Below are 88,639 nucleotides of genomic sequence, written 5' to 3' on the forward strand. Positions count from 1 at the left end.
GCTTGATGCAGGAATCATCGGCCGAGAGGCACCGTTGCGTAGAGGCAGATCCTGATCAGACCAATTGCGCGCCCTCCGGAGCGCGCCCAGGAATTCTGTGCTTTTCTCTTGACTTGGACTTACATAGACGTGGACTACCCGTGGACTACCCGGACCTTACTAAAAATGGTGCAATTTCCACGTGGGCGATGAAACTTGTCTCACCGAAGGGGTGCACCCCAGTCCCTTGTCAACCCCCAGATCCAAAAATTTGTTCCAACCCCCATATCTTTCAGCAACTTCCCGCCACCTCCGTTTTGCAGGTAATTTCCCCCTTCTGCCGCACAATGGAATTGCATTCAAATCCTTTCCGTCTCAGGAGCCCGCCATGACTCGCACCACCGTGTCGACATCGTCTGTTACTCCCTTCTGCCGATTCCCTGCCCGCCGCTTCTTCCCCTAAGCCATTTGCGGACTGATATTTGCGGCCAACTCCTTGCGCAGGAAATACTTGCCGCCGCACCCGCAAACCTAAACCACTGAAAACACACCCTCCAGGTTCCAAAAACCGGGTGGGGGGGTACAGGAGAAAACCATGTTCCATGAATGCCGGCACATCAAGACCGACGGACTGCGCTGCCACGCTGCGGCCCTTCGCAACAAGCCGTGGTGCTACTTCCACGCCAGGCTGCATCGCTTGCACAACGCAAATCTTCCCGATAGCCAGAAATTTCAGCTGCCGCCCATCGAAGATTCGTCTTCCGTCCTCATCGCCGTCGGCTAGTCATCCGGTCTCTCAATTCGCCCTACATGGATTGCCGTCGCGCCGGTCTTCTCCTCTACGCGCTGCAGATCGCCGCGCAACTCACAGGCCGAACCAATAAAGCCGAGCCCTCCGAATCCGTGCGGTCCCTCTACAACCTCGCGGGTGCTCCCATCGACCCCTCTTCAACTGCATTTGACGATGACGCCGAATTGCTTGCTCCCGACAAAACCGTCTGCGAGCCTCCACACGACTGCCCCAACTGTCCCCGCCAGGAAACCTGCGAAAACTACCAGGAATCCGACGACGATCAGCAGGAGGATTCCGATGACGATGAGGAATCGGACGACGTTGAGGGTTCCGAAGACGAGCAGGACGAAGATGATCTCGAATCCGGCGACAACGAGGATGACGACGAATCAGAAGACGATGATACGGACGATATGGAAGACGATGAGTGATAGCGACAAGCAGAAATCTTTCCTGTGACACTGTCGCCAAAACGAATGAATCCCGGCGATAATCTGCCACTTCGCACTGACTCAGCCCTTCATCCGTCTAATCCTCAGCCGTCCCGATAAACTGATTACTGAGGTTCTTGTGCGTCGATTCGTTCTCGTTTGCGCTCTCTTTTGCTCACCCTTTCTTTTCATCCCATCTCATGCACAGGAGCATCCGCAGCCCGCACCGGATGCTCCTCAGCCTGCCGATCAGGCCATACCGGCCGAACTTGCCGACGCCGAAACCTCCATCGCGAAATCCGACTGGAAAACGGCTGCCGATAAACTCGACGCTTATCTCGCGTCCCACTCCACCGATGCGCGCGCCCTCTTCGACGCCGGATATGTCGCCGACCACCAGGATCATCTCGATGAAGCTGCCGGCTTCTACCGCCGGGCTCTCGGCGCCAACCCCAATTCCTTTGAAGCGCACCTGGCGCTCGGCCTGTTGCTTGCGCGGCAAGGCAAGAAGAGCGAGGCTCATACCGAACTGCTCGCCGCCACTACCCTCGACCCCGGCGAAGCCGGCCCGGCCCTGAAAGCTCGCGCCTGGCGTGCCCTTGCTCGTCTCGACAGTCCCGGCCCCGACGGCGACGGAAATCCCAACCTGGCCTCCAGCGAATTGCTCGAGGCCCTCAAAATTACTCCAGAAACAGCGAGCGACACCCTGCTAGCCGCCGGTCTCGCCGAAGCTTCAGGCCAGCACGACGCCGCCGAGGCCGCATACCGTCGCGTTCTCGCAGGGGATCCAAAATCCGTCGCCGCCAACTCGGGCCTCGCCCACGTTCTCATCGAAAGCAAACACTATCCCGAAGCGGAAAAGCTTGTCCGCACCGCGATCGAGCAAACACCCGACGATCCCGCCCTCAATGCACAACTCGCCACGGTACTTGCAGCACAGAACGATGCCGATGCTCTGCCGATGCTCCAGAAGCTCCACGCCGCCCATCCCATGGACGCTGCGATCACCCGCATGCTTGCTGATGTTCTCGCCCAGGCCGGCCAATTCGAGGCTTCCAGCAATCTTTATCTCGGTCTGTTGAGCAAGTCTCCCGATGATGTCGAATTGCTCGTCGCCCGCGGGCAGAATCTGATTCGCCAACAGCACTTCGCTGAGGCATTGGCTTCCTTCGACAAAGCCTCCAAACTCGACTCCGCCAACGCCGATGCCTGGAGTGGAATCGCCTTCGCCGCGTCCAAACTGCATCAGCCCGCGCTCGCCGTTCACGCCCTCACCATGCGCTCAAGATTTCTCCCGGATGTGCCAGCAACCTACTTTCTATGGGCCACATCCTATGACTCATTGAACGACCGGAACGCCGCAATTACCTACTATCACCACTTCCTGGATTCATCCGGCGGCAAATTCCCAGACCAGGAATGGCAGGCACGCCAGCGGCTCCAGGTGCTGGAAAAGAAATAGTGGCGTCACATTCAAAAGACAAGATTGTGACATTTGTTTGATACCTTCGAATTAAAGTTACTCTCGATACGGTCTTTTCTCTTGCAGGTTCTCTAAATATGCTCCTATAGTCGCTTAACTGTAGGTCGATTGGCTGTCTTGGCAAAAGCTGGCACCGGTTTGAAGTAGTAAGGGACAGAGCTTCCGAGCTGTATTTTCTGCAAAAATACCGACGAGTGTGCACATCGGCACAGCACGGGACCTTTAGGTTTTGCTTTAATTCCGCTCCAGCGGAGGTTCCTCATGCGGTCTCAAGGTTGGTCGACCATCGTCCTCGCTATCGCAGCTTTCTCCATTCCCGCGTTTGCCTCTTCCGCCGACGATAGGCCGGTTGACCAGGACACCATCACCGCTCTCGAAGCCCGCATTGTCCAGGCCCAACCGCGCGAGCAATGCTTCCTCTATGCTGAACTCATCCACGACATGACGGAGTTCAGCGTCAAGCAATACGCCGCCGGCGACGTCGACAAGGCAAATTCCCTGCTCAAGCAGATCCAGGCACTGACGCATAAAATGCATCTCAGTGTCCGAGAAAACGACAAGCGCCTCAAGAACGCGCAAATCCTTCTGCGACACACCGCTTTCCGCCTCACTGAGATGCTGCACAACAGCAGCTATGAAGATCGCCCCCTGGTCGAGGCCACTCTTGCCCAGGTGAACAAGGCCCAGGACGAGACGATGCTTGAAGTTTTCCGTAAGTAAAGTCTGCCTCGCTCATTCTTTTTTTATCCGATCCCCGAGTATCCCTGCATCGCGCGGCTTCTCGCCTGTTGCTCTCTTGTGATTCAATGAGATCCAAGGTGCATTCGCGTATGCGTCTCGGCTTCTTCCCCTTCGTCCGGTTAACTCTTCTCTCCGCTGCCTTACTCACTCCGTTAATCGCCCTCGCGCAACAAAAGCAACACGACGTTCTGACCGAAGCCCAGGTCGAAAAAATCCGCGAAGCCGGCATCGATCCCAACGTGCGCATCAAGCTCTACACTGAGTACCTCAACGACCACGTGAATACCGTCAAAGGCCTCACTAATCGCGCCAAGTCCGACGCCCGCGCATTACACCTCGACAAGGAATTGCAGGGTGTCACAGAGCTGATGGACGAGCTCGGCTCCAACCTGGACGAGTATTCCGATCGGCACGCGGATATCCGTATGGCGCTTAAAACTCTCGCTGACGAATCGCAGCACTGGCTCACCACGCTCAAAGCTCTCGCAGGCGAAGAACCCTTCGATCTCTCACGCAAAGAGGCTATCGAAGCGGGCGAGGATCTGACAGACCAGGCCCAGCGCCTCCTTCGCGAACAGACCGACTACTTCCTCCTCCACAAAGACGAAAAGGGCCAGGAACGCGCCGAACCCAAACCACAGCAGCAGTAAACCGTACCTTCACAGCACACTGTTCACTGCCCACCGTGCACTGTCCACTCGTTCGGCCCCAATATGCTAATTTCAAACGTGGTGGCTGCTGATCTTATCCCTATCTTCCAGGAGGAATATCGTGCCTTGCGCCCGCGAGCGCCGATGCCTCCCTTCGCGGTTCGATTCCGCCGCTTCACGTCGCTAAACACCACCATTCGTCTGCGCGAAGGCAAAATCTTCGTCAGCCTCTCCGATCTCATCGAAGGAGCGCCAGAGAGCGTCATCCGTGCCATCGCACACATCCTGCTGGCCAAGCTCTACAAGAAATCCATCAACCCATCGCACAACGTGCGCTTCAAACGCTTCACCACCAGCGCCGCCGTCACGCGCCAGACCGAAATCATCCGCCATGCCCGAGGCAGCAAACGCTACTCCGGCCCGCAAGGCCACTTCTACGACCTTGAAGAAGTCTTCGACTCTCTCAATCTCCGCTTCTTCGGTGGACTTCTCGGCCGCCCCGAACTTACCTGGAGCGAAGGAATGGCCAAACGCTCCCTCGGCCACTACGACGCCGCCCACAACACCATCGTTGTCAGCCGCGTCTTCGACCGCCCCTCAAGCCCGCGCTACGCCATCGACTACCTGCTCTACCACGAAATGCTCCACCTCAAGCATCCAGTCAAAATGCGCGGCCTCCGCCGCTGCGTCCACTCCCGCGAATTCAAAGCCGACGAAGCCCTCTTCCCCGAGCTGCGCGAGGCCCTCGCCTTCATCAAACGCCTTTAACCCCGAGTGAAACAAAAATCTGGGCATCCCATCCATGACTCAGTCATGGGTGGGAAAGCACGAACCAACGCGTTATCATTCTCCCCGACATACTCAAACCCATTTTCCGGGAGCCCAATGACCGTGCCATCTTTTAACCCAGCTCTCACGCGCCGCAAATTCATCCAATCCGCAGCCGCTGCTGCTGCCGTGTCGGTCAGCCCTTTTGCGCGCGCCCGCCGCGTCCCGGCACACGAGCGCATCACCATCGGCGTCATCGGCTGGGGAATGATGGGACCCGCCAATACCAAGTCCTTCCTCGGCTTCGATGATTGCCAGGTTGTCGCCGCCTGCGACATTGAGAAGAATCATCTGCAACAAGCCGTCGACACCATCAACACGCACTACGGCAACAAGGACTGCTCCGCCATCCACGACTACCACGAGATCATCGCGCGCGACGACATCGACGCCATCATGATCGCCATTCCCGATCACTGGCACGCCATCGTCGCCACCGAAGCCGCCGCACGCAAGAAAGACGTCTACGGCGAGAAGCCCCTCGCCCGCACCATCGCCGAACAGCAGGCCATCGTTCGCGCCGTTCACCAGAACAACATCATGTGGCAGACCGGTTCCTGGCAACGCTCACTCCCTCAATTCCACAAGGCCGCCGAAATCGTCCGCAACGGCCTCATCGGCAACGTCACCCACGTTGAAGTCGGCCTACCCGGCGCGCCGCACGACTTTCCCACCACCGTTCCCGGTTTCCTCAAACGTCTCTCCACCGTCTCCGACAAGATCAAGGACCCCTCGCAGGTTCTCCCCGGCACACCTGCATGGGATCTCGCTGTCACGCAGCCTCCGCCCGATCTCGACTACGACACCTGGATCGGGCCATCCAAAATGGAGCCCTACATCGATGCCCGCGTCTATCAGAACTGGCGCTGGAACTACAACACCGGCGGCGGCCAGCTTCTCGACTGGATCGGCCACCACGGCGACATCGCCCACTGGGGCCTGGGGTTCGACCTCAGCGGCCCGTCTGAAGTATTCGGTCATGGCGAATTTCCGCCCGCCGACGCCGTCTGGAACGTCGCCCTCAAATACACCGTCGAATGCACCTATCGCAAAGAAGTCACCGGCTATCCAAATGACGTGTCGCTGACCATCGGCGGTGGCTCTCCCGCCATCAGCATGGGAACCAAGTGGATCGGTACCGACGGTTGGGTCTGGGTCGATCGAAGCGGCTTCGATGCCTCCAATCCCGACTGGGTGAAGATGGATTCCCTGCCCGACAATCTGCGCAAGATCCCGCTCTACAAATCGTCAGAGCATCGGCGCAACTTCCTCGACAGCGTCAAGTCGCGCAAACCCACCATCACCCCCGTCGACGTTGCGCATCACTCGCTGATTCCCGGCCATCTCGGACTCATCTCCATGCTCGTTGGCCGCAAACTCCATTGGGATGTAAAACAGGAGAAGATCCTCAACGATCCCGAAGCCACCGCGCTCATGACCCGCGAATACCGCGCGCCCTACAAGCTCGGATGAAGCGATGAGAATCACCTGAAGCGCCGCCTTGCAAGGAAGGGCACGAACAGATCGCCACAGCCCCGTCAAACTCGATTTCTGCGTTTTCTCCGAATTTTTCTGCACGGTCTGCTACTCATCTGCTACATTCAACTTAAGATATAATATACACATAACAATGGGCTTTTATAAATCGACCCATCGTCGTCTCTCCGCTCAGCCCTACATTCTGAAGTTCGTGGCACGAGACTCTTTTCGAAAATCCGGGTCTATGGAGGTGGAAAGCCCTCGTTTGCAAGAAGCTCGGTTGCGTTATCAATGCTGAGTTCGAAAGATCCCCGATTCTTTCCGACAAGAGGCGCTGTGGCGCTCATGCAAGAATGAGAGAATTTAGACAATTCCAGGCCCCTTGCCCGTGTAATCTCTGCAAAAATAAGACTCCTGTTCACTACCATGTCCGCTCTCGTGTCACTTGCGCGGTTGAGCCAGACGTTGAAATTCGATGCCTCGCTGACTTGTTTCCTTCGGAGTTCCATTGTGCCGAACAAAGAATGAACGGAGACGACCATGAACAGTCCTACCGCACGTCGGGTGCTCGTCCTCGATGATGAGCGGGTAATTGCCAATACGTTGGCCCTCATCCTGAACCGCAGCGGATTCGAAGCCCGCGCCGTCTATACCGCCGAAGCTGCAATCAAGACCGCCCGCGAACTCCTGCCGGATTTTCTCATCAGCGATGTCATTATGGAGGGCATGACCGGCATCGACGCGGCAATCCGCATCACCGAAATCGTTCCGCAGTGTCACATTATTTTGTTCTCCGGACAAGCAGCGACCGCTGACCTGCTCGCCCGCGCCGAGGCCAACGGCCATCGCTTCGAATTACTTGTGAAGCCCGTGCATCCGCGCGTTCTCCTCGACCGCCTCCGCGAGATCCATTGATTTGCCATGCACGGAGCGTTCCGCATTCTTGAAGGCTGTATTGTCTGCTGAAATCAAAGCGGTCAAAGGATGCCGCCCGGCCGGTCAAGCCGCCTTCGACAACCGCTCGCTGGCAGCATCCGGGTCGCTGAACGGCTGGCGCGCAGCCCACCATACCAGGCCGGCCCCTGCAACCGCAGACCCCAAACTCGCCAGTTGTGCATTCGAGAGTCCCCAAAGCACCTTGGGATTGCGGCGGATAAACTCGACAAGGAAACGTGCGATGCCGCTCAGCACGAGGTACTCGCCTACGATCGCCCCGGTCCCGTGCTTCTTGCCGCTTCTCCACCAAAGGTACCAGCCAATCAGCAACCCCATGCCAAGTTCATACAGCGGGGTAGGATGCACACGAACGTCCGGCGGCGTGGGCTCAATCCCATTGGGAAAGCTCATGCCCCAGGGCAGCTTCGTTTCAATCCCATAGCAGCCGTCGCCGGATAAGAAACATCCGATCCGTCCGATGCCATAACCGATTGCCGCCGCGGGCGCCGCAAGGTCCAGCGTGCGCAAACTCCCAATCTTTGCCCACCAGCCTTGAAAGACCAGCGCCGAAATCCCGAAAATCAGACCGCCAAACCACGCGAACCCCGCCGTATCCCAAAGAACACGCCATCCCATCTCACGAAATTCGCTCGGCGTATCAATCACATGCCACAGTTTCGCGCCTACAATTCCGGCCAAAACGGCGATCGCGACCATCCCCACCGCATCGGCATCGATGCTCGCACGTTTGAACCCTCGGTCCATCACCCATGCCGCCACCACCGCCGCAAGCCACAACATCAGCCCAAAGGTGGGAATCTCGGGGTGCCAGAAATGGAGATTGAGATGGAGATACGGAATCATTCTCTTCCAGTATAGACGGCCGCAGGATTGATCCGGTTCTCGGCCATCTGTTTGATCCCACCCGGATTCACGCCAATTTTTCACAGGTTAAGATGCAGACGGCCGATCAACTCGCGCGATACTGTTTCCATGGCCACCATCACTTACCAGGGACTTGAGGTTCTCTATACGCGTCAACAAATTGCCAGCCGAGTCGCGGAAATGGGTGCGCAGATCACCCGCGACCTCAACGAAGAGAAGCTTGTGATGGTTGGCGTACTCAAGGGCGCTGCAATCTTCCTCGCCGACCTCGCCCGCTCCGTTCAGGTCGACGCCACCTTCGATTTCGTCGCCGTCTCCAGCTATGGCAAAGGCCAGCGCTCCTCCGGCGCCGTCAAGCTCATCAAGGATCTCGATGAACCCATCGAAGGAAAAAACGTCCTCATCGTTGAAGACATCCTCGACACCGGCCTCACCCTCGCCTACCTGCGCAAGATATTTCTGCAACACAAGCCCAAGACTCTGCGCATCGCCGCACTCCTCGACAAGCCCTCGCGCCGCATCGAGAAAATCGACGCCGATTACGTCGGCTTCCCCATACCAAATTTATTCGTCATCGGGTATGGAATGGACTATGCCGAGCGCTATCGTAACCTGCCCGACATTTGCCTCATGGCCCCCGACCACCCCGAATAGCCGTACACAGCCAGATCTGCAACGCGAGGATCCTGCATCTGCGGATGTATGGATAAATCTGGGTGCTGCTAAGTCTTTGTACTCACTCAAGCCCCGAGGATACCGATCCACATGACCAGCGAGCTCGAAACCCTTCGCAACGCCTACCGCGATTTCAACTCCCGTAACATCGATGCGGTAATCTCCTGCATGCACCCGGAAGTCGAGTGGGCGAACGGTATGGAAGGTGGCCACGTCCATGGAAAGGATGAAGTTCGCGCCTACTGGACGCGTCAATTCACCATGCTCAATCCCCACGTCGAGCCGATCCAAATCGAGCCAGATGAACACGGCAATTGGGTGGTCGAAGTGCACTAGGTCGTCCACGATTCTCAAGGCAACCTGCTGCTCGACACTACCGTCTACCATACGTACCGATTCCGCGACCGACTGATTGCCCGCATGGATATCAGCCAGCCACAAGAAATGGCCGCGCCAAACCAATGAGCGGGTCCGCGATTCCTTTCGTCATCCCGGTGTATCGTGTGCCGTTGGCTCAACAGAACGCGAAGGGCTATACTCAACAGCCGGAATCAATGAAGCAAGCCGCCCCATTCATAGAGCGGCGCGGGAAAGAAGAGGAGCAAGAAAATGCCAGCAATCACTCCCATTCGGGACGAAGATCTTGAATTTGATCATGGAACATTCGATTCAGCCGCATTCACCAAACAGGCCCTTTCCTCCTGGCAATCTCTCGCACAAGTCATTGACCATACCCTGCTGAAACCCGAAGCCACACGCGAACAGGTCGAAAGCCTCTGCGACGAAGCCATTCGCTACCGCTTTGCCTGCGCCATGGTGAACCCCGTGTGGGTCCCCGTCGCCGTCGAGATCCTCTCCGGCACTGGCATCCCCGTCGGCGTCGTCATTGGATTCCCTTTCGGCGCTTCCCTCGTCTCCACGCTCCGACAGGAAGCCGCGGCACTTGCGCGCCTCGGCGCCAAAGAACTCGACATGGTCATTCCCATCGGCCAACTTAAGAGCGGCAACCACCATGCCGTGCAGCACACCGTTCATGCCGCCGCCACTATCGCGCATCACAACGGCGCGCTCCTCAAGGTCATCCTCGAAACGGCAATGCTCACCGTCGAGGAAAAACTCCGCGGCGCGGAGCTCGCCATCCAGGCCGGTGCCGACTTCATCAAGACCTCCACCGGCTTCGGTGGCGGCGGCGCAACTGCCGCCGACGTAGCCCTCATGCGTGGTGTTGCCGGGGGGCGCTGCGGCGTCAAGGCTTCCGGCGGAATCCGCACCCTCGCCGACGTCAAGACCATGCTCGAAGCCGGCGCCAACCGCATCGGCGCCTCCGCCTCCGTCACCATCGTCCGCGAACTCGGCGCAGAATAGTCCGCGAATTCGAAGTTGAGTCGACGCCCTTCGCCTCTCACCTGGCGTTCATGGACTCTCTCTTTGTCCTGTCCCAGGAATTTCGCGTCTCACGCTGAGCGCAGCAGCCTGGAGCCCGTTTCGCGAAAACAAAGGGGGGAAAGCGGAGCGAAGGATCTGCTTTTGGCGCCGTTTCGCGAAACCAGCTCCTTCTAATCTTTACTCCCTGCTCTTGTATCATTAACTCCAGTCCCCTCATGCCTTCTACCCCGCCCATCACCCGCCCGGAACCCGAGTATGAAGGCGACTACCGCCCCGCGGATCCCGAAAACCCGCACGCCCATATCGACCCGCAAAATGCTCGCATTGAAACCACCGACCTCGCGTTTCTGGCCCACATGGCAGACACGCTCAACACCACCCTCGACCTCCAAACCCTTCTCAATCGCACCTCGGAGCTCGTCCGCTCCATCATTCCCTATCGCATCTTCGCCATCTTCCTCCTTAACGACCGCACGAACGATTTGCGCATGCGCTTCCAGATCGGCCACACTCCGGAAGCAGCTCGCATGCGTTTCCCACTGGGCAAAGGTGTCATCGGCCAGGTCGGCCTCAACCGCGAACCCATCCTGCTCAATGACGTTACATGCAATGAACACTACATTCCCGCCACCCCAGCAGTCTGCTCTGAACTCGCCATTCCCCTCATCGCCAAGAACCGCCTGATCGGCGTACTCGATCTGGAGAGCGAGCAGCCTGATTTCTTCAAGCCCGAGCACCTCCATCTGCTCACCCTCACCGGCTCGCGCATCGCGCAGGCCATCGAAAACGCGCGCCTCTACACCCGCGTCTCCCGCCAGGCCGAGACCCTCGCCGTCCTCAATGAAATCTCTACTGAACTCACATCGATCCTCGATCTCGATCCGCTTCTCGCCAAGGTCGGCCAGCTTCTCCGCCGCCTTATCGATTACCAGATGTTCACCATCATGCTGCTCGACGAAAAAGGCGAGACCCTTATCACGCGCTATGCCTGGCGCTTCGGCTACGCGCAGGCTCCCATGCGCCGCATCTCCGTCACCAGCGGACTCGTCGGCGCCGCCGTGCGCGAGTGGCGCCCCATCAATGTCCCCGATGTGCGCAAAGACCAGCGCTATCTCCCCATGAACGCCGAAACAGGCTCCGAACTTGTCGTGCCTCTTTTCTACAAAGAACGCGTAATCGGCGTCCTCGATCTCGAGCACACGCGCGCAGCTTTCTTCAATGAAGACCACGTGCGCACCCTTACCACCATGGCCGCACAGGTGGCCATCGCCATTGAGAACGCACGTCTCTACCAGGCCGTCAAACGCCAGGAGCAGCAACTCGAACGCGACATCGCCATGGCCCGCGAAGTTCAGCTTCGCTTGCTGCCTAACTCGCCGCCCGTCCACAAGCACGCGGAATTCGCCGTCAGCTTTTTGCCCGCCCGCACCATCGGCGGTGACCTCTACGACTTTCTCGAATACTCGCCCGAACAGACCGCCATCGTTCTCGGCGACGTCAGTGGCAAGGCCGCACCTGCCGCACTCTTCGCCGCCCTCGTCAGCGGAATCATGCGTTCCGCGGCGCAGCAAAAGCTCGCGCCCGCTGCGATGCTTGCCCTTCTCAACGACGCACTTCAGGAACGCAGGCTCGATTCGCAATACGTCGTCATGCTCTTTGCTCTCTGGAATGACGAGAACCAAACGTTGCAGGTCGCCAACTCCGGCGCCGTGCAGCCCGTCTTCTGCCGCAGCGGTGAGTCCGTCACGGTTAAAGCCGAAGGCTTTCCCCTTGGCATGTTCCCCAACGCCACCTACGAGGAATTCAACGTCGCCACGCAACCTGGCGACGCCATCGTCTTCGTATCAGACGGTATCCTCGATGCCGAAAACGAAAAAGGCGAGATGTACGGCGAAGAACGCCTCGCAACTCTTCTTTGCGGCAGCCGCGATCTGCCCGCGCAGCACATCGCCTCCGCCATTCTCTCCAGCGTGACGCAGTTTCAAGGAACCAAAGATCGCTTCGACGACGAAACCATCATCGTCCTTCGCGTTAGGTGATCTCACTTACACTGTCGTCGAATTAGTCACACATACGGTGTCATCTTGAGCGGAGCATGCTGGGGGCCCGTTTTGCGCAGGCGAAATGGAGTAAGCGCAGCGAAGGACCTGCTTCTGAACCCTCCAGGTGTTTCTTACTCTCTACTCCCTCGCACTCCTCCATTAAACTAAAAAGGACCTCACCCTCCCGGAGCCCCTTTGTCCACCGTCACCAAGGAACGCATCGTACGCCCCGCGCGCAACATCCTCGGCACCCTGCGCCTGCCCGGCGATAAATCCATCAGCCATCGCTATGCCATGCTCGGCGCATTTGCCGAGGGCACTTCGCGCTTCTCCAACTTCTCCACCGGAGCCGACTGCGCCTCTACCCTCGCCTGCATGCAGGCCCTCGGCGCAAGAGTCCGCAACCTCGACGACGGCCGCATCGAAATCGACGGCGTAGGCGGCCGCGTCACACCAGCGAACCATCCACTCGATTGCGGAAACTCCGGCTCCACGATGCGTATGATCTCCGGCCTGCTCGCGCCGCAGAAAGGCGCCTTCACGCTCACCGGCGACGCGTCTCTCTCGCGCCGCCCCATGGATCGCATCCGGAGGCCGCTGTGGGGAATGGGCGCGCGCCTCGACCTCACCGACGGCCACGCACCCATCACCATAAACGGCGCACAGCTTCACCCCATCGACTTCACTACACCCGTCCCGAGCGCACAGGTCAAAACCTGCGTCCTGCTCGCCGGCCTGCAGACCACCGGCACCACTATCGTGCGCGAAGCTCTCCGCACGCGTGATCACAGCGAACTCGCTCTCCGTGCCTTCGGCGCAACACTTACCCGCTCCATAGACTCGATCACCATCACCGGCCCGCAAACCCTGCATGCCATGGATGCAACGGTCCCCGGTGACATCTCGTCCGCTGCGTTCTTCCTCTGCGCCGCAGCGCTCTTCCCAAACTCTGGACTCATCCTCGACGGCATCGGCCTCAACCCCACCCGTGCCGCACTTCTCGACGTCCTCACCACACTCGGCGCCCGTATCGCCGTCCTTCAAATCGAGGAATCGCACGCTGAACTCGTCGGCACGGTCCAGATCACAACCGATCCTGAAGGCCTGCGCTCCACGGAAATCAGCGGCGCTCTCGCCGCTCAACTAATCGATGAACTCCCCGTCCTCGCTGCTATCGGTCCCTACACCAGCGGTGGCATCCGTATTCGTGACGCCAAAGAACTCCGTGTCAAAGAATCCGATCGCATCGCTCTCGTCGCGCGCAATCTCCGAGCCATGGGTGCTGAAGTCGAAGAGTTTGAAGATGGCCTCGACGTCCCCGGCGGCCAGCAGCTTCACGGCGCCGTCATCGACTCCGGCGGAGACCATCGCATCGCTATGGCCTTCAGCATCGCTGCACTCCGCGCCGAGGGAGAAACCCTGATCCAGGGCGCAGACTCCACTGCCATCAGCTTCCCAGAATTCTTCGACCTGCTAGACCTAGTCGCCGAACGCTGAGCGTCAGGCAGCATAAATGCGAAAGCACAAACCTCAACCACAAAAACAAAAAGGCCCGGCATTTCGCCGGGCCTTTCTCGCACAAATGAACTACCTGCTCGATGGCGGAGCCGTCGGCTGCGCCGGCATCGGCGTTGTTGTCGGCTGTGGTGTTGTGCTCGCCGGCTGCACACCCTGTATCGTCGGCGCCGTATTCACCGTTCCCTTAGCCGCATCCTGCAGGTTGATGCCGTAGTGTTGGAGTGTTGTTGCCAGAATCTGGTACAGTCCCGCGCGATCCTTTGCGAATGCCGCATTCGCCGCGATCAGGTTGTTCTCCCCGGTGGCGAGATTGCGCTCCTGCAGCAGCACGTTGGCTGTTGTCGAAGCACCAAGATGCAGCTTCTTCTGCTCCGCATCGAGACTCTGCTGAGCATAGTCGCGCGCCGCCAGCGATGCCTGTACTTCCGCGCGATCATTCGTAAGCGCGAACTGTGCATTCACCACCTGCATGCGAATCTGCGTGTACAGCTGCGCCAGCCGCAACTCAGCCTGGCGATACTCCATCAGCGACCGCGCCTGCTGCGCCTGCGCGGAACGGTTACGGATCGGAATCGTCATGCTGAACCCGACGCCCTTGTCCGGCGCCGAACTGTTAAAAAGATTCGTAAGCACCGTGCCGTATCCAGTTGAGGGAAGCGTGTCCGGCGGGTTGGGCTGTCCGGTTTGGAAATTCGTCCAGTTCGGGCTTTGCGATCCACCTAGCGCGCTCGACCCATAGAAGCCGTAGACATCCAGCGCCGGCAACAACTGGTTCCGCGCACCCTTCAGCGTAATCTCATCGTTGCGCAGTGTCAGCGCAGCCTGTTCCAGTTCCGGCCGGTTCTTGAATGCATCCTGCACCAATTGCTCAACCGGCTGGCTCTCTTCTGAAAGTTGGTCAAGAGTGATGCGATCTGTCGGAATCACGGGGGCCGTTGCCAGCGCCGGGTCGTTCAGGTCCCGAGCAATCGCCTGCTTGATAATCTGCTGCTGATAATTCAGCGTGTTCTGGGAATTGATCAGTGCCTGCTTGTCGGTGGCAACCGTCGAATCAGCCTGCACCACATCCAGCGGTGCCATCGTGCCAATCTCCAGTTGCTTATGCGTATCCCCAGAGAGCTTCGTGCTTTGATCCAGAGCGCGCTGCTTCGCTTGCACGTCCTCGTACGCGCCCACCAGCCCCCAGTAGATGCTCTCGACCTGGTTCACTGTGTAAAGAATCTGCTCCCGGAACACAGAATCTGAAATGCGCCGGTCGTTGACCGCCTGGTACATGAAACGCTTGTTGATCCATATTCCAGCGCCTTGCAGCAGGTGCTGCGTCACCGTCGCCTTGAAGATCGAGTTTAGTTCCGGGCTGAATGCGGTAAATGGATTGTCGCTGGTAATGCGGTTGTTTGTGATTGTTGCCTGCAGCGCCGTGCCGGTAACAAAACCCTGGTTGTAGCCGAATTCGTACAGGTTCGTATTGGTGGTCAGCGCATTCTTGCCGCCCGAAAACAGGGTATTTGATTGCGGCTGCCGCGCGCGTTCAAACTGAACGGTTCCAGTGACATTTGGATCGAGCAGTTCCGGTTGCGGTCCTGCGCCTGCCGTGGTTAGCGTTAATCCCTGCGAGCCCGATCCAGCGCCACCTGAACCACCCGTTGTTCCACCAGGTCCGCCGCCCGTCGTCAACACTGAGGCCGATCCACCCAGCGTGCCCGTCACCACTCCCGACGGCGCACCCAGCGGCGAAAAGCCTGCCTTCGTGCGCAGAATATCGGTATCCGCAATGTCCAGGTCGTACCGCGCAATCGCGATGTCGTAGTTGTTCTCAATCGCCAGCGCAATCGCATCCGACAAGCTCAGGTAGATCTTGCCGTCCTTCACCAGGTTGTCGAGCCGCACCGAATTCGCGAAACTCGCCTTCCCGATTGAGGTCGGCCGATACGCGTTGATCGGGTTCCCTAACAAAGGTCCAAACGGCTTTGAATAATCGCGACCGGTTGGTCGCAAATCCAGTGGCTGCGTCAGAACCGGCGCCGGTGCCACCGGCAACTGTGACGCCTGCTTCTCTGGCTGCTTCGCGCCTGCTCCGCTCACCCCACCCGACTGTTCTTGCGCAAATCCTGGCGGAATTCCCGCAGTCAATGTCAGCATCACCGCTGCTATCGCCCGCAAACGCTGCGGTCCATTGCGCTTCACCTTGCTGCCAGCTGTTTTTTGATCCTCAAACACACGAATACCGAACAATTGCATGTTTCCTCTCCACGAGTCGCTGAGGCATGTGGGGTGCCGTTCTACATGACGTCCAGAGAACCCTTCCGGACGCAAATTTGGGCTATTGCGCAGCGCTTTCCGTTCCCTTGCTTCACTTGACCGTATGGTCATCAAGCATTACGCGCTCCGCTGGCGGTTCGTTCCCTTGATTCCAGACCGCCCGTGCGCACATTGACACGAAAACCTGAGTATATCCCACCGGATATCCCTGACCGGATCGCCCCTTTTGGTCAACTATCCTGTTGTTTACCCTGTTATCTACACTGGTACCCGTGACTGAAGCTTCTCAGGCCGCGTCGCAACAAACCCGCACGTGGAGATTGACTCTCGCCTACGACGGCACCGATTTCCACGGTTGGCAAATTCAACCCGGTGAACACACCATCCAGGGCGAATTGCAGTCCGCCCTCGGCCGCATCGTCGGCGAATCTCCCCTGCCCCAAGGGTCAGGCCGCACCGACGCCGGCGTACACGCTCTCGCCCAGGTCGCCACCTTTCAACTCCAGGCGCGCATCCCACCCTCGAATCTCATCCGCGCCCTCAACCGCACTCTTCCCTCGTCGATTAGAGTTTTAGAGGCAGAAACGGTACGAAGTACCTTCCACGCCCGGCACTCCGCTGTCGCCAAAACCTACGAGTACCGCGTTCTCCCCATCGAACCCGCCTGCCATCAGATCTGCCCGCCCTTCCTCGCGCGCTACGTCTATCCCTACTCCTGGCGCCTGGATCTCACTTCTCTCAATGCCGCCGCTGTCGCCTTCGTCGGCGAACACGACTTTCGCAGTTTCGCCGCCACCGATCCCGATCTCGCAACCCGTTCGCTGGACTCCAACGAAGACAACGCCATTCAAACTCAACCTCGGGGTCCCCAGCGACAGGTCTTCGTCGCGGGGGTGGAAGCCCGCACCGCCATCCGCACCATCTACTCCTCCGCGTGGCACCAACAGACCACCGACGGCTTCAACCTGCTCATCTATCGCGTGCGTGGCAACGGATTCCTCCACCATATGGTGCGCAATCTCGTCGGCACTATGCTCGATGTCGCCCGTGGCTACATGCACCTCAACGACATCCCCGCAATTCTCGCCGGCCGCGATCGTGCTCTCGCCGGTCCCACTGCCGCAGCACGTGGCCTCTTCCTCCACTCTGTCGAATACAACGAGGCTGACGTGCTTTCTCAAACTCCATGAACTTACGTCACAAAGTCTTCGCCGTCCTTCCTGCTACTCTGAAATCGCATGGCGATCTTCTCGCGCAGCACGGCTTTCACCCGCGTAACGGCAATCGCCGCACAGCGCGCCGTGCATGCTGCGTTTACGTGGATGCACAACAATCCCAAAACGCTCATCGATCGCCAGGCCGAACTCGTTGCCATTCCCGCGCCACCCTTCGGAGAAGAAGCACGCTCCAAATGGCTTGCTGCGCGCTTCGCCGAAATCGGTCTCGCCAACATCCACATTGACCCCGTCTGCAACGTCATAGGATTCATCCCGGCAGCCCATCTTCCCGCCGACAGCACCGGACCCGTCGTCGTTCTCTCCGCGCATCTTGACACTGTCTTTCCTCCCGCCACACTCCTCAATCCCAGGCTCACCCGCGACGATGGCGCAAATCGCCTCGCCGCTCCGGGAGCATGCGACAACGCCGCCGGCGTCATCGGCATGCTCGCTCTTGCACAGGCCATCCTCCACTCCAAGATCAAGCTCGCCGTTCCCCTCATCATTCTTGGAAATGTAGGCGAAGAAGGCGAAGGCGATTTGCGCGGTGTCCGCCACTTCTATGAGCAGCGCGCCCTTGCCGGCCGCATCGCAGCCCATATCGTGCTCGATGGTGCGGGTGCTGACTCCGCCGTTGCACAGGCTCTCGGCAGTCTGCGCTTTCAAGTCACCATCAGCGGTCCCGGCGGCCACAGCTTCACCGACTCCGGTACGCCCAATCCCATTGCCGCATTGGCCGCCGCTCTCGCGACCGTTGCGCGCACTCCACTGCCTGAAAAACCAAGCACCACTCTCAACCTCGGCACAATCCATGGCGGCACCAGCGTCAACTCCATCCCCGAGAGCGCCACTGCCTCCATCGACTTCCGCTCCACCAGCGCCGACGAACTCCTCCGTCTTGAAGTTGCTCTGCACCGAGCCGTCGAAGATGCCGTCGACCAGACAAATGCTGCCCCCAAACATCTCGCCCAACGCAATCGCGGCTCACTCACCTTCACCATTAAGAAAATTGGCGACCGCCCCGCAGCACAACTCGCCAGTGACTCTCCTATCCTTGAAGTCCTGCGCGCCGTCGATCGTCACCTCGGCATTCCAACCGATCTGCGCCTCGGTTCCACTGACGCCAATATACCCATCTCCCTCGGCATTCCTTCCCTTTCCATGGGCGCGGGCGGCGACGGCGGCGGCGCTCACACACTCGCCGAGTGGTACAGCGACAAAGACCGCGAAATCGGCCTCCGCCGCATCCTTCTCCTTACCGTAGCTATGACCGAATGGGCCGCCGAGCAGTAGCACACATCTTCTTTCTTCGAATGGTGAGCGTGTCATCCTGAACGGAGCGCTTTGGTGCCCCGCGAACGCTTGCATTCGTGGAGCTTGCGAAATGAAGGACCCGCTTCTCGCGATCTCCATCCCACCACGACCGGGGTACCCATCCAATTCGGCGCGAAGGCGCCTTGCACCGCCTTCGAGAGCGCAGCCATTCATCCCTCCAAACATGCTGGCGGTCACGAACTGCTTGTATCTTTCCTGCCTGCTGCTCTAGCCTCGGGGCGATTACAAGAGCCTCAATTCCCGTGGAGACCGTAATGAAAACGCCGTTTCTCTCTTCGATTTGTCTCGCATGCGCCCTGGGTGCCAGTGCTGTCGCAATGCAGGCGCAGACCCCTGCCAACTCCACCGACAGCACTGCACCCAGCTATGACATGAAGGCCCAGGCCCTTCTTGACCTGGAGGCCGTGAACAAGAAGTGCGTCGATCTCGCCCAGGCACTTCCCGCCGACAAGATCACCTGGCGCCCCTCGCCCGACACCCGGTCCTTTGCTGAAGTGTTTCTGCATGTTGCCGGCGAGCGCTACGGATTCCTCGGCATGTTGGGCGCGACTCCACCAGCGGGGTTTAAAGCGGGAGAATACGATAAATCCACAACCGACAGGGATCGCATCGTCGAGGCTCTGAATCAGTCCTGGGACTTTACCAGCAAAACAATCAATGGCATGAGTAACGCGGATTTCGCAAAGCTGCTGCCAAAGCTCGGCCCGCAGGCGAACGAGGGCGACGTTGTTTATCTCCTCGTTGCCGACGCGCACGAGCACCTCGGCCAGCTCGTCGCCTACGCGCGGCAGAATGGCATCGTGCCTCCCTGGACCGTGGAGCGGCAGAAAAAGAAGGCAGCCGCTGCCGGCAAATAGAAGCGCGTTCCGTAAGCATTCATGTGCTGTGCGCCGCTTTCCGTCGAGCGCCTGAACCGTCTTCTGAGTTACATTGGTCGTCAGAGGCCCACTCCCCGCGTGAGCATTCTTCTTAAAGATGTGCGGCGCGCGCTTCGCGCTCTGGTGGCTGCGCCCGCTTTCACAGTGGCGGCGATACTCTCGCTGGCCATCGGAATCGGCGCGAATACCGCAATCTTCAGCATCGTGGATGGACTCCTGCTTCGTCCTCTCCCGTACGCGGATGCTGACCGGCTCGTCATACTCTGGAACCGCTCGCCCGGCCTCGACATAACGGAAGACTGGTTCTCCACCGCGCAATACTTCGACATCAAGAACGGCCACCATGGCTTTGAGCAGGTCGCGATCGCTATCGGCGGTAACTACAACCTCACCGGATCCGGAGACCCGGAGCGCGTCGGGACGATCAGAGTCTCCTCGAGTCTGCTCCCGATGCTGGGACAGAAGGCAGCAATCGGACGACTGTTTGTTCCCGACGAAGACCAGCCTGGCCGAACGGCCACTGCCCTTCTCAGTTACGGGACATGGGCGCGGCGCTTTGGTTCCGATCCCGGCATTGTTGGCAGGAAGATCATTCTGAACGGCGTGAGCTATCAAATTGTCGGTGTCATGCCGCGCTCGTTTGCTCTACCTCGCGAGGTCATGCCGACCTTGGACGGCGCCGAACAGGCCGAGATTTTGCTGCCCCTGCCTCTTCCCGCCAATGCAGTCCAGGATCGCGATCACGAAGACTACAACATAATGGGCAAGCTCAAGCCCGGGATTTCTGTCGAGCAGGCACAGGCCGAAATGGATACTCTAACGGCGCACCTGCGGCAGAAATTTCCCGAAGTGTATCCACCCAACGGAGGCCTTACGTTCGGCATCGTGCCGCTCCTCGAGCAGGTCGTAGGCAATGTCCGGCTCATCCTGTACCTGTTGCTCGGGGCGGTTGGTTTTGTGCTGGTGATCGCCTGCGTGAACCTTGCAAACCTGCAACTATCACGCGGAATCGCGCGCCAAAAAGAAATCGCAGTGCGCACAGCGCTGGGCGCAGCGCGGATGCGGATCGTTCGCTTGTTACTGACCGAAAGCGTCCTGCTTGCCTTCGCCGGCGGCGCATCGGGCATCGCTTTGGCATTTCTTGCCTTGCGCGCGGTGCGGCTGCTCGGTCCGCAGATCGTTCCGCGAGTGAACGATGTCGGCATTGGTCTAGCCGCACTCGCGTTCACATTCGTGGTTTGTATCTTGTCCTCAATTCTGTTTGGACTCGCACCGGCACTGCGGGCGTCGCAGGTCGATGTGCAAGCCGCTCTGCAGGACACCAGTCGCACCTCGTCCGGCGTTAGCGCGATTTGGGGACGAGGGAACAATCTTCGCCGCTCCCTCGTGATCGCCGAGATTGCGCTTTGCGCGATGATGCTGATCGGCGCCGGCCTTCTCATTCGCAGCTTTGTTCGCGTGCGCGATGTCAATCCCGGCTTCGATCCCCGCAGTGTACTCACGCTCGAACTAACCATGACGGGTGAGCGATACAAGGACAAGGAAGCAGTTCTCGCTGCTTATCACGAGCTTTGGCAGCGGCTCGAAAAGTTGCCGGGTGTCACCTCCGCCGGCGCCGTCACTTCGCTTCCGCTGAGTCAGATGTTTGCATGGGGGCCAATCACCGTTGAGGGACGCGTTCCCCAGCCGGGTGAGAAGTTCATCAACGCCGATACCCGCATGATCAGCGGACGTTATTTCCAGGCAATGAGGATATCCCTGCGGGAAGGTCGGTTCTTCAACGACGACGATGTCGCCGGCAAACTTCGCGTGGCAATCATCGACGACAACATGGCCCGGCAACTCTGGCCAAACCAGGACCCGGTCGGCAAGCGTTTCCATATTGGTGGCGTTTCCGAGACAACCTCTCCCTGGATCACAGTGATCGGTGTGGTCATCCAGGTGAAGCAATACACTCTTGACTCGGACTCGCGCATAGCGTTTTACCTCCCTCAAACGCAATACGTCACGCGGGCCATGAATGTCGTTATGCGCGCCAGCAGCGATCCTGTTGCTCTTGCGTCCGCAGTGAAGCAGCAGATTCACGAACTCAATCCCGATCTTCCGCTCTATAACGTCAGCACCATGCAGGAACGCTTCGGGAATTCTCTGGCCCGCCGTCAATTCACCATGCTGGTACTGGGAATATTTGCCGCAATTTCGCTTGGCCTCGCGGTGATCGGAATCTATGGACTCATCGCCTATCTCGTCGGCCAGGGCAGCCGTGAAGTGGGCATTCGGCTGGCGCTTGGCGCTACACGCGCCAACATAATGGCGCTGATTGTTCGCGGCGGAATGACCCTGGCTTTTTGGGGAGTCGGTATCGGCATGGGCGGCGCACTGGTAGTCAGCCGGTTGATGCGCTCTCTGCTCTTCGATGTTGGTGTCACCGACGTCGCGACCTTCGTCACCGTCCCCGCTCTTCTGGCTTGTGTCGCTTTTCTCGCGAGTTATATCCCTGCGCGCCGCGCTTCCCGCATCGATCCCAACATATCGTTGCGCTGCGAATAGCAGAGACGAAATCCCCATGCCCTTTCCTCGCCTCTGCTAAACTGCGCCCATGCGCACAGTCTCTTCCCTGCTTTTCACGGCTCTTGCCGCCTCAATGTTGTGCTCAGCACAAACCACGCCCACTCCGCGCGCCACGTCGAAACGCCCCAGAACCGCGGCTTCTGCAAAAACCAAGTCAATCGTCGGCACCCCCGATGTCATCTACTTCGACGGCATAATCTACACCGGCGAAGGTTTCGCTGAAGACAAGCCGCAGACAGTGGAAGCCATCGCCATCGGTGGCGGCAAAGTTCTCGCCATCGGGACCACGGAAGAGATCACGCGCCTCGCCAGGCCCAAGACCGTCCTTCACGACCTCGATTCCGCCAACACCAGCACCTTTATCTTTCCCGGCTTCAACGATGCCCACACACACCTTGGCGGCGCTGGCCGCACCAAGCTCAACGTCGACCTCACTGGCGTCAAATCCCTCGCCGACATGCTTGCAAAAATCAAGTCCGCCGCCGGCTCAGCGCCTGCAGGCCACTGGCTCACCGGCGGCAATTGGGATCACACCCTGTGGGAACAAAAGGTCCTGCCCACACGCCAGGATCTCGACAAAGTTACCGGCGACCACCCCACCTTCCTCGATCGAATCGACGGTCACATCGCCATCGCCAACTCCGCCGCACTCGCCGCAGCCGGCATCACCGGCAAAACAAAACCGGCGCAAGGCGGAGCCATCGACCTCGACGCCACCGGCGAACCCACCGGCATCCTTCGCGAAACCGCCCAAGGCCTCATCTACAAAGTCATCCCACCGCCCACGCCTGAAGAGCGCCGCAAAGGCGATGAACTCGCCATCACTGATGCACTCAAGCACGGCGTCACCAGTGTGCAGGACTTCAGCGACTGGAACGACTTCCTCGTCTTCGAACAAATGGAGAAAGAAGGCAAGCTTCATCTTCGTATCAGCGAGTGGCTTCCCTTCCGCGACTCACTCGACGAATTGAAAGCCCATCGTACGCACCACGACGCCAACGATCCCCTGCTCCATACCGGCATGCTCAAAGGATTCATGGATGGCTCACTCGGTTCCCGAACCGCCGCGATGAAAGCTCCCTACGCCGACGACTCCGGCAACACCGGCCTCCCGCAATACACACAGGACCAGCTCAACAAAATGGCCGTCGAACGCGCAGCCGCCGGATTCCAGCTCGGCTTCCACGCCATTGGCGACAAGGCCTCCGCTATGGCCCTCGACGCCTACTCCCAGTCCGGTATCTCCACCACCGCCCGCAATCGCATCGAACACGCGCAGGTCGTCGATCCCGCCGATATCCCGCGGTTCAAGAAGCTCGGCGTCATCGCCAGCATGCAGCCTAATCACCTGCTCACCGACATGAACTGGGCCGTCGATCGCCTCGGTCCCAAGCGCGCTGCTTATTCTTATGCGTGGAAAGCCTTCCTCACTGCCGGAGTGCCTCTCGCCTTTGGCACCGACTATCCTGTTGAGCCCATCACGCCTTTTCGCGGACTCTACGCAGCCGTTACGCGCATGAACGAGGCCGGTACCAAAACCTACTACCCCGAAAACAAACTCACCCGTGGCCAGGCTCTCTACGCCTACACACAAGGCTCGGCCTACGCTGAGTTCGCCGAAAAACACAAAGGCAAACTAATCCCCGGCTATGACGCCGACTTCATCATCGTAGATCGCGACCTCTACAAAGTCGGCGCACCCGCTCTCCTCTTCACCACCGTGATCCAAACCTTCGTAGCCGGCCAGGACGCCCTCTCAACCTCAGACCAATAGATCCTCGCGATCTTTTACAGCTTCGGTTTCATGACGATCTTCTGTTCCATACAAAGTGTGTCATCCTGAATGGAGCGCATTGGGCCCCGCGAACGCTTGCGTTTGTGGGGTAGGCGAAGTGAAGGACCTGCTTCTCGCGATTCCCGCACTTTCATCGCAACATGGGTGGGAAAGCACGAACCCACATCCACCAAGACCCAACTGACATAATCAAAAAACATGAAACTCCGCGCCTATCTGCTGATGACTTTCGTGGTCGCCGTCTGGGGAACCACCTTCGTCCTCATCAAGGGCGCACTGGCCGATTCCACGCCCGCAGCCTTCAATCTCATCCGCATGACGCTGGCCTTCGCGCTCCTCGCTGTCGCGTATCACGGCTCCTGGCACACCATCCGCCGAACCCACATCGCCGCCGGAGCGGTCGTCGGCCTCTGCCTCGCTGCCGGCTACCAGTTCCAGACCATCGGCCTCGTCCGCACCACGCCCTCCAAATCCGCATTCATCACCGGACTCGTCGTCGTTCTCGTTCCTCTCTTCTCCATCGTTCCTGCCTTGCGTCCTCCCGGCGCGCGCGCCCCCCGCTGGAATGCTTTTCTCGGCGCTGCTCTCGCCTTCTTCGGCATCCTCTTTCTCACCTCGCCAGCAAATCTTCCCGCCTCTTCCTCGGCACTGGCCACGTTGCTTCCCGATCTCTCGTCCATGAACCTCGGCGATGTCCTTACCTTCGGCTGCGCCGTCGCATTCGCTTTCCACTGCATCGCTCTCGGTCATGTCTCCCCGCGAATTCCCTTCCAGCCCCTCGCCATCCTTCAAGTCGGCTTCTGCGCGCTCTTCATGGCCGCGAGCCTTCCCTTCATCGAGCACCCCCACGTCCACTTCACTCCTCGCCTCATCACCGCGCTGGTCATCGCCGCCGCACTCGCCACTGCGGCCGCGTTCTCCATCCAAAGCTGGGCCCAGTCCATCCTGCCCTCCACCCACACCGCGCTCCTGCTCACGCTCGAACCCGTGTTTGCCTGGATCACATCCTTTCTCGTGACCGGCGAGCGTCTCGGCCTTCGCCCCGCGTCCGGCGCGCTCCTCATCCTCGTTGGCATCGCTCTTACTGAACTCGTTCCCCAGCCCCACGTCCCCACCGCACACGAAGCCTGAACAGCCTCAATCCGCCGCCACAGCTTCCGCGCGAAGCTCAAGAGCATCCTCAATCACGTTCGCCGCAATCTCCAGCCCTTTCACCTTCCACCTTGTGCCCCCGATGCTGCAGCCGCTTCGCCAACGCCGTCATGGGATTGATATGCCCTGTCCCCGGAAAACAGAAAGCACCAGGTCTTGCCATTCTTACTCCCGCCATCAGATTTGTTTCAGTCGTAGGGGGAACGATGCGCTGAGCCCCGCGGATGTGTCCCGGCACCGAAAATCTACCTGGTCACCGAGTGCATCTTCAACAATAATTTCGGGGCAGGTCCGTATCTTCGGGAACACTCATTCCATCGCCACGCCCCAATTTTGAATAGTCTTGTGCCAACTGCATGTTGCACAATAATGCGAGGCCCCCACCGAGCGCTCAGGAAAGGACACTGCCGTGCAATCGCCGTGGAGAAATCTCCGTGGACCCGCAAGGCTGCTTGCCCTGTGCGCCACCATTCTGCTCGTCGCTTCAGCACTTCTCGGCGTCGAAGCCGGCATCATGCTCATCCTAGGTCCGGCGCGCAGCATCGTCGTCAAGCCGTTCGTCCTACTCGGCTATCTCGAGGTCTGCGCCGCGTTCTTCTCACTCGTCGGCATCGTCTGCGCCGTCGTGGGCTTTATCTTCTATCATCCCTACCTCTACCTCAGTGAGAAGATCATGATTTACCGCGCCCGCCACACCGCCGAGGTCAGCGACGAGCACACCTCCTTCGAAGACGTAGATCCGGTACACATCCACAACCCCGAAGAAGACGGCGCCCCCGACTAGCTTCTCCTTATCGGCACCATGCGAACTTTCTTGTGCGCCCTTTCACTCCCTACCGGTGACTTATGAAAAGACTCCTCGACGAAACTGCCGATCGCGCTGCCCGCTACCTCTCCTCTCTTCCTGAGCGTTCCGTCGTTCCCTCTCCCGTCTCCGTCGCCGCTCTCAACAAGCTCGGCGGTCCGTTGCCTGAAGCATCCACAAACCCGGTGCAAGTTCTCGCCCTGCTCGACGACATCGGCTCGCCTGCAACTGTCGCGACTGCTGGCCCACGCTATTTCGGATTCGTGATTGGTGGCACTCTCCCTGCCGCGCTCGCCGCCAACTGGCTCGCCGGCGCCTGGGATCAAAACGGCGCCATGCAGGTCATGTCTCCCGTGGCTGCACGCCTTGAAGAAATCGTGCTGAAGTGGACCATCGATCTTCTCGACCTTCCCCCGGGCTCCGGCGCCGGATTCGTTACCGGAACCACCATGGCCAATTTCACTTCCCTTGCCGCCGCACGTACTGCGCTGCTCAAGCGGGCGGGCTGGAACGCCGAAGAAGACGGCCTCTTTGGCGCGCCGACCATCGATGTCGTAGTCGGCGCGGAAGTCCACGTCTCCCTTCTCAAAGCGCTTTCGCTTCTCGGTTTCGGCAGGTCCCGGGTCACGCGCGTGCCCGTCGACAACCAGGGTCGCATGCGTTTCGACGCGCTTCCCCCACTCAATGACCGCACCCTGCTCTGCATCCAAGCGGGCAACGTCAACACCGGCGCATTCGATCCCGCCGAACAGATTTGCGGCCGCGCCCGTGAAGCCAATGCATGGATCCACGTCGACGGAGCGTTCGGTTTGTGGGCCGGATTATCTCCGCGATATGCACCATTGCTCACCGGCTTTAATGCGGCCGACTCATGGGCCATCGACTGCCACAAGTGGCTGAACGTCCCCTATGACTCAGGTCTTGCAGTCGTGCGCGAGCCCAAGCACCTGCAAACTGCCATGTCGATCACCGCCGCATACCTCGCGTCCAGCAACATGCGCGAACCCTGGCACTATGTGCCGGAATCATCACGCCGCGCTCGCGGGATTGAGCTATGGGCGGCCATGCGCTCCCTCGGTCGCACCGGACTCTGCGAACTCATTGAGCGCAATTGCCGTCAGGCACGTCTCTTCGCGCAGCTTCTCGCGGACGCCGGATTTTCCATCCTCAACGACGTCTCCCTCAACCAGGTTCTTGTGTCCTTTGGAACTCCCGACCAGACCCGCGAAATTATCGCGGCCATTCAAAGCGACGGCACATGCTGGTGCGGCGGAACCGAGTGGCAAGGTAACACCGCCATGCGCATCAGCGTCTCCAGCTGGGCCACAACCGACATGGACGTCGAGCGCAGCGCCGCCGCCATAATCAGCGTGGCACGAAAGATTTTGTCGCCTGCCTGATTGTCTGAAGCTCTGAAGCTCTGAACTCAGAACTTCGAACTCAGAACTGTTCTCACCGCGCCGCCGCCTCCGGTGAATCCGCCAGAGCATACGCCAGCACCGCCATGATCGCCGCATTCTCGTTCAAACGCTTCTTATCGATCTTGTCGAAAGTATCCGCCGCCGTGTGGTGATAGTTGAAATAGAACCGGCTGTCCTGCACGGGCGCAAAGCTCGGCACGCCCTTCTCCGTCATTCCCGCAATATCCTCGCCCGTCTCCGGAGCGTTCTCGAGCGATCCCGCGCCGTTCGCATCCAGCACCTGCGCCACCGGCCTCAGCCACCGCCCCAATTCCGGCTTGCCTGCATAGAAGATTCCCGTCGGATGATCCGCGCCCAGATCGCTTTCGATCGCACCCACATGGTTTCCCATCTCGGCCGCGTGCTCCTTCATATACGCGGCCGCGCCCTCCGAACCTTCTTCCTCGCTCATCCACGCAATCACGCGCACCGTCCGCCGCGGATGAACCCCCAGCTCCTTCATCAATTGGATCGCCTGCATCGACACTGCCACACCGGCGCCATCGTCAATCGCTCCCGTCCCTAAATCCCACGAGTCCAGATGCCCCGACACCACCACCAACTGCTCCGGATGCTCCGTCCCCTTCCAGTCCGCGATTACGTTATAACTCTGCGCGTCCGGCAGCGTCTGAGGAGTCAGCGTCAGATGCATCGTCACTGGACCCTCGCCCGCCAGCACCTTCAACATCTCCGCGTCTTCCGCAGTCACCGCCGCTGCGGGAATCTTCGGCGCTCCCGGTGCATACTCCGTTTGCCCCGTATGCGGCAACCTGAAATCTGCTCCTCCTACGCTCCGCACCAGAACCGCGACCGCCCCCAGCGCCGCACCCGCGATCGGCCCCGCCGCGCGATACACCACGCCATTCCCATACGCATCGAGCCCATGCCCCGTCGCCGCCAGTTCCTTGTCGAAAGGATGGTTGAACAGCAGAATCTTCCCTTTCACCGCTCCAGTCGGCAGCGCATGCAACTCGCTCCAGCTGTCCACCACCACAACTTCAGCCGTCAGGCCCTCCGGCGGAGTCGCTACGCTTTCCCCTAGTGCCGTCAGCACAATCTTCTGCGTCGTTCCCGCAGCCTGCCCCGGCCACGCGGTCAGTTCGGCCGTCTCCAGGCCGCGCACCCAATGCGGCACTGAAGTCTTCTCCAGCGTCACCTCCGCACCCAGCGCCCTCATCTCACTCGCAACATAATCCACGGCTTTCTGCGCCTGCGGAGACCCGCTCAGCCTCGGCCCGATATTGTCAGTAAGATGCTCGAGCTCGTTGTAGGCGTAATCGCTTTTCATCGCCGTATCGCGCAGCCGCTCCATCGTGTGGATCTGGTCGTCGGTCCACGCGCTCTTCCCGCCCGCCATCATCTGGTTGATCCGGTCCAACATCGTGGGCTGTGTTCCAGCTCCATCCGGTCCCTGCACACTCTGCGTTGCGCTCGTCTGCGCTACGCACAATCCCGCCCCGGCCGCCAATGTAGCAGCCGCAATCGTCATGAATCTGCACCACTTTAATGGGGAAGCCATGCCGGATGTTAGCACGGCCCATGCAACACTCTTTGCCCTTCGAACCGTCTATATAACAGAGATGGTTTTGCATTTTCTCTCCCGGGAGCAACCCCGCTTTTCAACCGACATACATGACCCTCTCCCGGCTCCGGCCTCGTGGCACGTCAGAGGAACAGCTCAGACTGGCTATACTTAGATTTGGCGCTTTGAATTTTCCCAGCCCTGTTGGCTGAACTCGTTAAGAGGTCTTCGAACCGATGAAATCCCTCCTTGCACGCATGCGCGCGAACCGTCTCGCATCGACGTTCCTTATCCTCGCCACCGTCTCTGCCGCCCTCGTCGGCGGCTCCTTCGCAGCTCACGGAGTGCGCGGACAGGAAAGAACAAGCGACAGCAGCGATGCCACGCCCCTCAAGGTCGCTAACTCTTCCACCGAGCCCAATGCGTTCGTAAAAATCGCCAAGGCCGTCGGGCCCGCCGTGGTCAACATCAATACCCGCACTCTGCCCAAGGCAGCCGACCTCAAGAACCGCCATCCCAATCCCCACAGCCGCATCCAGCCCAACCCCCAGGCCCCCGGCGACGATGACGACAATCAGGACCAGAATCCGGATCAGGGACAAGGCCAGGGACAGGGACAAAATAATTTCCAGGACTTCTTCAATCGCTTCTTCGGCGGCCAGATCCCCGACCAGGGCGACGGTGGCGACGACGGGCAGGTGCGTGAATCCCTCGGCTCCGGCTTCATCGTCGATGCCAAGGGATACATCATCACCAACAACCACGTCATCGAAAAAGCCGACCAGATCTTCGTCAAGCTGTCCACAGATCCGGATTCGCAAGACCTCGGACGTCCCGCGCGCGTTATCGGCATCGACAAGGCTACCGATCTCGCCGTCATCAAGATCGACACCAGTTCGCCCCTGCCCACCGTCAAAATGGGCAACTCCGATCAGGCAGAAGTTGGCGACTGGGTTGAAGCCATCGGCAGCCCTTTCGCCCTCGCGCAGACCGTCACCGCCGGCATTGTTTCCGCCAAGAACCGCACCATCGAGCCCGGAGTCGCCGGCCAGTTCCAGCACTTCATCCAGACTGACGCAGCCATTAACCCCGGCAACTCCGGTGGCCCGCTGCTCAACATGAATGGCGAAGTCGTCGGCGTCAACACCGCCATCTATACCCAATCCGCCGGATACCAGGGCATCGGATTCGCCATGCCCTCCAACACCGTCGTCTCCGTCTACAACGACCTCGTCAGCCCCAGCCACAAGGTTGTCCGCGGATCGATCGGCATTTCCTTCCACTCCGGCCTTTCGAGCGCCATTAATCGCGTTTATGGCTTCAAGAATGGCGTGCTGGTTCAACTAGTTCAGCCCGGTGGACCAGCCGACAAGGCCGGCATGAAACCCGGAGACATCATCACTTCGATTGATGGCCGCTCCATCAAGGATGGCGACGACCTCGTCAACGACATCGCCAGCCGCCGTCCCGGATCCAGCATTCGCCTCGGCTTCATGCGCGACGGCAAACAGAGCGACGCCACCGTCACCGTCGGTGACCGCGACAAGGTTTTCGCGGAAATCGCCGGGCAGCAGCTTCAAACCACTCCCGATAACACCAGCGAAGCAGGCGAAAAACTCGGACTCGCCGTTCGCCAGGTCACCGATCAAACCGCCTCGAAACTGCACACCCCCGGCGTCATCATCCAGTCCGTCCGCACCGGTTCCTTCGCTGACCTGCAGGGTCTCGAGCCCGGGCTCGTGATTGTTCGCATCAACAAGCACTCAACCGGGACCAAGGACCAATTCGATGCAGTCGTCAAAAGCCTGAAGACGGGAGACGACATAGTGTTCGAAGTCATGGATCCCCGCCATCCGGAAAATGGAATCAACTACATAGGCGGAACGTTGTAGCAGGGCTCGCGCCGGGGAGAGAGCACCCAGCCTCTCGCTCCTCCCCGGCATCTAAACTTGGAAGGCTGGGTTTGAATCTGGCATGACGTTCAGTCATGCCGCAGAGTCCACCCCATGAGAGGGGCCTTATTGCCCCTGCAATGCGATACACGTCACAGACCCAACCCGAACGCCGAAGGTACAACGGACCATGTTGGACTTTCGTTTTTTTGCCGAACTTTCGTTTTCTTTCTTGCCCGTATTTCTCTGGTGCCGATTCCTTTTTGTTGACACACTCGATGGACGTTCCAGTAGAATCTGCTCCACGTCCAGGATCTTAATCTCTTGAGGTAACCAGCATGCTTTCATTCCGAGCAAGCCTGGCGTTGTTGCTTTCCGCCGTTCTTTGCGCCGCTCCCGCCTTCGCGACCCCGACCCATAAGAAGGCTTCGAGCTCCCACACCCGGCATTCCAGCAAATCCACAAAGGCCAGCGCCAAGTCCCGCCACAAGAAACTCCATGGCCAGCAAGGCATCGACACCGCCCGTGCCACCGAGATCCAGCAGGCTCTTATCCGCGAACACTACATGACCGGCGAGCCCACCGGACAGTGGGACTCGACAACCATGGCCGCGATGCAGAAGTACCAGGCTGACCAGGGCTGGCAAACCAAGCTCATGCCCGACTCGCGCGCGATCAAAAAGCTCGGCCTCGGCCCCGACTACTCCAACGCCATCAACGCATCTGGCTCCTCATTCAACGGCCCCAAACCCGCCACCGACATCCCCGCCGCGCAAGCCTCTGGCTTCGCCTCGGCGTCCGGCGTGAACCGCTAGAAACTTTCCCGTGCCGAGCAAAGGCCGCCTCGTTGGCGGCCTTTTTCATTTGAGCGACCGTTACCCTGATGGTTGCCCACAAACCGATAGAAACCCGGCTCGACCTCGACGATCGCGGCAGCGTCGACTCCATCAACGGCGCTCAACCTACGGAGTGTTGAACATCGCTCGAAAGTCCGACCGGTCCTTTAATGGTGCAAAGTCAGCGTCCGATTGAATCGATGCTGGGAGAAACTGCGGCGGAATCGTTTTGAGCCAAACGATCGCGGCCTCGGGATCATGGTCGAGTGCACACGCTCGGGCGGCAGGCAAGCCAAGGTCTCGCGCACCGAGGCCGCCAATCATCTTTGCCCGCTCGAATTGCTCTCGCGCTTCTTTGTAGTGTTTCGCTCCGGTTAGAGCGTTCCCGTACGCAAGCCGCAGGCGCGCATCCTGAGTGTGGGTATTGACGAGCTCGGAATAGAGCACCGCGGCATTGGCAAAGTTCCCGGTCGACATGGCGCCAGCTGCGCTTGCTTCCGCGAGTCCGCCTTGCAGAGCCGATTGATGAGCGTCGGTGATTGCGAGTCGCGCAAAATGGAATGTCTCCTCGATAATTTCGCGTGAAAGATCGTTATCATCCAGGACGTCAAAACCGTGACGCCCCCCAGGATAGTTCAATACAGTCCAGGGCGCGTTCGCGGCGATGCCGGCACTTGTCCTCTGGTCGAATGTTTGATTTGCCAGTGGCTGGTCGAGGCCGGCGCGTACTAGCAGTACTGGCCGGCACCACCCGCATTGCAGAACAAGCGGCTCATTTACAACCTGCTCTTTCACTCGAGCGTTGAGACCCTGTTTGAGATCGCTCGCGATCGACAGCGGCGCCAGATCGCAAATTCAGGCGATAAATATGCAGGATCGCCGAGCCTTTCGTCTCGGAGGGTGCGGCATCTGAAGACGCGCGCGATCGCTCGCGGGCGCAGAAGTTTGTCCAGCCTGTGCATCTCGCTGCTGCGCATTTCTGCTCACGGGTGCAGGAACCCGGACAGTTGATGTCGCAACCTTGGTAAGAGTAATTGTCTGAGTGCACTGCTCCGAAGTACCGTTTGTATTAAATGCATTGAAATTGATTTTAATGGTGGCGTTAAAAGCAAACTTCATGGTCCGATGGTTGTTGTCCATTTCAATTTGAACTGGTATCCAATCAGAGTCCCAACGACGCTCCCAGCTTATTTCCCCTGTATCGAGGATGGTGCCCCTTAACGTTGGCTTGTCTTCTTTTTTCCCTTTGGCGGTGGTTATATATCCTTCGATCCCCGAGTGTGCCTTGGAAAACTCAATAGTCCAATCGAAATGTGCGATTTCATGTCCCTTGTGGTCCGCCCTGGAAAGGTGTCCGTTCCAGGTTCCGAGTATGGAGATGTACTCCATTTGCTTCTCAGCTTGTTTTTCTGCTTCTTGCTTTTCGAACCAGCCCTTGTTCTTAAGTTGCCCGAGCAACTGCTGCAAAAACGAATCCGTGCTTTCTGCTGCACCCGCGGCCAGCAGTTTCTGGCCAGCCTCATACCCTGCCAATGGATCATTCAAACTGATCGCTGAAGCCGCACGAAGCTGCCAAAGCAACATCTGATCGGGGTGTTTCTGCATAAATGAATTGCTCTGTTCCATAAACCGCTTGAGAAGAGTTTTCTGCTCATCCAAGTCGGTGGTTTGTTGCGCCTGGCGCGCCAGCACGATCAGGGCGTTGTAGTCGACCTTGTCCATGCCGGTGAGGTGTTCGGCACTCGCATTCGTCGCGGGTTGGGGAGTCTGACCGGTCGTCGGCGCTGCATTTGCTGAGCCGCCCGACGAACGCAGCTGATCGATAAGTGCCTTGGCCCTGATGAGTCGCTGATCATCGGGATAGGCAATCAGCAAGCCATTCGTCAACTGTTGTGCTTCAGTATATTTTCCCGCGTGAACCAGTTCGCTTATCTTCCGGGTCATTTCGTCTGGAGCCAGGCTGCTCGGCGTGGCAGTCGTGGAAGCCGGATTGGCCGGCACTTCGGACTCCGGCATTGCATTGCTCGGAGGAGCAGGGGGCATGGCCTGCGCTACAAGGCGCGGAAGCAGGAGCAAGCCAAGAAATAGCCCCGAAATCGCCGCAGTTGCATTGCATCTCATGGGATCTCTACACCTCATTCAACGGATAGATTGCACATCTTCTATTTACCTGACAAGTCGCTTTTCGCCATCTCTTTCAGCTTTCCGGATTCGTCTCGCGCTTCAGTTTCTGGAACAACAGCCAGTCTCATATGCACGATGAAACCATCGGAGAGATCGACACGGATCCAATATTCCTTGCCGGATTCCATTTCCAGGTCGTAGACAGGACGGTCTGATTTCACCGAGCGGTAAGTCACATTGATGTTGTGCTTGCCAGCGGGCAAATCCACTCTGACAGACTGCGCATTGGCGAGCTTGGCAACACGTCGTCCGTCGATCTCGCAATCATATTGCACAAATGCACCGGTCATATGCGAAAGCCGATAGAGATGCAGGATCGCGGTTGCTGGCCCCACCGGATTTGCCGGTTGCGAAGATGCAGCGTTGATCGTGGTTGAATCTGCCCGCACGTCAGGTGCAGGGGCTAGTGGAGCCGGAGCGCTTGCTGTTGCTGCACGTTGGGAGGGTGGTTGTGGATTGGAATCGTCAGTAGGAGTTGATTCTTGCCGCCCAGGTGCCGCAGGTTCGGTTGCCCTTCGTCCAGCGACCGCCGGAGTCTGCTGAAGTGCGCTTTCTGGAGACGGACCAAGAGTCTTCTTGTCGATCTCGATAAAGTGCCAACGCGCCACCGCTGCGTTGCCCAGCACCGCCGGCGGAAGAACCACATTGTTTGCGATGGTCTTTTTGGCGACACCATCTTCGGTAACAGCGAGGAAATAGAACTTTCTTCCGTCCGTGGGAATAAAGTAGAATCCGCAGCCTCCACTTCCTCCGAAGGCGGAATTCCCCACGCAGAGCACTTTCATTTCGTGGATATCTTTCTTGAAAAAGTGAATGTTCTCATCCGATGAGTTGTAGGTGGCGTCGGTGGGAGTGATCGTTAAATGTCCGTAGGTATAATGCAATCCGCTGGCATGGGCAACGGGGAAGGTGTATTTATCATGATCTTGTCTGGCTTCTTCCGCGCGTCGCGCATCGTCAATGGATCGAGCCTGACTTTCGGCTTCCCGCTGATTCAGCCATCCTTTGTTCTTGAGCCGACCTAATAACTGCTGCAAGGCGGGGTCGTTGCTCTCCGCGCCTCCGGCAGCGAGAATTCTCGCTCCAGCCTCATACCCCGCGGCGGGATCATTCATGCTCATGGCCACTTGCGCCCGAAGCTGCCAGAGCAGCATCTGTACCGGATGCTTCTCTAAGAACGCACTGCTCTGGTCCATGAATTGCTTCAGCAGCCTTGTCTGCTCATCTAAGTCGGTGGTTTGCTTCGCCTGCCGAGCCAGCGCGATCAGGGCGTTGTAATCCACCTTCTCCATACCGGTGAGTGGCTCGGCGTTCGCGTTTGACGGAGATTGGGTGGGTTGGCTCGCGACCGGAGCCGCACTGATGGAACTGCCCGGCGCGAGCAGCTCATCAATCAGTGCCTTGGCCTTGATCAGGCGCTGGTCGCCGGGATAAGCGATGAGTAAGCCCGCCGTCAAAGTTCGCGCCTCTGCATATTTCCCAGCGTGCACCAGGTCCATGATCTTTTTTGTCGCCTCATCGGGCGCCACGTTGGTTTGCGCCGGACTGACTGTTGCGGTGGTGGTGGCGGGTGGCGTTGTCTGGATCTGGGAGTGGAGCGGGACGAGATACGTCAGGGCAAGAATCAACCCAGGCATGCTCCGCGCGGTGATCATAAGTTCTCACTGTCCTTTCAACTGCCAACCTCTGAGTTTGTACCTGATCTCGTTGCTCCCTAATTCGGCACGATGCCTAGCGCAACAGAGCCGGGGTTGTTCCGGGCTCAGGGCGATAGGCCACGCCTCGTTCCTGAAGCATGGTATTGAGTTCCTTGCTGCTTAAGAACAGATGCCGCTCTGGTCCCTGGTTTGAGTCCATCATCACGAACCACGTTTCGCCAGCATGTTGAAACGCCTTCGTAAGCACGACTTCATGTCCGCCGCTCACGTCTCCATTCGGCGGGACGACATTAATCATGATGGGCCGGCCTGTGTTCAAGGTGTTGACGAATTCTGAGCTCCGTACCACCTCAGCTTGACCGAAGGATTCGGCCAGCATGACCACTTCGCCGCCGTTGAGACCTCGGGTCTCGACATAGGACTGCGGATTTGCCCGTTCGCTTGCGCTGCGCCAATCCTCCTGGCCGATCAGGCCGGTTGCGCGCGCGGCCACAACACCATAGGGCAAGCCGGTGGCATTGGCGAGTGCGAAGATGGCGCAATCTTCATGAGTTGTCTGAGCCCCGGCTCCGGGGAATCCGAGCCCGCCCCCTTCGGAGGCTTCGCGTACGATGTCCGCATCTTCGCCACGGCTGAGGATCCCCTGCCACGCGCTGCGGACCTGGCCTCCAGTTACGTTCGGATCGCCGTCGAAATCCAATTTGTGCAAAGCGATGTTGAGGCGCGCCTGCTTTTCCAAACTCCATCCCAGTTTGATTGCTAGCGCGTTCATGTTCTTGATGAGGATGTTTGCCCTTACTGCGGGCTGAGCATCGGCGTTGAAATCGCCACTCTTTTGAATGTGGGAATTGAGCGCGATCGACAACTCGGTCTGCGCTTTCTGGCACGCAGCATCGGCCGCGGAGCCCGCCAAAACAGATCCGCATCGCGCATTGAGGTCGGTGACCCTGCCATGCAGGCTAGCTCGCTCTTCGACCAATTCTGAACGGCGCTGGGCTAGGGCGGGATTGGTCAGAGACAGGTCCGGGGGCAAAACCGTAAGAGCGGGAATCCTTTGCGCAAGCACCCGCGCCGACAGGCTCAACAAGTATGCAGCCAGAACAAGCCAAAACCTTGCATAGCGGAGCGTCGGCCGCGATCCATTCGATCGATCGCCAATTTGCGACCACACGGGGGCTGACTTGTCCATCATTGCGGAGTCGACCCACCGGTGTTTACCGTTCCGTTGGTGGATTGTGACGGGTTGGCGGTTACGGGCGTAGGCGCTTCGTCCCAATTCACTTTGTAGTTGTTCTTAACAAGAATGTCGTTAATCTGACTCTTGGTGGTAGATTCAGCAGCGTTGTATTGATTCAGATTCGTTTCGAGCGTCTGTTGCTGCCGAGCGAGATACTGCGCATCCCCAGTCCCGTTCTTGATCTGTTGTTGAATATCGTTGAGTCTGTTTTGCGTGTCGATCTTCTTTCCGTCCAAATTTCCGTAATAGGCAAGACTGTTTTGGATTGCGTTCTGGATTGCTGGATCTCTCTGGGCCGCGGCGGGAATATGAGCTGCTAGCTCCACTGCGCCGGGTGTTTGCGGGACACTCTTGTTAATGGGAATCGCCGTAGGATGGGCGACGGGAGGAGTGTCAAAACCGTAGCCCGACTGAACCTTGCTTGGTACATTGCTCAAGCCAGCGGCATTTGCAGCCGCGCCGGACTTGTTCGCGCTCGTGAGGGCATCCGTTGTGTTCTTGATAGCAACCTGCGGCACGGGCGCAGAATTGTCGAGCCCTGCGGCCGCCGCGCTAACACTGTTGGACGAACCGAAGAAACTCGTTGAACCTCCGCCAGTTGGCTGGCTGTCGCCGCCCGCAGGAACGGCGCCTGAGGACGATGCCCCCTTTGTTGGGCCCACTGCGTCCTTGAGATCTGCTCTTTCTTCGGGGTTCAATATCTGATCGAGCTGCTTTTCTTTCGCTTCCAATTGTCCAGTTGTCTGTTGCTGCTGGCACGCTGAAGAACCCTGCGCGACACCGGAACATCGGGCGTTGAAGTCGTCAATAGCTCCCCGCGCGGGAGTCGATGGCGACTCAAAAAGCTTGTCAATATCGTTCGCTTGCGGCTGAGCGCCAGGCGGGTCTGAAACCGCTGAAGCATGCTCATTATTTGAAAAAACACTGTCGAGTTGACCTTTGAGTGTTGTCGCATCGACTGTCGTCCCCGTTGTATTGTGCAGATCGACTGCGCTCGCGTCAGAACCAAGGTTTACCAGGTTCAGGCTGGTGCCAGAACTCCCCAACTCGATTGGAGCAGGCCCCAACAGCTCTCCCAATGCGCCGCTAGTTTGATCCGCAAAAGCTGCATCTCTCAGTTGATGTTTTGCCAAATCAAGATTGTGAAGGATGTTCGCGTCGCTTGGAGAAATAGCGATGGCTTTTTGAAATTCATTGATCGCGCCCGCATAGTTCTTTTGCTTTAAGAGGTAAATGCCACTGTTATTCAATTGCTGGACGGCAAGCCGACGCTGCTCCTCTGCTGGATCTGGTTGCAGCGGGATGTTAGGGGCTTTGGGAGCAAATAGTGCATTTCCAAGAACTCCAAGAACTGTGAAACCCACGGCATTTCCAGCGGAGATCCTACCGGTTATGCCGTCCGCGATCGCTCGGTTAATGGTGCTATCGAACTCATGGCCGCGTGCCACTGGAGCCGCACTTGTCGAGCCCGCGACAGAAGCATCTCCACCATTGCAACTGCAACTAATCCCCACTCCGCCCAGGTTAGGGTTGGCATTTCTGGCCTTCGTATTACAATCGGCGGTCGACGCGAAAGTGCCGGCGTTCCTGGTTGTAACTTGTCCCCCCAGGTTCGCTGCACAGGCACCACCAGTAGAGGGGCACGTGAAAGTTACTGTACAGGACATCTGCGCCTTTGCAGAAGTTGGTGTTTGAGCTAAGGAGAACAGCGCCGAGATGCTAATTGCCGGGATAGACCAGCGATCAAAGGAACGCATTTCTCCTCCTAAACATCAAAGATTTGGGAGAGTGCGAGAAGTGGCTGAGCAGTTTAAACATGGCAGACGAGATGTCCGGAGACGAGGTACAGAACGGGCCTAAGCGCATTACTATCTCCAATCTGCTAACCGTTACGAAAGTTTATTGTCTTAGCTGCGATGATTCAGCAACGTACACCCCTATGGCGTCACAAGCAATCCCACTAAGGAACCCTTAGATTCCGACAGTACTGCCTAGCCAACCTTAGAGCTCTCATTGGCACTTCATGAGTTACAAAGCGCGGGCGCACTCATCTTCGCGTCATAAATCGTCAGCGCGAAGGCATTCTCTACATCCACTTCCGTCGTCTTGTGCGCAGTTGTTCCTTTCCATAGATCAAGGCCAACTCATGGCATTGGTTGGGCGCCAGTTGCGCCGCTTCAACCAGGACCTGCTAAATGTGCTTGTTGCGCCGCTCGGATATGCGCTCGACCACGAGAACGCAAAGGCTCTCTGGAAGAAGAGCTACGAGATGGTGGCGAAAGCTTCGCGTAGAAGTTGAGGCGCTGCTCGCTGCTAGCTCATCGACACTGAAGGAGATGCGTAACCCGGCTCTGGAAGAGATTCGGGATCTTTGCATAAATTACTTCGGCCCGAACCGGTAACCAAAGTGACTGTCTGTCAGAAGATACCGCGGATTAGCAGGGTTGGGTTCAAGCTTCTTCCGCAGGTCACGAATTGCAACGCGCAATCTTCCACGATTCGTACCTTGCTCCTGCTCCCAGAGCGCTTTGAAGATCGTTTCATGAGTCAGTGGCTTTCCGGCATTCTCCATTAGAAGATGAAGCAGCCTGAATTCCTGAGGCCTCAAGTGGACGAGTGCCCCCTTCCTCTCAACTCTCCGACGGATTGGGTCCAGTGTAACGTCGGCTACAGCGAGAGTGCGGTCAACGGTTCGTTCCGTCGCGTGATACCGCCGAATACTCGAACGCACGCGCGCGTCCAACAAAGACAGCTTAAATGGCATACCGATGAAGTCGTCAGCACCAGCATCAAAGGCGTCGAGTTGGACACCATCGTTCGCTGCCTTGGCATACGCAAAGACTGGCATGCGAGAATAGTCGGCGCGAATAGAGCGAATGGCCTCTATTCCCAAATTGGTGTTCAGAAGCACCGCATCATACTCGATCATTCGCAGCCGTCGAGCGATCTCATCCGCCGTGGATGCCTCTCCGACATCGAACCCGATCTCGGTGAGAGCTACCCGCAAGTCGCGACGCGAATGATTGTTCTTGTCGGCTATTAGCACGGTTCCGCGGGATGCACCATCGATAGGATTAACCCCAGTTGCGGCGGAGAACCTAGAGTCAGATCGGGATCGGAGGGCGGAGCTTGACGGGTCGGCTGAGTTTCGTTGCGAACGCACCGTTTCTCCTTCAGCCACAGGCAATCGGTTCTCGAGGCCGGACGTCGCGTGTTTCTTTGTCACAGCGCGAATTCACAAATGCTGCGTGAACAAACACTTAGTTTGATTTTCATAAAGACTGCATAAATTGGGGCACCAGGGTTTGGCGGTCTACCCTGTGAAACGCGAAGGTTTCTAGGTTCTTCTCTCACATCGATTCACTAAAACGATAGCCAATATGTGACTCCGTGGTTAGGTATTTGGGGTTCGCAGGATCATCTTCAATCCTTAAGCGAATCTGCCGAATGAAGGTTCGTAGGTACTCCAATTCGTTTCCATATTCCGGCCCCCACACCGATCTGAGAAGTTTGGAGTGAGGAACGGGCCGTCCTGCATTGGCCATGAGGAAATGCAACAACTCGAATTGTTTTGGCGTCAGGTGCACAGCTTGGCCCTTTTTTTGAACCAGATGGCGCTCGGGATCGAGCGAGAGATCTCCTGCCAGAAGGGTCTTGCCTCCGCCCTCGGAGATCTTGTTGCGTCGCACTGCAGCGTGAAGACGGGCAATGAGTTCCCGAAGCTGAAAAGGCTTGGTAATGTAGTCATCGGCGCCGGCATCCAAAGCCTCGACCTTGCGATCCTCGCTTCCCTGCACTGTGAGCATGATGATGGGAAGCCGTGTCGAATTCTTCCGCATCATGCGGCAGACTTCGATACCTCCCATCCCCGGCATGTTGATATCGAGCAGCACTGCGTCGAATTGAGCCGTACGCGCAAGAGCCAAGGCCTCTTCGCCTCGTGCGGCCTCAATGATCACGAAGCCGAGACCAGAAAGGATGGTTCGCAATGAAAGTCTGATTGATCGCTCGTCGTCTACGATCAGCACAGTGCGTTCTTCTGAATTCACTGTATGCTCCCTCCGGTTTGTGGTAGCGAAAGAAAGAAGGTGGTTCCCTCTTGCGCATCGCTGATGACCCACACATGTCCGTGGTGAGCCTCTGCGGCCATCTTTACAGCGGATAGGCCGATTCCAGTGCCGGCAGCCATATCTTTCGATCCATCGCTGCGGTAGAACCTTTGGAAAATGCGCTCTCTGTCGGATATCGGAATTGCCGGTCCAACATTATGCACAGACATCAGGACCTCCGCATGGCTTTCCCACGCCGCAACCTTCACCGCCTCACCCGGATACGAATACTTCGCCGCGTTGTCGAGAAACTGCAAGAGAGCCATGGAAAGCAACTCGCAGTCGCCTTCAATGGTCAGGCCGGGATTAGACACAGTTATTTCTACCGGATGGCCTGCCATGCGCCCAGACTGCTCGCGAATCACTTTTGAGACCAGATCGGAAATGGGAATGTGTTCTCTGCCCAAACTCATCTGACCAGCTTCCAGCTTGGCAGTTTGCAAGAGACGGGTGCAAAGAACATTGAGCTGGCTCGATTCTTCTTCAATGAGCGAGACCAGGCTCGTCTGTGGGGTATTGAGACTGCCGACTTCGCGAAGACCTGAGCTTGCGGTTTGAATTGCAGTTAACGGAGTCTTGAAGGCGTGGGCCAGAGAATCAAGTACCGCGGCACGAAGGCGCTCGCTTTGATGGGCCGCCTCGATCCGACTTTCATTTTCGAATGAAACGCATCGGTCCAACGTAATTGCCGCGAGCGAGACCAGCGCGTCCGTTACCAGTGAGTCGAGACTCCCCAGAATGGCAATCGCCCCCACGGTATTCGTTCCAACCCGAAGCAGTCGTTGCGACGTGTGGTTTTCCGGATCCTCGTTGTCGGCATTCAGAAAGAAGCACTCCTTTGCCAAGTCCACTTCATCATCAGACCAATCGCCCGCTCGATCGCATCTGCCAGAATTTGCGGCGAAGATCGCGACGCCCTCGACCAGAAAAATCCGTCGAATCAATTGGGTCAACTGCGGTCCGGGTGGCTGATGCAAGTTGATCAAAAGCGTACTGCGGCTTAGCTCGTATAGCTGCTCCATTGCTGTACGCTGCAGTGCAGCCTCGTGAGAGCTGCGCTGTTCCCGCGAAGAGATGCGACTAACGACCAGCGCACTCAGCTCAAAAGTGCCTAGCGCGACCCAGTCCTGCGGATCGGCGATGTTCAGAGTGAGATACGGAGGATAGAAGAAGTAGTCCAGGCACAGACAAGCGAGGATTGACACCACTGTCGCCTGCCAAAACCCACAAAGAATCGCCTCCGACACCACAACCAAAAGGAACAGAAATCCAACAGGCGCCGAGTTGAAGTGGAGAATGTATCCCGAAAAACCAAGCAGTGCTACAACCCAGCAACCGGCAAAGCTCTGACCGATAAACTGGGCTCGGGTCCGACGGATCTGGACTCCAAGGATATTGCCGATCTTCATAATCCCAATAGATTCCTGATGCTTGTATCTTCCTGTCGGTAAAGAGTATCCAGAGATTCATCAACAAACCGTAAATGAATTGCAAAGATTATGAAGGGACGGACCAAGCATCCCGAGATCCGTCCCTTCTTCGATTTCGACCTATCTCAATGAGTTCCAAGACAGCTCACTGGACCTTCTCGGTAAGGCCCTCGTAATGCGCAGCCTGCTGGCTCATCTGCCCCGCCTCATAGGTGAGATATTCATAACGGTTCTTCGACGAATCAGCCGGTCTCGGATATTTGGCAGCCACGCTAGTCACATTCTGGCTTCGGCGAATCCACTCAAGCTTCTCTGCTTGAGCTTGTTGCTCATAAGCCTGTTGCCGCGATCTGAAATAGGAGGCGAGTTCCTTGTACTGCTGATCGGTATGTGCCTCTTGGATCATCTTCCGCAACTCTGAATGTGAGTAGTGAGGCGAATTCGTTCGTTGAGCATGGGCAACATTGAAAGTGGCCACGAGCACGGCGATGATAACTCCGACGCCAAGTCTAGTTCTCATCCTGACTTCTCCCTTCATTACCAGTATCGAAATACCTTCATGAAGGAAGCATAAAGTTGAATGCTGTCCATACTAAATCCTTCTGCTTACCTTATTAACTACTTACGAAACGCCGAGAACTTATCGAGATTGGGCACATGTTCGCGGAGTTATATCTGCAGGGAGCGTGGACTAAGGAACGGTACGCCCCTCTTTGACGAATCCAAGAAACCTTCGCGCCAACTCGTGTATGCGATGGTCCTGCCTCTTACGAACGGCATCCCTCGGCAAAAGCTCCGTGCCTACGCCGATCGCCGTAGCGCCGGCGAGAATAAAGCTTGCGGCGGTCTGCGGATTCACTCCGCCGGCGGCGATGATCCGGACTTGAGGTAAAGGAAGCTTCAGTGAGCGAATGTAGAGATCGCCTCCAAGTGCCGCAGCAGGAAAAATCTTCACGAAATCAGCGCCGGCCTTCCACCCTGCAATCACCTCGGTAGGAGTGAGCGCTCCCGGAATCGCGAGAACTCCACGCTTAAGTGCGGCTTCCATGACCTCCGGCACCAGCCCGGTGCTCGTGATGAACCGGGCACCTGCATCGATGCAGCGTTCTGCCGTTTCCTTGTCCAGCACCGTTCCGGCACCGACGACCAGGTTCGGGAACCGCTCTGCGAGTTGGCGAATTACGTCGATGGCGCCGGGCACCGTCATAGTTATTTCGGCGATGGGGATGCCGGCGCCAAAGATGGTTTCAGCGGAATAGAGCGCTTCGTCGGCGCTTGCCACACGAATGCCGGGGAATATTCCAATCTCTTCAATGCACGCTTTAGCTTGTTCCCGCTTCATAGTTGAGTCCGTCCTGGTCGCCAATGGAACCAATGAAAGTCGAACTGCGTGTTGCTCCCGTGGAGATCTCTTTTAGCCGCTGGAACCAACGCGTTGGAAGGACGCTCAATGAATCTCCTCGCGTCCGACCGCAAGATTAAGTTGCCCGGCAGCCGTTAAATAGGCTCCTAACAGTTGGGCATAGGCTAGTTGTACCTGGCGATAGTCGCTTTGCGCGTTGAGGAAGTCCATAAGCGAAGCGCCGCCGTGTTCGTAGGCAAATGTGACCGTATCGCGCACGCGCAGAGCCTGATCATTGTATTTCGCCTTGTACGGCTTGAGCAGCGCGATGTTGCTGCGTACCAGCTCGTATGCTGTATCAACGTCGCTGAAGACCTGCGCGCGCGCGGCTTCTTCAGCCTGTTGGCTCCGGTCGATGTCGATGAGCGTGCGTTTCTTCTCGCCCTGATTGCGGTCGAATATCCGCAGCGGAATGCTTACGCTGACTCCGATAGTCTCTGGGCCATTGGGATTATTGGTCGACGAGTTATTAGTGAACCATCCGGCAAAGGTCGGATCGGTAGAGCCGTTCGCCACAGCCAACTTGTGATTGGTCTCCGACTGCTGAATCGTCTGCAGCGCCGCCTGGAGATCGGGGCGGACGGCAAGGGCATAATTCCGGTAACTCTCCAAAGGCTGCAAGGCGTCGCTGAAATCAAAGGACCCCGTCACATCGAACTGGTCCACGGGGGTGCGGTCGTTGAGCATCTGAAGGAGTTGGATTTTGGCGGTGCGCAGGTTGACAATCGCCGTTTCGATCTCCGACTCGTACTGCACGCGCAGCAGCTCGATGCGATCCAGGTCGATCTGCGCCAGATCTCCAGCGTTGAAGCGGACACGACTGATCTCAATGATCTTGTCGTAATATTCAAGGTCTGCCTTGGCCTGATCGAGAATGAACTTGGCTTGTAGGGTTCCCACAAACGCCACGCGAAGAGCAAAGATCATGTTTCGCTCCAGATCCTCGTGCTGTGATTGTGTGATCCGCGTGCCTTCCTGAGCGCTCTTCAGTCGCAGTTCGCGCTTGTGCTCGCGCTCATGCAGGTAACTGAAGTTCGGCTGTTCAGTGGTTCCCTTAAGGGGAGTCCACACTCCATTGTGAGGCGCGGGTTGCGTGCCATCGACCGATAGGGCGAACTGGGGATTGGGCCGGAGAAAAGCTGTAATCTCCTCAGCCTTCATCTCATCTACGTTGTCGGCATCGGCCTTCAACGCCGGATTGACAGCTTCAAACTTTGCCTTCACCTGATCCCAGGTGAGAGCCTGCTGCGCATGTGCCCCTGCGCCAAGGCCATTATCCATAGACCGCAGAGCAAAGAGTGTACAAGCCAGCTTCTTGCGCGAGCACGCGTCAAAGGAACTTCAGAGCAATTAGTGTTCAAAGGATGCCCCCGTTTCCGGTTCCGGCAGCACGTCCCCGTTTTTCGCCGCCCAGACATACAACGTGGGCAGAAGGAAGATGCTCAGCACGAGAGCTGTCATTAGTCCCCCCACAATGACAATGGCAAACGGGCGCTGCGAGTCGGAGCCAATGGCGTGCGACATCGCGGCGGGAAGCAAGCCCAGGGTGGCCACCAACATCGTCATCATGATGGGGCGAAGCCGCAGAACGGCGCCCTCGATCGCCGCGCCTTCGGGAGTGTACCCTCGGGCTCGAAGCTGATTGATGTATTCGAGCATGATGACGCCCGTCTGAACCGAGACGCCGAAAAGCGCCAGGAAGCCGACTCCGGAAGATACGCTGAAGAATGTGTGCGTCACAAGGAGCGCGAGCAAGCCTCCAACGGGAGCCATGGCCACATTGGCGAGAATCAGCAGCGCCCATTTGAAGGAACGAAACATGGCGTAGAGAATGATGAAGATAAAAAATACTGTCAGGGGCAGGATCAAGAGCAGCCTTGCTTCGGCTCGCTTTTCGCTATCGTATTCTCCCGACCACTCGAGGTGATAGCCACGCGGTATCCGCACATTCTTGGCGATCTTGTCGATGGATTCCTTGACCGTAGTGCCCAGGTCGCGCCCGCGAACCCCAAAGCGGATCGCCAAATAGCGGGATCCGTCTTCTCGGTAAATGTCGTAAGCGTCATCGCGAACTTGGGCTTTGGTCAACTGAGCCAGCGAGACGCGCTCTCCCGAGGGAGAGAGCAGTCGAATATTCTGGATAGCCTCCTTGGTATCGCGATACCCTTTCTGATAGCGCACCACCACGTCGTAGACTGCCTCTCCCTGCAGGACCTGGCTAACGGGGTTACCGCCGACGGCCGTCTGGATGGCATCTTGTATATCGGCCACATTGATGCCGAAGCGTGCAGCCGCCAGACGGTCAACGGTGAGATCGATATTCGGCTGGCCCGTATCGCGTTGAAGTCCCAAATCCGTGACCCCGTTAATCTTGCCCATAACCTCCTTGATCTCTTCGCCCTTTTCCTCGAGAACGTCCAGGTCCGGACCGTAGAGCTTTGCACACAGTCCGCCTTTCGTGCCGGTAAGCGTTTCATCCATGTTGTCCTCAATGAGCTGCGAGAAGTTCCAGAAAGCCCCTGGGTTTTTCTCCACTTCGCGATCCATCGCGGCGATCAGTTCCTCTTTTTTCTGATGAAAGACGGGTCGCCATTGGTCCTTGGGTTTCAAGTCGATGAAGTATTCCGTGTTGCCGAATCCTCCCGTGTCGGTTCCATCGTCGGGAGCCCCAGCTTGCGAGACGACCTTGGTGACCTCGGGAAACGAGGCGAAGATATAGCGGTTTTGCTCGGTGAAGCGCGTACCTTCCGTCTCGCCTACGCTGTTGGCCATCGCACCACGCGCCCAAATGGCGCCTTCGTCCAAGTGGGGCAAAAACTCTGAGCCAATGATGCCGCTGAACGTGAGGAAAAGAGCAACGGCCAGAGAAGCCAAGCCAACGCCAACGGTGATCCAGCGATTCTCGATCGCCAACTTCACCGCACCCCGGTACCGATCCTTCAGGAATTCCATAACCGGGTTGCGCCATTCCTTGACACCATGCGGGAATAGGAGGGCAGCAAGCACAGGCACAAGGAAAATGGAGAAAACGATGGCGCCGAGTAGCGCGAAGGCAACGGTCCAGGCCATAGGCCGGAACAGACGCCCTTCGACTCGTTGGAGCGTGAAGATCGGCATGTAGGCGGTGATGATGATGCCAATTGCGAAGAAAACCGGCCGCTGGACCTCGTGAGCGGCATCACGGATCATCTCTACCGGCGTCTTCAGACTCATCGTGATGCGGCCGGCTTCCGGCGATCCGTTATTGCGATGGCTCAAGTGCCTCATGATGTTCTCCATCATGACGACGGCCCCATCCACAACCATTCCGAAGTCGAGCGCGCCAAGTGAAATCAGGTTTGCGGGGATATGGCTCAGGTTGAGAAATATGGATGCGAAAAGCAACGCAAACGGAATGGTGAGCGCAACGATGAAGGCTCCGCGAACATTACCGAGAAACAGGAAAAGGATAATCGTTACAAGGATCATTCCCTCGCCGAGGTTATGCAGCACCGTGTGCAACGTGAAATGAAGCAGATCGCTGCGGTCCAGCATCGGAATGACTTTCACACCCTCGGGCAGGATGTGATTGTTGAGCTCGTCCACCTTCTGGTGAATCCCATCGAGCGTGGGGCCTTCTTCGGCCCCCTTGCGCATCAGCACGCCGCCCTGGATGACGTCGGGCTCATCTACGATGACGCCGTCCGGACGATGATCGGCTCTGGCCATGTGCCCCAAACGAATTTTGGGGCCCCAGTCGACGACCGCTACGTCCTTTACGCGAACTGGAGCCCCCCTCGAAGTCGTCAGCACGGTGTTCTCGATATCCTGCACACTGCGGTAAAGTCCGAGTGCGCGGACGTTCAGTTGCTGCAAGCCCTCTTCGACGAAGCTTCCGCCGGCATTCACGTTGTTGATCGCCAATTGGCTCTCCACCTGGCTGATGCTCAAGCCATAGGAGATGAGCTTATTCGGGTCGACGCGCACCTGATACTCGCGCGCGGTGCCACCGAAGTCGCTCACGTCCACCACGTTCGGAACTTTCCTGAATTCCTTGTACAGAGTCCAGTCTTCGATGCTCCTCAAATTCATCAGGTCATACGCCGGATTCGTGCTCCGGATTGTGTACCAGTAGATCTGACCCGTCATGCTCCAATCCGTTCCAATTTGAGGCACCACTCCCGCCGGCATATTGATCTGCGTGAGCCTTTCCAGCACCTTCTGGCGGTTCCAATCGTCGACCGATTGATCGTCGAAGATCAACGTAACCAGGGAAAGACCAAAAATCGATTCCGACCGCACCGTCGTCAGATGGGGAATACCAAACACCTGAATTTCCACGCGAACCGATACTTGCTGTTCCATTTCTTCGGCGGAGTGCCCGGGCCACTGGCTGATGATGTTCACGTAATTATCGGCGATGTCCGGATAGGCCTCGACGGGCATGCTGTGAAACGACACCGCCCCCCAGCCAAGCAATAGCACCCCAATCGCCAGCACCACGTACCGATTATTGAGTGCAAAATCCACGAGCGTGCGAATCATGGTTTCTTTCTCGAGCCCCTTAGTCGAGCGTCATTCATTGTCAATCACATTTTGGAGATTGATTGCGTTTGTCACGACCTGCTGGCCCGGCCGCAACCCGGATAGAACCTCCTGCATCCTGTCCGGCAACTGTTCGCCACTGACGACCTGAATCCGCTTGAACTTCCCTTGCACAGGGACGAAGACCCAATCGCGGTCGTGCAGATGCACGATCGCGGACGCCGGGACAGCCGTATAGGTATGCTTCCCCTTGCCGAACAAAGTGACTGAAGCGAACATGCCCGGCCGCATCATTTCGCCCGAATTGGCCACTTCGATACGAACCTTCGTTGTGCGGATATTCGGATCGAGAATCGACCCGATGTTGCTGATCGTGCCCTTGAGAACTTTGTCCGGATAGGCGTTCAGCTTGATGTCGGCGGGTTGCCCGATGCGCACGTTGGCCATGTCGTTTTCGTAGACGTCACAGACAATCCATACTGAGGTTAGGTCCGAAATAGTGAATGGGTTGGGCGTAGAGTAGGCCTGCACCGCCGCCCCATTCGTCACTTCCTGATCGGTGATTACGCCGGAAACCGGGGCGAGAATGTCGACAATTCCCTTCGGATTATCGGGATCGCTGCCGAGCAGGTGAAGACGCTCAGTGGCAGTATCGAGGGTGGTCTTGGCGTCGTCCTCGGTGTCTTGCGCGACTTCCAGGTCTCCCAGCGCTATGGCGCCGTGCTCATACAGCTGCTTTGCTCGATCCAATTGCTTGCGGGCAAGGAGTTCATCGGAGACGGCCTTGTGGTAGGCGTCGAATCCACCCGAAATGTCTTCGCTGCGAACACGCAACAAGAGCTGGCCCGTCTTCACTGTGTCGCCGAGGCGCGCGCGGATGTCTACAATGCGACCGGAGGCAAGCGAAATCACCGGAACAGTTCGCGCGATGTCCGGAAATACAATGCCGGTCACGGACAATTGCGACGGGGCTTGGAATTCACCCGCTGTTTCGATCGGATACAACTCTGGATGCTCTACCGCGAAAAAGGAGACGTCGACTCCGGAAATCACCTTGGCTGATGGGGGCGCCTCTGCCGCGGCGTCCGCTTGCTTTTCTTTGCACCCCGTCAAGCCGGCAAGCAAAGTTCCGAGCACAAGCAGGATAAGAACTCCAACTCCATTCCGATTCATGTCTCTCTTCCGTTTTTAACGATTCCCCGTAAATCAGGACTCTTTTCAAACACATTCTTCCTGGCTAGTTGCGATGTGGGCCCAGACGGGGCTAACTGAGTTCAATTGAATTCACGCGAGGATTCGCTTAAAGCAGAGCCGGAGATCCGAAAGCCGCCGGCTCTGTTTATTAGCTGTTCTAAGAAACGCTTTCGTACTCCCGCGCCGTCTCGCCATTAGAACCTGACCATGATCGCGGCCGTGGTCACGGTCTGATTGGTCCGGAGATCCGGCCACCAAATCGCGCTGCTCCCGGCAGCGGTTCCCGCCGAACTTCCCGCACCGCAAGCCAACTCCCCCTGGGTCAGGCTTCCGTAACCAAAGCCAGAGTTAGCACCACTTGCACACGCATATTGCGACGGAAAGCCATTGTTTCCGCCTGGTGGCGTGATGCCGCCGCGCCCCGTCCAGTAAGGAACATCGGAATAGCGGTAGCCTTCTTCCAAGCGGAACGTAATGAACTGGCTCGGCATGTAATCGAACGTGATGGTGCCGTCGTGCATCTGCGCACGATCGCCCGCGTTCTCGGTGAAGTACGGTGTCCCGGTGACTGCTGTAGCGCCGTTGATGGGAGGCAGCAGGGTCAGGTAACGGCCGGGATTGTTCATCTGTCCACCGCCAAGAGTCACGGCGTAAAGGTCCTTCTTGAACCAATAGCGGTTGTACATCATCCACCCGACGAAATCTTGCTTGGGCCGGCCGTTCTTTCCGCCATGGCAGTTTACGCCGCCGGCATAGGTCGAATTCGAACCCATCTCGGGAGAGTTGCCTTTCGGGTCGTAGGTCCCGAGCGCGGGTCCGCCGCCGTATTCGCAGCCTGCATCGCCGGTGACAGTGAACGCGATCTTGTCCAGCAATTTCGACGGATTGTCATATACCTTAACCTGAGCGCTATAGTCTGCGTGGACACGCGAACGGCCTGGTTGGCCGACTACGTCTTCACCCAAACCGTAGTTGTTCCATACAAAGTCCAGGTATGGCTTGGGACGCCACAGAATCTGGCCGCCGAGGCCAGGCTTGCCGTTCGCGCGAGCGTAGGATTGCCAGCCGTTAATGATCCAAGGCTCAATCTTCAGTTTCTTGGTTGGAAAATACTGGATGCGAAGTCCGTTGAAAAACCATGGGGTATTCGAGGAAACGAAGGACGGTTGATAAGTCCAGTTATCGAAGTTGTAGTAACTGAAGAGACCGATATAGGAAACAAAGATGCCTGCATCGACATTCAGACCGTGAGCTACATCCCAGTGATAGCCGCCCCATGCTTCGGAGACGTACTTGTATGCGTTAGCGAGGTCCCATTGTCCGCGCACGACGGTGCCGTCGTTACGCGGCGTGGTCGTAGCGAACAGGCCATCCATGGTGAGGATGCGTCCGCGAACATTGTTAATGTGGATATCGCCACCGACGCTTATCTGTTCGAGTTGCCATTCATCCGAACGAAACGTCTCTGTCGAGCCGCCGAGCGAGTCGTCCTTGGGGTGATTGTAATCCAACGTGTAGTTCGCGTCGGCGCGGAACTCGGGCGTGAAATACTTCGTGGCCATGGGGCTGTCTGATGCGTGACCATTGCTGTTCAGCCATGTCCAATCACCTTCGAATGGCTCACCTTTTGTCGTCGTCTGCGCGCTGATTTCCTTCGGCGCCGGTGCGGCTGCTGTCGCAGGCGCAGGCTCTTGCCCGGCGGTCGATGAGCTGAACCCTGGTGAAGCCGAGGACGGCGTAACACCAGTGCTCGCCGGAACTGCTCCGCTACCCGCAACGAGCGCTTTCTCCGCCGCTTTCAAGGCCGCCGTGTCGGCGCTGTCGGCCAGGACTGCAGTTTTCGCTTGTTTAACTTCGGTCTCTAACTCATCGATGCGGCTCTTCAGCGCATCAATCTCCTGCTCGACCGTCGGTTTCAACTCCTGCTTGGCGGCCGGCGTCGTCGCAGCGGGCACAGTGCCCGATATAGGAGGCGCCGGGGCTTTGTCTGTGGCGGGTGGCGGCTCCGCTTTCGCTGTTAGACCCGGCGAAACAGGGTTGGGTACGCTTGACTGCGCGACACTCAAAGACGTCATGCCAACGGTGCATGCCGCCAGCGTCATAGCTTTCCAAACAATGCCTCTCATCATCACCTCTCGCTTCCTGCGGGAAATCAGATTGTGAAATCTGCAATTGAAAACTTCGGCTTGCCCAATGAATCACCAGAGTTGCTTGTAGTGGATGAGTACACGCTCCCAGGCGAGTTGCGCATCTAGGAAGGTCTGGCGACACTTATGGGAAAGTCTCATCCGCCGAGGTCAGTTTCCGTCACGCCTCGCTTCTTGGTACTTATTTAACTCGGCTCTTCGTAAGAGACTTGTAAGGTGTTTATCGGAATTCCATAAGCACTTACTCGTTCGAACCTATGTTCGTAAGTTGCAAGTGAAGACAGTACTCTCCATACACAAGCAGAGCGCAGCGAGGAGCCGGATCCTGCCTATCACTTCGGTCAAGAATGTGCTGAAGCCGTCTTGCATGCGGACGAGGGAGGTTGACGCGCACGCGTTGACATACCATCACAGTGTTTGTAAACGACAGCGATGATGCATTCAGAATGGAATGCCAAACATGAAGAAGGCATAAATACGAAAACAAAAGATGTAGTGGGCTGTCACGTTTCGAAGCCTTATGAAACCCTTAGACCTCCTTTAGCCACCTCTTAGGCTCAGAGGCTTAGACTCCGTACCATAAATGGAGGGAAAGAGATGTCTAGCGACCCAGTTGTGCTTTCAGCGATCGTTGGGGCAAGTGTCTCGTTTCTACTTGTCGTGCTCTTCAATGTTGTTCGGGAATCAATGCGCCACAAACGCGCGACGGCACGCAGACACGAGATTTGGGAGTAGTACCTAACAAGGGTGGTAAGCATGGAACATGTGGGAGTTCGTCGTCCATGAACAGGCCATAGAAGAAAACCTCTACACGTCGTCGTTCACGCTCTTTTATTCCCACTTTCAACGCCCGCTTCCGCCAGGGTTCCGCCTTCCTCGCCGAGGCGTTGGCAGCCAAGCGGCTACCACTACATACAGCCACCCAAGATGCGGTCTATCTGCCGAAGATGGTTCAAGTCGTGTGCCGCTTCCAAGCGGACGAACTCCTCGACCGTTTGCCATCCGCGTACCTCGTGGACGCCATAGCACTCCACCCACCGTGCGCGCGGGACCGACTCCAACAGTCTTAGGTTGCTCTCGCGCAGCGCCCGAAAGACCCCTGCCGAAAGGCTCGCATCTTGCTGCGCGTAACCCAAGCGCTCCGCCCATGCGGCCTCATCCCACCACGTTAAGGCCACACCTGGATTCGCGAGCATGTTTCGCAATCGCCAGCCCATCGCCAGCTCCGCGTCCGCCAAGTGCGCTACGATCTCGGCAATTGACCACTTTTCAGGTGCAGGGCGCCGGATCAACTCCTGGGGCGCGACATCACGCAGACGCCGATCGAGCTCGGATGGGGCGGCTTGTTGGACACCGATGGGCTCCTCATCGCCAAGATAGCTTAAGACCCGAGTTCGGTATGCTTCGAATGTCTCTGTCATTGGTCCTCCCGGTAGACTGCGTTTGCGGCCGAACATCTCGTGGAGTAGACCGATCCATCCCGGTTCGCAGTGATACGAGTGTGATGACGTAACACAAACACCGCGACCTCCCTGCGTTCCGCTACAACGCCGAGCTGTTTCAAAATGTTATCGTCCATGAACGACCCGTAGAGAAAGGTTGCCACTCTTCGGCCGCCCATCAAAACGGGATCGAAGGCAATCTCCTTTAGATCGTCGTGGCGGCTACTTGCCTCACCGCTATGATTCAAAACGAACCATTCATTCGTTGCGCAACGCAGTAATCGGGTGGATGCGTCCTGCGCCGCGCGCCGGAATGTAGTTTGCAAGCATTCCGATTAGAATAAGCGTGGATCCCGCACAGGTAAAAACCAGTCCATCTCTGGAGTTGACGCCGAACAATAAGGCCGCGAGCAAACGCCCGGAGAATACCGCTGCGATCGAGCCACATGCCATTCCCACCAAAATAGGAACCATTCCATCGCGCATGATCATAAAGACCAACTGCTGGCGGCTGGCTCCAAGAGCCGATCGTATGCCTATCTCCTTTTCCCGGCGCACCACGGAGTACGAGGCAATTCCGTAGATACCCACACAGGTAAGAAGCAACGCTACCAGCGCGAAGGTCCCGAGAAGCCACGCCGCAAAACGGCGATCGCCCACTCCGTTGCTGATCAAATCGGTCATCGCTGCCATGTCGGAGACGGGCAGATCGGGGTCGACCGATTGTATTTCACGGCGCACATCACGCGACAACGCCGCATTGTCACCTACGGCTCGAACAACTATCCCAAAGCGCCTTCTTGAAAACTGGTACATGCTCTCGTAGATGTGGGGCACATCAGTTTCATCGAGGCTGGAAAGCTTCGCGTTGCCAACAACGCCCACAACCGTTATCCATGGTGCAGGCGCCGGCCGCCCATTGACACGAATGTCTCGAGAATAGCGGATTCTACGCCCAACCGGGTCGGCGCCACCCCAAAGAAGGCGCACTGCGGCTTCGTCGATCAGCGCGACTGGTTGGGACATCGAGTCATCGCTTTCCTGAAACATGCGTCCGCGCAGCAGGGGCGTACCCATGGTCGAAAAGAACTCTGGAGTTACAGACACTTCCACTGCAGTGGGAGCGTCTCCTTTGTCGGACACGCCTTCGACGCGAAATCCCCCGGGAATCACTGGACCGTTGAATGGGACAACGCTCGTCATGCCAGCGTACTCGACCCCGGCTATGCCATGCAGGCGACGAATTGATTCGCGAACCAAGTGCGTGCGTTGATCGATATTGAGGTACTCATCTGCTTTTGGATCGTTCGGCGTAGGAAGCCGGAAACTTCCTGCAAGAAGATGGTGCGAATCAAAGCCGGGATTGACTTCGATCAGGTTCCAGAAGGTTTTTAGCAATAATCCGGCGGCGACCAGCAGCACCAGCGAGAGGCCCACTTCAGCGCCGATCAAAGATCTGCCAAGTCCGGCGGAGCGCCGAGATCCAGAGCCGCCCCGTTCCCGCATTTCCGCTGTGCCCGGATGCGTTCGCGAAGCCTGCCATGCTGGGATGAGCCCAAAGAGAAAGGTAGTCAGCAGCGCAATGGCGAGAGAAAACGCCAACACACGGGCGTCCAAACCAATCGGGTTGAGCCGCGGCAGTTGCGAGGGTAGCACTCCGACCAGGACTCGTAACCCAATGGCCGCAGCGCCTACCCCGACGGCTGCCGACATCAGGCTCAGCAAAACCGATTCGGTCAGCATTTGCCGGATGATTCGCCCTCTAGTCGCGCCAAGAGCGAGCCGGAGAGCCATCTCACGCTGCCTTGCAGCGGCATTGACCAGGAGAAGATTCGCGACATTGACACATGCAATCAGGAGAATCAACCCAACTGCGAGCAGAAGAGATATAAGCAGAGTTCTCGCGCTGCCCACGACCACTTCGGTCAACGGCGTGACCGAAAGAGCCCAGCCGGCGGTTGCCGGATAGTCGCTGCCATACTCGCGTCGCAGGGAATCGCTGAAGGCTGCTAGCTGCGACTGCGACTGTTGCGGAGTGATCCCTGGATTCAGCCTTGCGATGAGTCCGGGGATAAAGCGCACGCTTCGCTGAGGCGGCGGGAATGGATCCGCACGAAAGCCTGAGGTGATCCACAGATCGACCGGGTGCAGGCCCGGGGTTGAAGGAGGGTGAAACTGCGGAGGAAGAACGCCAACGATCGTGTAGAGGTCGTTGTCTAGTCGCACTCTTCGGTCGATGACAGACTTCGCGCCGCCAAATTCCTTGTGCCAAAGGGCATCGCTGATCACCGCGGCTTCGGCAAACCCATTCGCAGTATCGCGGAAATCGATCAAACGGCCCAGTTGCGGACTCGCGTCCAGGATGCTGAAGTAATCTGGACTTACGGCAAGAAACTCCAGCCGTTCCGGGCGCTCTCCGCCGGTCAGATTACAGGTATCCCGCCACACAACGGACACCGCAGAGAAGATGCCGGCCCGATCACGAAGATCATCGAGCTCGGGAACAGAGAAGCCGACATTCCGAGCGCCGAGCCCCGGAAGGTCGGCACTTAACTCAATTAGTTGGCCTGGATCGCGAAACGGCAGAGGCTTCAATAGCGTTGCGTTGACAATGCTGAAGATTGCAGTGTTAGCGCCGATACCCAGGGCAAGGGTTGCCAGCACGGTGATCGAAATGCGCGGCGACTTCCCCATTGTTCTAAGGGAAAACTGCACGTCCTTCCACAAGCTCATGTGCACTCCTCGTCGTACGAATCGAAGGCGTGGCAATCTGGCTTACCGCTATGCCAGTCGTCCACCCATGTTGAACCCAACCAACTTCACCCGCACCTGAACCCAAGCGGCGAATTCAGGCGCCATATCGGCCTCAAATCAGCGAATATGAAGAACTCGCGGCACTAAAACTCCTCAGCACCTCAACAAAACGCCACCCGGCAACGCCGCCGGCCCCCTTCATGACGTATCACGATTGGCTGAGGCACGCGGTACGTCTGGTCGCACTTGGCGATCTCGGTGTGGCAAATTCCAGGCGTTGCGACCCATATCAGGATCTTGTTGTCCCGCGACTCATCAAGATCGAGTTCTTCGATCGAGGCGGACTGATGTGGTGCGTGGGTTACACCAGCCTGAATGCGCATGGCCGCGGAAATGGTCGCCTACTTCGACCACGGCGGAACGACGCCGTTCGAGCGCGCGTAGGCAATCGACTGTCCGAGGTGTTCGTGCTGGTCTGCGAAGAGATACCGGATTGCGCCTTCCTTTGTCATATCCCGGCCAAACAGCTTGACCGGCGCCTTCAGATCGGCGTCCGAGAGTCCGGCGATCGTCTGCTGCAGGTTGCCGTAGGAGGTCTTTAACGCCTCTTGCAGTTTCTCGGGGTCGGTGTTCGGCACCGGCCGCCCGCCGCCCGTGGCACCGGTCAGCGTTCCGGCGAGTATGCCGTTCTCCATGACAATGAGGTTGAATACTTCGCCCACCGAACGCACGCCCTGGCCCGGCTTCCAGTCATATTTCCCCGCCATCACTCGTGCCATTCCTGTGAATTTGTCGGAAAGAGTTCCAGCCTCTTTGGACAGAGCCGCCTGAACCGTCTGTGCAGGCTGAGCTTGCGAAGGGATGGCAGTCACGGCTGCGATGATGGCGAGCGCACTTAGCGCACTTCGAATTCGAAACGTTCTCATAGTCGATCCCCTCTTAGTAGTTGGTTTCGTGAAAGTCCTGCGCCGATGCTGCGTGCCAGCGGCGAGTTGAGCTGCGCTTTCGGATCGAACTGTCCGAGCGGCTCGCAAATCGCGCGCGCAGCCGGCCCGTGCTACTTGTAGGTTTCGTTGACCCGTACATCATCGGCCTGTGGTCCGAGACACAAGCGCGGACCGCGGCACCTCGATTTCGCCGCTTGCGATGTAGGCCGCGGCGCCACCAACGCTGACAGAGGTCACGACGCTTCCGCTCTTACGCGCGTCCGCTTCGATTTCGCTTCGGCGCCCCATCGAGACTCCTTGCTGGATCGAAAGGCGATAGGACGCCCCGGCAAAGTCATACTTCGATGCCATGGCGCCGACGAGGGCGGCACACGCGCTGCCCGACGCGGGATCTTCTTCGATGCCCAGCGCGGGTGCCCACATGCGAGCATAGAGCTTGCCGCCATCCCGCAAATTTCCCGCGAAGAAGAAGATGTGGGGAGACCACGCTCGTGAGAGCGTTGCTGCCCAGGCAGCCCGATTCATCGCCGCCCGATCGACCATCTCGTTCGAGTTCAGTTGCACAAAACAGAATGGAACACCGACGCCCGCGAAAAAGACTTGGTTCACTTCGGCTGGCTCGACGGATAGAACGGCGGCGAGTTCAGTCGGAGAAGGTGCGCCGGTCGGTGCCTCGATCTTCCCCGATAACGTCAACGTGCCGTGGAACCCCCCGTTTCGCTGAGCGACGTCAACCGTCACGGGACCGACATTCTCCTCCAGAATGAGCCGGATTGGATCACCAAGCCGTACGCCCTGTCTCATCACAAGCGCACAGGCTGTGCCGACCGAGGGATGCCCCGCAAAATCGAGCTCCGCCCGAGGTGTGAAGATGCGCACCCGACACGTGTTCGCAGGATCGTGCTTCGGCAGGACGAAGGTCGTTTCGCCGAAATTGAATTCACGAGCAATCTTCTGCATGCCCTCGGTCGAAATGCCGGCCGCGTCAGGCAGAACCGCCAGTTGATTACCGCCGAACGGCGTAGAACTGAAAACATCGACGATTTGGAACGTGTACTTCATGAGATGGCCTCCGTGCGTCGCCTCAAGCCTTGACCACGAGGTCGATCTCAACGGACGCCCCAAGCGGCAGCGCGGCCACCGCGATCGTCGTGCGGGCGGGAAAGGGCTGACTGAAATACTTTGCGTAGATGCCATTCATCGCGACGAAGTCACTCATGCTCGTCAGATACACACCGGCGCGCACGACATCGTTGAAACTCTTGCCGGCCGCCTTGAGAACTGCCGAGAGGTTCTGGAAGACGCGCTCCGTCTCGGCCACAATAGCCCCCTCGACCACCTTGCCAGTGGCTGGGTCTTGAGCGACCTGTCCGCTGAAGTAGAGGAAACCACCGGCTTCGATCGCCTGGGAAAACGGGCCGACCGGCGGCGCGAGTTCCGGCGAGGTAATTGCAGTCTTGCTCATGGCAAACTCCTGTAGATACTGGTCGATTTGGTCAGGATGGTGGAAGCCCGAGGTTGAGCGCGCCCACAGCCTGCGCAGGCACTCCTGGCCCGACCCGGGCTCACTGACCTCGATCGGTGTCCAGTTCAGAACTTCGGGACCGCGAGTCTGCCAAATTTGAATCGCATGAGGCATCAGGATTCCACAAACGAAGAAACTCCCTGTAGTCTTACGGAGAACCGACAATTCCACAAGTTCATTATTCTCACAATGATATTGCTGTTTACGCACGATTCTGTTATTCGTTGGGGAAGATTCAGGAGTAATTTAGGAGCCTCCCTTGCTCGATGATTTACGCGCCATCGTAGAGTTTGCCCAGGCCGGGTCCATAGCCGGCGCAGCCCATCGTCTATACCGGACACCATCCGCCATAACCCGGCAACTGCAAAGGCTGGAGGCTGCTTTGGGTGCTGAGTTGCTCGACCGCTCAGTAAAGCCGCCGCGCCTGAACTCACTCGGCTCCAGGGTGCTTGAACAAGCGCGAGATCTCTTGCAGCGGACTGAGGCGATCAAATCTACTGCGTCGCACGACGCCGAACCTCACGGCCTCTTGCGCATCGGGCTCGCGCATCCCCTGGCCGAAGGGACGCTTATCGAACCTATTCGGGCGCTGACTCAAACATACCCCAAGGTCAGACTGCTGCTGTTGAGCGAGCGCACGCCCGAATTATTTAACCGGCTGATCGCGGGTGAGCTCGATGTTGCAGTCGTGCCTTTACCTGAAGGCAAAACGGCGCCTCCACCACTTCTAACGAATATCATCGCGACAGACCGCGTGGAGATCGTTCAAGTCGCGGCAGGCAACGTCACCGGCGATTGGAAAAGCTTAGGCCGAGCACCCTGGGTGCTCAATCCGCCCGGGTGCTTCCTTCGGGCAGGCCTCATCGATCAGATGGGCCGTGCCGGCTTCACCCCCATGATTGCGGCTGAAATCCACAACATGCATCTGCAGCTGGCGTTCGTTCAGTCAGGATATGGAGTCGGGTTGCTGCCAGCGCGCTTTATTGCCAGTAACAATTCTCTCGGCACGGTTGAAGTGTTGCGCCCCCCATCATTTGACTTGCACATGTCCGTCGCGATAGTGCGGGTTGGACAACTCGGTGCTTTGGAGAATGCGGTCGGACTGTTGGAGCACGGCATTCGGCATTTGTTTGAGGCAGCCAACACAAGGAAGCCGGTATCGAAGAGCCGAAGGGCTGTACTCACGAATCGGCGGAAGGCGAGACCACGCAAGTAGTCTTCTAACACCGCCTGTTGCAGCCTCTTTATCCACTTGCGTTAGGTCGTGATTCTGGCTTGTGGTGAGACGCGAATTGCTTGATGATGCAAAGCATAAGCTGGCGAAGTTCTGGGAGCATTACATTCAGCAGCGACCGCACAGTGCATTACCATGCGGAAAATGGAGGCAGGTTAAGGATATGCAGGTCATCAAACTCATGCTCGAGATGACACAAACTCCTCACTGGCTCAAGACATGGGGCAGTCCAGTAGGTGAGCTACAAAATCTGCCAAAGTGGCGCAGGTTTGTCCTGACGCTCGCAGGTTTTTTCGGTTTGCTTACAGGGCTGTGCGTGGTCTTCTTGCTGCTGGTGACTGCGGCCCTGGCCTGGGAGGATCACGCCCACGCGCAATGGCCGGAGGCAACGGAGCAGGTTCAGCGATGCAGCCTGGATCTGTACCCGCCCGACCCGAAGTATTATCGCATCGATTGCGGCGTCAACTATACCGTGCGCGGGGAGGAGATTCTCTCACACGTCTATTCGCGCACCACGCCTGATCCAAGCCGCATCATCTGGGAATACTCGTCGCCGCAGTTGGGGAGGCTGCAAGAGTGGGTGGATGCGCATCCGAAAGGAACGCGAATGGTGGTTCATTACGACCCCGCAAACCACAAGAAGGCAGTTCTGATTGTGACGGACATGCCTCTAGGCGGAACACAGATACCGGGCTGCTTGCGGCTGCTCGAAGTCGCAGCGGCAAGTTGCGTGGTGCTGCTGGCGATCGCGCGAATCCTCATGCCGCGACCCATTGCGACGCACTGACGGAGTTTTTCCGTTCGTCTTTTGCTTTTCAATTGATCTACCAATGCGCCCAAGATGATTGTGCTCAGAAATCCGTAGGGTCTTCGGCTGATACTGATGCGCGACAAGCGCAGAACGCCAAACTTCGGAAAAGAATTCTCGAGAATCTGAACGCCCTCATCGTGAACCTGACTCCACACGCCCGGATCGGCAACATTACTGAAAGTACCGAAATCGACTGCCGGGATGAAATCGCCACCCGCTCCAGTGAAAATCACAACCTTGTTGTCTCGATCCTAAGAAATCCGATAAAAGGCTTCGACGAATTCGGTATGATCCGACGCGCTAAGGGTGAACGGACCACCTTTGGAATGAAATTCGGTGATCAGCACTCCGTTTGCGTCTCGGGTCAACCTCAAACTGCGGTCGGCATGACGCCAAATCGACACGCGCACGACAGTAATTCACGTCTGCACTTGGCTTATGCTAATGTGGGAGCGGTGGTGAATGGCCTCAGTAGCGATCTACGGCGATCAATCTCTCGCTGACAGTTCGTCGCACAACCTTGCAGTCGCCGAACCGACATCGCTGAGAACCGGAAAGGTTAACTCATTCTTTTTCGCAGTAGTTCGGGCGACTCGAATGTCACGTGTACACTCGTCGTCCATCCGCGGCTATCTCGGCGCCATCCGTTAGTTTGCCGAGGACTTCCCTCGCTCGCCATATCGGAAAGTAACCACTTCTGATTACGTTGGTTGGAGACAAGCCGCATTCGTAACTAAATCGGTGGTCCATTCGATATACAGTGGGGAAACTTCCTGGGCGGTCCAAGTAGCCCGCCGCCGCAATCGATGCTGAAAGAGCGGCACTGGAAAAGACAGGGATGGCCCGGCAAAGACGGGACGCAACCAATGGAACAGTCACCGGAAGGCCGAGCGCGAATCATGGCGGCGATTGCGAAACGGTGGGCTGCGCAGATGGATTCTAAGTTGTAAGACTCATTGCCTTCGGTTGCCTTGCAAATAGAAGAGGTTACCGTTGAATAGTTCAACTCTCCAACCGTTCTCTCACCGCTACTCGAACGACTGTGTCGAATCGATTTGCACACAGTGTTTCTTCACCGTTGGTCGGTCGCGGCGGGAGACCGATCTGGAGCGATTCGAGCGCGAACACGTTTGCGATCCGTTGATGACGGATTGGTTTCGAGCGGGTCCTTTGCACCAGATTGAATCATAGGGTCACGTGCCAGCGCGAGACGCCTGTGATCGAGGATCAGAGTTATTAGGACATACCCCATTTTTCGACGAAGCCGAGGTATTGACCCATATCACACACCGAAAGTCCGGCCACGCCTCCGCTGAGGAGATCCTCTGCGAACTGTGTTTCTGCCTCGACCGCTTCCCGCAGCATCACGACGTCATGCTCCAGCTCCGCGTCCCACAAATCTGGCTACTGACTCCGAACTACTTTCACCACTTCGAAGGCGAACTCCAGATGACAACATTCGTCGGGTGCGCCCAATAGGAAAGCCCCACGGATTGGCCGTGGGGCTTTGTTGTTTTTCTTGCACAGCGGTTTCTATGGTGAGATAGCACTTGGTGCAGATTGAGTCCCACGTGCCGTCCCGGTCGGACTAAGAAGGCCGAGAGGGTGGGCGCAGACGGTCATTCCAAATGTAGTCACTGAGGGATGCCAAGGCGACAATGCCTATTTCAAGTCCAAGCAGAATCCATAAAAGCATGAATATCAATGCCCCGTCTGAGGTCATTGTACTCGCGCGCGCGATATACTTTCGCCATGACCATAGCCAAGATTGTCGCTGCGATTGACTCCGAAATCACTCAACTCCAACGAGCCCGTGCCCTGCTATCCGGTATTGGATCTTCCAGGAAGACGCCAGCAGCCGTTTCAGTTCGCAAGAAGCACAAGATGAGCGCTGCCGGAAGGAAGAGGATTGTAGCCGCACTGAGAGCGCGTTGGGTGAAACAGAAGGCCGCTGCATAAGCAAACGGGGATTCTATTTAGTGACCCAGTACGCGTGTCTTGAGGTATTCGAATCCGATTGTCAGCAATGTTGAAGCACACGGGCAGACACCTGAGAGCCAACCGGCCAACCGCCAACGCTCTTTCTCAAGCTCCGAGACCCGGGTCTCGACTGCTGACAGCCGTCTTCTGCGGGAATTGCGGGCAGTACTTCTGCACCGGGGAATCCAGATCCAGCTTGTCGCGTTCCCAAAGGACCATGGCGGCAGTGGCCGTGATCGGTTTCGAGATCGACCCGATGCGGTACAGCGTTTGTGATGTTGCAGGAACGGATCTTTCGAGATCGGCCATGCCGAATCCCTCTGACCACACGAATTCTCCATTCTGTACAACAGCAGCAGAGATTCCCGGCGCTTTACTCGCTTCCATGAACCTGGAAACGGCGTTTTCAATCTTTGATCGATTCTCAGCTGAAAACTTCCCGGTCTGAGCTACTGCACAACTCTAGGCCAAAAGGAACGCGAAAAGACGCACAAGGGTTATCGCAATTTTCAGACGTCTTCGGTGACGAAGTCGCCCGTTATCGCGATACGTTTTCTGATTCATATCTCACCCCAACCGAGACAAGTCCGCGGCACGCAACGATCCCAATGGTAACTCGAAGAGGGTGCAACTTATGATTTCCGATGCCTTGACATCCTGCTCTCGCACAAAGAGCCTTATGCAAAGTCCACCCCAAATCGCTAGTCTCGTAAGAGCGGCCTTTTGTTTGCTCATTCCTAAAGAGCAATGCTGGACTGTGAATACCGAATGTGACCACCGCACTGGGACCAGTTCATCAATCTTGGGATCAAATTGACTCTATGCGCAGGGTGGCAGCAAAAGAGGGTTCGAAATCAGTCGAGATCAGCTTTCCATTCAGTTCGAAACGATAGCGACATACGCCACAAGTTTGGACACGGTAACCTGCACCTGCCCTCCAGAGTAGGTAAATGCCACCGGCGTATCCGCTCCGTAATCGGGCGAGACAAGCGTCACACTCCTGGGAGCCTTGTCGACGGGAAAGCTGACCCGCACTCCATCCTGCTCCTGAAATCCCTGTGAATAGTTGTGATTAATCAGGTGCGCCACCGTGCGCCCATCGCTCAACTGCGTCAGGTTAGTGCCGATATTCGCTACGGATGCCGTCACCCTCCCCGGCAGGTCTCGAGTGTTGTGGTAGAGAGCGGCATGAGCCGGCATCTTGTAGAACGCCGTCGTCTGTCTGAAGAGCGGCATCAACCCCAGTTGCGTTGCCGTCGGGTCGCCCATGGTATCGGCCAGATGCATATTCAGATACACAGTCGCCGCCAGGGCCTCCGGCAGATACATCCGCCAGTAGTCCGATTTCTCCGAAGCAGGCAGCGATAGATAGTCGGTCATCACATCGGTCGGCCAATCGATGAACGCAGCCATAGGGACCACGCGTCCGTCGATCCTCGCGGATCGTTGCTTCATCGTCATAAATGCCGCCAGCAACGACTGTGTCCCATCCAAATGACCGTCCGCCGTAAGCGGACAATAATTCACTGAAGACCCGCCAGGCCCATCGGGATTGCCGCCCCAAAGACCAATCGTCTGGAAGTCGACGAATGGAAACACGCCGTTGGCGGTAATGTAGATCTCCTTCTTGTACTTCTTCCGCGCATAGTTACGCAGCGTCAGCACAATATCCTGCCAGTAGACCAGGCTGGTGTAGGTTCCAGTGAATGTCCCGTTCTGTGGCTCCGGATGGCCTCCAATTATTGTTCCCCACTCTGCCGCCAGTGGATTCGATCGATTGAGAGGCGATGCCTGCCATCCGTTGCGCGCCAGGTAGCCGCGATAGTTGAACGTTCGACCGCGCGTGGCGGCAGACTTCGAACAATTGAGATTGTCGGCCGTCGTTATGCCATATTTCGACTGCCAGTCAGCCGGGCTGTACTTGGGATACTTCCCGCACAAAAATCCGCCGAAATCGGCAATATTTGCGTCGTCAAATCCCTCGTCTCCATTGTCTTCATTCCCGGAAGTCGAACCCTGATAGCTAAAATCGACCTCGTCGAAGAACAGCCCGTCCACGCCGCCGTCGATCTGAATCTCTCCAATGCCGATAAGGTATTGCCGGTAAGCCGGGGATGCCAGGCTACCGCGGTAGAATTTCATCGCGGAATGAAACACCGGCTGGCCTGTCGCATCGCAGGAGACTACTTCGTTGAATGCCGACGCTGCCGGAAACTCGTCCCTGAAGAGAGCAGTGGCCGTTGTTCCTCCTATGAACGTGATGCCGGCCGCTTGCGCCTGCTTGGGATAGTCGACTTTGTAATCGGATGGCTGAACTCCGCCTCGATCCCACCTCGCCCACGCGCGCGGGACGATATTGGGCGACATCGCAAGAACCTGCGGGTCGGCGGGGAGATTCTGGCCTTCCTGGCTGAAGCCAAAGACCGTAAGCCCGGAAGGATCGCGCTTTCCATAGACTCCCGGATCGATCGCGATGTGCGTGAAAATCCCTCCGCCTCCAACAGGATTGCTCGCCGCCGGCGAAGCGCACGTAGAGCGGGTCGCAGGAAGCGGGGAAGGCGGCGGCAACTGCGCAACTTCCCAGCTGGATGCGTACAAGAACGCGGCTATGCCAAGGAACAAATGCTTACTCGAAGCCAAGGCCATCGTTCTCCCGAGAATGCTGACGGAAACAGGCACTCAATGGAGCACACCGAAGTGTACACGAGTTCTACGCTTCACCAACTGTGGTTTTTGGTTCCGGTCGGGTTGTCTAAATGATAAGTCGAGGAGGAGCGCGAGGGTGTTACAAAGGCTGAACTCAGCTGCGCGCTGATTCAGAGAACTACCTCGGAGGTTCCTCAGAGACATATCTATTACATCGGACTTGATGTTCACAGGAAGACGATCAGCTATAGTGTCACCCTTACGTACATCACTGAAAATGTTAGTGGCTTCCTGCGCGTTCCAGCCATGCTCGGTCGCAACATCCAGCCGTCTGACTCCGAAGCCGCCAATCAGGAGGCGCCGGTCGTGCTCAGCTACGACTTCTGGATGCGCCATTACAACGGCGATCGGGATGTTCTCGGAAAAGCTCTCGAACTCGCACGAGTCCGTCATCCGCATCAATCCACCTATCCTCGCTTTCTCCATCGCGCTGGCTTGCGCCAGCGGGCTCCTCTTCGGACTACTGCCGTCGCTTCGCATGTCGCGCCCCGACATTTCAAAGGTGATACAGGCAGCCGCGCGAAGGGTGGCCGGAACCGGCGGTCAGGCCCGTTCGCTCAGCGCGCTCATCGCCGCGCAGATTGCTCTCACCACCATCATTATGGGAGCGGCCGGGGCTGCCATTGGCGGCTTCATGCAGATGATGCACCGCAACTTTGGCTATGACCCGGCGAACGTCATGTCAGTGCCCATCCCGCTCCATGAGCACAGCTATCTCACCCGTGAGGGGCGCGCGGAATACTTTAAGACGCTCCAGGAGAAAATCGCCGCTGTGCCCGGCGTCGCCGACGTTGCCTTATCCCCCAACGGCACTCCACCCGACAGCGGCTCTAATCTCCCCTTCGAAATTCTGGGCAGTCCCTCCGCACAGCGTCAATATCTCCGCGCCAGCTTCATCAGCCCGGAATATTTCTCCAACCTTCGCATCCCGCTCCTCGAAGGCCGCCTCTGGGACGAAGCGGAAAATACTCGCGGCGCGGCAGTCGTCGCCATCAATCAAGCCCTCGCTCGACAATACTTCCCGAACGGCAATGCTATTGGGCAGCAGATTCGCATGCCCACGCTCACGCTCCAAAGCGACGAACCTGGACGGCTCGTTGGCGTTACCGACACCGACGGATGGGTTCAGGTCGTGGGCGTCGTCGCTGACTCTTTCAACAATGGATTAGATAAGCCAGTGCAGCCAGCGCTCTACATGCCCTATACACGCTACATGTGGATGGATACTCAGTTCCTCGTCCGCGCGCATGGGTTGCCGCTTTCCTCGTTGCACGATGTTCAACGCGCCATCCTGTCGATCAATCCGGATCAGCAAACCGATCTCAATGTCCGCGACCTGAATCAATGGATCGAGCAGCAGCCCGAATTCCAGCGGCAGCGCCTCTTTTCCATCCTCTTCGGTCTCTTTTCCGGCCTTGCTCTCGCCCTCGCGCTCGTTGGACTCTACAGCGTCGTCTCCTACTCTGTCGCCCAGCGTACGAACGAGCTTGGAATCCGCATGGCGCTCGGAGCACAGCGCGCCGACGTGCTCTGGATCGTCTACCGCAACATCGGCAGCACTGTCTTCGGCGGGCTTCTCGCCGGACTCCTGATCTTCCTCACCCTTCACAACATGCTTATCCACTGGACCCAAAACAGTTACTCGAGCCCGCTCATCCTCGCGGCGGTTGCCGCGCTCTTTATCCTCTGTGCCACTTCAGCCTGCATCATCCCCACCCTCCGCGCTGTCTCCATCGATCCCATGCAAGCAATTCGTTATGAGTAGCCACGCCGATCGTAGCTCGTTCGTTGTCAATTCCTTTTTTGCCACGATACAGCATTAGAAGGAATGTGGTGCGCATAATTGTCATGATGCGGGCACCCGGATGCTTTGTATCCAACATCCCCGATTCTCGCCATGATTCAGCATGGCCGCGCTGGTACAGGCGGCGCATTGTGTCGCCCACGCAAACTCCGGAACTGGAAGCCTACGCGAAGACCGAGGCGCTGCCAGAATGGTTTAAGGCAAGGAGGGTGGACACAACTGAGAGTGACAGCCAGATCGTTCAATCCCCTAACGCCTGGGCCCGTCTCCGGATTTGCAGTTCGAGCTCGCCCCCCCAAGAATCTGCTGAAGTTCTGTTTGAAAGGAATTGTTCCTATGGACATTACAAATGAGATGTAGTAGCTTCTTTGGTATGTCCAAAGGACGCTCGATGGGTGACAAAAAGTCGGAAGTGTTGCAGGGTACGTTAGACCTGATGGTTCTGAAAACCCTCCATTCGATGGGACCCTTGCATGGGTTTGGCATCGCTCGGCGCATCGAGCAGTTGAGCGAAGACGTATTGCAACTGAACGAAGGCACTGTTTATACATCGCTTCTGCGCCTACAGCAGCAGGGTTGGATCGCATCCGCATGGGGCACTTCGGAAAACAATCGCAAGGCGCGGTACTACTCGATTACCCGGCTTGGTAATAAACGACTCGAGATTGAGACGGAGAATTGGGAGCGATTCGCGGGAGTCGTCGGGCGTGTCTTGAGCCAGGAAGGGTAAGGTTGATTGCCATGGGCCGCCTGCGAGTCTTCTCCACAAGGATCAAAGCTCTGTTTGCGCAGAGCCGCACGAATCGCGAATTTGAAGACGAACTTGAGCAGCATCTGCAGTTGCTGACAGATCGATTCGTGAGCCAGGGCATGTCTCGGAGGGAAGCCGTGAGCGCGGCCCGACGGCAGTTCGGCAACGCCGCATTGTTGCAACAACGCCAGCGCGAAGCGAGAACTTTCCTTTCCCTCTCGTCATTATGGCGCGACGTTTGCTTCGGTGCTCGGATGTTGCGGAAGCATCGAGGATCGACGGTTGGAGTGGTTGTCGCGCTTGCCCTCGGTATCGGAATGAATGCGTGCATCTTCACTTTTGTGAATGCATTGCTGCTGCGGCCCCTCGCAGGATTTAAGGCGCCCGGCGAAATGCGCGAAGTCTGGGAGCATTCACGGAATGCGAACGGCATCCACAGCTTCATGCCCTTGACTTACCCTGACTACGTTTTCTTTCGTGACCATGCGCAATCGTTCTCAGGAATTCTGGGCTACGACGGCGATCCAGAGGGAATCATCTGGAATCGAGGAGGGCACGGAGAGGTCCTGCATGGTCAACTTGTCTCAGGCAACGCGTTCTCCGTTGCAGGAGTAGGCGTGGCGATTGGGCGCTCGTTCACACCTGCGGATGATCAGCCGAACAACCCGCAGCCTCTTGTAATACTGCGGCACAATTTCTGGAAGCATAGCCTGGAGAGCGATGCCGGCATCATTGGCAAGCCGATGATGTTGAATGGCACAAACTACACCATTATCGGAGTCGCGCAGCCCGGGTTTACTGGATTTGAAGTGGCCATGGCTCCCGACTTCTGGACTACGCTGTCGATGGAGGAGCAAATGATCCATGACGCTGGCCGCTTGACCAGCCGCAACACCAACTGGCTCCTCACCGAAGGTCGGCTTGCCCCTGGCCAAAACACAAAGAGCGCGCAGGCCGAAATTAGTCTCCTCGCCCGGGAGATAGAACTCGCCCACCCTGACACGAATAAGGACATGGACGATGTGCTCTACAGCTTTGCCCCCGTTCCCGGCCCTTTCCGCGGCTACGTAACCGCGTTTACCGGGATGCTGATGGTGGTGTTTGCTTTGGTGCTCGTGATTGCCTGCGCCAATGCGGCGAGTCTATTGATGGTGAAGGCAACCGGACGTGCGCGGGAGATGGCGGTTCGCTCCGCACTGGGCGCGGGACGAGGCCGATTGATTCGCCAAATGACCGTGGAGAGTTTGTTGCTCGCATTCATCGCCGGTTGCGCCGCTGTGCTGCTTTCCTTCTGGACCTCACACCTGCTTCTCAACCTGATTCCTACGAGTCTGCCCATATCCATTGAATTGCCTCTCGACTGGCGGGTGCTCGTCTTCACTTTTCTGATCACGCTCATCACAGGAGTCGTATTCGGCGTGACACCTGCTTTGCGGGGCACGCGGGTCGATCCGGTGGCAGTAATCAAGACCGAAACCCACTCAGGTGGCTATCGAAAATCGCGCCTTCGGACCGTAATCATGATCGGCGAGATTGCTGTCTGCACGTTGTTATTGTTCAGCGCAACCCTGTGCGTAAGGAGCCTGCTCAACGCCGGCTCGATAGACCCTGGCTTCGACACACAGAACATTGCCGTCGCCACGCTCGACGTGGGCAGCCTCGGCTACAGCGATGCGAAGATCGAGACGTTCTACCGGGAACTGGACAGACACATTCGCGCTTTGCCCGGAGTTGTCTCTTCGAGCTACGTCAATCATCTGCCACTCGACGCATCGCGGGAACAGACCAGCGTGACCGACGAGAGCCTCGTTGCAACATTGCCGCATGGCATTCCGGTCGACGTTTTCCGCGTGGAACCAGGGTATTTCAAAACCATGGGAATTTCCGTTGTTGGTGGGCGAGATTTTGAGCAGAGTGAACTCGATCACAAGTCCAATGCAATTGTGGTGAACACTGCAATGGCCGCCAGGTTCTGGCCCGGCCAGAATCCAATTGGAAAGCTGGTTAAGGTGGGCGATGCGAAAGAACCAAGCGAAGTCATCGGAGTGGTTAAAACTGGTAATTACCGCTCACTTGGGGAGGATCCTATTCCGGTGCTCTTTCGGATGGAAATGCCGTCACTCCGGGTCCTTGTCGTGCACACCTCCAGAGACCCCGGGTCATTGCTCGATGCTGTTCAGCGACAGGTTCAAATTGTGGATCCGAACATGGCCGCCACGCAGGTGCAAACCATTGGGAGCTTCATGTCTCTGCCCATGTTCGCCGCACGCACTACGGGGTTGCTGCTGGGCGCGTCCGGAATTCTGGCGCTGGTGCTGACATGGATCGGATTATTTGGCGTGATCTCATTCGCGGTTTCCGAGCGCACTCGCGAGATTGGAGTGCGCATGGCGTTGGGTGCGGGACGAGGAGACGTCATGAAGCTGATCATGCGGCAGGGATTTTACATAACGAGCGTCGGGCTGGTGATCGGGATCGGCGCCGCCTTGGCCTCGGCACGGCTTCTATCTGCGTTGCTCTACGGAATCCGACCCGACGATCCTGCGACCGTCGTAATTGTTTCCGCAGGAATGACGGCAATCGCAGTTTTGGCCTGTTACATTCCAGCGCGACGTGCAGTGCGGGTAAATGCTGTTGTCGCGCTTCGTTACGAATAGTGGGCCAACTGAAATGCACTCTTTCTTGGTTCCGAGCGAATCGTGGCTCACCCGGAAGGTTTTAGTCAACAGTTCGTGCTGCTGTTGATCAACTGGTTATTGTCGCGGTAGGGACGATCCTCACGGATCGCCCCCCGCACAGATCCGTACGAGCGCGTTTACGCATACGGCTCTTCTGAAGAATGAATGGCGTAGAGCGAACCCCAGACTGCGGTTTGCTTCACGCACACCGTCCAAACGCTGGGACATGCAAAATTCCTGCTCTGAGTCAGGAGCATGTGCGGTTGAATGATGTTCTCCTTCAGCTGCGCCCTTCCCTCCCCAACCTCCGCAGAAGCTATTGCCTCCTTGTTCGGCTGGTTCACCGGTACTACGACGCAGTCCGACTTCTCCAGCGCGTGCATGTCCGTCGTATGGCTTAGCGCCTTCACGGACCGACCTTCGCATTCTGCCGAAGGTGTGCTGGAGATCTCCCGGTTCTCGTGCATGTTGTTGTCTTAGCGTGCGCGGGTTCTTAGACTACGCAGGACCGGATAGCCACTCGCAAGTAACGCAGCTGCCGTATTGCCTTCCTCCACTCGGAAGGGAGTCGGCATCCTGATCTTCCGTCTTTTCGAAGCTCAATCGCCCGGCCCACCAATGCCTCTGTCTACGCTTCGGATCACACCTCGCGATGTCACCCGCAAGACTCGAGGTCAGGATGGATTCGCTACTTCCTTTCCTGCAGGGACTTGCACCCCTACAACATGCCGGTTTATCCCGGCGCGCTCCGCGTAGACGGTAATTCGCCCGTGACCATGCAGTTTTGGAATGCTACTTGCTGCCTGGACGGACACGAGCAATGATCTCATTTAATTCCTTCTCGACGTCCCGGAGACTGTCTTGCGCAGTTTGAAGTCGTTGCTCCATTTGTTGCAAAGTTGTTGTGCGATTGCCTTCTTCGATCTTCAAGGCAGCGATGTTTCCCTTGAGTCTCTCCACTTCATCAGTAAAATGCCTCTGCTCGTCTGGCTTCGATGTTCGGGTCAGAATGTCTTCCGCATGTTCCAATTCACTTGCAGATAGCTTCTGATCGCGCTGAAGGTCCAGCAGCCTCGATCGCGCATTATCGGCGTTCTCCATAGCCCGGTTTACGACGCTCTGTTGCAATTCAAGCTCCGTGAGAAGTATTTGAGTCGATTCGGTTACGCGAACGTCCTCGTGAATTCCACGGATTTCAACCAGTATCTGTCGCAACGTTTGCGAATCTGACTCTCGGTCTTGCCCGAAGCCTGTCACAGCTAGTGCGAACAAGAAGCATGCAGTGAACACGGTGCGCATCGTCATTAAAATTCCACTCCTGCCTCGCAGGGAAGCGTTCCGCAAGATTACAGGGCCCAGTGAGGGGGAAGCCAGATTTGTTCTGAGCGGTTTGTGGCCGATCCTTCCCTTACTCGTTTTGCACCAAAATTGGTAATGTCCGGATGGACGGTGATCCGCTCCTAATGAGAATGCCAGACGGCTCACACTAGCGGGATGCAGCCGTAAGTGTAGGTTAGGCCAACTGGTACAGGATCGTGCTTCGTGTTCCAGTGTGCGGCTTTTCGCAGCGCCGGAACAATTTCAAAGCAATCTCCTTGCGATCCATTTCTGTAAACGTCGAATAACTCCCGCGCCTGAAAGGCCTGATCTCCCACTTCGACATTCCGATCCTGGGATGCTTCATCCAGCAATGTACGTAGCATCAAGTCAGACAGGATCGGCAGTCCGTCCGCGTAACGCCCGCGTTTCTTCTCCAGCTTTGCTACGCTGTCGACCCAAATCAGCCAGCCGATGGCCTCTCGTCGTTCGTTTGGCACGTCGCTCTGGAGTTCTCGTTTCACTGCAGCTGCAAATCTCTCCGCGCATTGCGGAGATGCATTGCACGAGTCTGAATTCGTCAACCGATGCACGGCGATGTCGCGAATCCATGGAACCTTGTCGTCACGAGTTCCCATTCCATCGTCTCACTCCGTTCGCAGTGCTTTCAGCGGGTCGATTCGGACCGCGGCACGCGCAGGAATATAGCAAGCTACCAGAGCTAGAGCGGCTAACAGAGCGGGCGCGCCTACCAGCAGGCGCGGATCGTTGGTGCCCATTGCCAGCGCATCGGCAAGGACACTGGTTGCTGCTTCAAGCGCTTTGGATACTATCACCGCGCCGGCAAATCCCAGCATCGTTCCCACGGCGATGAGCGCAATGCCCTCGCGCAAGACCAGGCGCAACACCTGTCCCTTGTTGGCGCCCAGTGCCATTCGAATCCCGATTTCTCTTTTCCGCTGCGCGACCGCGTACGCGGTGATTCCTGCTAGACCGATGGCGCTCAGGATCAGCCCGAACCCGCCGATGCCGCCGTAGGTCCGCATGGCCGACCGAATCTCGCGGCGGCTGATGGCAAGTTGGTCACTCAGAGTCTCCACGTGAAATGGCACGAGCTTCGGATCCAGATCCGACACAACCTCGCGTATGGCTGCGGCCCCGTCCACTCCGGGCTTGGTACGCACCATGATCGTAATGCCGCCAGCAGGCGGGCGCGCAAAGTCATCTCGCGACAGGGCCACGTAGGCGATTGCTTGCTTGATGCCAATGCCACTCTTAAGGTCGTGCACGACGCCGACTACTTCATAGCTGCGGCTTCCGTTTTTCAAATGCTTTCCGATGGCATTGGTGCTTCCGAATAGCTTGTTCGCGGCTGTCTCGTTGATCACCACGGGCGAAGTGCGCGCGGCGTTGTCCGGCGTGGGCTCCATCAGGCTGCGTTCGTCCGCGTCACTGAACTCGCGTCCGAATAACATTGGCTCATCTAGCGCCCTAAAGTATCCGGCGCCTACTGACTCTTTGATCGCGGGCTGCTGCACCCGTTGGGCCGCCTGCGGATCGTCGACTATCAATTGCTCGCTGTCGTCGTCATCGACGGTGGAAAACGGCGGCAGCGTGGTCAGCGCGATACTCGAGAACTTGCCCGACTCCTTCAACCGTTGAGGGAGCGCGGCGAAGAGGTCGAGAGCCTTCTCCAATGTCTCTCCGTCGCGAACGGGATCGATGGAGGCCATTGCCATCGTCTTCGGGTCAAAGTTGGTTTGGACTTGATAACCTCGCACAAAGCCCATGAGCACAAACCCGGTGATCAGCAGCAGCATGAGGGAACCAGCGAGCTGTGCGGCCATGGCAAGGTTGCGGAGGCCGAAGCGGCGGTGGCCGGGAAGCTGCATGGCCGATCCTTCTTTCAGCGCGGGCGTCAGTTCCGACTTGGTAGCTCTCAAAGCAGGCGCCACGCTTAATCCGACCCCGCAGACGAGCGCCGCAACGAACGCAAACACCGCGGCGCGCCAGTCGATCGCTACGTCCGGCAACCCCGGCGTGTCGACGGCCTGGTGCAACTGGGCGTTCAGAACATTGAGCAGATAGGCCAGGCCGAAGCCCAGCAGGCCGCCGAGAAGCGACAGTAGCATTCCCTCACTTATCAACTGGCGCGCGAGGCGGAAGCGGCTGGCGCCGATTGACATGCGGATGGCGAACTCCTTGCGCCGGTTTGCGCCGCGGACCATCAGCATGGTGCCCAGATTCATGCACGCGATGACAATGACGATGCCCATTAGCACGCCGAAGAAACCTTCGAGTGCTCGCTTCAGTTCGGGGGGGATGGGTACGCGGGTTCCGGCGGGCAGCAGCCTGATGCGCCTGCCCTTGTCGGTCTGCGGCGGGGCCGAAGGATCGTTCAAATCGAGGCGGCGCGTGACACCATCAAGCGCGGATTCTGCCTGCGCGGGCGTGACGCCCGGCCCGAGGAACGCCAGCGTGAAAAACTCGCGCGCGTTGCGACGATGGAGTATGTCGTTGGCGAGTTCAGGGGCGACGGCGGCGGGCGCGGTCACTGGCACGAAAAGCTCAGCAGCCGATTCGGCTGCGAATGCGCCTTCAAACCCGCGTGGGGTAATTCCTACGATGGTCACGGCCTGTCCATTGACGCGCAGAACGAGGCCCACTGCGTCGGTACGAGATCCGAGACGCGTGTGCCAGAATGTGTCGCTGATCACTGCCGCGGGCGCATCTCCCGCGTGATCTATCGCTGGATTTAGGACCCGTCCGCGCTCGGCATCCACGCCCATCACTTGAAAGTAGTCGGGGGAAACCAGCTGACCGAAGATGCGTTCTTGTTTGCCGTCTGTCTGGCCCGGCAGGCGCACGTTGAAGGGCACGCGGGTCTGGAATGCAGCTACGCCCGCGAAGACGTTTTTCTGCTCGCGGTAACGCTCGACATAGAAGTAGGACACCGGTTTCTCCGCCATGACAAGGCGGCTGGCATGCGCGACGCCCTGCATGGGCCGCGTGAGCAGAGCCCAGTTGGAGCTGTATACGTTGGTGGTGAGCCCGATGGCGAGCCCCATGGAAAGAATGCCGACGAGCGCGAATCCCGGCGACCTAATAAGGGCGCCCATGGCATATTGCAGGTCGCGGCGCATCTCGGTCAGGTACTCGACCGGCAGGCGTACGGCGGCATCGGCCAGCAGCCGCGCCAATCCGATCCAGCCACCACGCTTTGCCAAGTGCGCTATGGCCGCTTCGCCCGTCTCCAGCATTTCGTCGCCGTGTGCAAGCTTGAACTCATGGGGAAATGCTTGCGTCAGACGCTCGTACACACGCTGCGATCGTTTCATTCCGTCACCATTCGCCGTTTTGCATGGATTACGTGGACCAGACCTTGGAGACGCTCGCATTCGCCGTCGAGCACCTGACGGCCGAGCAATGTCAGCCGGTAGTAGCGGCGGCGAGCGTCGTCGAGTTCGGGCCGCGGGCGCTTGCTTGACTCTTCGATGAGTTCAGCCTCGATCATGCGTTTCAAAGAGCCGTAAAGCGTTGCCGGCCACAGGCGGACCTTGCCCATGGTGCGATCGAGGACTTCCTGCATGATGCCGTAGCCATGCTGTTCTTCGCCGGCAAGGGCCAGCAAGATGTGAAACCACTGGGGTTTTAAGGGCAGGAAGCGTTCTGCTTGCTTCTTGGTCATGATGAATATCTATATTGATCAATATAGATACTGTCAAGTGGGCAGAACGTCCGTTTTTCAGTCCTGAGTGGATAGTGGCCGATCCGGAAGTGTCGTTAGCAAGTACTGTCTTACGTTATCCCGCTCACGCCAGCGCAGGTTCATTCACCGGGATCCGAGTCACTGAGATGACGCTGATGTCGTCTTCCTGGCCGAATGTTTGCGCTGTATTTGCAATCTCGGCGGCCCATTCGACGCTACGCAGCATCTCGCGAACGCGCTCGAAGCCGAATAAGTGGCCATCGGCGTCTGTGGCTTCGGCGATGCCGTCGGAAATCAGCATCAGGCGGTCGCCCTGATTCAGGTGGAAGCGCATTACAGAAGACTCGGCCCCCTCGACCATGCCCAGAGGCAACGCGCCTTCCATCGGTAGCGGTTCCCCGTTTAGATAGGGTGCCACGTGCCCGGCGTTGGCGAGAGTTACTGCGTCGTCCGCTGCGATGCGCATCGCAAGGCATGTAGCTTGTGCGTCACCGCGACCCATCAATCGCCTGTTTAGGGCGCCGAGCATAGCCTGCGGCTCGTCGTTCGTCTCCGCTGCTGTCCGAATTGTCCCGACCAGTAGCGCAACTAGCATTCCCGCTTTCAGTCCTTTCTCGGTCACGTCTCCGGCGACGATCAACAGGCTGCCGTCGGTCGAGTGGGGAAGGATCTGAAAGAAGTCGCCTCCCACCTCGCGCGCGGGGCGATACTCGCTTTCGATCACCATCCCCGGCAACGTGGTCCGCGCCTCGGGCAAAATCACCTGCTGTACCTCCTGCGCCTGTTTCACATCCAGCGCCATCAGCCGCTGATGGTGAAGTGAGAGGAGGAGCCGGTGGAGCAGCAGCAGTGCCAATGCTGCGACCAGAAGCAGATACGCCATCTGGGCAAGCGCGACTTTCACGCCAAAGGGAAACCAGGACATGTGGATATGCAGGACGGCAAGTTCATCCTGAAACATCTCAATTCCCAACAGCGCGACGGCAGGTAGGACCAGCCAGCCCTCTAGTCCTTCCCGGCGGATCCCTGGATAACGATCCACACCAGCAGCGCGAAGAAGAGCGGCCGGACAGCCAGTGAGACCAGGTGAAAACCAGCGGCGACCGGATGCGGAACGAGTCCGAGAAAATCGTTTCTCAGACATGGAAATTCTGTAACCTCAGATGACATTATAACATCATAATGACATCGAACTTCTATATGCGAAATTCGATTCAGAAGGAGACACTCATGCCAACGCAATCCATAACTGCTACAGAAACTCGCATTTCTTCAGCCATGCAGCGATACGCCGCGCTGCCACTTCGCGCAATCGTCGGCGGGGGCTTTATCCAACACGGTTGGGCTAAGATCGTGAAGGGCCCGGATGGCTTCGCAGCGATTCTGCAGGCCCTGCACGTTCCCTTCCCACATCTGTCGGCGTACCTCACGATTTCGATAGAGTTGCTCGGAGGAGCAGCACTTCTTTTTGGCGCCTTTATCGCATGGGCAAGCGTTCCGGCGGTGGTTGTGCTGCTAACCGCCATGTTTTCGGTCCATTTCCCCTATGGCTTCAGCTCCATCAAAATCAAGGCGATCGTGGATGGTCGGGCGCAATTCGGACCTCCGGGATACGAATGCGACCTCCTCTATATTGCATGCATCCTGGCTCTCGCGTTTCTCAACCCAGGCCCGTGGGCCATTGATAGTTATCGCTTGCGGAAGCGCAACGCCTGAGTTCCTGCCGAGTTTCCCGGATGACGAAGAAGCTTCGTGACGAACCGGACGATATCACCTCGATAAGACAGTACTTCATAGTCAACCGGCTGATTGCCGGTTGTCAGCGAGGTTCGCTCGATCTGAAAGATCGGAGAACCGACCCTTACCTGAAGGGCGTCAGCGAGAGCCTTGGTTGCGATCACCGCCTCCAACTCATAGTCTGCTTCGACCAGAGGGACTCCATATTCTTCTTCGAGAAGAGTAAAGATCGGATGCAGCCGTAGATCGTTGCGTACGATCTGCTTTCCAAGGGAAAGGGGTAGATATGTCTCATCAAAAGAGATCGGCATGTCATCGGCGAGCCGCACCCGCTTGATCTGCATCACTTTTGTCCCTTTCGCCAATTGAAGGCGTTCTGCAACGCGCGCCGAGGCGGCAATGATACCCTTACTTACCACACGGGCAGTGGCTCTTCGCCCGACAGATCTCATGTCCTCGACGAAGCCCGTTAGCTTTGTGAGTTCAGCTTCTATCCTCGGCGTCAGAACGAAGGTTCCAAGTCCACGACGAATTTCGAGCAAGCCTTGGCTAACCAAATTCTGGATCGCACGACGAACGGTGATGCGGCTCACCTGGAATCGCCGAAGCAATTCATCTTCGGTAGGTAATTGATCTCCGGGGCGATACTCGCCCTGGGCAATCTCGGTGGCAATGGTTTCCTCGATTCTGGCATACAGCGTCGATGCTGGCATAATGACAATATAACGTCATGTCAATATGTTCCAACCGGGTTGTCCCTTGTCAGGACCTGATATTCGCTCATGACGAAGGTGGGGAGCCCCGTTACACGGAATCTGCGGCCTGGTTGGTGCAAGAGACACTTCAGCCCGCATTCACCAAAGTAGTTTTCTTCATCCCACGACTAACGACTTCAGGCCAACGCACTCATTGATGTCTCCCAGACTTAGGTAAACGGAAGCGCGTCTATCGGTACTGACGCGTCTGCCTCCGCCAGTTACTATTACCGTCGAAGGAGGGATGCGAGCCATGCTTCTGATCAAAAGATTCGTCGTCTGTCTGCTTGTAACGGCATCTGCCTTCGCCCAGGCACAATCATTCGCAACCATCGACGTGAAGCCTGCCCGTTCAGTCGATCCGCAACCCAATCGGGTAAGAGTTCTTCTCAACGGGGATCTGATAGGCACTTCGGTCAATGCGATCACGCTAATCAGCGAAGGCTACAGTGTTCCAGCCAATCCATCAGAGCGGCTCTCCACTCTTCCTCCCTGGGTTTACAGCGAGAGATACGACATCGAGGCGAAGGCTCCATCCAGCGCGGGGCAATTAAATCCGTCCGACGGGAACACCTCGAAGCTGGTCCGCGATATGTTTCGTCAAGTGCTCGCGGATCGATTCCACCTCGTGATGCGAACCGAGTACAGGACCATACCGGTGTACGCTCTCGTCACTGCTCGCGGCGGCGCAAAGCTCCAGCAATCAAACCTCTCGCGTTGCATCCTCGATACCGCTCGGGATGGCTGCCACAGCTTCCTCATAGGCTTCGGCCATCCCCTGAATGCGAGAGCAGTCGATATGGACGACCTCGCTCGCTACATCGAGAACTGGACAGATTTGCCGGCTATCAACAGAACCTCGCTCATCGGTGTATTCACAATCACCACCGAGGGTTGGCGGCCGATGCGGCTGCCCCCGCCACCGCCCAATTGTGCAGGAAACATGGACTTCACACACTTGCAGACCATCGGCACCGCCCTCAGCGGTCTTGGACTGGAACTTCACAAGGAAGTCGCAACCCTTCCGGTCTACACAGTGGAACAGATCCAGCGCCCATCGGTACATCAGGAACAATAAGCCGTCTTGGTTCCGGAAACCTGCTTCTCCTAGCGCCTTCTCAAATGCCTGGGTATGATCCGCGAGAGAACACGGAGGCGTCGCTCTTCAAGTGACTTTCTATACACACCGCCCAGTTCCAAGGGATTAATACACGGCCTGTGTGATTTCTCCACCGGAGCGCCGGAGAGAGTGCATCAGGCGGCCTCATCAAATTCTTCCGAATCGCCGGCCTCTTCGTCTTCAATGGATTCGGCCAGAATCTCCTCTTCTTCATCCGATCCGGCTGTCGTAGCCGCCGGTGGCGCTGCGCATCGAAGAGGCTCGCCGTCCTCGAAGGTTCCTCCTTAACCGGCTGCGCCGGCTTTAGGGTATCGGTGGGCGTAGTCGTCTCCGGCTTGGGTCAGGAGAAAGTGCCGCATTTTTCGAGGACGCAATACGGAACGGCATGACCGCCGGACTCCGGTCAAACGTCTTCAATCGGAGGCCGCCAGACCTTCGAACCGAAGCGAGTGGCAAGTCCACAGTTCGGCTCGATCATGACGTGGATCTTAGAAGAGGGGTTGCGGGATGGCAGAGACAGACGGAAGAGGGCTTTACTGGAGAGTCAACCTATGGCCTCGAAGCGAAACTTGAGGAAGGTCGTCCACAGCCCTAGCGAAAGCAATTAGCCTATCCTTCACGTTCCGCGAAAGAACTTCGAGATCTCCACCTTCGAAGTAGACGAGAGCCTTGAGGCATTCGCTGGGCTGAAAGGCCGGCCCAAATAGGGCGCGAGCGGCTCCCAGGCCAAGTGCGAGGGATGTTCCGCTTTCGAGAATTGCTGCGATATCGGAGTAGTCCTTTGCCTCTACACGTTGCAGGATCACCTTGAGTTTCGTCCCCAGCAGGTCCTCAGGCGATGCAACTTGGGCGACACGGTCAGTCGTCCACTGTGGTACTCCCACTCGTCCGAAGTTGATTGAGCCGAAAAAGGAGATCTTTACCGTATCGCTCGATCCTCCATTAGGTGAAACAAGAAAGGTCAGCGTGTCGGGCCTGTCTTGAAGTACCCGGGCTGCTCCAAGCAAGGGCAAGGTTGCAAAGAGCACGCCGCGGTCGAGGGGAGCGTCACAGAAAAAATCAAAATCAACCGAAGTGCGGTGACCAAGTCTGAGTGCAATGGCGGTTCCTCCATAGAGAGCAAACCCGAGGGTTGACGCCGGTTGGAGATCCGGCCAAAGGAGTCGTTGGGCTTGAGGAAGAACTTCGAGGCGAGGTGAGAGTTCAGACATCAGGCAATCTCCGTTCAGGTAAGGCAGGCACCTTGCCGGGATCGCTGAGACCGGTACGATAGTGCCAGTAGGTCCAGGATCTCGCGTTGAACTGGCCCACTTCTGCGTGCTTCAGCACCTCACATAAATACGCCATTCCAGCCGCATGAACAACAGATTGAACATCGTCATAGTCACCAATGTCCATCACCTGCGCCACAATCCGCTCGGGCCGCGCGATAGCTTCCTCGGGCGTCTTCCACCAGATATATTTGCTTGCGAGTTTCTCCAACAGATCAGTTCTCAATGGCATAAGCGATCTCTTTGCTCCTTTGCCAAACGCGCAGGACCCTTCAAAACGAACGAACTATCCATTTCACTCGATTGTCCAAGTTGAACAGCTCGCGGAGATCGAACAGCACGATTGTGCTTTCTTTACTATTCTATCGTGTCTGCGGGCCGACAATCGAACACAAGTCAATATGTTTCAATGAATTGGAACCAAAGTCGAAGCTCTAACGCTGCTAACGCTTGACCCGATGTTCGAGGATGGCCTGCGGCAGAACGGAATTGATGGGGATGGTCCTTCCCTCGCCGGCCGCGGTCTTGCTTTCCCCCACTTGCAGGTAGCCTTTGTCCAGATGGATCTGACCCAGGTGAGCGCTTTGATCTCCGCGTCACTCATCCCAGCGTTCAAAGCGAGCGTCAGGGCAAGCTGGATGAGTGGTGAACGGGATTTTCGGGAATATGTCGCGACCGGCGCCTCCTGCGGCTGCAACTCCACAACCGTGACTCGTGCCGAGGATGCGCAAAAAAGAAGCGATCGCCTTTGCGTTTGAACTCTGAAATTAGAAGTCGAAGTGCAGCGACATCTGCACCTGACGCGGGCTGCCGATCGTGTGCGTCACGATGCCCAGGCTCGCCGGACAGTTATAGAAACTGGTGTTTGTCTGGTGCCCGTTGGCATCACAACCGGTTGGTAGAGGTGTCAAGTCTCCGGACGGGAAGGGGTTGTAGCCCTGGTTTTGGGACACCTCATTGCCGGGGACATCGAAGCTGCTGGTGTTGGTGAGGTTGTAGACATCGAAGGTGAACTTGAGGTTGTACTGCTCCTTGATGGAGAAAACCTTCACGAGCGATGCATCAGCGCGCTTTTGAAACGACTGACGGAAGATATTGCGCTGGCCGGTTGCGAAGCCGGTTTCATAGGGATCAGAGGAGGGAATGGCGCCATTGAGGCTCCCCGCCGGAAGAAGGGGCAAGGTGAAGCAGGCGGGGTCCAAAGCAGTTTTGCCGCCTGCATAGAACCATGCTCCGGAGGATTTGGTCTTGGCGCTCTTGGCGGTGCAGCCTTTGGCGAGCGGCACGATGGGATTGGTGATGCCGTCTGCTGTGGAATAGTAGATGCTCCCCACAGCGCCTGAGAAGTCGATAACGCTGTAGGGCTGCCCGCTCTGCAGGACGGTTAGGCCAACCATCGACCAGCCGTTGATGGCGTAGCCGGCCAGCGAATGCTTTCGCGCATAGTCAGGCACGCGGAAGATGTAGTTGAAGTTGATGACGTGGGTGCGATCAAAGTCCGCCGAACCGTATCCGCTACGCAGATCGAGAGGATTGTTGCCGTTGTAAAACAAGCCCAGACCGCTCTGTTCGTCGAGCGCGTGGGAGTAGGTGTAGGATGCTCCGACCTGAATGCCGTGGCTCATGCGCTTTTCAAAGTGTGCCTGGAGTGCGTTGTACGCATCGACGCCCGCAGCCTTGTAGGTGATGGACTCGGCTGCGTAGCCGATGTAGGGAACGCGCAGATCGACGTTTCCGCCTTCGTAGTTGGCCTGATAGAAGGAACCGTCGTCCAACTGGCCGAAGCCGACGTTGTATCCGTAGCTGTAGTTCTGCTGGTAGGTGCTGCCGGCGAGCAGCGGGTTGGATGGAGAAGCGATATTGGGCTGATTGAATGGCACGGGGACGACCTGGTGCCGGCCCATGTTGCCGACATAGCCGACTTCAATGGCGAGATCATTGCGAGGCTGCCATTGAATGTCGAGGGTGTAGTTGAACGTGTAAGGGAGCTTGTTGGTGCGGTCGTAAACACCGAGCGAGATAGGCTGCCCGTTGTTGATGACTCCATCGGCGCCGTCGCCAAAGTTCACAATGCTGTACGCATTGGGCAGATAATTCGCTAGGTCTGAAGCTTTGGGATCGTTCGGCGCTGCGTGTTGAAGGGTTGTGCCGTAAGGGTTCTCGAGATTGCCCGACTGCGGCGTAGGAGGACCGTTTGGCGGTTCAAACCCACCATTACCGCCGCACGTTGGAACGTAAAACAGGTAAAGAGATTGAGACGTCGTCGGGCAGCTTGAGGCATTCACAAACGGCAACTGCTGGTTGACGCCGAACGGACCGCCGGTTACCGTACCGATTGCATAGCCCGGCGAAAAGTAGCTGAAAAGCTCGCCGCGATCGTAGTAGATGCCGCCGCCGGTGCGGACTACCACTTTGCTGCGCAGAAAGGCTGGCTGCCATGCAACGCCGATGCGCGGAGCAATTCCCCATTGGCGGCCGGTCAAAGTGGTGGAACTCACACCCGAAGTTCCGTTCTTGTTGTTGCCGGCAATAATCAAGCCGGAATCTTCGATGGTGTCGCTGCCGGCGTTGTACTTGTAGCGCGTCGGGTCGAAGTTGAAGAGGCGTCCGTACTTTTCCGTCAGGCCGCCATCCCAGTCGAAGCGGACGCCGGCGGTGAGCGAGAGCGCTGGTGTGACCTGGAACTTGTCCTGGACATAAGTGCCCAGCTGCTTGGCGCGATAGTAGCGGTTGGCATTGCCCTGAAGGAATGAGGTGACATAGAAACCGGTGGCCGAACTGCCGGGGGTAACAAATCCCTGCACAAACTGGCTGAAATCGTCTGTCGCAACGGTGCCAGCATTGGTGCGCTTATCGATGGTGTTGAGCTGGGTGTAGGTGTAGTTGGCGCCGAAACTGACCGTGTGCTTGCCCACAGTCCAAATGGCGGAGCCAGAGGGAGCGAGGCGATTTTGAAATACGCCGGTGTTGGCTGCCTGTCCTTCGGCGTTCGGGCCAATATTCAGGATGGCCTTTGACGGTTGTCCGACTGGTTGATATTTGCCGAGCACGTCGTAGATTGATATCCCGGGAAAATATTTCGATCCGAATACGTTGATAGCTGAACTGCCAGCTGCGCCGCCGGGAATGGAATCCGGCCCGAACGCCTGCTCGTTGGTGCCATAGTTCTTTTCGCGCAGTACACCCAGTGTCTGTGTCGTGCTGAGATTGGATTTGATGAGATAGCTGTTGGTGATGGAAAAGACCTGCGCGCCGGAGTCGAGGTGCTCAGTGAAGCCGGGAACACTGGAATAGGAATACGGCGCCAGCGTGGGGTCGTGCTGGTAGTAGTACTTCAAAGACAGGGTGTCTTTCCTCGAGGCATTGTAGTCGAGGTCGGCAACACCGAGATCCGCCTTGAAAGTGCCCGTGCCGGGGATGAAGGCGTTGTCAATGTGGGCTGCACTGATGTCCGAGGTTGGGACGCTTTGATTGGGGATGAGCCACTTTCCAGGTTCACCGGGAAGAGCTGGCGAGTTGAACAAGGCGAGAGCGAGGGGATCGACGTTGGCGGCCGTGATCGTGTTGCCGTTGATGTCCGAAAATGCGTCGTTGGCCAGAGCTGCCAGGGTCGCGGCGTCGCGTTGATCGCTCAGCCCAACGGGTACATCGAGGAAGCCGTCACCGACCTCCTGGTCTGTAACGCGCAGGTGCTGATAGGAGAGGAAGCCGAAGAGTTTGTCCTTGAGAATCGGGCCGCCGATTGAGCCGCCCGCCGTGTAACGGTGCAATTGCGGCACTTTCAGGTTCTGGGGGATGCTCGGATCCTGGTTGAAGAAGAATGGCGCAGCATTCAACCAGTCGGTGCCACGTCGGAGGTAGGCAGTGCCGTGGAAGGAATTGGTTCCGGCCTTGGTGCTCAGGTCGATGTGCGCACCCGATGTTGAACCCTGCTGCGCGTCGTACATCGAAGAGTTCACGCGAACCTCTTCGAGCGATTCAGGGGCGGGCGTGGGAATGGCGTTGCCGATGGAAAGATAAATCGAAGCAGTCGAGGGGATCACGCCACCTGCGCCGATGCTGCTGGATACGCCAGTGCTGTTGATGACACGTGCGGATGGCACCTGGCTGGTGCTTTTGCCGTTAAACAGATTGCTGGCGTCGACGCCGTTCAACGAAAAACTGTTGCTGGTATCGCGCTGTCCATTGGCCCAGATAGGCGCATTGCCGAGACCGCTGTTGGATCCGGTTCCACCGGGAAGCTCGGCGTTAACGCCCGGTGAAAGAATGGCCACGCCGGTGAAGCTACCGGTAGAGAGCGGCACGGCGTTGATCTGCGAAGTGTCGAGTACGTAGCCGACGGTGGTGTCGACGGCATTCATCAGTGGCGAGGCTTCGACTTCGACGGTGGTGGTGGTCTGGCCCACTTTGAGCGCTGCGTTAACCGTTGCGGTTCGATTGGCCTGGACGGTGATATGCTGGGTCTTCTGCACGTCGTATCCGTCGGCCGTGTAGGTCAGCGTGTAGGTGCCGATGGGCAGGTTCACCAGCGAATATGTTCCGGACGCGCTGGTCTTGGTGGTGCGTGTGAGCGATGTCTGCTCATCGACCACGGTAATGGCCACATTGGGGATGACGCCGCCGGACGCGTCAGTGACCTCGCCGGTAAGACCACCAAGCGTCTGCTGGGCCAAAACGGCTAAAGAGAACAACGCTGCGGCTGTGGCGAATGCAAACAGCCGGGAAATCATCAAGGAACGAATGCACATGGAATACCTCATTTGCTAGCCTTGGAATGAGCTTTTCAGGACCCTTGAAATGGAAAAGCTCACAAAGATGAGTTCAGAGGTGCCGAATCACCGGAAAGTTGAAGATTGGTCGTTCACTGATACACGTCTGCCGGAGTATTTTGTACGAAATCTGGAATTCTCAGCGTGACGTGAGAATAGCAATCGCCGCATAAAATTCATCTAAGGATTGCGTGGATTCAGAGACTTGCGAGGTCTCATCGGTCGAGTTTGGGGCTATTTGTGACAGGATATTCACGAACCTGACCTCGTTTTTCACAATTCAACGATTCGAGCGATTGGATGATCTGAAATCGAGCTCGGCGGAAGCTGTTTTCAGACCGGACAACGGGAAAGCGGAGGCTAGGATGGTGGATGCCGAAATCTCCGTCGCAGCCCGGTTCGCACTTGAACGCGTGAAGCGGCTCGTAGCCTTAGCAATTCAGAGGTTCACCAGTGATTACGCGCTTAGCGAAACTGTTGCGGCTCGCGGGAATCGCGTGAGTGGGCACTCGTGAACCTAGTACATGCTCTGCGCGGGCGGCAAGTGTCTTCAATGCTGAGAACGAATGGCTGTGATGGCGCTGACGCTTTCGCTGCCGACTTGGCTGGTGGCATTTCTGGATGTAGGCGGGGAGTGGTTCCTGAGGTGGCAGTCGCACATGTGGAATGATCAGGAAGAGGCATTTCGCATGTTCCTGATTATCGGATTTGTGCTGCTGCTGAAGCTGGATAAAAAAACGCAAGCGTAACGCTTTCAGTCGTTGATGACGGCTGCCTGCTTGCGCCGTACGGTGTACCAGGCGAGGCCCGCAGCGATGTAGAGCAGGTAGATGTACGGAAGTCGCGCATGGGCGACGTCGGCGGTGGAGCGCAGATCGAAAACGGCGATTAAGATCACAACCAAAACGGCGACCAGACTGACTGCCGCGACAAAGTGTGAATGCTGACCTCGTGCACGTTGCGCGAACGGCAGCGCCAGCGCGACGAGCGCATAGGCGGTGAGAAAGCCGAAGACCGATAGAGAGCCTAGCAAGTCGTATACGTCGGACCCGCTGACTCCGCGCATGGCCATCACAGCGCTTGGAATGAAAACTACGCACGTGGAGAGCACAACACCCGCCACTGGAGTGCCGTGGCGCGCACTGGTTTTTTCGAAAAGCGCGGGAAGCAGTCTTTCGCGGGCCATGCGCATCAGCACGCGCGACGCTGCGGTTACGCAGGCGAGCACGCAGGCGACCATACTGATGAGCGCGCCGAAATCGATGCCCGTGCCCAGCGGCGCGACGCCGGCCTTGTCAGCGAGAAAATGCAGCGGACTGGTAGTATCGCTTAACTTGCCTGATGCGCCGCGAAATCCGAGCACCTCAGAGTATGAGCAAAGCATAAAGAAGATTCCGGAAACGATTGCGCATTGGATCACGGCTCGCGGAATGGTGCGTAGCGGATTGCGCGCTTCGCTGCCAAGCGTGGTGGCGCTTTCAAACCCCACGAAGCTGAACATGGAAAGCACCAGTGCGGGGCCGAGGCTGGAGAAGGAAACGCCACGCAGCCTGAATTGATCCATATCGAGATGAAATCCGAAGTGGATTGGCATGACCATAAGAACTATGCCGATGAGGCTGACGGAGCAGATCTCGATCCAGAGCATCAACTCGGCTGAGAGCTTTACATCGCGATATGCAACAAAGCCCGCGGCAAGGCAGACGATGGCAAGCGTGACGAGGATCGGCGGGGTCCAGTGAAGGAATTGCTGCGAAAGCACGTTGGTGTAGTAGAGCGCGCCGCCTGCGACGGAGGCCGCGGTGGCTAAATAGGCGAGCAACAATCCCCAGCCGGCCGCTACACCAAAGACGGTTGGCAATGTTTCTGCTGTGTAAGTGTAGAGCGATCCCGGAGAAGCGGAGAGCCGCGCAAAACGGCTGACGCAGAAACCGATGAGCAGGATTGTACCGGTGGCAAGCAGGTAAACGAGCCAGGTAGCATTGCCGACGATCGCAAATACGAGGGGGATGGTCAGCGAAGGAGAAGTGGAAGGCGCCATGGCGGAGACGGACTGAGCGAGCGTCTCCAACGGCCCCAGAACTCCGGCGTGCAGGCCGTAATCGTCTTTTGCAGTTCGCCCCGGATACACCTCAGCCGTCGCGTTGCTTGAGTTGCCCACCAGTCCGTCTTTCGCCGCAGATTTGTCTTACTGGTTGTGTTAGTCTCGCCCGTGGTTTCCGTTGAAGTCAAGCCGGGAAGGGTAGACTGTGGACGATGTCTGTCGCTGCCATCATTGTCGCCGCGGGCTCAAGCCGCAGGCTTGGCGAGCCCAAGCAACTGATCTTGAATGACGGCGAACCTCTATTGCAACGCGGCAATTCGATGGGCTGAAGAAACGGGCGCGTCGCAGATCTCTCGCTTAGTGAACAAATCGGAGAGATCATAGGCCCGAACGAGCATGCCGTTGTCATGGATGGCAACAACCTTTCCATGGCCGACGTTGCGCCAATTGTCGATGGTGATGAGGAATCAGGTGTTGGTTACAAAAAACTTGACGGGCGCATTTGGATTGAGCAGCGAGGCACTCGCGACCTAACGGTATGACTGGTCCTTCTGCCGATCAAAGAATTCTGCTGTAGCGAATTGCCCTTTCACTTCACCGCTGAACCCGACGGTATCTCCGATGCTTTTGCCGGGAACCACACGGACAAAATGAGTGTTGTGGTCAACCTGGACATAAACCCCATTTTCGAGTAACGTCCGGTTTGGCTGTGACACACCCGCAATTCGACTTTAGCTCTCAATCGGTACGCCTGGGACGGAGGGATTTTCGAGATGCAAGTGTTTTGCCTCGATCGTCATCAAGACCTCTGTAGAGCTTGAAGACTGATCCAGAGATGCAGCCGAAAAGCGAAATCGGTAGTGACCGTCGGTCAAAGGCTCAGCATTCAAAACGCTGATGTAGTCATTCGGAATTGGCCCAGCCGGGTCGAACAAGACCGACCTGACATCAAAGAACACCAATAAGCCATCGACGATATTCTCGTCGTTATAAAACTCCCAGCAGCTCGGGCGACGGGATCGTTCTCATAACGCGACCCAAGGTCGTGAGGAACCGCGCAGATGGCCAGCACCGGAACCTTGATCGACGTGTACTTCTGCTTACCCATCAGGATGGCTTTTACAATGGGGGACGCCTCAGGCGGCTTGGATGCGGCGGCCGGCGGCTCGGGAATTTTGGCCAGATCATCTTCCTGGGTTTTCAGGTCCTCTTCAAACTGAGGAAGGATCGATCGCTGGAGTTCCTTGAGTGCTGCTTCCTGTTCGCGCGGGCCCGCGGACGAAACCAGATTTTTCAGCCTCCGCTTCAGGTCGGCGGCGTCGATGAGGAGATTACCCTGCACGGGGTCATAGAAAGCGTAGGCAAAGGCGGCATCTAGATGGATGAGATCGGCAATTTTCTCGGGGTGCCTGGAACCGATGGAGCTGAGTTCCTCGCCTGCGATGGATGGGACGGTCGAGCTTGAGAGCCGCGATGACGGCGAGCACATCATCTCCGAGACGATCAGCGGAGTAATTGTCCCCGCTGGGAACGGGAGCACGGGAAAGCCCGTAACCGTGCCGAGTGATGCCGTAGACGTGATAGGAGGTGATAAGCTTGGGCGCCAGGCCATGGACAGAACAATTGCAAAATGTGCCTTGCTTGCCTCTGTGGCGTCAGTTGCTGCTACAGCATCCGCTCAGCAGCCCGCGTCGCCCCATGAAACACCAGAAGATCTCAGAACTTTGGTTGCCCCTGCACCGATCCGAGCATCTTGAGGCAAGCGCCGCTGCCGAACCGAGCGCGCCGGGCTTGAATGAAGCTCGTGCTGAACGATTATCGGATGGACCGCGCCGCAGCTAGCAACTCG

At 57.5% G+C, this 88,639-nt stretch carries 72 protein-coding genes; 34 read left to right on the plus strand and 38 right to left on the minus strand.

What is annotated here, in order from left to right:
• Positions 1 to 574: 574 nt before the first annotated feature.
• The 8 genes from VK574_RS12715 to VK574_RS12750 all read left to right on the plus strand — a co-directional run bounded on the left by VK574_RS12715 (position 575) and on the right by VK574_RS12750 (position 7,299).
• Positions 575 to 763, plus strand: a complete 189-nt coding sequence (locus tag VK574_RS12715; RefSeq protein WP_472800214.1) for a hypothetical protein — start codon at positions 575 to 577, stop codon at positions 761 to 763.
• 26 nt (positions 764 to 789) lie between these two features.
• Positions 790 to 1,203, plus strand: coding sequence for a hypothetical protein (locus VK574_RS12720; RefSeq protein ID WP_472800215.1), 414 nt, complete (start codon positions 790 to 792; stop codon positions 1,201 to 1,203).
• 139 nt (positions 1,204 to 1,342) lie between these two features.
• The gene (locus VK574_RS12725; RefSeq protein WP_472800216.1) at positions 1,343 to 2,665 is read left to right on the plus strand and encodes a tetratricopeptide repeat protein; all 1,323 of its coding nucleotides are present in this window, start codon (positions 1,343 to 1,345) and stop codon (positions 2,663 to 2,665) included.
• A 282-nt stretch (positions 2,666 to 2,947) separates the two neighbouring features.
• Complete coding sequence (locus VK574_RS12730) at positions 2,948 to 3,406, plus strand: hypothetical protein (protein WP_472800217.1); 459 nt, start codon at positions 2,948 to 2,950, stop codon at positions 3,404 to 3,406.
• A gap of 98 nt (positions 3,407 to 3,504) precedes the next feature.
• Positions 3,505 to 4,077 carry a hypothetical protein gene (locus tag VK574_RS12735; RefSeq protein WP_472800218.1) on the plus strand — a complete coding sequence of 191 codons (573 nt, stop codon included), beginning with the start codon at positions 3,505 to 3,507 and terminating at the stop codon, positions 4,075 to 4,077.
• A 144-nt stretch (positions 4,078 to 4,221) separates the two neighbouring features.
• A complete protein-coding gene (locus VK574_RS12740; RefSeq protein WP_472800219.1) occupies positions 4,222 to 4,845 on the plus strand; it encodes a SprT-like domain-containing protein in 624 nt (207 codons plus the stop codon).
• 117 nt (positions 4,846 to 4,962) lie between these two features.
• Positions 4,963 to 6,378, plus strand: a complete 1,416-nt coding sequence (locus tag VK574_RS12745; protein ID WP_472800220.1) for a Gfo/Idh/MocA family protein — start codon at positions 4,963 to 4,965, stop codon at positions 6,376 to 6,378.
• A gap of 546 nt (positions 6,379 to 6,924) precedes the next feature.
• On the plus strand, positions 6,925 to 7,299 hold the full coding sequence (locus VK574_RS12750) for a response regulator (protein WP_472800221.1): 375 nt from the start codon (positions 6,925 to 6,927) through the stop codon (positions 7,297 to 7,299).
• An 84-nt stretch (positions 7,300 to 7,383) separates the two neighbouring features.
• On the opposite strand, the gene VK574_RS12755 is transcribed toward VK574_RS12750, so the two are convergent.
• Positions 7,384 to 8,184 carry a prolipoprotein diacylglyceryl transferase gene (locus VK574_RS12755; RefSeq protein WP_472800222.1) on the minus strand — a complete coding sequence of 267 codons (801 nt, stop codon included), beginning with the start codon at positions 8,182 to 8,184 and terminating at the stop codon, positions 7,384 to 7,386.
• A 129-nt stretch (positions 8,185 to 8,313) separates the two neighbouring features.
• On the opposite strand from VK574_RS12755, the gene hpt reads away from it, so the two are divergent.
• The 5 genes from hpt (at position 8,314) to aroA (ending at position 13,805) form a co-directional block, all read left to right on the plus strand.
• Positions 8,314 to 8,859, plus strand: coding sequence for a hypoxanthine phosphoribosyltransferase (hpt, locus tag VK574_RS12760; RefSeq protein WP_472800223.1), 546 nt, complete (start codon positions 8,314 to 8,316; stop codon positions 8,857 to 8,859).
• Positions 8,860 to 8,970: 111 nt separating this feature from the next.
• Positions 8,971 to 9,216, plus strand: coding sequence for a nuclear transport factor 2 family protein (locus VK574_RS12765; protein ID WP_472800224.1), 246 nt, complete (start codon positions 8,971 to 8,973; stop codon positions 9,214 to 9,216).
• A gap of 273 nt (positions 9,217 to 9,489) precedes the next feature.
• Positions 9,490 to 10,245 (plus strand): deoxyribose-phosphate aldolase, encoded by a 756-nt coding sequence (gene deoC, locus VK574_RS12770; RefSeq protein ID WP_472800225.1) that lies wholly within the window; start codon positions 9,490 to 9,492, stop codon positions 10,243 to 10,245.
• Between the two features lie 236 nt (positions 10,246 to 10,481).
• Positions 10,482 to 12,305 carry a SpoIIE family protein phosphatase gene (locus VK574_RS12775; protein ID WP_472800226.1) on the plus strand — a complete coding sequence of 608 codons (1,824 nt, stop codon included), beginning with the start codon at positions 10,482 to 10,484 and terminating at the stop codon, positions 12,303 to 12,305.
• A gap of 198 nt (positions 12,306 to 12,503) precedes the next feature.
• Positions 12,504 to 13,805, plus strand: coding sequence for a 3-phosphoshikimate 1-carboxyvinyltransferase (aroA, locus tag VK574_RS12780; RefSeq protein ID WP_472800227.1), 1,302 nt, complete (start codon positions 12,504 to 12,506; stop codon positions 13,803 to 13,805).
• A 90-nt stretch (positions 13,806 to 13,895) separates the two neighbouring features.
• Here aroA and VK574_RS12785 read toward each other — a convergent pair whose 3' ends face one another.
• Positions 13,896 to 16,067 (minus strand): TolC family protein, encoded by a 2,172-nt coding sequence (locus VK574_RS12785; RefSeq protein ID WP_472800228.1) that lies wholly within the window; start codon positions 16,065 to 16,067, stop codon positions 13,896 to 13,898.
• A 293-nt stretch (positions 16,068 to 16,360) separates the two neighbouring features.
• On the opposite strand from VK574_RS12785, the gene VK574_RS12790 reads away from it, so the two are divergent.
• From VK574_RS12790 to VK574_RS12825, 8 genes are all read left to right on the plus strand, one after another.
• Positions 16,361 to 17,278 (plus strand): tRNA pseudouridine synthase A, encoded by a 918-nt coding sequence (locus VK574_RS12790; protein ID WP_472800229.1) that lies wholly within the window; start codon positions 16,361 to 16,363, stop codon positions 17,276 to 17,278.
• A gap of 48 nt (positions 17,279 to 17,326) precedes the next feature.
• A complete protein-coding gene (locus tag VK574_RS12795; protein ID WP_472800230.1) occupies positions 17,327 to 18,598 on the plus strand; it encodes a M20/M25/M40 family metallo-hydrolase in 1,272 nt (423 codons plus the stop codon).
• A 296-nt stretch (positions 18,599 to 18,894) separates the two neighbouring features.
• Entirely contained in the window at positions 18,895 to 19,497 is a 603-nt protein-coding gene (locus VK574_RS12800; protein ID WP_472800231.1) for a DinB family protein, read from the plus strand.
• Between the two features lie 99 nt (positions 19,498 to 19,596).
• Complete coding sequence (locus tag VK574_RS12805; RefSeq protein WP_472800232.1) at positions 19,597 to 22,068, plus strand: ABC transporter permease; 2,472 nt, start codon at positions 19,597 to 19,599, stop codon at positions 22,066 to 22,068.
• Between the two features lie 49 nt (positions 22,069 to 22,117).
• Positions 22,118 to 23,863 (plus strand): amidohydrolase, encoded by a 1,746-nt coding sequence (locus tag VK574_RS12810; protein WP_472800233.1) that lies wholly within the window; start codon positions 22,118 to 22,120, stop codon positions 23,861 to 23,863.
• 219 nt (positions 23,864 to 24,082) lie between these two features.
• Positions 24,083 to 25,015 carry a DMT family transporter gene (locus VK574_RS12815; RefSeq protein WP_472800234.1) on the plus strand — a complete coding sequence of 311 codons (933 nt, stop codon included), beginning with the start codon at positions 24,083 to 24,085 and terminating at the stop codon, positions 25,013 to 25,015.
• A 430-nt stretch (positions 25,016 to 25,445) separates the two neighbouring features.
• A complete protein-coding gene (locus VK574_RS12820) occupies positions 25,446 to 25,820 on the plus strand; it encodes a hypothetical protein (RefSeq protein ID WP_472800235.1) in 375 nt (124 codons plus the stop codon).
• 62 nt (positions 25,821 to 25,882) lie between these two features.
• On the plus strand, positions 25,883 to 27,241 hold the full coding sequence (locus VK574_RS12825) for a pyridoxal phosphate-dependent decarboxylase family protein (protein WP_472800236.1): 1,359 nt from the start codon (positions 25,883 to 25,885) through the stop codon (positions 27,239 to 27,241).
• Positions 27,242 to 27,293: 52 nt separating this feature from the next.
• Here VK574_RS12825 and VK574_RS12830 read toward each other — a convergent pair whose 3' ends face one another.
• Positions 27,294 to 28,790: a M20/M25/M40 family metallo-hydrolase gene (locus VK574_RS12830; RefSeq protein WP_472800237.1), complete on the minus strand. Its 1,497-nt coding sequence runs from the start codon at positions 28,788 to 28,790 to the stop codon at positions 27,294 to 27,296.
• A gap of 269 nt (positions 28,791 to 29,059) precedes the next feature.
• Here VK574_RS12830 and VK574_RS12835 point away from each other — a divergent pair, with 269 nt between their 5' ends.
• Positions 29,060 to 30,715, plus strand: coding sequence for a trypsin-like peptidase domain-containing protein (locus VK574_RS12835; RefSeq protein ID WP_472800238.1), 1,656 nt, complete (start codon positions 29,060 to 29,062; stop codon positions 30,713 to 30,715).
• Positions 30,716 to 31,053: 338 nt separating this feature from the next.
• Entirely contained in the window at positions 31,054 to 31,530 is a 477-nt protein-coding gene (locus VK574_RS12840; protein WP_472800239.1) for a peptidoglycan-binding domain-containing protein, read from the plus strand.
• Between the two features lie 147 nt (positions 31,531 to 31,677).
• Here VK574_RS12840 and VK574_RS12845 read toward each other — a convergent pair whose 3' ends face one another.
• The 5 genes from VK574_RS12845 to VK574_RS12865 form a co-directional block, all read right to left on the minus strand.
• Complete coding sequence (locus tag VK574_RS12845) at positions 31,678 to 32,346, minus strand: hypothetical protein (protein ID WP_472800240.1); 669 nt, start codon at positions 32,344 to 32,346, stop codon at positions 31,678 to 31,680.
• A gap of 60 nt (positions 32,347 to 32,406) precedes the next feature.
• Entirely contained in the window at positions 32,407 to 33,567 is a 1,161-nt protein-coding gene (locus tag VK574_RS12850) for a hypothetical protein (protein ID WP_472800241.1), read from the minus strand.
• Positions 33,568 to 33,713: 146 nt separating this feature from the next.
• Positions 33,714 to 35,390 (minus strand): hypothetical protein, encoded by a 1,677-nt coding sequence (locus tag VK574_RS12855; protein ID WP_472800242.1) that lies wholly within the window; start codon positions 35,388 to 35,390, stop codon positions 33,714 to 33,716.
• Positions 35,391 to 35,466: 76 nt separating this feature from the next.
• Positions 35,467 to 36,585 carry a hypothetical protein gene (locus VK574_RS12860; protein ID WP_472800243.1) on the minus strand — a complete coding sequence of 373 codons (1,119 nt, stop codon included), beginning with the start codon at positions 36,583 to 36,585 and terminating at the stop codon, positions 35,467 to 35,469.
• Positions 36,582 to 38,387 (minus strand): tetratricopeptide repeat protein, encoded by a 1,806-nt coding sequence (locus VK574_RS12865; RefSeq protein WP_472800244.1) that lies wholly within the window; start codon positions 38,385 to 38,387, stop codon positions 36,582 to 36,584. The genes VK574_RS12860 and VK574_RS12865 overlap by 4 nt, the downstream gene beginning before the upstream one ends.
• A gap of 389 nt (positions 38,388 to 38,776) precedes the next feature.
• Between VK574_RS12865 and VK574_RS12870 the strand changes: the two genes are divergently transcribed.
• Positions 38,777 to 38,929, plus strand: a complete 153-nt coding sequence (locus tag VK574_RS12870) for a hypothetical protein (RefSeq protein WP_472800245.1) — start codon at positions 38,777 to 38,779, stop codon at positions 38,927 to 38,929.
• An 81-nt stretch (positions 38,930 to 39,010) separates the two neighbouring features.
• On the opposite strand, the gene VK574_RS12875 is transcribed toward VK574_RS12870, so the two are convergent.
• From VK574_RS12875 to VK574_RS12940, 14 genes are all read right to left on the minus strand, one after another.
• The gene (locus VK574_RS12875; protein ID WP_472800246.1) at positions 39,011 to 39,856 is read right to left on the minus strand and encodes a winged helix-turn-helix domain-containing protein; all 846 of its coding nucleotides are present in this window, start codon (positions 39,854 to 39,856) and stop codon (positions 39,011 to 39,013) included.
• A gap of 124 nt (positions 39,857 to 39,980) precedes the next feature.
• Positions 39,981 to 40,679 (minus strand): response regulator transcription factor, encoded by a 699-nt coding sequence (locus VK574_RS12880; RefSeq protein WP_472800247.1) that lies wholly within the window; start codon positions 40,677 to 40,679, stop codon positions 39,981 to 39,983.
• Entirely contained in the window at positions 40,676 to 42,148 is a 1,473-nt protein-coding gene (locus VK574_RS12885) for a DUF4118 domain-containing protein (RefSeq protein WP_472800248.1), read from the minus strand. Before VK574_RS12885 ends, VK574_RS12880 begins: the two co-directional genes overlap by 4 nt.
• A gap of 166 nt (positions 42,149 to 42,314) precedes the next feature.
• On the minus strand, positions 42,315 to 42,689 hold the full coding sequence (locus tag VK574_RS12890) for a hypothetical protein (protein ID WP_472800249.1): 375 nt from the start codon (positions 42,687 to 42,689) through the stop codon (positions 42,315 to 42,317).
• A 171-nt stretch (positions 42,690 to 42,860) separates the two neighbouring features.
• Entirely contained in the window at positions 42,861 to 43,511 is a 651-nt protein-coding gene (locus VK574_RS12895) for a bifunctional 4-hydroxy-2-oxoglutarate aldolase/2-dehydro-3-deoxy-phosphogluconate aldolase (RefSeq protein WP_472800250.1), read from the minus strand.
• 105 nt (positions 43,512 to 43,616) lie between these two features.
• A complete protein-coding gene (locus VK574_RS12900) occupies positions 43,617 to 44,852 on the minus strand; it encodes a TolC family protein (RefSeq protein ID WP_472800251.1) in 1,236 nt (411 codons plus the stop codon).
• 69 nt (positions 44,853 to 44,921) lie between these two features.
• On the minus strand, positions 44,922 to 48,095 hold the full coding sequence (locus tag VK574_RS12905; RefSeq protein WP_472800252.1) for an efflux RND transporter permease subunit: 3,174 nt from the start codon (positions 48,093 to 48,095) through the stop codon (positions 44,922 to 44,924).
• 30 nt (positions 48,096 to 48,125) lie between these two features.
• Complete coding sequence (locus VK574_RS12910; protein WP_472800253.1) at positions 48,126 to 49,268, minus strand: efflux RND transporter periplasmic adaptor subunit; 1,143 nt, start codon at positions 49,266 to 49,268, stop codon at positions 48,126 to 48,128.
• A gap of 215 nt (positions 49,269 to 49,483) precedes the next feature.
• Entirely contained in the window at positions 49,484 to 51,418 is a 1,935-nt protein-coding gene (locus VK574_RS12915; protein ID WP_472800254.1) for an outer membrane beta-barrel protein, read from the minus strand.
• A 926-nt stretch (positions 51,419 to 52,344) separates the two neighbouring features.
• Positions 52,345 to 52,857: a DinB family protein gene (locus VK574_RS12920; protein WP_472800255.1), complete on the minus strand. Its 513-nt coding sequence runs from the start codon at positions 52,855 to 52,857 to the stop codon at positions 52,345 to 52,347.
• Positions 52,858 to 53,136: 279 nt separating this feature from the next.
• Positions 53,137 to 55,611: an ABC transporter permease gene (locus tag VK574_RS12925; protein WP_472800256.1), complete on the minus strand. Its 2,475-nt coding sequence runs from the start codon at positions 55,609 to 55,611 to the stop codon at positions 53,137 to 53,139.
• Positions 55,612 to 56,033: 422 nt separating this feature from the next.
• Positions 56,034 to 56,558 carry a DinB family protein gene (locus VK574_RS12930; RefSeq protein ID WP_472800257.1) on the minus strand — a complete coding sequence of 175 codons (525 nt, stop codon included), beginning with the start codon at positions 56,556 to 56,558 and terminating at the stop codon, positions 56,034 to 56,036.
• Positions 56,559 to 56,717: 159 nt separating this feature from the next.
• The gene (locus VK574_RS12935; protein ID WP_472800258.1) at positions 56,718 to 57,641 is read right to left on the minus strand and encodes a PhzF family phenazine biosynthesis protein; all 924 of its coding nucleotides are present in this window, start codon (positions 57,639 to 57,641) and stop codon (positions 56,718 to 56,720) included.
• Positions 57,642 to 57,663: 22 nt separating this feature from the next.
• Positions 57,664 to 58,218: a Rid family detoxifying hydrolase gene (locus VK574_RS12940; RefSeq protein WP_472800259.1), complete on the minus strand. Its 555-nt coding sequence runs from the start codon at positions 58,216 to 58,218 to the stop codon at positions 57,664 to 57,666.
• 145 nt (positions 58,219 to 58,363) lie between these two features.
• On the opposite strand from VK574_RS12940, the gene VK574_RS12945 reads away from it, so the two are divergent.
• The 3 genes from VK574_RS12945 to VK574_RS12955 all read left to right on the plus strand — a co-directional run bounded on the left by VK574_RS12945 (position 58,364) and on the right by VK574_RS12955 (position 60,652).
• Complete coding sequence (locus tag VK574_RS12945) at positions 58,364 to 59,320, plus strand: LysR family transcriptional regulator (RefSeq protein WP_472800260.1); 957 nt, start codon at positions 58,364 to 58,366, stop codon at positions 59,318 to 59,320.
• A 181-nt stretch (positions 59,321 to 59,501) separates the two neighbouring features.
• Positions 59,502 to 60,125, plus strand: coding sequence for a DUF3592 domain-containing protein (locus VK574_RS12950; protein WP_472800261.1), 624 nt, complete (start codon positions 59,502 to 59,504; stop codon positions 60,123 to 60,125).
• Entirely contained in the window at positions 60,065 to 60,652 is a 588-nt protein-coding gene (locus VK574_RS12955) for a hypothetical protein (protein ID WP_472800262.1), read from the plus strand. The genes VK574_RS12950 and VK574_RS12955 overlap by 61 nt, the downstream gene beginning before the upstream one ends.
• Before the next feature lie 1,582 nt (positions 60,653 to 62,234).
• Here the strand turns inward: VK574_RS12955 and VK574_RS12960 are convergent.
• Positions 62,235 to 62,516: a serine hydrolase domain-containing protein gene (locus tag VK574_RS12960; protein ID WP_472800263.1), complete on the minus strand. Its 282-nt coding sequence runs from the start codon at positions 62,514 to 62,516 to the stop codon at positions 62,235 to 62,237.
• 489 nt (positions 62,517 to 63,005) lie between these two features.
• Positions 63,006 to 64,769, minus strand: a complete 1,764-nt coding sequence (locus tag VK574_RS12965) for a hypothetical protein (RefSeq protein ID WP_472800264.1) — start codon at positions 64,767 to 64,769, stop codon at positions 63,006 to 63,008.
• A gap of 418 nt (positions 64,770 to 65,187) precedes the next feature.
• Between VK574_RS12965 and VK574_RS12970 the strand changes: the two genes are divergently transcribed.
• From VK574_RS12970 to VK574_RS12980, 3 genes are all read left to right on the plus strand, one after another.
• Positions 65,188 to 66,600, plus strand: a complete 1,413-nt coding sequence (locus VK574_RS12970) for an FtsX-like permease family protein (RefSeq protein ID WP_472800265.1) — start codon at positions 65,188 to 65,190, stop codon at positions 66,598 to 66,600.
• Between the two features lie 430 nt (positions 66,601 to 67,030).
• A complete protein-coding gene (locus VK574_RS12975; protein ID WP_472800266.1) occupies positions 67,031 to 67,369 on the plus strand; it encodes a PadR family transcriptional regulator in 339 nt (112 codons plus the stop codon).
• Between the two features lie 11 nt (positions 67,370 to 67,380).
• On the plus strand, positions 67,381 to 70,047 hold the full coding sequence (locus tag VK574_RS12980; protein WP_472800267.1) for an ADOP family duplicated permease: 2,667 nt from the start codon (positions 67,381 to 67,383) through the stop codon (positions 70,045 to 70,047).
• Positions 70,048 to 70,205: 158 nt separating this feature from the next.
• Here the strand turns inward: VK574_RS12980 and VK574_RS12985 are convergent, their stop codons facing one another.
• From VK574_RS12985 to VK574_RS13015, 7 genes are all read right to left on the minus strand, one after another.
• Positions 70,206 to 70,478, minus strand: a complete 273-nt coding sequence (locus VK574_RS12985; RefSeq protein WP_472800268.1) for a hypothetical protein — start codon at positions 70,476 to 70,478, stop codon at positions 70,206 to 70,208.
• A gap of 382 nt (positions 70,479 to 70,860) precedes the next feature.
• On the minus strand, positions 70,861 to 71,373 hold the full coding sequence (locus VK574_RS12990; protein ID WP_472800269.1) for a hypothetical protein: 513 nt from the start codon (positions 71,371 to 71,373) through the stop codon (positions 70,861 to 70,863).
• A 176-nt stretch (positions 71,374 to 71,549) separates the two neighbouring features.
• Positions 71,550 to 72,023, minus strand: a complete 474-nt coding sequence (locus VK574_RS12995) for a hypothetical protein (RefSeq protein WP_472800270.1) — start codon at positions 72,021 to 72,023, stop codon at positions 71,550 to 71,552.
• 9 nt (positions 72,024 to 72,032) lie between these two features.
• Entirely contained in the window at positions 72,033 to 74,723 is a 2,691-nt protein-coding gene (locus VK574_RS13000; protein WP_472800271.1) for an FtsX-like permease family protein, read from the minus strand.
• Entirely contained in the window at positions 74,720 to 75,073 is a 354-nt protein-coding gene (locus VK574_RS13005) for a PadR family transcriptional regulator (RefSeq protein WP_472800272.1), read from the minus strand. The genes VK574_RS13000 and VK574_RS13005 overlap by 4 nt, the downstream gene beginning before the upstream one ends.
• 124 nt (positions 75,074 to 75,197) lie before the next feature.
• Positions 75,198 to 76,055, minus strand: a complete 858-nt coding sequence (locus VK574_RS13010; RefSeq protein ID WP_472800273.1) for a PP2C family protein-serine/threonine phosphatase — start codon at positions 76,053 to 76,055, stop codon at positions 75,198 to 75,200.
• A gap of 44 nt (positions 76,056 to 76,099) precedes the next feature.
• The gene (locus VK574_RS13015; protein WP_472800274.1) at positions 76,100 to 76,264 is read right to left on the minus strand and encodes a hypothetical protein; all 165 of its coding nucleotides are present in this window, start codon (positions 76,262 to 76,264) and stop codon (positions 76,100 to 76,102) included.
• A gap of 60 nt (positions 76,265 to 76,324) precedes the next feature.
• Here VK574_RS13015 and VK574_RS13020 point away from each other — a divergent pair, with 60 nt between their 5' ends.
• On the plus strand, positions 76,325 to 76,810 hold the full coding sequence (locus tag VK574_RS13020) for a DoxX family protein (RefSeq protein WP_472800275.1): 486 nt from the start codon (positions 76,325 to 76,327) through the stop codon (positions 76,808 to 76,810).
• Here VK574_RS13020 and VK574_RS13025 read toward each other — a convergent pair.
• On the minus strand, positions 76,783 to 77,544 hold the full coding sequence (locus tag VK574_RS13025; protein WP_472800276.1) for a GntR family transcriptional regulator: 762 nt from the start codon (positions 77,542 to 77,544) through the stop codon (positions 76,783 to 76,785). The genes VK574_RS13020 and VK574_RS13025 overlap by 28 nt on opposite strands.
• A 295-nt stretch (positions 77,545 to 77,839) precedes the next feature.
• Here VK574_RS13025 and VK574_RS13030 point away from each other — a divergent pair, with 295 nt between their 5' ends.
• Positions 77,840 to 78,664 (plus strand): TIGR03435 family protein, encoded by an 825-nt coding sequence (locus tag VK574_RS13030; protein ID WP_472800277.1) that lies wholly within the window; start codon positions 77,840 to 77,842, stop codon positions 78,662 to 78,664.
• A gap of 575 nt (positions 78,665 to 79,239) precedes the next feature.
• On the opposite strand, the gene VK574_RS13035 is transcribed toward VK574_RS13030, so the two are convergent.
• From VK574_RS13035 to VK574_RS13045, 3 genes are all read right to left on the minus strand, one after another.
• A complete protein-coding gene (locus VK574_RS13035) occupies positions 79,240 to 79,917 on the minus strand; it encodes a nucleotidyl transferase AbiEii/AbiGii toxin family protein (protein ID WP_472800278.1) in 678 nt (225 codons plus the stop codon).
• Positions 79,910 to 80,209, minus strand: a complete 300-nt coding sequence (locus VK574_RS13040) for a hypothetical protein (RefSeq protein ID WP_472800279.1) — start codon at positions 80,207 to 80,209, stop codon at positions 79,910 to 79,912. The genes VK574_RS13035 and VK574_RS13040 overlap by 8 nt, the downstream gene beginning before the upstream one ends.
• A 535-nt stretch (positions 80,210 to 80,744) precedes the next feature.
• Positions 80,745 to 84,725: an outer membrane beta-barrel protein gene (locus VK574_RS13045; protein WP_472800280.1), complete on the minus strand. Its 3,981-nt coding sequence runs from the start codon at positions 84,723 to 84,725 to the stop codon at positions 80,745 to 80,747.
• A 587-nt stretch (positions 84,726 to 85,312) separates the two neighbouring features.
• On the opposite strand from VK574_RS13045, the gene VK574_RS13050 reads away from it, so the two are divergent.
• Positions 85,313 to 85,495: a DUF2165 family protein gene (locus VK574_RS13050; RefSeq protein WP_472800281.1), complete on the plus strand. Its 183-nt coding sequence runs from the start codon at positions 85,313 to 85,315 to the stop codon at positions 85,493 to 85,495.
• A 5-nt stretch (positions 85,496 to 85,500) separates the two neighbouring features.
• Here the strand turns inward: VK574_RS13050 and VK574_RS13055 are convergent, their stop codons facing one another.
• Positions 85,501 to 86,907, minus strand: coding sequence for an APC family permease (locus VK574_RS13055; RefSeq protein ID WP_472800282.1), 1,407 nt, complete (start codon positions 86,905 to 86,907; stop codon positions 85,501 to 85,503).
• 95 nt (positions 86,908 to 87,002) lie between these two features.
• On the opposite strand from VK574_RS13055, the gene VK574_RS13060 reads away from it, so the two are divergent.
• Positions 87,003 to 87,119 (plus strand): NTP transferase domain-containing protein, encoded by a 117-nt coding sequence (locus VK574_RS13060; RefSeq protein ID WP_472800283.1) that lies wholly within the window; start codon positions 87,003 to 87,005, stop codon positions 87,117 to 87,119.
• A 402-nt stretch (positions 87,120 to 87,521) separates the two neighbouring features.
• On the opposite strand, the gene VK574_RS13065 is transcribed toward VK574_RS13060, so the two are convergent.
• Positions 87,522 to 87,749, minus strand: coding sequence for a DUF6258 family protein (locus VK574_RS13065; RefSeq protein ID WP_472800284.1), 228 nt, complete (start codon positions 87,747 to 87,749; stop codon positions 87,522 to 87,524).
• Positions 87,677 to 88,330, minus strand: coding sequence for a hypothetical protein (locus VK574_RS13070; protein ID WP_472800285.1), 654 nt, complete (start codon positions 88,328 to 88,330; stop codon positions 87,677 to 87,679). Before VK574_RS13070 ends, VK574_RS13065 begins: the two co-directional genes overlap by 73 nt.
• Positions 88,331 to 88,639 lie beyond the last annotated feature (309 nt).

This window comes from Occallatibacter sp. (genome assembly GCF_035317045.1).
Taxonomy (GTDB): domain Bacteria; phylum Acidobacteriota; class Terriglobia; order Terriglobales; family Acidobacteriaceae; genus Telmatobacter.

Excerpts from the sequence above, each read along its gene's own strand:
- VK574_RS12835 (WP_472800238.1), top strand. The coding sequence starts at position 29,060 with ATGAAATCCCTCCTTGCACGCATGCGCGCGAACCGTCTCGCATCGACG.
- VK574_RS13000 (WP_472800271.1), bottom strand. The coding sequence starts at position 74,723 with ATGAAACGATCGCAGCGTGTGTACGAGCGTCTGACGCAAGCATTTCCC.
- VK574_RS13030 (WP_472800277.1), top strand. The coding sequence starts at position 77,840 with ATGCTTCTGATCAAAAGATTCGTCGTCTGTCTGCTTGTAACGGCATCT.
- VK574_RS13060 (WP_472800283.1), top strand. The coding sequence starts at position 87,003 with ATGTCTGTCGCTGCCATCATTGTCGCCGCGGGCTCAAGCCGCAGGCTT.
- VK574_RS13020 (WP_472800275.1), top strand. The coding sequence starts at position 76,325 with ATGCCAACGCAATCCATAACTGCTACAGAAACTCGCATTTCTTCAGCC.
- VK574_RS12795 (WP_472800230.1), top strand. The coding sequence starts at position 17,327 with ATGGCGATCTTCTCGCGCAGCACGGCTTTCACCCGCGTAACGGCAATC.
- VK574_RS12815 (WP_472800234.1), top strand. The coding sequence starts at position 24,083 with ATGAAACTCCGCGCCTATCTGCTGATGACTTTCGTGGTCGCCGTCTGG.
- VK574_RS12840 (WP_472800239.1), top strand. The coding sequence starts at position 31,054 with ATGCTTTCATTCCGAGCAAGCCTGGCGTTGTTGCTTTCCGCCGTTCTT.
- VK574_RS13015 (WP_472800274.1), bottom strand. The coding sequence starts at position 76,264 with ATGTCATCTGAGGTTACAGAATTTCCATGTCTGAGAAACGATTTTCTC.
- VK574_RS12970 (WP_472800265.1), top strand. The coding sequence starts at position 65,188 with ATGTTCTCGGAAAAGCTCTCGAACTCGCACGAGTCCGTCATCCGCATC.
- VK574_RS12900 (WP_472800251.1), bottom strand. The coding sequence starts at position 44,852 with ATGGATAATGGCCTTGGCGCAGGGGCACATGCGCAGCAGGCTCTCACC.
- VK574_RS12785 (WP_472800228.1), bottom strand. The coding sequence starts at position 16,067 with ATGCAATTGTTCGGTATTCGTGTGTTTGAGGATCAAAAAACAGCTGGC.
- deoC (WP_472800225.1), top strand. The coding sequence starts at position 9,490 with ATGCCAGCAATCACTCCCATTCGGGACGAAGATCTTGAATTTGATCAT.
- VK574_RS12800 (WP_472800231.1), top strand. The coding sequence starts at position 18,895 with ATGAAAACGCCGTTTCTCTCTTCGATTTGTCTCGCATGCGCCCTGGGT.
- VK574_RS12830 (WP_472800237.1), bottom strand. The coding sequence starts at position 28,790 with ATGACGATTGCGGCTGCTACATTGGCGGCCGGGGCGGGATTGTGCGTA.
- VK574_RS12720 (WP_472800215.1), top strand. The coding sequence starts at position 790 with ATGGATTGCCGTCGCGCCGGTCTTCTCCTCTACGCGCTGCAGATCGCC.
- VK574_RS12980 (WP_472800267.1), top strand. The coding sequence starts at position 67,381 with ATGGGCCGCCTGCGAGTCTTCTCCACAAGGATCAAAGCTCTGTTTGCG.
- VK574_RS13005 (WP_472800272.1), bottom strand. The coding sequence starts at position 75,073 with ATGACCAAGAAGCAAGCAGAACGCTTCCTGCCCTTAAAACCCCAGTGG.
- VK574_RS12765 (WP_472800224.1), top strand. The coding sequence starts at position 8,971 with ATGACCAGCGAGCTCGAAACCCTTCGCAACGCCTACCGCGATTTCAAC.
- VK574_RS12935 (WP_472800258.1), bottom strand. The coding sequence starts at position 57,641 with ATGAAGTACACGTTCCAAATCGTCGATGTTTTCAGTTCTACGCCGTTC.
- VK574_RS12975 (WP_472800266.1), top strand. The coding sequence starts at position 67,031 with ATGGGTGACAAAAAGTCGGAAGTGTTGCAGGGTACGTTAGACCTGATG.
- VK574_RS13050 (WP_472800281.1), top strand. The coding sequence starts at position 85,313 with ATGGCTGTGATGGCGCTGACGCTTTCGCTGCCGACTTGGCTGGTGGCA.
- VK574_RS12920 (WP_472800255.1), bottom strand. The coding sequence starts at position 52,857 with ATGACAGAGACATTCGAAGCATACCGAACTCGGGTCTTAAGCTATCTT.
- VK574_RS12895 (WP_472800250.1), bottom strand. The coding sequence starts at position 43,511 with ATGAAGCGGGAACAAGCTAAAGCGTGCATTGAAGAGATTGGAATATTC.
- VK574_RS12825 (WP_472800236.1), top strand. The coding sequence starts at position 25,883 with ATGAAAAGACTCCTCGACGAAACTGCCGATCGCGCTGCCCGCTACCTC.
- VK574_RS13040 (WP_472800279.1), bottom strand. The coding sequence starts at position 80,209 with ATGCCATTGAGAACTGATCTGTTGGAGAAACTCGCAAGCAAATATATC.
- VK574_RS12810 (WP_472800233.1), top strand. The coding sequence starts at position 22,118 with ATGCGCACAGTCTCTTCCCTGCTTTTCACGGCTCTTGCCGCCTCAATG.
- VK574_RS12715 (WP_472800214.1), top strand. The coding sequence starts at position 575 with ATGTTCCATGAATGCCGGCACATCAAGACCGACGGACTGCGCTGCCAC.
- VK574_RS12930 (WP_472800257.1), bottom strand. The coding sequence starts at position 56,558 with ATGAGAACGTTTCGAATTCGAAGTGCGCTAAGTGCGCTCGCCATCATC.
- VK574_RS13025 (WP_472800276.1), bottom strand. The coding sequence starts at position 77,544 with ATGCCAGCATCGACGCTGTATGCCAGAATCGAGGAAACCATTGCCACC.
- VK574_RS12885 (WP_472800248.1), bottom strand. The coding sequence starts at position 42,148 with ATGAAGATCGGCAATATCCTTGGAGTCCAGATCCGTCGGACCCGAGCC.
- VK574_RS12730 (WP_472800217.1), top strand. The coding sequence starts at position 2,948 with ATGCGGTCTCAAGGTTGGTCGACCATCGTCCTCGCTATCGCAGCTTTC.
- VK574_RS12925 (WP_472800256.1), bottom strand. The coding sequence starts at position 55,611 with ATGAGCTTGTGGAAGGACGTGCAGTTTTCCCTTAGAACAATGGGGAAG.
- VK574_RS12910 (WP_472800253.1), bottom strand. The coding sequence starts at position 49,268 with ATGAATCGGAATGGAGTTGGAGTTCTTATCCTGCTTGTGCTCGGAACT.
- VK574_RS13035 (WP_472800278.1), bottom strand. The coding sequence starts at position 79,917 with ATGTCTGAACTCTCACCTCGCCTCGAAGTTCTTCCTCAAGCCCAACGA.
- VK574_RS12850 (WP_472800241.1), bottom strand. The coding sequence starts at position 33,567 with ATGCCGGAGTCCGAAGTGCCGGCCAATCCGGCTTCCACGACTGCCACG.
- VK574_RS12860 (WP_472800243.1), bottom strand. The coding sequence starts at position 36,585 with ATGATGGACAAGTCAGCCCCCGTGTGGTCGCAAATTGGCGATCGATCG.
- VK574_RS12940 (WP_472800259.1), bottom strand. The coding sequence starts at position 58,218 with ATGCCTCATGCGATTCAAATTTGGCAGACTCGCGGTCCCGAAGTTCTG.
- VK574_RS13010 (WP_472800273.1), bottom strand. The coding sequence starts at position 76,055 with ATGTTTCAGGATGAACTTGCCGTCCTGCATATCCACATGTCCTGGTTT.
- VK574_RS12960 (WP_472800263.1), bottom strand. The coding sequence starts at position 62,516 with ATGGAAGCGAGTAAAGCGCCGGGAATCTCTGCTGCTGTTGTACAGAAT.
- VK574_RS12745 (WP_472800220.1), top strand. The coding sequence starts at position 4,963 with ATGACCGTGCCATCTTTTAACCCAGCTCTCACGCGCCGCAAATTCATC.
- VK574_RS12755 (WP_472800222.1), bottom strand. The coding sequence starts at position 8,184 with ATGATTCCGTATCTCCATCTCAATCTCCATTTCTGGCACCCCGAGATT.
- VK574_RS12905 (WP_472800252.1), bottom strand. The coding sequence starts at position 48,095 with ATGATTCGCACGCTCGTGGATTTTGCACTCAATAATCGGTACGTGGTG.
- VK574_RS12995 (WP_472800270.1), bottom strand. The coding sequence starts at position 72,023 with ATGGGAACTCGTGACGACAAGGTTCCATGGATTCGCGACATCGCCGTG.
- hpt (WP_472800223.1), top strand. The coding sequence starts at position 8,314 with ATGGCCACCATCACTTACCAGGGACTTGAGGTTCTCTATACGCGTCAA.
- VK574_RS12740 (WP_472800219.1), top strand. The coding sequence starts at position 4,222 with ATGCCTCCCTTCGCGGTTCGATTCCGCCGCTTCACGTCGCTAAACACC.
- VK574_RS12990 (WP_472800269.1), bottom strand. The coding sequence starts at position 71,373 with ATGACGATGCGCACCGTGTTCACTGCATGCTTCTTGTTCGCACTAGCT.
- VK574_RS12750 (WP_472800221.1), top strand. The coding sequence starts at position 6,925 with ATGAACAGTCCTACCGCACGTCGGGTGCTCGTCCTCGATGATGAGCGG.
- VK574_RS12865 (WP_472800244.1), bottom strand. The coding sequence starts at position 38,387 with ATGCGTTCCTTTGATCGCTGGTCTATCCCGGCAATTAGCATCTCGGCG.
- VK574_RS12890 (WP_472800249.1), bottom strand. The coding sequence starts at position 42,689 with ATGAGAACTAGACTTGGCGTCGGAGTTATCATCGCCGTGCTCGTGGCC.
- VK574_RS12950 (WP_472800261.1), top strand. The coding sequence starts at position 59,502 with ATGCAGGTCATCAAACTCATGCTCGAGATGACACAAACTCCTCACTGG.
- VK574_RS12870 (WP_472800245.1), top strand. The coding sequence starts at position 38,777 with ATGGCATTGGTTGGGCGCCAGTTGCGCCGCTTCAACCAGGACCTGCTA.
- VK574_RS12775 (WP_472800226.1), top strand. The coding sequence starts at position 10,482 with ATGCCTTCTACCCCGCCCATCACCCGCCCGGAACCCGAGTATGAAGGC.
- VK574_RS12855 (WP_472800242.1), bottom strand. The coding sequence starts at position 35,390 with ATGATCACCGCGCGGAGCATGCCTGGGTTGATTCTTGCCCTGACGTAT.
- VK574_RS13045 (WP_472800280.1), bottom strand. The coding sequence starts at position 84,725 with ATGTGCATTCGTTCCTTGATGATTTCCCGGCTGTTTGCATTCGCCACA.
- VK574_RS12915 (WP_472800254.1), bottom strand. The coding sequence starts at position 51,418 with ATGATGAGAGGCATTGTTTGGAAAGCTATGACGCTGGCGGCATGCACC.